This window comes from Bradyrhizobium sp. USDA3010, assembly GCF_056429065.1.
In genome coordinates this window covers 277,360-390,434 of record NZ_JBWJZD010000004.1, presented here as the reverse complement: position 1 = coordinate 390,434, position 113,075 = coordinate 277,360, and the positions used below count along the sequence as shown (strand labels likewise).

The 113,075-nt window shown below is 65.1% G+C and carries 107 protein-coding genes; 54 read left to right on the top strand and 53 right to left on the bottom strand.

Annotated elements, in window-relative coordinates:
* Positions 1 to 369: 369 nt before the first annotated feature.
* From AC066Y_RS09860 to AC066Y_RS09845, 4 genes are all read left to right on the top strand, one after another.
* Complete coding sequence (locus tag AC066Y_RS09860; RefSeq protein WP_097671664.1) at positions 370 to 1,254, top strand: amidohydrolase family protein; 885 nt, start codon at positions 370 to 372, stop codon at positions 1,252 to 1,254.
* Between the two features lie 137 nt (positions 1,255 to 1,391).
* The gene (locus tag AC066Y_RS09855; RefSeq protein ID WP_478273693.1) at positions 1,392 to 2,234 is read left to right on the top strand and encodes a dienelactone hydrolase family protein; all 843 of its coding nucleotides are present in this window, start codon (positions 1,392 to 1,394) and stop codon (positions 2,232 to 2,234) included.
* Positions 2,231 to 2,974, top strand: coding sequence for a haloacid dehalogenase type II (locus AC066Y_RS09850; protein WP_478273692.1), 744 nt, complete (start codon positions 2,231 to 2,233; stop codon positions 2,972 to 2,974). The genes AC066Y_RS09855 and AC066Y_RS09850 overlap by 4 nt, the downstream gene beginning before the upstream one ends.
* Before the next feature lie 5 nt (positions 2,975 to 2,979).
* A complete protein-coding gene (locus AC066Y_RS09845; protein ID WP_478273691.1) occupies positions 2,980 to 3,465 on the top strand; it encodes a YbaK/EbsC family protein in 486 nt (161 codons plus the stop codon).
* A 3-nt stretch (positions 3,466 to 3,468) separates the two neighbouring features.
* On the opposite strand, the gene AC066Y_RS09840 is transcribed toward AC066Y_RS09845, so the two are convergent.
* From AC066Y_RS09840 to AC066Y_RS09830, 3 genes are all read right to left on the bottom strand, one after another.
* Entirely contained in the window at positions 3,469 to 3,825 is a 357-nt protein-coding gene (locus tag AC066Y_RS09840; RefSeq protein WP_478273743.1) for a hypothetical protein, read from the bottom strand.
* Between the two features lie 300 nt (positions 3,826 to 4,125).
* Complete coding sequence (locus AC066Y_RS09835; protein WP_478273690.1) at positions 4,126 to 6,561, bottom strand: Nal1-like putative serine protease; 2,436 nt, start codon at positions 6,559 to 6,561, stop codon at positions 4,126 to 4,128.
* Positions 6,562 to 6,749: 188 nt separating this feature from the next.
* Positions 6,750 to 7,664, bottom strand: coding sequence for a LysR family transcriptional regulator (locus AC066Y_RS09830; protein WP_342724370.1), 915 nt, complete (start codon positions 7,662 to 7,664; stop codon positions 6,750 to 6,752).
* A gap of 116 nt (positions 7,665 to 7,780) precedes the next feature.
* On the opposite strand from AC066Y_RS09830, the gene AC066Y_RS09825 reads away from it, so the two are divergent.
* The 4 genes from AC066Y_RS09825 (at position 7,781) to AC066Y_RS09810 (ending at position 11,112) form a co-directional block, all read left to right on the top strand.
* Positions 7,781 to 8,533 carry an SDR family NAD(P)-dependent oxidoreductase gene (locus AC066Y_RS09825; RefSeq protein WP_212011787.1) on the top strand — a complete coding sequence of 251 codons (753 nt, stop codon included), beginning with the start codon at positions 7,781 to 7,783 and terminating at the stop codon, positions 8,531 to 8,533.
* Positions 8,534 to 8,607: 74 nt separating this feature from the next.
* Complete coding sequence (locus AC066Y_RS09820) at positions 8,608 to 9,306, top strand: pirin family protein (RefSeq protein WP_478273689.1); 699 nt, start codon at positions 8,608 to 8,610, stop codon at positions 9,304 to 9,306.
* 91 nt (positions 9,307 to 9,397) lie between these two features.
* Entirely contained in the window at positions 9,398 to 9,997 is a 600-nt protein-coding gene (wrbA, locus tag AC066Y_RS09815; protein WP_478273688.1) for an NAD(P)H:quinone oxidoreductase, read from the top strand.
* 167 nt (positions 9,998 to 10,164) lie between these two features.
* Entirely contained in the window at positions 10,165 to 11,112 is a 948-nt protein-coding gene (locus AC066Y_RS09810; protein ID WP_478273687.1) for a DUF5996 family protein, read from the top strand.
* Positions 11,113 to 11,135: 23 nt separating this feature from the next.
* Here the strand turns inward: AC066Y_RS09810 and AC066Y_RS09805 are convergent, their stop codons facing one another.
* Both AC066Y_RS09805 and AC066Y_RS09800 read right to left on the bottom strand, forming a co-directional pair.
* Positions 11,136 to 12,317, bottom strand: coding sequence for a GNAT family N-acetyltransferase (locus AC066Y_RS09805; RefSeq protein ID WP_478273686.1), 1,182 nt, complete (start codon positions 12,315 to 12,317; stop codon positions 11,136 to 11,138).
* Positions 12,318 to 12,353: 36 nt separating this feature from the next.
* Positions 12,354 to 13,313: a cupin-like domain-containing protein gene (locus AC066Y_RS09800; RefSeq protein WP_478273685.1), complete on the bottom strand. Its 960-nt coding sequence runs from the start codon at positions 13,311 to 13,313 to the stop codon at positions 12,354 to 12,356.
* Positions 13,314 to 13,503: 190 nt separating this feature from the next.
* On the opposite strand from AC066Y_RS09800, the gene AC066Y_RS09795 reads away from it, so the two are divergent.
* A complete protein-coding gene (locus tag AC066Y_RS09795; RefSeq protein WP_478273684.1) occupies positions 13,504 to 14,595 on the top strand; it encodes a glycosyltransferase family protein in 1,092 nt (363 codons plus the stop codon).
* An 81-nt stretch (positions 14,596 to 14,676) separates the two neighbouring features.
* On the opposite strand, the gene AC066Y_RS09790 is transcribed toward AC066Y_RS09795, so the two are convergent.
* On the bottom strand, positions 14,677 to 15,990 hold the full coding sequence (locus AC066Y_RS09790) for an O-antigen ligase family protein (RefSeq protein WP_478273683.1): 1,314 nt from the start codon (positions 15,988 to 15,990) through the stop codon (positions 14,677 to 14,679).
* Complete coding sequence (locus AC066Y_RS09785) at positions 15,987 to 16,982, bottom strand: glycosyltransferase family 2 protein (protein ID WP_478273682.1); 996 nt, start codon at positions 16,980 to 16,982, stop codon at positions 15,987 to 15,989. The genes AC066Y_RS09790 and AC066Y_RS09785 overlap by 4 nt, the downstream gene beginning before the upstream one ends.
* Before the next feature lie 405 nt (positions 16,983 to 17,387).
* Here AC066Y_RS09785 and AC066Y_RS09780 point away from each other — a divergent pair, with 405 nt between their 5' ends.
* Entirely contained in the window at positions 17,388 to 18,476 is a 1,089-nt protein-coding gene (locus AC066Y_RS09780; protein WP_478273681.1) for a radical SAM protein, read from the top strand.
* Between the two features lie 72 nt (positions 18,477 to 18,548).
* On the opposite strand, the gene AC066Y_RS09775 is transcribed toward AC066Y_RS09780, so the two are convergent.
* Complete coding sequence (locus AC066Y_RS09775; protein WP_478273680.1) at positions 18,549 to 19,517, bottom strand: glycoside hydrolase family 26 protein; 969 nt, start codon at positions 19,515 to 19,517, stop codon at positions 18,549 to 18,551.
* Positions 19,518 to 19,935: 418 nt separating this feature from the next.
* Between AC066Y_RS09775 and AC066Y_RS09770 the strand changes: the two genes are divergently transcribed.
* The 7 genes from AC066Y_RS09770 (at position 19,936) to AC066Y_RS09740 (ending at position 29,085) form a co-directional block, all read left to right on the top strand.
* Positions 19,936 to 20,862, top strand: a complete 927-nt coding sequence (locus AC066Y_RS09770; RefSeq protein ID WP_478273679.1) for a DUF6492 family protein — start codon at positions 19,936 to 19,938, stop codon at positions 20,860 to 20,862.
* The gene (locus AC066Y_RS09765; RefSeq protein WP_478273678.1) at positions 20,856 to 22,298 is read left to right on the top strand and encodes a lipopolysaccharide biosynthesis protein; all 1,443 of its coding nucleotides are present in this window, start codon (positions 20,856 to 20,858) and stop codon (positions 22,296 to 22,298) included. Before AC066Y_RS09770 ends, AC066Y_RS09765 begins: the two co-directional genes overlap by 7 nt.
* A 4-nt stretch (positions 22,299 to 22,302) precedes the next feature.
* The gene (locus AC066Y_RS09760) at positions 22,303 to 23,118 is read left to right on the top strand and encodes a class I SAM-dependent methyltransferase (RefSeq protein WP_478273677.1); all 816 of its coding nucleotides are present in this window, start codon (positions 22,303 to 22,305) and stop codon (positions 23,116 to 23,118) included.
* Positions 23,115 to 23,867, top strand: coding sequence for a polysaccharide deacetylase family protein (locus AC066Y_RS09755; RefSeq protein ID WP_478273676.1), 753 nt, complete (start codon positions 23,115 to 23,117; stop codon positions 23,865 to 23,867). The genes AC066Y_RS09760 and AC066Y_RS09755 overlap by 4 nt, the downstream gene beginning before the upstream one ends.
* A 150-nt stretch (positions 23,868 to 24,017) precedes the next feature.
* Complete coding sequence (locus AC066Y_RS09750) at positions 24,018 to 26,336, top strand: Wzz/FepE/Etk N-terminal domain-containing protein (protein WP_478273675.1); 2,319 nt, start codon at positions 24,018 to 24,020, stop codon at positions 26,334 to 26,336.
* 65 nt (positions 26,337 to 26,401) lie between these two features.
* On the top strand, positions 26,402 to 27,508 hold the full coding sequence (locus tag AC066Y_RS09745) for a glycoside hydrolase family 5 protein (RefSeq protein ID WP_478273674.1): 1,107 nt from the start codon (positions 26,402 to 26,404) through the stop codon (positions 27,506 to 27,508).
* Between the two features lie 92 nt (positions 27,509 to 27,600).
* Entirely contained in the window at positions 27,601 to 29,085 is a 1,485-nt protein-coding gene (locus tag AC066Y_RS09740; RefSeq protein WP_478273673.1) for a hypothetical protein, read from the top strand.
* A 76-nt stretch (positions 29,086 to 29,161) separates the two neighbouring features.
* Here AC066Y_RS09740 and AC066Y_RS09735 read toward each other — a convergent pair whose 3' ends face one another.
* Positions 29,162 to 29,761, bottom strand: a complete 600-nt coding sequence (locus AC066Y_RS09735; protein ID WP_478273672.1) for a 3-keto-disaccharide hydrolase — start codon at positions 29,759 to 29,761, stop codon at positions 29,162 to 29,164.
* Between the two features lie 219 nt (positions 29,762 to 29,980).
* Between AC066Y_RS09735 and AC066Y_RS09730 the strand changes: the two genes are divergently transcribed.
* Both AC066Y_RS09730 and AC066Y_RS09725 read left to right on the top strand, forming a co-directional pair.
* A complete protein-coding gene (locus AC066Y_RS09730; RefSeq protein WP_478273671.1) occupies positions 29,981 to 30,451 on the top strand; it encodes a cupin domain-containing protein in 471 nt (156 codons plus the stop codon).
* Positions 30,452 to 30,507: 56 nt separating this feature from the next.
* Positions 30,508 to 30,849 (top strand): hypothetical protein, encoded by a 342-nt coding sequence (locus AC066Y_RS09725; protein ID WP_478273670.1) that lies wholly within the window; start codon positions 30,508 to 30,510, stop codon positions 30,847 to 30,849.
* Here the strand turns inward: AC066Y_RS09725 and AC066Y_RS09720 are convergent.
* The gene (locus tag AC066Y_RS09720; protein ID WP_478273742.1) at positions 30,823 to 34,938 is read right to left on the bottom strand and encodes a bifunctional diguanylate cyclase/phosphodiesterase; all 4,116 of its coding nucleotides are present in this window, start codon (positions 34,936 to 34,938) and stop codon (positions 30,823 to 30,825) included. The two genes, AC066Y_RS09725 and AC066Y_RS09720, sit on opposite strands and share 27 nt — an antisense overlap.
* A gap of 403 nt (positions 34,939 to 35,341) precedes the next feature.
* On the opposite strand from AC066Y_RS09720, the gene AC066Y_RS09715 reads away from it, so the two are divergent.
* Genes AC066Y_RS09715 through AC066Y_RS09705 form a run of 3 tightly spaced genes read left to right on the top strand, consistent with a single transcriptional unit; the run spans position 35,342 to position 38,581 of the window.
* On the top strand, positions 35,342 to 36,394 hold the full coding sequence (locus AC066Y_RS09715) for an Ldh family oxidoreductase (RefSeq protein ID WP_478273669.1): 1,053 nt from the start codon (positions 35,342 to 35,344) through the stop codon (positions 36,392 to 36,394).
* Between the two features lie 24 nt (positions 36,395 to 36,418).
* On the top strand, positions 36,419 to 37,783 hold the full coding sequence (locus AC066Y_RS09710) for an LLM class flavin-dependent oxidoreductase (protein WP_478273668.1): 1,365 nt from the start codon (positions 36,419 to 36,421) through the stop codon (positions 37,781 to 37,783).
* A gap of 12 nt (positions 37,784 to 37,795) precedes the next feature.
* Complete coding sequence (locus AC066Y_RS09705) at positions 37,796 to 38,581, top strand: fumarylacetoacetate hydrolase family protein (RefSeq protein ID WP_478273667.1); 786 nt, start codon at positions 37,796 to 37,798, stop codon at positions 38,579 to 38,581.
* A 210-nt stretch (positions 38,582 to 38,791) separates the two neighbouring features.
* Here the strand turns inward: AC066Y_RS09705 and AC066Y_RS09700 are convergent, their stop codons facing one another.
* Entirely contained in the window at positions 38,792 to 39,712 is a 921-nt protein-coding gene (locus AC066Y_RS09700; protein ID WP_478273666.1) for a LysR family transcriptional regulator, read from the bottom strand.
* 132 nt (positions 39,713 to 39,844) lie between these two features.
* Between AC066Y_RS09700 and AC066Y_RS09695 the strand changes: the two genes are divergently transcribed.
* Positions 39,845 to 40,258, top strand: a complete 414-nt coding sequence (locus AC066Y_RS09695) for a hypothetical protein (RefSeq protein ID WP_478273665.1) — start codon at positions 39,845 to 39,847, stop codon at positions 40,256 to 40,258.
* A gap of 85 nt (positions 40,259 to 40,343) precedes the next feature.
* Complete coding sequence (locus AC066Y_RS09690; protein ID WP_478273664.1) at positions 40,344 to 40,847, top strand: hypothetical protein; 504 nt, start codon at positions 40,344 to 40,346, stop codon at positions 40,845 to 40,847.
* Between the two features lie 186 nt (positions 40,848 to 41,033).
* Here AC066Y_RS09690 and AC066Y_RS09685 read toward each other — a convergent pair whose 3' ends face one another.
* Complete coding sequence (locus AC066Y_RS09685; protein ID WP_092123988.1) at positions 41,034 to 41,489, bottom strand: Lrp/AsnC family transcriptional regulator; 456 nt, start codon at positions 41,487 to 41,489, stop codon at positions 41,034 to 41,036.
* Between the two features lie 155 nt (positions 41,490 to 41,644).
* Between AC066Y_RS09685 and AC066Y_RS09680 the strand changes: the two genes are divergently transcribed.
* Positions 41,645 to 45,121, top strand: coding sequence for an indolepyruvate ferredoxin oxidoreductase family protein (locus AC066Y_RS09680; RefSeq protein ID WP_478273663.1), 3,477 nt, complete (start codon positions 41,645 to 41,647; stop codon positions 45,119 to 45,121).
* Here AC066Y_RS09680 and mctP read toward each other — a convergent pair.
* The 4 genes from mctP to AC066Y_RS09660 all read right to left on the bottom strand — a co-directional run bounded on the left by mctP (position 45,092) and on the right by AC066Y_RS09660 (position 49,063).
* Positions 45,092 to 46,582, bottom strand: a complete 1,491-nt coding sequence (mctP, locus tag AC066Y_RS09675; RefSeq protein ID WP_478273662.1) for a monocarboxylate uptake permease MctP — start codon at positions 46,580 to 46,582, stop codon at positions 45,092 to 45,094. The genes AC066Y_RS09680 and mctP overlap by 30 nt on opposite strands.
* Before the next feature lie 9 nt (positions 46,583 to 46,591).
* Positions 46,592 to 46,777: a DUF3311 domain-containing protein gene (locus AC066Y_RS09670; RefSeq protein ID WP_050628491.1), complete on the bottom strand. Its 186-nt coding sequence runs from the start codon at positions 46,775 to 46,777 to the stop codon at positions 46,592 to 46,594.
* Between the two features lie 148 nt (positions 46,778 to 46,925).
* Positions 46,926 to 47,897, bottom strand: a complete 972-nt coding sequence (locus AC066Y_RS09665; RefSeq protein WP_478273661.1) for a tripartite tricarboxylate transporter substrate binding protein — start codon at positions 47,895 to 47,897, stop codon at positions 46,926 to 46,928.
* Positions 47,898 to 48,151: 254 nt separating this feature from the next.
* Positions 48,152 to 49,063 carry a LysR family transcriptional regulator gene (locus AC066Y_RS09660; RefSeq protein ID WP_478273660.1) on the bottom strand — a complete coding sequence of 304 codons (912 nt, stop codon included), beginning with the start codon at positions 49,061 to 49,063 and terminating at the stop codon, positions 48,152 to 48,154.
* Between the two features lie 142 nt (positions 49,064 to 49,205).
* Between AC066Y_RS09660 and AC066Y_RS09655 the strand changes: the two genes are divergently transcribed.
* The 3 genes from AC066Y_RS09655 to AC066Y_RS09645 all read left to right on the top strand — a co-directional run bounded on the left by AC066Y_RS09655 (position 49,206) and on the right by AC066Y_RS09645 (position 52,893).
* Complete coding sequence (locus tag AC066Y_RS09655) at positions 49,206 to 50,354, top strand: HlyD family secretion protein (RefSeq protein ID WP_478273659.1); 1,149 nt, start codon at positions 49,206 to 49,208, stop codon at positions 50,352 to 50,354.
* A 433-nt stretch (positions 50,355 to 50,787) separates the two neighbouring features.
* On the top strand, positions 50,788 to 52,398 hold the full coding sequence (locus AC066Y_RS09650; protein ID WP_478273658.1) for an MDR family MFS transporter: 1,611 nt from the start codon (positions 50,788 to 50,790) through the stop codon (positions 52,396 to 52,398).
* Positions 52,399 to 52,434: 36 nt separating this feature from the next.
* Entirely contained in the window at positions 52,435 to 52,893 is a 459-nt protein-coding gene (locus tag AC066Y_RS09645) for a carboxymuconolactone decarboxylase family protein (protein WP_478273657.1), read from the top strand.
* Positions 52,894 to 53,042: 149 nt separating this feature from the next.
* Here the strand turns inward: AC066Y_RS09645 and AC066Y_RS09640 are convergent, their stop codons facing one another.
* The 7 genes from AC066Y_RS09640 to AC066Y_RS09610 form a co-directional block, all read right to left on the bottom strand.
* Positions 53,043 to 53,903: a D-amino-acid transaminase gene (locus tag AC066Y_RS09640; RefSeq protein ID WP_478273656.1), complete on the bottom strand. Its 861-nt coding sequence runs from the start codon at positions 53,901 to 53,903 to the stop codon at positions 53,043 to 53,045.
* A 198-nt stretch (positions 53,904 to 54,101) separates the two neighbouring features.
* The gene (locus AC066Y_RS09635; RefSeq protein WP_478273655.1) at positions 54,102 to 54,833 is read right to left on the bottom strand and encodes an amino acid ABC transporter ATP-binding protein; all 732 of its coding nucleotides are present in this window, start codon (positions 54,831 to 54,833) and stop codon (positions 54,102 to 54,104) included.
* An 18-nt stretch (positions 54,834 to 54,851) separates the two neighbouring features.
* Complete coding sequence (locus AC066Y_RS09630) at positions 54,852 to 55,544, bottom strand: amino acid ABC transporter permease (protein WP_478273741.1); 693 nt, start codon at positions 55,542 to 55,544, stop codon at positions 54,852 to 54,854.
* Between the two features lie 2 nt (positions 55,545 to 55,546).
* The gene (locus AC066Y_RS09625; protein WP_478273654.1) at positions 55,547 to 56,278 is read right to left on the bottom strand and encodes an amino acid ABC transporter permease; all 732 of its coding nucleotides are present in this window, start codon (positions 56,276 to 56,278) and stop codon (positions 55,547 to 55,549) included.
* Positions 56,279 to 56,430: 152 nt separating this feature from the next.
* A complete protein-coding gene (locus AC066Y_RS09620; protein ID WP_478273653.1) occupies positions 56,431 to 57,348 on the bottom strand; it encodes an amino acid ABC transporter substrate-binding protein in 918 nt (305 codons plus the stop codon).
* Between the two features lie 28 nt (positions 57,349 to 57,376).
* Positions 57,377 to 58,240: an alpha/beta fold hydrolase gene (locus tag AC066Y_RS09615; RefSeq protein ID WP_478273652.1), complete on the bottom strand. Its 864-nt coding sequence runs from the start codon at positions 58,238 to 58,240 to the stop codon at positions 57,377 to 57,379.
* Positions 58,237 to 58,653 carry a hypothetical protein gene (locus AC066Y_RS09610; protein ID WP_478273651.1) on the bottom strand — a complete coding sequence of 139 codons (417 nt, stop codon included), beginning with the start codon at positions 58,651 to 58,653 and terminating at the stop codon, positions 58,237 to 58,239. The genes AC066Y_RS09615 and AC066Y_RS09610 overlap by 4 nt, the downstream gene beginning before the upstream one ends.
* 392 nt (positions 58,654 to 59,045) lie before the next feature.
* Here AC066Y_RS09610 and AC066Y_RS09605 point away from each other — a divergent pair, with 392 nt between their 5' ends.
* The 3 genes from AC066Y_RS09605 (at position 59,046) to AC066Y_RS09595 (ending at position 62,195) form a co-directional block, all read left to right on the top strand.
* Positions 59,046 to 60,014, top strand: a complete 969-nt coding sequence (locus tag AC066Y_RS09605; protein WP_478273650.1) for a tripartite tricarboxylate transporter substrate binding protein — start codon at positions 59,046 to 59,048, stop codon at positions 60,012 to 60,014.
* A gap of 180 nt (positions 60,015 to 60,194) precedes the next feature.
* Positions 60,195 to 60,680, top strand: a complete 486-nt coding sequence (locus tag AC066Y_RS09600; protein WP_478273649.1) for a tripartite tricarboxylate transporter TctB family protein — start codon at positions 60,195 to 60,197, stop codon at positions 60,678 to 60,680.
* Positions 60,681 to 60,686: 6 nt separating this feature from the next.
* Positions 60,687 to 62,195 carry a tripartite tricarboxylate transporter permease gene (locus tag AC066Y_RS09595; protein ID WP_212313710.1) on the top strand — a complete coding sequence of 503 codons (1,509 nt, stop codon included), beginning with the start codon at positions 60,687 to 60,689 and terminating at the stop codon, positions 62,193 to 62,195.
* Positions 62,196 to 62,401: 206 nt separating this feature from the next.
* On the opposite strand, the gene AC066Y_RS09590 is transcribed toward AC066Y_RS09595, so the two are convergent.
* From AC066Y_RS09590 to AC066Y_RS09580, 3 genes are all read right to left on the bottom strand, one after another.
* Positions 62,402 to 63,247, bottom strand: a complete 846-nt coding sequence (locus tag AC066Y_RS09590) for an IclR family transcriptional regulator (protein ID WP_478273648.1) — start codon at positions 63,245 to 63,247, stop codon at positions 62,402 to 62,404.
* Between the two features lie 187 nt (positions 63,248 to 63,434).
* Positions 63,435 to 64,724, bottom strand: a complete 1,290-nt coding sequence (locus AC066Y_RS09585) for an MFS transporter (RefSeq protein ID WP_478273647.1) — start codon at positions 64,722 to 64,724, stop codon at positions 63,435 to 63,437.
* 207 nt (positions 64,725 to 64,931) lie between these two features.
* The gene (locus tag AC066Y_RS09580) at positions 64,932 to 66,311 is read right to left on the bottom strand and encodes a M20 family metallopeptidase (protein ID WP_478273646.1); all 1,380 of its coding nucleotides are present in this window, start codon (positions 66,309 to 66,311) and stop codon (positions 64,932 to 64,934) included.
* A gap of 240 nt (positions 66,312 to 66,551) precedes the next feature.
* On the opposite strand from AC066Y_RS09580, the gene AC066Y_RS09575 reads away from it, so the two are divergent.
* On the top strand, positions 66,552 to 67,940 hold the full coding sequence (locus tag AC066Y_RS09575) for an LLM class flavin-dependent oxidoreductase (protein ID WP_478273645.1): 1,389 nt from the start codon (positions 66,552 to 66,554) through the stop codon (positions 67,938 to 67,940).
* Positions 67,941 to 68,216: 276 nt separating this feature from the next.
* Here the strand turns inward: AC066Y_RS09575 and AC066Y_RS09570 are convergent, their stop codons facing one another.
* Positions 68,217 to 69,881: a thiamine pyrophosphate-binding protein gene (locus AC066Y_RS09570; RefSeq protein WP_478273644.1), complete on the bottom strand. Its 1,665-nt coding sequence runs from the start codon at positions 69,879 to 69,881 to the stop codon at positions 68,217 to 68,219.
* A gap of 336 nt (positions 69,882 to 70,217) precedes the next feature.
* On the opposite strand from AC066Y_RS09570, the gene AC066Y_RS09565 reads away from it, so the two are divergent.
* Positions 70,218 to 71,702, top strand: coding sequence for a hypothetical protein (locus tag AC066Y_RS09565; RefSeq protein WP_478273643.1), 1,485 nt, complete (start codon positions 70,218 to 70,220; stop codon positions 71,700 to 71,702).
* Between the two features lie 60 nt (positions 71,703 to 71,762).
* Here AC066Y_RS09565 and AC066Y_RS09560 read toward each other — a convergent pair whose 3' ends face one another.
* Positions 71,763 to 72,278, bottom strand: coding sequence for a GFA family protein (locus tag AC066Y_RS09560; protein WP_478273642.1), 516 nt, complete (start codon positions 72,276 to 72,278; stop codon positions 71,763 to 71,765).
* A 216-nt stretch (positions 72,279 to 72,494) separates the two neighbouring features.
* Positions 72,495 to 73,622 carry an alkene reductase gene (locus tag AC066Y_RS09555; protein WP_478273641.1) on the bottom strand — a complete coding sequence of 376 codons (1,128 nt, stop codon included), beginning with the start codon at positions 73,620 to 73,622 and terminating at the stop codon, positions 72,495 to 72,497.
* A gap of 162 nt (positions 73,623 to 73,784) precedes the next feature.
* Between AC066Y_RS09555 and AC066Y_RS09550 the strand changes: the two genes are divergently transcribed.
* Positions 73,785 to 74,168: a winged helix-turn-helix domain-containing protein gene (locus tag AC066Y_RS09550; protein WP_478273640.1), complete on the top strand. Its 384-nt coding sequence runs from the start codon at positions 73,785 to 73,787 to the stop codon at positions 74,166 to 74,168.
* A 342-nt stretch (positions 74,169 to 74,510) separates the two neighbouring features.
* On the opposite strand, the gene AC066Y_RS09545 is transcribed toward AC066Y_RS09550, so the two are convergent.
* Positions 74,511 to 76,007, bottom strand: a complete 1,497-nt coding sequence (locus AC066Y_RS09545; RefSeq protein WP_478273639.1) for an aldehyde dehydrogenase family protein — start codon at positions 76,005 to 76,007, stop codon at positions 74,511 to 74,513.
* 196 nt (positions 76,008 to 76,203) lie between these two features.
* Here AC066Y_RS09545 and AC066Y_RS09540 point away from each other — a divergent pair, with 196 nt between their 5' ends.
* Positions 76,204 to 77,055 carry an SDR family NAD(P)-dependent oxidoreductase gene (locus tag AC066Y_RS09540; RefSeq protein ID WP_478273638.1) on the top strand — a complete coding sequence of 284 codons (852 nt, stop codon included), beginning with the start codon at positions 76,204 to 76,206 and terminating at the stop codon, positions 77,053 to 77,055.
* An 85-nt stretch (positions 77,056 to 77,140) separates the two neighbouring features.
* Here the strand turns inward: AC066Y_RS09540 and AC066Y_RS09535 are convergent, their stop codons facing one another.
* Entirely contained in the window at positions 77,141 to 77,287 is a 147-nt protein-coding gene (locus tag AC066Y_RS09535) for a hypothetical protein (RefSeq protein WP_478273637.1), read from the bottom strand.
* Here AC066Y_RS09535 and AC066Y_RS09530 point away from each other — a divergent pair.
* Positions 77,282 to 77,542 carry a DUF2478 domain-containing protein gene (locus tag AC066Y_RS09530; RefSeq protein WP_478273740.1) on the top strand — a complete coding sequence of 87 codons (261 nt, stop codon included), beginning with the start codon at positions 77,282 to 77,284 and terminating at the stop codon, positions 77,540 to 77,542. The genes AC066Y_RS09535 and AC066Y_RS09530 overlap by 6 nt on opposite strands.
* 188 nt (positions 77,543 to 77,730) lie before the next feature.
* On the opposite strand, the gene AC066Y_RS09525 is transcribed toward AC066Y_RS09530, so the two are convergent.
* The 8 genes from AC066Y_RS09525 to AC066Y_RS09490 all read right to left on the bottom strand — a co-directional run bounded on the left by AC066Y_RS09525 (position 77,731) and on the right by AC066Y_RS09490 (position 84,856).
* Complete coding sequence (locus AC066Y_RS09525; protein WP_024581255.1) at positions 77,731 to 77,937, bottom strand: hypothetical protein; 207 nt, start codon at positions 77,935 to 77,937, stop codon at positions 77,731 to 77,733.
* 303 nt (positions 77,938 to 78,240) lie between these two features.
* Positions 78,241 to 79,236, bottom strand: a complete 996-nt coding sequence (locus tag AC066Y_RS09520) for a hypothetical protein (RefSeq protein ID WP_478273636.1) — start codon at positions 79,234 to 79,236, stop codon at positions 78,241 to 78,243.
* Positions 79,233 to 80,354: a GNAT family N-acetyltransferase gene (locus AC066Y_RS09515; protein WP_478273635.1), complete on the bottom strand. Its 1,122-nt coding sequence runs from the start codon at positions 80,352 to 80,354 to the stop codon at positions 79,233 to 79,235. The genes AC066Y_RS09520 and AC066Y_RS09515 overlap by 4 nt, the downstream gene beginning before the upstream one ends.
* Positions 80,351 to 81,550: a hypothetical protein gene (locus tag AC066Y_RS09510; protein WP_478273634.1), complete on the bottom strand. Its 1,200-nt coding sequence runs from the start codon at positions 81,548 to 81,550 to the stop codon at positions 80,351 to 80,353. The genes AC066Y_RS09515 and AC066Y_RS09510 overlap by 4 nt, the downstream gene beginning before the upstream one ends.
* Complete coding sequence (locus AC066Y_RS09505) at positions 81,547 to 82,422, bottom strand: HesA/MoeB/ThiF family protein (RefSeq protein ID WP_478273633.1); 876 nt, start codon at positions 82,420 to 82,422, stop codon at positions 81,547 to 81,549. Before AC066Y_RS09505 ends, AC066Y_RS09510 begins: the two co-directional genes overlap by 4 nt.
* Positions 82,419 to 83,474, bottom strand: coding sequence for a hypothetical protein (locus AC066Y_RS09500; RefSeq protein ID WP_478273632.1), 1,056 nt, complete (start codon positions 83,472 to 83,474; stop codon positions 82,419 to 82,421). The genes AC066Y_RS09505 and AC066Y_RS09500 overlap by 4 nt, the downstream gene beginning before the upstream one ends.
* Before the next feature lie 326 nt (positions 83,475 to 83,800).
* Complete coding sequence (locus AC066Y_RS09495) at positions 83,801 to 84,076, bottom strand: YiaA/YiaB family inner membrane protein (RefSeq protein ID WP_478273631.1); 276 nt, start codon at positions 84,074 to 84,076, stop codon at positions 83,801 to 83,803.
* Positions 84,077 to 84,160: 84 nt separating this feature from the next.
* Positions 84,161 to 84,856: a PspA/IM30 family protein gene (locus AC066Y_RS09490; protein WP_478273630.1), complete on the bottom strand. Its 696-nt coding sequence runs from the start codon at positions 84,854 to 84,856 to the stop codon at positions 84,161 to 84,163.
* A 112-nt stretch (positions 84,857 to 84,968) separates the two neighbouring features.
* Here AC066Y_RS09490 and AC066Y_RS09485 point away from each other — a divergent pair, with 112 nt between their 5' ends.
* From AC066Y_RS09485 to AC066Y_RS09465, 5 genes are all read left to right on the top strand, one after another.
* A complete protein-coding gene (locus tag AC066Y_RS09485; RefSeq protein WP_478273629.1) occupies positions 84,969 to 85,577 on the top strand; it encodes a TetR/AcrR family transcriptional regulator in 609 nt (202 codons plus the stop codon).
* 281 nt (positions 85,578 to 85,858) lie between these two features.
* A complete protein-coding gene (locus AC066Y_RS09480; protein WP_173638660.1) occupies positions 85,859 to 86,068 on the top strand; it encodes a cold-shock protein in 210 nt (69 codons plus the stop codon).
* A gap of 232 nt (positions 86,069 to 86,300) precedes the next feature.
* A complete protein-coding gene (locus AC066Y_RS09475) occupies positions 86,301 to 87,419 on the top strand; it encodes an acyl-CoA desaturase (RefSeq protein WP_478273739.1) in 1,119 nt (372 codons plus the stop codon).
* A gap of 43 nt (positions 87,420 to 87,462) precedes the next feature.
* On the top strand, positions 87,463 to 87,630 hold the full coding sequence (locus tag AC066Y_RS09470; RefSeq protein ID WP_478273628.1) for a hypothetical protein: 168 nt from the start codon (positions 87,463 to 87,465) through the stop codon (positions 87,628 to 87,630).
* 192 nt (positions 87,631 to 87,822) lie between these two features.
* The gene (locus AC066Y_RS09465) at positions 87,823 to 88,059 is read left to right on the top strand and encodes a hypothetical protein (protein WP_229167215.1); all 237 of its coding nucleotides are present in this window, start codon (positions 87,823 to 87,825) and stop codon (positions 88,057 to 88,059) included.
* Between the two features lie 24 nt (positions 88,060 to 88,083).
* On the opposite strand, the gene AC066Y_RS09460 is transcribed toward AC066Y_RS09465, so the two are convergent.
* The gene (locus AC066Y_RS09460) at positions 88,084 to 88,455 is read right to left on the bottom strand and encodes a cupin domain-containing protein (protein ID WP_478273627.1); all 372 of its coding nucleotides are present in this window, start codon (positions 88,453 to 88,455) and stop codon (positions 88,084 to 88,086) included.
* Between the two features lie 195 nt (positions 88,456 to 88,650).
* On the opposite strand from AC066Y_RS09460, the gene AC066Y_RS09455 reads away from it, so the two are divergent.
* Positions 88,651 to 89,049 carry a hypothetical protein gene (locus AC066Y_RS09455; protein WP_244549789.1) on the top strand — a complete coding sequence of 133 codons (399 nt, stop codon included), beginning with the start codon at positions 88,651 to 88,653 and terminating at the stop codon, positions 89,047 to 89,049.
* Positions 89,050 to 89,111: 62 nt separating this feature from the next.
* Here AC066Y_RS09455 and AC066Y_RS09450 read toward each other — a convergent pair whose 3' ends face one another.
* From AC066Y_RS09450 to AC066Y_RS09435, 4 genes are all read right to left on the bottom strand, one after another.
* Positions 89,112 to 89,936 (bottom strand): amino acid kinase family protein, encoded by an 825-nt coding sequence (locus AC066Y_RS09450; protein WP_478273626.1) that lies wholly within the window; start codon positions 89,934 to 89,936, stop codon positions 89,112 to 89,114.
* Between the two features lie 14 nt (positions 89,937 to 89,950).
* Positions 89,951 to 90,763 carry an amino acid kinase family protein gene (locus AC066Y_RS09445; protein WP_092123906.1) on the bottom strand — a complete coding sequence of 271 codons (813 nt, stop codon included), beginning with the start codon at positions 90,761 to 90,763 and terminating at the stop codon, positions 89,951 to 89,953.
* Between the two features lie 187 nt (positions 90,764 to 90,950).
* On the bottom strand, positions 90,951 to 92,255 hold the full coding sequence (locus tag AC066Y_RS09440) for an ATP-binding protein (protein WP_478273625.1): 1,305 nt from the start codon (positions 92,253 to 92,255) through the stop codon (positions 90,951 to 90,953).
* Complete coding sequence (locus AC066Y_RS09435) at positions 92,252 to 92,914, bottom strand: response regulator transcription factor (protein WP_478273624.1); 663 nt, start codon at positions 92,912 to 92,914, stop codon at positions 92,252 to 92,254. Before AC066Y_RS09435 ends, AC066Y_RS09440 begins: the two co-directional genes overlap by 4 nt.
* 266 nt (positions 92,915 to 93,180) lie before the next feature.
* On the opposite strand from AC066Y_RS09435, the gene AC066Y_RS09430 reads away from it, so the two are divergent.
* From AC066Y_RS09430 to AC066Y_RS09415, 4 genes are all read left to right on the top strand, one after another.
* Positions 93,181 to 93,936, top strand: coding sequence for a COG4705 family protein (locus tag AC066Y_RS09430; RefSeq protein ID WP_478273738.1), 756 nt, complete (start codon positions 93,181 to 93,183; stop codon positions 93,934 to 93,936).
* 57 nt (positions 93,937 to 93,993) lie between these two features.
* Positions 93,994 to 94,392, top strand: coding sequence for a hypothetical protein (locus AC066Y_RS09425; protein ID WP_478273623.1), 399 nt, complete (start codon positions 93,994 to 93,996; stop codon positions 94,390 to 94,392).
* A 75-nt stretch (positions 94,393 to 94,467) separates the two neighbouring features.
* Positions 94,468 to 95,238 carry a COG4705 family protein gene (locus AC066Y_RS09420; RefSeq protein ID WP_478273622.1) on the top strand — a complete coding sequence of 257 codons (771 nt, stop codon included), beginning with the start codon at positions 94,468 to 94,470 and terminating at the stop codon, positions 95,236 to 95,238.
* Between the two features lie 383 nt (positions 95,239 to 95,621).
* The gene (locus AC066Y_RS09415; RefSeq protein WP_478273621.1) at positions 95,622 to 97,622 is read left to right on the top strand and encodes a hypothetical protein; all 2,001 of its coding nucleotides are present in this window, start codon (positions 95,622 to 95,624) and stop codon (positions 97,620 to 97,622) included.
* Positions 97,623 to 97,649: 27 nt separating this feature from the next.
* Here the strand turns inward: AC066Y_RS09415 and AC066Y_RS09410 are convergent, their stop codons facing one another.
* Positions 97,650 to 98,627, bottom strand: coding sequence for a zinc-dependent alcohol dehydrogenase family protein (locus AC066Y_RS09410; RefSeq protein WP_478273620.1), 978 nt, complete (start codon positions 98,625 to 98,627; stop codon positions 97,650 to 97,652).
* A 125-nt stretch (positions 98,628 to 98,752) separates the two neighbouring features.
* On the opposite strand from AC066Y_RS09410, the gene AC066Y_RS09405 reads away from it, so the two are divergent.
* A complete protein-coding gene (locus tag AC066Y_RS09405) occupies positions 98,753 to 99,328 on the top strand; it encodes a TetR/AcrR family transcriptional regulator (protein ID WP_478273619.1) in 576 nt (191 codons plus the stop codon).
* 144 nt (positions 99,329 to 99,472) lie between these two features.
* Positions 99,473 to 99,829 carry a hypothetical protein gene (locus AC066Y_RS09400; RefSeq protein WP_478273618.1) on the top strand — a complete coding sequence of 119 codons (357 nt, stop codon included), beginning with the start codon at positions 99,473 to 99,475 and terminating at the stop codon, positions 99,827 to 99,829.
* Between the two features lie 40 nt (positions 99,830 to 99,869).
* On the opposite strand, the gene AC066Y_RS09395 is transcribed toward AC066Y_RS09400, so the two are convergent.
* From AC066Y_RS09395 to AC066Y_RS09375, 5 genes are all read right to left on the bottom strand, one after another.
* Complete coding sequence (locus AC066Y_RS09395; RefSeq protein WP_478273617.1) at positions 99,870 to 101,945, bottom strand: 2Fe-2S iron-sulfur cluster-binding protein; 2,076 nt, start codon at positions 101,943 to 101,945, stop codon at positions 99,870 to 99,872.
* A 60-nt stretch (positions 101,946 to 102,005) separates the two neighbouring features.
* The gene (locus AC066Y_RS09390; protein WP_478273616.1) at positions 102,006 to 102,623 is read right to left on the bottom strand and encodes a glutathione S-transferase family protein; all 618 of its coding nucleotides are present in this window, start codon (positions 102,621 to 102,623) and stop codon (positions 102,006 to 102,008) included.
* A 166-nt stretch (positions 102,624 to 102,789) separates the two neighbouring features.
* Positions 102,790 to 103,203, bottom strand: a complete 414-nt coding sequence (locus tag AC066Y_RS09385) for a Rieske (2Fe-2S) protein (protein WP_298371583.1) — start codon at positions 103,201 to 103,203, stop codon at positions 102,790 to 102,792.
* A 70-nt stretch (positions 103,204 to 103,273) separates the two neighbouring features.
* A complete protein-coding gene (locus AC066Y_RS09380) occupies positions 103,274 to 104,386 on the bottom strand; it encodes an amidohydrolase family protein (RefSeq protein WP_478273615.1) in 1,113 nt (370 codons plus the stop codon).
* A gap of 204 nt (positions 104,387 to 104,590) precedes the next feature.
* A complete protein-coding gene (locus tag AC066Y_RS09375; RefSeq protein ID WP_478273614.1) occupies positions 104,591 to 105,655 on the bottom strand; it encodes an amidohydrolase family protein in 1,065 nt (354 codons plus the stop codon).
* 250 nt (positions 105,656 to 105,905) lie between these two features.
* Between AC066Y_RS09375 and AC066Y_RS09370 the strand changes: the two genes are divergently transcribed.
* On the top strand, positions 105,906 to 106,397 hold the full coding sequence (locus AC066Y_RS09370) for a hypothetical protein (protein WP_478273613.1): 492 nt from the start codon (positions 105,906 to 105,908) through the stop codon (positions 106,395 to 106,397).
* Positions 106,398 to 106,404: 7 nt separating this feature from the next.
* Here AC066Y_RS09370 and AC066Y_RS09365 read toward each other — a convergent pair whose 3' ends face one another.
* Positions 106,405 to 107,118, bottom strand: a complete 714-nt coding sequence (locus tag AC066Y_RS09365) for a DJ-1/PfpI family protein (protein ID WP_478273612.1) — start codon at positions 107,116 to 107,118, stop codon at positions 106,405 to 106,407.
* A 64-nt stretch (positions 107,119 to 107,182) separates the two neighbouring features.
* Between AC066Y_RS09365 and AC066Y_RS09360 the strand changes: the two genes are divergently transcribed.
* Positions 107,183 to 108,178 carry a GlxA family transcriptional regulator gene (locus AC066Y_RS09360; protein WP_478273611.1) on the top strand — a complete coding sequence of 332 codons (996 nt, stop codon included), beginning with the start codon at positions 107,183 to 107,185 and terminating at the stop codon, positions 108,176 to 108,178.
* A 240-nt stretch (positions 108,179 to 108,418) separates the two neighbouring features.
* On the opposite strand, the gene AC066Y_RS09355 is transcribed toward AC066Y_RS09360, so the two are convergent.
* Positions 108,419 to 108,967 (bottom strand): carboxymuconolactone decarboxylase family protein, encoded by a 549-nt coding sequence (locus tag AC066Y_RS09355; protein ID WP_478273610.1) that lies wholly within the window; start codon positions 108,965 to 108,967, stop codon positions 108,419 to 108,421.
* 251 nt (positions 108,968 to 109,218) lie between these two features.
* On the opposite strand from AC066Y_RS09355, the gene AC066Y_RS09350 reads away from it, so the two are divergent.
* Entirely contained in the window at positions 109,219 to 110,163 is a 945-nt protein-coding gene (locus tag AC066Y_RS09350) for a hypothetical protein (protein WP_478273609.1), read from the top strand.
* A gap of 31 nt (positions 110,164 to 110,194) precedes the next feature.
* Here the strand turns inward: AC066Y_RS09350 and AC066Y_RS09345 are convergent, their stop codons facing one another.
* Entirely contained in the window at positions 110,195 to 111,109 is a 915-nt protein-coding gene (locus AC066Y_RS09345; RefSeq protein ID WP_478273737.1) for a LysR family transcriptional regulator, read from the bottom strand.
* Between the two features lie 111 nt (positions 111,110 to 111,220).
* Here AC066Y_RS09345 and AC066Y_RS09340 point away from each other — a divergent pair, with 111 nt between their 5' ends.
* From AC066Y_RS09340 to rnk, 3 genes are all read left to right on the top strand, one after another.
* Entirely contained in the window at positions 111,221 to 111,787 is a 567-nt protein-coding gene (locus AC066Y_RS09340) for a chromate transporter (RefSeq protein ID WP_478273608.1), read from the top strand.
* Positions 111,784 to 112,314: a chromate transporter gene (locus AC066Y_RS09335; RefSeq protein WP_478273607.1), complete on the top strand. Its 531-nt coding sequence runs from the start codon at positions 111,784 to 111,786 to the stop codon at positions 112,312 to 112,314. Before AC066Y_RS09340 ends, AC066Y_RS09335 begins: the two co-directional genes overlap by 4 nt.
* Before the next feature lie 318 nt (positions 112,315 to 112,632).
* On the top strand, positions 112,633 to 113,052 hold the full coding sequence (gene rnk / locus AC066Y_RS09330; RefSeq protein WP_244549787.1) for a nucleoside diphosphate kinase regulator: 420 nt from the start codon (positions 112,633 to 112,635) through the stop codon (positions 113,050 to 113,052).
* Positions 113,053 to 113,075 lie beyond the last annotated feature (23 nt).

The following is a 113,075-nucleotide window of genomic DNA, read 5'->3' as shown; positions in this document are numbered from 1 at the left end:
CCGACCGCGCGGGACGGCCGGGTTCTAAGCCATCGGACTGTTAAATGTCAACCGAGATGGGCCGATTTTCAGCCATATCGCGGCCTGGAACCGGTATCGGTCAACCTGCCACACCATTGAGATCACATCAGAAACGGCGACCGTCGCGATATCCGCCGCCAAGCCCCGATCCCGTCGCGGCGCCCTGACGTTTGATTCATGGCCGGCGAATCGTGCTCGCACGCCGCGCTCACGCCCACCCAAGCACCACTTCGCGGCCGAACCGAGCCCGCTTCGCCATCGCGTCCGATCAACTCTGACCGCTTGCGAAAATTGTTATATCATATAATTATTTTCCATCACCAACAAACACGCCGCCGGGGAAGCCGAATGCCCAAGCTCAAACTGCCCGACATCGAAAAGGTCACAGCGATCGACATCCACACCCATGCCGAGGAGCCGTGCGGCATGCATGGCGACGACGGCTATGACGATTTCCAGGCGCAGATGGCCGACTATTTCAAGTCGCCGCACAAGCATCCGCCGACCGTGCCGGAGACCGCGGCCTATTACCGCGCCAAGAACATCGCCGCGGTGATCTTCCCGGTCGACGCCGAACGTGAGACCGGTTTCCGCCGCTACAAGAATGAGGAGATGCTGGAGATCGCCTCCGACCATCTCGACGTTCTGATCCCGTTCGTCTCGATCGACCCGCACAAGGGCAAGCTCGGCGTCCGCGAAGCGCGCAAGCTGATCGAGGACTACGGCGTGCGCGGCTTCAAATTCCATCCGACCATGCAGGGCTTCTACGCCAACGACCGCATGGCCTATCCGCTCTATGAGGCGATCAACGAGGGCGGTGCGATCGCGCTGTTCCACACCGGCCAGACCGGCGTCGGCTCGGGCATGCCCGGCGGCATGGGGATGCGGCTGAAATACTCCAACCCGATGTACATGGACGACGTCGCGGCCGACTTTCCCGACCTCAAGATCATCCTCGCGCACCCCTCCTTCCCCTGGCAGGAAGAGGCGCTGTCGGTCGCGACCCACAAGCCGAACGTCTATATCGACCTGTCCGGCTGGTCGCCGAAATATTTCCCGCCGATCCTGGTGCGCTACATCAACTCGATTTTGCAGGACAAGATGCTGTTCGGCTCCGACTGGCCGGTCATCACGCCGGACCGCTGGCTCGCCGACTTCGCCAAGCTCGACATTCGCGAGGAGATCCGGCCCAAAGTCCTGAAGGCCAACGCGCGCAAGATTTTGGGGATTTAGAGCATGATCCGGAAAAGTGCGAAGCGGTTTTCCGAAAAGATCATGCTCAAATAACGAGATGAGATCATGATGCGATTCCGTGGAAGCGCATCATGATCTAAGGGAGTATCGTCGGCCGCACGCTTGCGGGGCGGCCGATGACGAACCGGGCCGGACTTGCCACCCTCCTCGCCGTGCTCCTGGTCGGGAGCGCGGGCGGCAAGCCTGCGGCAACAGCCGAAGCGCCCTCTGTGCTGGTCGAGTTCGAAAGCCCGCTCAACAACGCGCAGCCACTGCAGGGCCTGTTGCGGCGGCCGGAGCGACCGGGTCTCCTGCCCGCCGTGGTGTTGCTGCATGGCTGCAGCGGGCAGTGGCGAGAACTCGACGAGCGCTGGGGCAAACGGCTCGCGGCCTGGGGCTATGTCACGCTCACCGTGGACCGGTTCGGCCCGCGTGGCATCAGCAACACCTGCACCGGTGATGTCCCTGCCGCAACGGTTCACGACGCCTACCGCGCGCTGAGCTTCCTGAGCCGACAATCCATGGTCGATCCGACACGCATTGCCGTGATCGGCTTTTCGCAAGGCGGATGGCTCGCATTGTTCTCTGTCGAGCATGGCGCGATCGAGGTCAACGCGACGGAAAAATTTCGCGCCGCCGTCGCCTTCTATCCGCGCTGCCTCGGCATCAGGGGCAACATGACCGTGCCGACCCTGATCTTGGTCGGCGAACTCGACGACTGGACGCCGGCGCAAGAGTGCCGGAACCTGGCGGAAGGCCGCGACGATGACGGCATCTCGCGGCAGCAGGGCCTTGGTTATCCGATCGAGCTGATCGTCTATCCCGGCGCCTACCATGATTTCGACGTGTCGCATTACAGCACGCCGGCCCAGCTGCTTGGCCATCACCTCGAATTCAACGCGGCGGCCCGGGATCAGTCCGTCGACGCACTCAAGAAATTCCTGTATGCGACGATCGGCCGGCAAGGGAGACCACAATGACAATCAAGGCAATCGTCTTCGACGCCTATGGCACGCTCTACGATGTCCAGTCGGTGGCCGAAATCACCGAGGATGCATTCCCCGGCTATGGCGACATCATCACCCAGGTCTGGCGCATCAAGCAGCTCGAATACTCCTGGCTGCGCACGCTGATGCGGCGCTACCAGGATTTCGCCACGGCGACCCGCGATTCCCTCGCCTACACGCTGCGCTGCCTCGGCCTGCAGTATGACGAGGCGATCTTTGGGCGCATCATCGACAAGTATCGGCATCTTGCGCTGTATCCGGATGCCGTCGCCGCGCTCGAGGCCATGAAGGACAAGAAGCTCGCGATCCTCTCCAACGGCAGCCCTGACATGCTGAACGCGCTGGTGCGCAATTCGGGGCTCGACCGCCTGCTCGATGCGACCATCAGCGTCGATGCCCACAAGGTGTTCAAGCCGGCGCCCGAGGCCTACACGCTGATCGAGGAGGTGCTGCACGTGCCGCCCGCGGAGGTCCTGTTCATCTCCTCCAATCCGTGGGACGCCTGCGGCGCTAAGGCGTTTGGACTCAATGTCGCCTGGATTGAGCGGGTGGCGCCAGAAGCGATGGCGCTGGCCTGCGTCGAGAGCGAGACGGTCGCCCCATTGACGATGTTTTGGGCGTTGCGTACCCAGATGGACGAGCTCGGCGTGGTGCCCGATCACCGGATCCACGGTCTCTCCGAACTTCCTGCCCTGGTGTCTGCAAGGTCCTGAACAGTATGAGCCTCGAGACAGTCCGTGCCTTCTTCGCCGAGAAGGCGCCAGATATTTCCGTGATCGAATCCGCTGTGAGCTCTGCGACCGTCGCCTTGGCGGCGGAGGCCTATGGCGTCGAGCCGGCGCGGATCGCCAAGACGCTGAGCCTGCGGGTCGGCGACCGCGTGGTGCTGATCGTTGCCGCCGGCACGTCGCGGATGGACAACAAGAAGGTGAAGGCAACCTTCGGCGGCAAGCCGAAGATGCTCAGCCTCGACGAGGTTGCCGACATCACCGGCCACGAAGTCGGCGGCGTCTGCCCGTTCGGCCTGAAGACGCCGCTGCCGGTGTATTGCGATGTGTCGCTGAAGGCATTCGACGTCGTGGTCCCGGCCGCAGGCTCGACCCACAGCGCGGTACGCATCACGCCCGAGCGGATGGCCGAGCTGACCGCGGCCGAATGGGTCGACGTCTGCGAAGTCAGGTCTCAGACAGAAGTCAGTCCGTAGAGACTAATCCTCGTCATCGTCGGGCCGGGGCGGCGCAACCGGGGCCGGCTGCATCTGCTGCGCGCGCGGCCGCTGCATCGTCTGCGGCTGCGGTGCGCGCCCCTGAGTTTGCGCCCGTTGTTGCGCATTCGACTCGAACACCGCGCGGCAGGAACTGCCAAGCAGCGCGGTGTTCTGCCGCAAGCAGGCGACGATCCGATTGGTGTCGGGAATCTGATCGCTGCACAGCCGCATGACGTCCGGCGTGCACGCCATCTGCTGTTCCCAGGTGCCGCGATACTCCTGCGATAACGCAGGCGCCGCGGCGCCAAGGCCGCCGATCGCGATCGCTAAGCTCAGGACAATCCGCTCCGTCTGCATGCCCAGTGCCCTTGTTCGTTGAGTTCGGTTCGTCGAGTTCGGTTCGTTGAGTTCGATTTCATCCGCGCGCACGGGTTCCGCGCGGCGACTTGCTTCAAAAATGGCAAATGAATGCGGCCAAGGATCGTTCGCGCAGACAACTAAATGTGAAGGCCAATGAGCCCAAGTTCCCGTCCGCATGATGCAGGAGCGGGACGCTTATCTGGAGCTCCCGCGTGTCGCAGCCGATGCGCTTCAGCTCGCCCCGCGTGCGGGCAGAGGAGCGCAGTGCCGTCGCGGTCGACCGAATCTCGGTATGCTTTAGTGCTTGCGCGCCGCCTTGCGCGTCTTTCCAACCGACCGCTTCCTGGCCGCGCCGCGCTTGGTCGCGGTCTTCTTGGTGGCGGCTGCGCGGCGGACCGGGGCGGCCGCAGCCAGACGCTTGCGCGGCACGGCCTTCTTGACCGCCTTCCTCGCCGAATTCTTGGCTGCCTTCTTGGCTGCCTTCTTCGCGGCTTGCGGGCGCGCGCGCCGTGCTGTCGACGCACTCCGGCGCCGCGCTCCGCCTCCCCCGACGGGAACGATGTGGTCGTCCGCATCGAGCGCGAGCTGCTGGAGCGGATATGCCGGCAGGAAGCTCGGATCGTTGTAGAGCTTGCTCAGACTGCCCTGATCGAACTTGCCGCCCTGCCCGCGGTCCTCGCCCGCACCGGCGCGCCAGGCCGCTTCCCAAACCCGGGCAAGCGTCTTGGCGCCGTCCTGCATGCAGGCCGCGGTGGCGTCCTTCAGCTTCGACCACATCACATCGACCTGGCCGCTTCCCATGTGGGAGTTGAACAAATTGACGATCGTCGTCGGCGGCAGCCGCTTTACGGTTCGCTGCATCAGCGCGACCACGGCGACCGCAGCATCGCGCCCGGTCGGCGTGCCGCCCGGGGCGATCTCCGCGACGTCGCTGGTCCGGGCGTCGGGGATCATCTTGATGAGATCCTTGCCGTGGCGGCCGATCATCGTGGTTTCGTACACGCTGTGCACCTTGGCGTGCGCCTTGTCGTTCAGATCGAGGCCGTGGTGGAATTGCGAGATGTGCAGCGGCTGGCAGGCATCGCCGATGTAATGCGCGACGATTCCCGCGGCACAGACGAATTCCAGCTTCTTGTTGGCGGCGGCATATTCGACCATCTCGTCGAAGATCTGCCAGACCCGGAACGGCAACGCGCCGCGGCGGTCTTCGCCGATCCCTTCGTAATAGTCGTTCCAGACTTTCGGATCGACGTTGCGCGTCGACTCGGCGCAAAGATCCAGCAGCGTCTTGCCGTCCTTGCCCGGCTTGTCCATGTCGGCGAAATGGTTGCTCTCGTCGGTGTGCCGGGTAAAGCGCCAGACCAGGTCGGCGACGTCGGCCAGCGGCGCGAATGCCCCGCGCTGATATGGCTTGAGGTCGGCAAGCAGCTTGTCGTCGAGGCCGATATTGTCGGCATTGGCGTCCATCATGCTCGAGAGCTTGGGAAGCTTCGCATCGATCAGGCCGGTCGCATAGGCGCCGATCTTGACGTGTCCCCATTCGCCCCAATACTCGGTGTGGCCGGCGTTCCAGTCGCCGATCAGCTCGACATCGAGCTCGCGGCACAGCGTCGCCATGCAGATGCCGAGCGCGACCTGCATCGGAATCTTGCCGCCCGATCCGAACAGTTCCTGGCCACCCCATTCCAGCGCCAGGGGACTGAGGATGCGCGCGCCGCCGGCATTCCTCTTCGCGTCCGGATCGTCGAGAAACCAGACCGTGCCGGAATCGCCGGGATAGTTGTTGAGCGGCGTGTCGCCGTCGCGCGGACCGATCACGAAATCGCTGACATATTCCATGCCGCCGACGGTCTTGTAGCGATAGAACAGGCCGATGATCTTGCCCTTCATCAATCCGCTGGTCGCACCGAAGGCGATCAGCGGCTGGTTGATGATCTCGAGGCGGAAGGTGCCGACATTGAGATCGACGACGTCGCCGACCTGTCCGACGCCGTAGACCTGCGCGGTCCAGCCCTTGACGTCGTCGACGCGGATCAATCCGGCATCGAGATTGGCCACCACGCGCGCGCCGGGCCAGCCGGGATAGACGTCGCTGAAGGCGCGCTTGCCGAGTTGCAGCGCATCGCTGACGCCGAGACGGCGCTCCGTGTTCTTGAAGCCGGCGAAGATCTCGCGCCCGGCCGCGCCGACGACGTGGCGGTTGGAGAGTGCAAACACGGTCTCGCCATTGGTGACGAGACAGCCGATCGAGCCGCGATGGATCTTGCCCTGGATCATGGTCTGAACCGGAAAGCCGCCGCCGACCAGATCGCTCTTGAACACCGGCGGATCGACGACGCCGGGGCTGTCCTCGTTCGGGTCCACCTTGACGACGCAGGTGGGCACGACGCGCCCGTCAGGCAGATACAGGAAAGGAGGCACCAGCTGGTCCTGCTTCTCCGGATGGTTCTTCAGCTCGGAGCGCTTCATCCAGTCCCGGACAAAGACGAGGATGCAGGGCCACGACCAGTCCTTGACCGACGAATTGAACAGCGTGCGCGGTCCGAGCGCCTGCGGCTTGGAATGGTGCCGCCGTTCGGTCGCGTTGCGGTCGCTGTCGCGGATCAGATAACGGCCGATCGCCGTGGCGTAGACCGATTGCAGATGGGCCAGATGCACGTGATAGGCCTCGCGGGCATCGAGCAGATCCTTCACCGACAATGACGTGAAATCGTGCTTGGTCAGATCAATCATCTGGTTCCTCCGAAAATGCGCTTTGCGGCAACAGGTTCAGGACGCAGAAATAGACGATCGCGGCGGCCCACGATCATGGGTTAGTTCACACAACTTATACAATTTAAAAGGGATGACACGAATGTGACGGGTCACGCGGCCTGCAGCCTGCGTGTGCGGTGCCGACTACTTCCGGTGAGCACGGCTCTCTATTTCCGCTGGGCGCGGCCTTTGGCGAAATGGCTGGCGAGGAAATCCGCCAGCACTTCGACGCGGGCGGGACGCGGGCCGCCGGGCGGCGTCACGAGATGCACGGCACCCTCCGGCTGCTTCCAGCCTTTCAGGATCACTTCGACTTCGCCGCGCGCGATCGCATCGCCGACGATGAAGTCGGGCAGATCGGCGATGCCGAGGCCGGCGAGCAGCGCGGGCATCACGGCCTCGCCATTGTTGACCCGCAACTGGCCGGCGGGACGCACGCTCGCCTGCTCGCCTGACGCGTTGGTGTAGTGCCAGACGCCCTGGGTCGAGAGATAGGCGTAGCCGAAGCATTTGTGCTCGGCGAGATGCATCGGATGGGTCGGCCGGCCGTAGCGCTTCAGATAAGACGGCGCCGCCACCGTGTAGCGCGGCATGCCGCACAGCCGCCGCGCGATCAGCGAGGAATCCGGCAGCCGCGCGATCCGCAGGCCGGCATCAAAGCCTTCGCCGATCAGATCGACCGTCGCGTCGCTCAGATGCAGATCGATCGCGACCTCCGGATAGGCCTCCATGAATTCCGGCAGCAGCGGCGCCACCGTCTTGACGCCGAAGGTCATGGGCACCGCGAACCGCACCAGGCCCCGTGGCGTGGTCGATTGCGCCAGCGCCTCGCTCTCGGCGGCCTCGCCGTCGGCCAGCAGCCGCGCGGCGCGCTCCGACAATTTCTGGCCGGCATCGGTCAGCGCCAGCCGACGCGAGGTGCGGTTGAACAGCCGCGCGCCGAGCCGCTCCTCCAGCCGGCTGACCGCCTTCGAGACCGTCGCCTTGGACAGCGAGAGCTCGGTCGCGGCCGCCGCAAACGACCGTAATTCCATGACTTTTGCGAAGATCGCGAGCGCCTCGAAGTCCGGCAGTTTCGACATGGGCCGCTGTCCTGATCGTTCAATTCGGAAACAATGAGTTTCAATAGTTTCTATTTCTATACCACAGCCGGAGGCATATCCAAGTGCCATCAAATTCAATCGGTGGAGAAATCCAAATGACCAAGAAGCTCTCAGGCAAGGTTGCCCTCGTCACCGGCGGTTCACGCGGCATCGGCGCGGCCAGCGCCCGCGCACTCGCCGCGGAAGGCGCCAGCGTCGCGATCAGCTACGTCGCGTCTCCCGAAAAGGCGGAAGCCGTCGTCGCCGAGTTGAAGGGCAAGGGCGTCAATGCCCGCGCCTACAAGGCCGACCAGGCCTCGTCATCCGATGTCGATCAGCTGGTTAAGACCGTCGCCAAGGATTTTGGCCGGCTCGACATCCTCGTCAACAACGCCGGCGTCGCATCCGGTGGTGCGGTCGACGATCCCAAAGCCGACACCGCGACGCTCGCCCGCCAAGAGGCCATCAACGTCGACGGCGTGATCACCGCGATCCGCGCCGCCTCGAAGCTGATGGGTGAAGGCGGCCGCATCGTCACCGTCGGCTCGATGCTCGCCGATCGCGCCTCGTTCCCGGGCCTCGCCGACTACGTCGCCAGCAAGGCGGCCGTTGTCGGCTACACCAAGGGCGCGGCGCGCGACCTCGGACCGCGTGGCATCACCGTGAACGTGGTGCAGCCGGGCTCGATCGACACCGACATGAACCCGAAGGACGGCGGCGAGTTTGCCGAGACGCAACGCTTGCAGCACGCGCTGCAGCGCTTCGGCCGCCCGGAGGAAGTCGCAGCCGGCGTCGTATTCCTGGCAAGCCCGGAAGCCTCCTTCGTGACCGGTACCGTGCTCAACGTCGACGGCGGCTTCGGCGCCTGACCCGCAAATCATCTGGAGACGCCGGGCGCGATGCGCCCGGTCTCCCCTCAACATCGACATCAAGGGGAAAGACCATGATCGAACTGAAACCATTCGCAGAGCTTGGTGGCGCCGACCACGGCTGGCTGAAGGCCAAGCACCACTTCTCGTTCGCGAGCTACTACGATCCCGACAATGTCAGCCACGGTGCGCTGCGCGTGTGGAACGACGACGAGATCGCACCCAACTCCGGCTTCCCGGCGCATCCGCATGCCAACATGGAGATCATCACCTATGTTCGCGAAGGTGCGATCACGCACCAGGACTCGCTCGGCAACAAGGGACGCACCGAAGCCGGCGACGTGCAGGTGATGAGCGCTGGCAGCGGCATCCGTCACTCCGAGTACAATCTGGAACCGTCCAAGACCAAGATCTTCCAGATCTGGATCGAGCCGACGACGAAGGGCGGTCACCCGACCTGGGGCTCGAAGCCGTTCCCGAAGGCGGACCGCTCGGGCAAGCTCGTCACCATCGCCTCCGGCATCGCCGGCGACAACGACGCGCTGCCGATCCGCGCCAATGCGCGGGTGCTCGCCACCACGCTGAGGGCCGGCGAGAGCGCGGAATACGCCGCCGACAAGGCCCGCCACCTCTATCTGGTGCCGGCGGCCGGCAGCATCGAGGTCAACGGCGTGCGCGTCAATGCGCGCGACGGTGCCGCGATCCGCGATGAAGCCAAGCTGAAGATCACCGCGCTCGAGGATGCCGAGCTCGTGCTCGTCGACGCGGCCTGATCACCACTCTCCTGCATGCGCGGACGAACGTCCACGCATGCTCCTCCCCCCAAATCATCTTCCCCTACCTCAACCCCCAAAGGAGGCCATCATGGCCAAGGTTCTCGTTCTCTATTACTCCGCCTACGGTCACATCGAAGCGATGGCGAATGCCGTCGCGGAAGGCGCGCGCGAAGCCGGCGCCACCGTCGATATCAAGCGCGTGCCCGAGCTCGTGCCGGCCGAGGTCGCGAAAGCCTCGTACTACAAGCTCGACCAGCCCGCGCCGATCGCAGAGATCAACGACCTCGCCAATTACGACGCCATCATCGTCGGCACTGGCACCCGGTTCGGCCGCATGTCCTCGCAGATGGCCAACTTCCTCGACCAGGCCGGCGGGCTCTGGGCCCGGGGGGCGCTGAACGGCAAGGTCGGCGGCGCCTTCACCTCGAGCGCGACCCAGCATGGCGGCCAGGAGACCACGCTGTTCTCGATCATCACCAACCTGTTGCATTTCGGCATGACGGTGATCGGACTGAACTACGGCTTTGCCGGCCAGATGAAGCTCGACGAGGTCACCGGCGGCGCACCCTACGGCGCCACCACGATCACCGGCGGCGACGGCAGCCGCCAGCCCAGCGAGAACGAGCTCGCCGGCGCGCGCTATCAGGGCCGCGCGATCGCGGAGACTGCGAAGAAGCTACACGGCTGAGCCATGCAGCCGGGCTCCACGCCCGGCTGATGCTTACGCGATAGGGCGGCACTCCAGACGATTGCCGCCCAATCTGCCGCGCTTCGACGCGCCGGTTCCCGAAGTCATCGGGACCATTTTCATGATATGCCGCAAGGGTTCTTGTCGGCGCAGCCCTGAGGTTTGCCATGACCAACACACAGAAGACCGGCTGGCCGGAACTGCCGACCGCCGCGTGGCGCGACAGCAGTGCCACGCTCCAGCTCTTCACCCAGATCGCCGGCAAGATCCGGCTGGCGAAGTCGCCTTGGCTCAATCACTCCTGGCACGTCACGCTCTATGTCACGCCACGCGGACTGACGACCTCGCCGATCCCAGACGGCGATCGCTCGTTCCAGATCGACTTCGATTTTATCGAGCACACGCTCCGCATCGCGACCAGCGACGGCACCGAGCGGCAGTTCGCATTGGCTGGTCAATCGGTCGCGAGCTTCTACGCGGCGATCATGACCAATCTGAAGGAGCTCGGAATCGAGGTCGCCATAGACGAGATACCGAACGAAGTCGCCGACCCGATCCGGTTCTCGCAGGATACGCAGCATGCCGCTTACGACGCGGATGCCGTGCGCCGGTTTCATCAGATTCTTGTGAACTGCGACCGCGTGTTCAAGCAATTCCGAACCGGTTTTCTCGGCAAGGCGAGCCCGGTTCATTTCTTCTGGGGCAGCTTCGATCTCGCGGTCACGCGCTTCTCCGGCAGGACAGCGCCGCGGCATCCCGGCGGCGTGCCGCATCTACCCGATGAGGTCGCGCACGAAGCCTATTCGCACGAAGTCAGCAGCGCCGGCTTCTGGCCCGGCGGCGGCGCAATCGACTATCCGGCATTCTATTCCTACGCCTATCCGGAACCCGCGGGCTATCGCGGCACGCCGGTGCGACCCGATGCTGCATTCTTCGGCGAGGCACTCGGCGAATTCATCCTGCCCTATGACGCCGTGCGGGTGGCTGCTGACCCGGACAGGGCGCTGCTCGAATTCCTGCAATCGAGCTATGAGGCCGCGGCCATCAACGCGAACTGGGACCGTGCTGCGCTGGAATGCACACCGGGCCAGCCGGGCGTAGTCAGAGGGGTGTAACGCCAGCGTGCCGCGGCAGCGGCTCAATCCTCCTCGCGCGATGGCGTCGCCTTGCCGAGCGCCTGCTTCAGCCGCGCCGACAACTTTGGATGGTGGCGCAGCGCCAGCACGGCGCGGTCGCGCAGTGCATAGGGCTGCCCGCGCCAGCTCAAGGGAGCACCGAGATCGACCAGCGGCGTGCGCTGCGGTCTAAACCGCCGCTTGTAGGTGTAATTGCCGATCGAGAAATCGAACTCCCGCACACCGTCCTTGTGCAGCGCCTCGATGGTGCGATCGATGATCAGCCGGCCCGGCGAACAGGCCGACCATTTCTCGCCCACATTGCTGATGCGGATCATGACGTAGCGCGAGCCGGTGCGGACGCCAAGCAGCGTCGCCACCACTTCGTCGCTTGTCGCAAGTGCGGTCATGACAGCATAGCCGCGCGCGGTGCCTTCGCGCACCAGGTCGCGATAGAAGGCGGCGCAGTCCGCATTGTCGAGCACATAATTGAGCCCAAGACCGTTCAGCCGCGCGCCCTGCTGCACTTCCGTGACGGAGAGAAGGTCCAGCGCCTCGCCGGTATCTGTGGCGATCCTGAACGCGGCGGACGGCTCACGCGTGAACACGCGCCAGCTCCGTCCCAATTCCTTGCGAACCTTCCGGTCCAGCTCGTAGCGCCAGGCGTTGTGGTCGTCACCGATGGCCAGCAGATTGCCGTTGACGACCGACGGTCCGATGCCATCGAGCAGCGCCAGCGGGTTGGATCGCGTCGCGAGCCTGACCGGCATCTTGCGAAAACGGATCAGATCGGCTCCGCCGGGCGCTTTGCGCAGCGCGGCCTGCAAATCACGCCAAAACTGCCATGCAGCGACGTCGTCGCGCGGCGCGGCGGGGCCGAGGATCGGGGCGTTGAAGTCGGTGAGGTTGAGGTCGGCGAATTCGACGATGCGGAGGCTGCCTTGCCGGTGACAGATCAGCGGCAACAGTGCAGCCCGCTCGCCGGTCGCGGCATCGCTGACGACGGCGATCAGCGGCTCGACGCCGTCGGTCGACGCGAAGGCCCGGTACCATGACGCATACCATTGCGGATGCTGGAACGCCGTCAGCGGCTCGAACGCGCCCCAGCGGGCGGCGGCATACGCCCAATCGGAAACCAATTCGACGCGATAGCCGACCGCATAGGCAGCGACCCGCGCCCCGAATTTCCCAACCGCTGTCGTCAAGACCGTCATTCCAGCACCTGCTACCGGCAAGCTCGCTTACGCCGCTTCCAATGCCGCCTTGGGCGGGTCCTTGGGCAGGTCGACAATCTTGCCGAGATCGCTCTCGTCGAGGCGGAAGTCGATCGCGCGCCGAACGGCGCGTTCGCGCTTCACCCATTTGCCGTCGCGCAGCAGCTTCTGCATCACCTGCTTGGCGAAGAAAGTCGGGCCGCGGATGCTGCGGCTGCGCGGCGTGTAGCCGAAACGATGACGCAGCATGCCGTTGGCGAGATACAGTATCTGGGCGCGGCGGATGTCGTCGTTCACATAGGAGATCGTCATCGAGATGTTGACGGTGTCGAGGTTCTCGACGCGGTGCGGCGCATTGAGCGGCCAGTTCAGCATCTGGCCGGGTTCGAGATCGATCACCTGCGCATGCCAGTCGTACCAGGGCTCGTAGGGGATATCGACCTCGACGTCGAACAGCGCGATGTTCTCGAGATGCTCGGGCCGGATGAACGGCTGCGTGCTGGGATAGATGTAGACCCGCTTGCGGCCGGCGATCTGGACCAGGCCCTGCCCCGGCAGATCGGCGTGGTAGTAGACCTGTGCGTCGGGCGATGAAATCAGGATGCCGGCCTGATGGGTCGGCGCATCGAAACCGGGAACCTTGGTGGCGATCTCGCCGAACATCCGCTCGATCATGTCGCGGTAGCGGCGATCGATCGCGGTGACGTTGCGCAGGTTCAGCCACAGGCCGCCGCGCGAAATCGCCTCGATCACCTGATGGCCGCGCAGCCTGCCGATCTCGCCCTCACGCCAGACCCGGCTCGATCCCTTGGCACCGGTCTTGACCAGGCTGTAATGCTCGCGCGGATAGTGCTCGATCAGCTTGGCGAGATCGTCCATGGAGAACGCCTGCTGCTTGTGCATGGTGTGCTCGAGCCGGATCGGCTGACGGCTCCAGAGCCTGGAATGGTTGTCATCCCAATTCGCAAAGATCTTGCCCGTCGTCATGGTCGCGCTCCTGGCTGCGCCGTTTCGCTTCATCCGATGTCCCGTTCCGGGACGAGCTGGCAGCTCTTGGGCAGGGATTGGCAAGAACGGTGCCGTTGCGTATGCGCGCGGGGTTACCCAAAGCTAATGTCTCGCCGATATGGCTAACCGCGACGTTTCTGGAGCCGGCCGCGGTGGCCGACAGGACTGAATGACTGAACCACCCCGATATCGCGCGCTGTTTCTCGGCGCCGGGCCGCGGATGCACTGCGGCGTCGGGCAGTTCACCCGCCTGCTGCAGGAGACGATCGATAAGCTCGAGCCCGGCGCTAGCACGGCGTTAACCCTGACCCAGACCGACGGCAGGATCGGCGAGATCTGGCGCGCGGTCGGCAGCGCCGAGAGCGTGGTCTGCAACTTCCCGATCGTGGCCTGGAAGCGCGTGATCGCACGCCCGCTGCTCGCGCTGCTGTTTGCCCGGCTGCGAGGCCGCAAGGTTGTCTTGATTCAGCACGAATGGGCCGGCCTCAACGGCATCCGCCGGCTGACCTATATCCCTGCGCTGTGGCTCGCCAACACCATCGTGATGTTCTCGCCGCTGGTGCGCCGCGAGCTCGCCGACGACCGCATCATGCGCGGCATGGTGCGGAAATGCGTGCTGGCGCCGCTACCCCCGAACATCGCCGCGCCGGCCGGCTTTTCGGATTCGATGCTGTTGCAGCGGCTCGTCGCGGCACGCAGCAACGGCCAGCTCATCGTCGGGCATTTCGGCTCGATCTATCCCGGCAAGCAGCCGAACGGGCTGCTCGAGATCGGCGCAATCCTGAAGCAGCGGGGCCTGGAGCCCTTGATCGTCTATGTCGGCTCCTTCATTCGCGGCACCGACAATATCGAGCAGAAGTTCTATGCCCGCGTCGCCGAGCTGGGGCTGAAGGGCGACGTGATCGTCTCCGGCTATGTCGCGTCCGATCACGAGGTGTTCGGCCTGCTCGGCGAGATCGACGTATTCTGCTATTCGCTGGTCGAGGGCCTGACCGCGCGGCGCTCCAGCATCCTGGCCTGTGTGCAGTCCGGCCGGCCGCTGATCGTCACCGGTCCGGCGCTGCCGGACGAATTCGACCACCATCCGCGCTTCAAGGAATTGATCGATCGCGGCGCCATCCTGCTGGTGCCGCGCGACGCCGACAGTGCGGCCTATGCCGACCGGATCGTCACGGCGCTGAAGCGGCCGACCGTGCCGATGCCGTTCGATTTCGACGGCTGGTGGACTGACGTTGCCAACGCGGTCCGCGCGCAGCTCTAGCTATTTTTGAGCATGATCTCCGCGCAAACGCTACGCGTTTGTCGCGAGGGAAAACCGCCTCACACTTTTCCGGATCATGCTCTACGCCCGCATCCGGAACCGGGCCAGATAATGCAGCCCGAATACCGCGATCAGGAACGTCACCCAGATCGTATCGGCGCGATCCAGGAAGAAGCTCTCCATCGACGACAGATAGAGGCCGAACAGCCAGATGCGCAGGAACAGCATCGTCAGCGGGGCATCATTGCCGCCGCGATCCGCAGCCTGGAAGTCGCGCAACGGCTTGACGACAACGGCCGCGATCAGCAGCACGAGACCCGGCAGACCGGTCCCGAGCGCGGTATCGAGATAGCCATTGTGGCTGTGCGAGGCGTAGCCCGCCCACTCCTTGCCTTCCTGCAGGTTCTGGATCGCGCTGGTGCCCCAGAACGACTCGAAGCCGTAGCCGGTCCATAGCCGCTGATGCAGCGATTCGAGCGCAAAGGCCCAGATGTCGGCGCGGCCGGTGAAGGAGGTGTCGATCGGCATCCGGCCGGCGATCGCGGCAAGCGTATCGCTCATCACGGTGCCGACGCTGAACAGATTGAGCAGCACCAGCGGCGCCAGCAACAGCAGCGCGCGGCCCCACAGCGAGCGGATCACCGGCATTAGCGCGGTCAGCATCAGCACGGCGACACAGAGCACGATCGCGCTCTTGCCGGCGGTGAAGAACAGGAACACCGCGGCGAGCGCGGTCACGGCGATGCCCGACAGCCAGCCGCCGGCCCGCATCAAATAGATGCCGAGGAAGATCAGCATCGCCATCATCGCGGCCGCGACGTTCTTGTGGCCGAATGCGCCGCGCCAGTTGCCGGCAAGCGCCGGCTCCTGCGGATCGGTGGCCTGGTGGATCGACAGATGCGGCGCCAGCAAGACGCCGAGATAACAGGTCACCAGCAGCACCAGCGCGGCGATGCCGAACCAGCGCATCAATTCGCCCTGCGATTTCGGCAGCAGCAGCAGCGTCGCGGTCACCACGATGACGAACACCGACAACGCCAGGCGGCGCAGCGAGGTGGCGGGATCGGACGACAGCACGACGGTGACGCAGATCCAGCCCGCGAACAGCAGGAAGGCCGGCGCCAGCAATGATTTCAGCGCCGGCAGATTGTCGCGCAAGGTCAGCGCCAGCATCGTCACCATCAGCACGCCGAACAGGACGTAAAGCACCGCATCCTTGCCGGAGACGACGTCGCCGACATAGAAGCCGCTCAGATCCGCGAACGGACGTAGCGATATCCAGACCAGCAAGAGGATACCGACAAAGAATGCGCCGCGGACGATGTCCATCACCGGCCGGCGCGCAATGTCGGCGATCAGCGCCCGGCTTTCCGCGGTGACGGACGACTCACTCACGACGCGATCTTGGAAGCTGCGTAAGGCTGCGGCTCGATGCCGAGCACGGCAAGCGCGCTGCCGACCGCGACCACCATCGGGTGCATCGCAATCACGGCCTGCTGCTCGCGCAGCACGATGCGAGCGAAGCGATACAGTGAGAACGGCACCAGGCCGAACATCTTGGCCTTGACGGCCGCGCGCGACCACATTGTCTGCGCCGCCTTGCGCTCGATGTGATAGTTGATCGCGCCGATCCGCAATCCGCGCCGCACGATCCAGCCGAGACTGGTCCGGGTCGAGGGAACGGTCTCGCTGATGACGGCGTCCGTGACCCAGAAGAAGCGAAAGCCGGCGCGGCGCGCCCGCGCGAAGAAATCGTGGTCGCCGCCGCCGAGGAAGTTGAAACGCAGGTCGAAGGCGGGCTGTCCGAGCTTGTCGAACACCGCGCGCCGGATCAGGCAGTTGCCGCAGCCATAGATCACCGGAACCGGACCGCTGGCATGATAGGCCGGCGCAAACGCCGGATGGCGCCTGAGACTGCCCTTGTGCTTGTCATCGAAATTCGGCCACACCGGCCCGCCGACGATCTCGGCGCCGGAGGTCTCGGCCGCCTGCACCATCCGCTCCAGCCAGTCCGGCGAGGCGACCTCGTCGTCGTCGATCATCAGGAAGTTCTGCGCGTTCGGAAAGGTCTCGAGCGCGGTCTCGAACGCCGCGTTGATCGCCTGGCAATTGCCCTGCCGCGGCTCGACGATGCAGACGCCGCTGAGCTTGCCGGAATTGAGAAACTCGGCGCCGACCGGCGCGCTCTCGCATCGCGAGGCATCGTTCTCGACCACAACGATTGCAAAGCTGCGTTCGGTGCGCTGTGCCGCCACGGACTGTAGCGTCAGCCGCAGGTGCTTCGGGCGCCGGAAGCTCGGAATGCAGATGACGGTCTCAATGGAGCAATCCAGCGCGGGCGAGACGGTTACCCAGGCGCGGTCCGCCACAGCAAGCTCGGTCGACATCTCCATGCCCTCCTGGCAATCGCGATCCGCACGACGCATCATCCCGGCACGGATCGGAATGGGACATGGCCGTCCCAAAGTGACCGACACGGGCGGCAATACGGACGCGGATCGAACCTTACGGCGACCTCATGGCAAAATCCGCTCCAGATGAGACCCGCGTTACCGCAACTTCGTCGCAAGGTTAATTTGAAGTCGAACGAAGCGATTTCCAGGGATGGACAGCCGCGTGGAGCCGGCGGCCTCGCGATCGGCGCCACGCTGTTAGCTGTTCCTTAGGGTTAAGAGCCGTCCCGCGCGCGTGCCGCGTGTGGTGCGCTTTAGTTGGCATTCAATTTGCTGATCAACCCATAAATCCTCGATCGATCCGGTCGCAACAACGCAAAACACTGCCTGAGGTTCACCTTGAAAGCGCTCGACCTCGTCTCGCTCGGCACCAAGCACGTCCGCAACGCCCTCTCGGAAGAGCTCTATTTGCGTACCGGACGCGACGTCACCCGTCCGGCCGCGATCTTCGCCGAGGTGGTCGAACGCTGCAATTACAAGTGCCGCTACTGCGACTACTGGCGCCGCCCGAACTATCGCGACGAGATGTCGATCGCCGAATGGCAGCGCGCGCTCGCGAGCCTGAGGGAGTTCATCGGCGCCTATCACGTCGAGTTCGCCGGCGGCGAGCCCTACATCAAAAAGGGCTTCCTCGATCTCTTGCGGTTTTGCCGCGACAACGACGTCCACTGGGGCGTCACCACCAATGGCGGCGCCTACCTCAACAAGAAGATCGTGGCGCAAACCGTCGAGGCGCGCCCGTTCAACATCAACATCTCGATCGATTCCACCGATCCGGCGATCCACAACTACTCGCGCGGCGTTGAGAACTCGCTGAGCGACATCGTGCAGGGCATCCGCAACGTCGCCGAACAGCGCCGTGCCGAAGGTCTGGATTTCCCGATCATCATCAAGCCGGTCGTTCACAGGCTGAACTTCCGCCGCCTGCCTGAAATGGTCGACTGGATCCAACAGATTGGCGCCACCGCGCTGAGCTTCCAGCCGGTCGAGCAAGGCACGCAGGAGGTCGAGGACGAGCTGTGGATCGGCGAGAACGAGCTCGACGATCTCATCAAGGTCCGCGACGAGCTGCTGCGGATGAAACGCGAGGGCGCACCGATCCTCAACGGCGAGGCCGTGCTGCGAGCCTGGCCGAACCATTTCCGCCGCGAGAAGGCGCCGAAGGAAGTGATGCCCTGCCGCGTCGGCATGCGGAATTATTTCATCCGCTCCGACGGTCGCCTGGAAACATGCTGGTTCTTCAAGCCGATCGGCAACGTGCGTACCCAGACCGCACGCGAGATCTGGTACAGCGAGGAAGCCCGGGCTCGCCGCAAGGAGACCGTCGCCTGCGACAAGCTCTGCCTGTTCACCTGCCTCGCCCAGCGCACGCTGCAGGACAAGCTGAAGATGGGCCTGACGCTGTTGACCAACACCAAGGCCGCCTGACGCAGCAAGAGAGGAACAGCAAAGCCCGGTCGGTCCACGGACAGATCGGGCTTTTGCTTGATCGTGTTGAGCTCAGCCCGCGAACAGCTTGCGGAACAGGCTCGCGGATTCCGGAAACTGGCCGTTGTCGATCTGTGTCGGCCACAGGCCGTCGACATCGAAATAGGCCGCGTAGGCGATCGCAGCCTGATTGGCGGCGAACCAGTCGTGCATCTGCTGCACGAAAAACGCATTGTCGCCGGACTGACCGACACCCCACTCCGGATAGCTCATCAGCTTGCCGTGCTTTGCTGCGAACGTGCGCTGCCATTCGAGACCGAACGGCGCCTTCAGACAGGAATTGGCCCAGCGCTCCGCCGCGCTACCGTCCGATTTGAAGTCGTAGACGTCGAGGCCGATGAAATCGACGACGTCGTCGCCGGGATAGGCGGCGTCGGCCGGCATGTCCTGAGCACCCCAGCCCGGACACCAGTCGAATTTGAAACGGCCGGAATGGCGACGGAAGATTCCGACCACGCGGCGGAACGCCTTGATGTAGTCGTCCGCGTGGCCCTTGGCGAACCAGCCCGAGTTGGAGATGTTCATCTCCCAGCCGAGGCGGATGATCGCCTTCGGATGCGCTCCTGCAATCGCGCGCGCGGCCGCTTCGAACTCGGCATCGTGCAGGCCGCCCGCGACATCGGCGAGCGGCGTGCCTGACATTGTGAGCGGCACCGACCACACCAGATTGCGCGCCGGATTGAGCTTCCTCCAGAGTCCCGGCACCCAATCGAGCTTGTGAAAGTCGTCCCAGCTGCTCTGGCCGTAGAAGTCGACGCCGAGCACCGACGAGCGCGGCCGGCTGAGCCATGTCTCCCAGGCCTGCAGCACATGCTCGCGGCCGGTCTCGCCCCAATTGACGAAGGCGCCGGCGAACCGCTCCGAATCCGCACCGAGCCGAGACCGGGCTGACGGCGCGGCCCGCGCGGTCGACAGTCCGCTCAGGGCCAGTGCCGCGAATGCGAGGGCACCGCGCCGCGTGATTCCGCGATCAGTCGGCATCGTGCATTCCAATGGGCTCGCTCGCGGGGCGCGTGCCAAAAGCACACAGCGCCGACAGTGCGGATGTCTCGAAATGGACTGATGGTGCAGCCCGCCGTTCAGCCGTGCCGCTCACCCACCGGAAATACCATCGAATCTGCATGTGCACTCACCTGCGCCGACCAAATCGGCATTCGAGACGCCAGCACTGCAATATCCGGGCAATATCCCGATTCAGCGTCAAAATCGCGCAGCCGAGCGATGCTTTCCGATCCGCTAACAGCCGCAGCGGGCCGTCATTTGCCATTGCTTAACCATCAACGCCGCCGATAGGGCCATCAAATTTCTCCGGCACCGATCTTGCTGAACCGAGGTTCAGGACAAGTCTGGCGGCCACGATGTTCCGCCCTGACACGGTGTCGCCGGAGAGAGTTACGAGATGAACCCTGTCGCGTTGCTGACCCCGACCTATGGGCGCGATCTGGAAATCTGCACGCTGCTCTGCGAGAGCGTGGATCGTCACGTCACGTCCTTCTCCAGGCACTATCTGCTGGTGCCGGATTGCGACCTGCCGCTGTTCGCGCCGCTGGCCAGCGAGCGCCGCATCATCGTCCCGGCCTCCTCCTTCCTGCCCGACTGGCTGCGGCCGCTGCCGCGCATGATCCAGCGCAAGCGCCGCCAGTTCTGGTGGTCGCTGCGCGCCAAGCCGGTGAACGGCTGGCACGTGCAGCAGATCCTGAAGATCGCGGCGACGATCGCGTTGCCCTATGAGCGGTTCTGCATCCTGGATTCCGACATCGTGTTCTTCCGCGATTTCGACCTTTCGCGCTTCCAGTATCCGAACACGATCCCGCTGCTGAAGATGGCCGATGCCGTCACCGCAGACCAGCCGCGCCATTCGCGCTGGCTCGAGACCAGCCACCAGCTGATCGGCCTGCCGACCCCGCCCTTCCCGGCGCCGGACTTCATCGGGCACATCATCTTCTGGGACAAGCAGACCACCCGGGCGCTCGCCGAACGCATCGAGGCCGTCAGCGGGATGAGCTGGATCGAGGCGCTGTGCCGAACCCGCGAGTTCTCCGAATATCTGCTGTACGGCTTCTTTGTCGAAAACGACGAGTCCGCCGCATTGCGTCACGCCGACGTGCCGAAAACGCCATGCGTCAGCTACTGGGACGATCCGACCCTGAGCAAGGATGAACTCACCCGGCTGCTGCTGCGCGCCAACAGGGACGACGTCGCGTTCTCGATCGCATCGTTCTCGGGGACGCCGGTCGCGACAATTCGTGAGGTCGTGGCCGAGAGCGACGCCATCCTGGCGTCGTCGGCGGCCACAAGGGTCTCGGAGCTCGCCGCATCATGCTGATCGGACAGGCCGGCATCAACCTGACGGCCAACGTGCTCTCGGCGCTGCTTGGGCTGCTCAGCGTGTTCATTTTCACGCGGCTGTTCGCACCGCATGACTATGGCATCTTTCTGCTCGGCGTCGGCTTCGCTTCGGTCATATCGGTCTTCCTGGTCGGCTGGTTTCGCAACCTGATCCTGAGCGGCCACGCCCGCAACGACGGCACCGACGTCCGCGGGCTGGTGGCGTCGGGTTATCTGATCTGCTGCCTCACCGCGCCGATCGCCTATCTGCTGGCCCGCCTCGTCGGCCTCGATACCGCTGCCGCGCTCGCGGCCGTGGTGCTCGCCATTGCGATCGGCCTGTTCGAGCTGACGCAGGATCTGCTGCGTGCACGGCTGAAGGCACTCTCGGTCATGAAGGCAACGCTGGTCCGCGCGGCCGCCCTGCTCGGCCTTGGTGTCGTGGTTGCGCTGGTCAGCCCGACCGGCGTCCTGCTGGTGCTCGCGGCCGCCTCGGCCTATCTCGTCGCGGCGCTCGTGCAATCGCGCAGCGCATGGCGCGGCACCATCGTCAATTTCGACCGCGCCGACCTGCGCTCGCTCGCCCGCACCGGCCTGCCGCTGACCTTGTCGCTGACGCTGCTCGCGATCTCGAGCGTAACCGATCGCTTCATGATCGCGAACCTGATCGGCGCGGCCGACGCCGGCAAATATGTCGCGGCGCTCGACCTGGTGCGTCAGACCCTGATGATGCCGGCGATGAGCATGGCCGCGGCGTTCTTTCCGATGGCCGTGCAGATCCATGCCCGGCAGAACGATGCCGCGGTCAGGACCCATCTCGCCGATTGCCTCGAGCTGCTTGCCGGCGTCACGCTGCCGGCCTGTCTCGGCTTCGCGCTGATCGCCCCCCATGTCGCCAACATCGTCCTCGGCGCCGACTTCCGCGCGGTTGCAAGCGAGATCATGCCGGTCATCGCGATCGCCGTGCTGTTCCAGGTGCTGACGCAGCAATATCTGCATGCGAGCTTCCTGCTGTCGGGACGCAACTCCTTCTACCTGATCAACACCGCCTCGATCATCGCCGCGAATGTGATCGTGTCCTACGTACTGGTCGGCCTTTACGGCACCATCGGCGCGGCATGGGCGCGGCTCGGCGCCGACATCACGGGTTTTGTATGCGCCCTGATCCTGAGCCGCTTCGCTTTCCGGATTCCGATCCCGCTCGGCCGGCTCGCGCTGATCGCGATCGCCGCGCTCGCGATGGCGCTCACCGTCGGCGCGCTCGACCGCGCTCTCGACCTCGCCGATCTCCCCGCCAGCATCGTGCTGATTGGAGCGGGGCTCGCCGTCTATGCCGCGCTCTGCTGGCTGTTCGACATCGCGCGCCTGCGCGGCCGGCTGAAGCGGGGCCTTGTCATGTTCCACACCAGATCCGCAAACAGCAACGTTGGATGAGCCGATGAACAGATCCCTCGCGCTTGCTACGCGTCCCGCCCCGCTCACCGAACTCCCGATGCCCGTCCCCGCTGAAATCCATCCGGAATCATTGCTGGCCTTGCCGCCCGGCGAAGCCAAGCAGAGCCTGCTCACGGTTCACAGCATCCTCGAGGCCCGGCTGCCGGCCGGTCCGCTCTCGATCTACGAGGCCGGCGGCGGCTCGACCAGCTATCTGCCGCTCGGCGTGCTGCGGCGTTCGCATGTGACCGTGGTCGACATCGACGCCGATCAGATCCGCAACAACAGCTATGCGCAGGAAGCCATCCTCGGCGACATCCAGACCCATCGCTTCCCGCCACAGCGTTTCGACCTGATCATCTGCTACAACGTCATCGAGCACATCCCCGATGTAGAGGCCGTGCTGAGCGGGTTCTGCGAGGCGCTGAAGCCGAACGGGTTGTTGCTGATCGGCGCACCGAACCCGAAGTCGCTGTCGGGCATCGTCACGAAATACTCCCCGCACTGGTTTCACGTCTGGTTCTACCGCCATGTGCGCGGCGAGAAGCACGCCGGGCTGCCGGGCGAGGCGCCGTTCCCGACTCACTTCCATCCGCTGGTAACCCTTGGCAACCTCGAGGCGTTCGCGGCCGGCCGCGGACTGCAGGTGATCTACCGGAAGAAGTACGAGAGCCCGCGCTATCCCGAGATGCGCCGGCGCAAGCCGCTGCTGGCCGCGATGATCGACGCGGGCGCGAAGACGATCAACGCGTTGCTGCCGGGCAAGATCGACGTCCGGCACGGCGACTACCATGTGATCTTGCGGAAGCTCGGCTCATGAACGCATTGTGGTCGGAAGCCAGGGTCAAGGTCAGCCACCGGCTGGCGATGCATGTGCAGGTCGAGCGCTTTCGCCTGAACAATGCCACGCCGATGGTGACCTTCACGTTTGACGATCTGCCGAAGAGCGCGGCGACATTCGGCGCCGACATCCTGGAATCTTACGGCGCCCGCGGCACCTTCTACGTGTCGGGCGGACTGGTTGGACTGGACGCGCCGGGCTGGACCACCGGCAGCGCCGACGACGTCGTCTCGCTGCATCGCCGTGGCCATGAGGTCGGCTGCCACACGTTCTCGCACCGCCGCGCCTGCGATCTCGACGAGACCTCGCTGGCCGCGGAGATCGCGCGCAACCGGACCTATTTCCATTCGCTCGATCCGACCATGCCGGTCGAGAGCTTCGCCTACCCGTTCGGCTACGGCTCCTACGCGCGGAAGCACCAGTTGAGGTCGGAATTCCGCACCTGCCGCAGCATCGTGCCCGGTGTGAACAGCGGCGAGGTCGACCTGCAATTCCTCCGCGCCATGCCGTTGATCGACCGCCAGATGTCCCGCGACCGGATCGACATGGCCTTCGCCGAGACGGCAGGCATCAACGGCTGGTTAATTTTCTACAGCCACGACGTCGCCGACGCGCCGAGCCTCTATGGCTGCACGCCTGAGCTGATGACCTACGCGCTGGAGGCGGCGGCGCGGCGCAATGTCCCGGTGCTGACGATGGCGGAGGCGTTCCGATGCGCCCGCGCTTAAACCCTTTGTTTGCCTTTCTGGTGAATAGTCGGCAAATGAGTATGGTTAATTTTTCGTGTTGCGCCTCCGCGTCGTCTCGTGCGGGTTGCGTGGCCCGAAAGAGTGCTCCTCAGCCGATGCGTGCGGCCATTCAGACGGAAGCTGGGGTCAATGCTTAGCTATGACCAGCCGATCGACCGGGCCAAACCGGAGCCGCGCCGGGGCGCAATCCCGGCCGGCTTGAACGTGCTCGAGCTGGTGCGGCTGCTGTGGGCGCGCAAGGTCGCGATCGTCTCGGTCGCGCTGCTGTGCGCCTGCATCGCGGTCGCGATCGGCAAGGGCCTGACACCGAAATATACCGCGGGCGCCCAGCTCTATGTCGATCCGCGCGAGCTGCAGCTGGTCGAGCGCGAGCTGACCCCGCGCGCCCAGGACGTCTCGGGCCTCGCGATGGTGGTCGAGAGCCAGTCGCGCCTGATCACGTCAAACAATGTGCTACTGCAGGTAATCCGCGACACCAACCTGGTGAAAGATCCCGAGTTCGGCGGTGGCGCCGCGAGCGCGGGCCTGCTCGCCTCGCTGCTCGGCCTGTTCGGCGTCGAGCCGCGGACGACGGTGGAGCAGCAACAGCAGATCGAGATGACGACGCTCGACACGATGAACCGCCATATCAATGTCAAGAAGACCGACCGTACCTTCATCGTCGACATCGACGTATGGTCGCACGATCCGGTCAAGGCGGCGATGCTCGCCAACGCGATCGCCAGGGCCTATCTCACCGAGTCCAAGCAGTCGCAGGCCGAGGCCGCACGGCGCGCCACCCGCGACCTGTCCGGCCGGCTGAAGGAGCTGCAGCAACGCCTGCGCAACGCCGAGGAGGCGCTTGCGACCTACAAGGCGCAGAACAACTTCGTCGGCTCGCAGGACAATCTGCTCACCGACCAGCAGCTCTCGGTTGGCAACCAGCGGCTCGCCGCGGCGCGGGCGCTCACGCTCGATGCCCAGGCCAAGTATGACCAGATCGAAGCCAGCCGCCGCGGATCGATGGACGCGGGCGCGACCGCCGAAGCGCTGCAGTCGCCGACCATCGCCAATCTGCGCTCGCAATATGCCGATGCCAAGAAGCGGCAAGCCGAGCTGCAGGGCGAGCTCGGGCCGCGCCATCCGGCGCTGCGCCAGGTCGAGCAGCAGGTCGAGGACCTGCGCCGGACCATCAAGGAAGAGATCGACCGCTTTGCGGTGTCCGCCAAGAACGATCTGACCCGGGCACGCGACTATGAAGCGTCGCTCAACAAGGCGCTCGACGTTCAGAAGCACCAGAGCGTGCAGATGAGCCAGGCCTCGGTGCGGCTGCGCGAGCTCGAGCGCGAGGTCGATGCCAGCCGCGACGTCTATCAGTCCTTCCTCAAGCGCTCGCGCGAGACCGAGGAGCAGGAGAGCCTCAACACCTCGAGCGCGCGCGTGATCGGCGATGCGACGATCCCGCAGCAGCGCACCTTCCCGCCGCCGATGACCCTGCTCGCGATGATCGGCTTCATGTTCGGCACCCTCGCTGCCGCGGCCTGGATCGTTGCAGCCGGCCAGCTGGCGCCCGGCGCCGATCCGATCCGTCCCAGGCTCCAGCCGAAACAGGATGTCGCACCGGAGCGGCAGCCCGTCATCGCCAAGGCCAGGCCGCCCGTGCAGGCCCCGCCCGCGGTCCAGCCGGCTGCTGCTCTCATCGACAAGCCCGTGATCGAGAAGCCGCTGATCGCCGAGCTGCAGGAATCCGATGTCATGCGCACGCTTGGCGGCATCCTGAGCGGCGACAATCCCGCCGACGTCACGCGGTTCGGCTGGCCGACGCTGCGGACCAGTTCGGCGCTGGGGCCGTTCTCCAACACGATGCGACAGATCCATGCGGCGCTGGCGACGGGCGCCGCCCCGGAGGCCGTTCCGGTGCTGGCCGTGATCGGCACCGCCGACGATCCCGATCGTAGCGTTGTCGCACTCAACATCGCGCTCGTCGCCGCGCGCGACGGCGCCCGCGTCCTGCTGATCGACGCCGATGCAACCGTCCACGCCCTGACCGACAGGGTTGCGCATCCCGTCCAGAGCAGGCCGAGCCGGCTCGACTGGCTTACGATCGGCAGCAAGGCGTCCCGCGCCATCAACACCGCAAACGGCATTGCGATCCTGCCGGCGATCCAGGGCAATCCCGCCAAGGCCAGCGAGGCGATCCAGAAGGCGATCGCGCAGGCGCGCTCCGCCGGTGGCTACGACCTCGTGATCCTCGACGGGCCGTCGATGCCGTGGGGTGCGGACGAACGGCGGCTGTTCGACATGGCCGACGGGCTGATCGCGGCGCTGCCGATGGATCGCGACATCAACGCGTCGATGGAAGACATCATCACCGCGCTCGGTGGCGCCGAGCGCAAGCTCGCCGGTGTCGTTCTCAACGAACTCCAGTCCACCATCGCAAGCCAGCAGCACGACAGGCAATATGCGTGAGCGACGCGCCAGCCGCGCCGCGTTCTGGCTCGCTGCTGCGGCAGCGATCGCGAGCTGATCTTCCGATGGCCCGGCCATCGATCCCCGCCATCATCGCCGCCGCATCCATTCTGCTGTCCGTCGCCGCGCGGGCCTGCCCTGCCCTGATCGAAGGCGTCCCGGCGGACCGGATCAAGGCCTTGTCGCGCGGCGTCAACGCCGACGGCTGGATCGTCGATCCGCGGTCGGCGCCGCCGCGCGGCCTGCTGCTCGAACTGCGCAAGGCCGGCCTGACCCACATCCGGTTGCCGGTGCCTGCCGACTTCGTCATGCCGCGCTTCGCCACGAAAGCGGAGATCGACAGCCGGCTGCAAACCATCGATGCCGCGCTGAAGACCCTGCTCGCACTCGGCTATGCGGTGTCTATCGACCTGCATTCGGGTCAGCACTTCAACGCGCTGCACAAGGACGATCCACCCGGCGCGATGGCCGAAATGAAGAGCGCCTGGACCGCGCTCGCGCGGATCATGCAGCGCTATCCCTCCGATCAGGTGTTTGCGGAACTGCTGAACGAGCCGGAGGTCGATGCCGCGCAATGGCAAGGCGAGGTCCGGGAGCTGGCCGGCTTCATTCGCCAATTGCTGCCGCAGACCACGCTGATCACGGGTCCGGTCAATTGGCAGCGTGCGGATTCGCTGCCGGGCTTCGCTCCGCTCGACGATCCGAATGTCGTCTATGCCATCCACTTCTACGATCCGATGGTGTTCACCCATCAGGCCCATTGGGATCGGAGCGAGCCGCTCCACGACGTCGTCGGACTGCCCTATCCGATCCGGGCCGACGATCCGAATGTTCAGCAGTTGCGGGAACAGCTGACCGCGCTGGACAGGCCCAAGGCGCTTGCGATGGTCGACCGCGCCATCCCCGACCGCGGCATCGATAAATGGCTCGAGCCCGCGGCCGCCTGGCAGCGGCAATATTCCCGTCCAATCATTATCAATGAGTTTGGGGTGCTCAAGGCCGGCGCGCCGCGCGACAGCCGGTTGCGCTGGCTCGCCGGCGTCACGGCCTACGCTCGGCAGCAGTGCTGGGGCTGGACCCATTGGGAGATGTCGCAAGGCTTTGGCCTTGCCGACGCCGCCACCGGCAAGGCCGACCGCGACGTGCTGAAGGCGCTGCTCGGGACGCACTGACCCATCTGGTTAACCGGTTCTTACACAATGCGCGGCTAGATCGGCGATGGGGGTGTGGCACGCCACCCGTCCGGTCATTTAGGTCAGAGCCTGTGCGAGCAGACATAGCCCCGCGGCCGCTGTTGGCCGGCGACCTCGTTCCTGCGCTCGGCATCGCCGTGGCATCGATCGCATTCGCGCCGATCATGCAGGCGGCCAATGCAGGGCTCGCGATCGTGGTCGAAGGCCTGATCGGCTGCGCCATCGTGCTCGCGGCGCCTGCCTATGCGCCGTCGATCGCCGTCTTCATCATCTTCTTCCAGAACCTGTTCGTCTCGATCCTGTCGTCCTACATGACGACCGAGCAGGAGATGGATTTCGTCAAGGGCTACAATTTCCTGATCTGCGCGGTGATGTGGCTGGTGACGCTGGCGCTGTACGTGCTGCGCGAGCGCCAGCATTCGCCCGAGATCGACCGGATCATGAATTGGGGGCTGATGACCCTCGCGGTCGTAGGGATGTATTTCCTGCTCGGCGCCACGCAGGACGCGCATGCGGCCCTCGTCTATCTGCGCAACATCGCGTTTCCGCTGTTCCTGTTTCAGCTCTCGCTGCTGACCGCCGCAACCTTCGAGATCCGCATCACGCCGTTCCTGGTGACCGTCGCCACGCTGCTGATCGTCTGCGGCTATGTCGAATTGCTGTTTCGCGATTTCTGGCTCGAAATCACCAACGGCTACACGTTCTGGCACTTCGACGAACTCAAGGCGACCCGCTCCGGAGCCTGGGAAGCCGAGATGCGCCAAACCGGCAATGTCCCGGTCGATCTGATCGACCGCTTCCGCTTCAGCTTTCTCAACAGCCCGTTGTTCGAGGATCTCGGACTGTCGTCGATTTTGCGCATCTTCGGACCGAATATGAGCCCGATCAGCTTCGGCTACGGGATCGCCTTCTCCATCCTGTTCCTGTTCGCGGTCGGATATCGCTGGCTGGCGCTGGTCGCGATCCCGCTGCTGATCCTCTGCAGCGTGAAGGGCGCGCTCATCCTGGTCATCTTCGTGGCTCTGGCCTGGACGGCGACTTGGCTGCTCGGCGCCACCATCACCCTTGCCGTCGCACTGGTCGGACTCGTGCTGTATGCCATCGCGGCGATCTACATCGGACTCCAGATCGGCGACTTTCACGTGATCGGCTTCATGGGCGGCTGGGACGGATTCCTGCACAACCCGATCGGTCGTGGCCTCGGCGTCGGCGGCAATCTCTCTGAAGGCTACTTCTCGATCGACTGGAACGCCGCGCAAGCGGCCGGCACGATGGACGGCGCGGTGGAGAGCGCCGTCGGCGTCTTGCTCTATCAGATGGGGATCGGCGCGGTGGTGCCGCTCGGCTTCTTCTTTGCGGTGGCGCTGCAGGCCTGGCGCCTCTACGCCTCGTCCGGAATCCTCATCCAGGGGCTCGCTGCGTTCGGCACGATGGTGGTGCTGGTGAACGGCATCTTCCAGGAGGAAGCGCTGTTTGCGCCGCCGGCGCTCGGGCTGTTGCTGTGCCTGACCGGGCTCGTGATCGGTCATCATCTGCGCACGCAAGGCGACGCCTGAAGGCTTCCTGCGGATAGCACATGACACGCGATCAAGCCCGGCCGCGCCGCGACCGGGCTCTCCTCGGCGCACGTTGTCAGAGCGGCTTGATCTGCACCTTGCGGAACTTGACCACGCCGGAGCCATACTGGAGCGCGACGTAGCCGCTGGCGTGCTTGGAATCCTGCGCGTCGACGGTCTTCTGGCCGTTCAGCGTCACGACGAAATGCGGCCCCTGCGCCGTGATCTCGTAGACGTTCCACTTGCCGGCCGCCTTCGGCATCGGATCGACCTTGCCGACGTCGACGATCGCGCCGGTGCCGTAGGTCGGATCGGGCCGCTTGTCGAAGATGTTGACCTCGTAGCAGACCTTCGAGTCGATCACCTTGTTGCCTTCGCAGCGGATGAAGACGCCGCTGTTGGCGTCCTCGTCGGTCCAGAACTCCGCCCGGATCTGGAAATCCTTGTACTGGGTCTTGCTGACGAGATAGGAGAGATCCTTGCCGTCGAGCTTGTCGGCGACAAGCGCGCCGTCCTTCATCGCCCAATTGGCCTTGCCGACCTCGTCCCAGTCGCCCTGCTTGGAACTGTCGAGCAGCGTGATCCAACCGTCATCGCCCGATGCGACGGTGGAAAATTGCAGCGCGGCCGCACCGATCACAAGTCCCGCCGCCAGTATCGACACTTGCTTCTTCAAGGTTATCCTCCCGTCTTTTGGTTGGCGCGCAACCTATCATCGTCTGCAGCCGCGTAAATGCGTTTTTCATATTGCAACTGCGTTGTGTCACGGCCCGATGCCGCAATCTTGAGAGCAGACATGCGCGAGCGCGTCTTGTCCGGCGCAAGCGAGAGCGATTAGCATCACGCGACATACGGACGCGGCAGTCGCCCGAACGAACTGACCTGGGAGAACACGATGACGGCGTCGAACCGGTCCTGGCGATACCTGATGATGCCGCTGGCCCTTGCCGGCACGCTGAGCGTCAGTTCCGCGGCAGAACTCAATCCGGCCGCCGTCACCTACCAGCTGCCGGACCAGATTCCATGGAGCCCGGTCGACGCGCGCGGCGCGCAGAATGCCGTGGTGGTCGGCGATCCCTCGAAGCCCGGCTTCTACATGGTCTACACCAAATGGACCAAGGGCAATCATTTCAGCCGTCCGCACTTCCATCCCAACGACCGCTACATCGTGGTGCTGAAGGGCACCTGGTGGGTCGGCTCGGGCCCGAAATTCGATCCCGATCACGGCACCGTGGCGATGCCGGCGGGAAGCTTCGTCACCCATTTCGGCAAGCAGGTGCATTGGGACGGCGCCAGGGAAGAGGACGCCGTGCTGCTGATCATGGGCGAAGGCCCGGCCACCGCGACCGAGGTGGAACAGAAGTAGCCGCGTTGCGCGAAGTGGGGGCGATGCTATCATCACGGCCCAACGAAGGGCTTCCGATGCATCCCGCCGCCAAGCTGCAATTTGCCCGCATCGCCGACGAGTTCGCGCGCTGGCACGCCATTGCCGAACCGGAACGGCCGCCGGCGCCGGCGTGGTGGTGGGGACCGGCATTTGAGATGCGCAATGCCGCCGAACCGCTGCCGTCCAATTGGTGCCGCCGGTTCCGCCTGCCCGACGGTGCGAGCTTCGCGGAGGCGTCGGCGGCGTTGCGCCAGACCCTGGCCGGCCAGGCGATACCGTCCTGGCCGTATGATTTCTCGCGCTTGATCGCTTCGACCGATTCCGACGTCCGCGACCTGCCCGTGCAGCCGTCAGACGACAGCGCGTTTCCGCCCTAGATCCGACCCGGCCTCACCGATCGCCTCGTCGTCCAGCGACGGCTGCAGCGGCGGCGACGTCAGCACCGGCGATGTCTTCAACAATTCGGCGAGATCGCGCGGCTGCAGCGGCCGGCTGAACAGGAAGCCCTGCATCTCGTCGCAGGCATGCGCGCGCAGGAACTCCTGCTGCTCGGAGGTCTCGACGCCTTCGGCCACGATGGTCATGCCGAGCGCCTTGCCCATGCTGATGATCGCCTGCGCGATCGCGACGTCCTCGGAATCATCGGGCAGGTCGCGCACGAAGGAGCGATCGATCTTGATGGTGTCGATCGGGAACTGCTTCATCAGCGACATCGACGAATAGCCGGTGCCGAAATCGTCGATCGCAAGGCGAATGCCCCGGTTCTGGATCGCGTCGAGCACGCGGACCGCGCGCGTCACGTTGCGCATCACCATGCTTTCGGTGACCTCGAGCTGCAGCAGCGCCGGCGACATGCCGCTCGCCGCCAGCGCCTCGTCGATGTCGTCGAGCAGGTTCGGATCGCCGAACTGCCGCGGCGAGAGGTTGACCGCCATCGTCACCGCCTTGAGGCCGCGGTGCTGCCACGCCATGTTCTGCGCGCAGGCTTCCTTCAGCACCCAGCGGCCGATCGGCACGATCAGCCCGATCTCCTCGGCGAGCGGAATGAACTGCCCCGGCGAGACCTTGCCGAGCTCGGGATGGGTCCAGCGCAACAGCGCTTCGACACCGCTGATCTGGCCGCTCGCCATGTCGACCTTGGGCTGGTACTCGAGCGAGAACTGGTCGCGCTCCAGCGCGCGGCGCAGTGCGCTCTCCATCGTCAGGCGCTCGATCGACTGCGCCCTCACCTCGTTGGAGAAGAAGCGGAAGCCGTTCTTGCCGTCCTCCTTGGCGAGATACATCGCCATGTCGGCATTCTTGGTGAGCGTCTGGACGTCGGAGCCGTCGGTCGGATATGTCGCAATCCCGATCGAGGCCGTGGTGTGGCACTCGTGCCCGCTGAGCTGCATGGGCTGGCTGAGTGCGACCAGGAGATCGCCGGCGATACGCTCGACGTCGTGACGTTCGGCGGCGTCCTCCAGGATGACCACGAACTCGTCGCCGCCGAGCCGCGCCACCACGTCGCTCGCCCGCAACGATCCGCGCAGCCGCTCGGCGATCGCCACCAGCAGCATGTCGCCGGCGTCGTGGCCGAGCGAATCGTTGATCACCTTGAAGCGGTCGAGATCGATGAACAGCACCGCGAGCTGCCGGCGATGGCGGTCCGCCGCCGAGATCGCATGACGCAGCATCTCGTTGAAGGTCTCGCGGTTCGGCAGATTGGTCAGGCTGTCATGCGAGGCAAGGTATTCGATGCGCTCGTCGGCCTTGTACTTCTCGTCGGCGCGATCGAAGCTTTCGAGCGCGAACGCCAGATTGTCGGCGAGCCGCTGCAGCAGCTCGGCGAATTCCGGCGTGAACGTATCCTTCTCGGTCGCGACGAAGATCATGACGCCGACGACCTCCCCGCTGACGATCAGCGGAAACGAGGCACCGGACTGCGTTCCATCGCGGCGAGCGCGCTCATGGAAAGCCGCGGTCTCGGTATCGGCAAAATAGTCGTTGATGATGCAGGCCTTGCCCGACCGGAACGCCCTGCCGCACGCACCGCGTCCCTCGGGGTGCGCCTCGCTGGTCGAGAGCGTCACCTGGCTCGCGCCGCTGGCAGCCGGGCCTGCGATCGCGACGATGCGGAGATAGTCGCTGCCGGGCTGTGCGAGCGCGATGGTGGTCGAGGTGAATTTGCCGCCGGTCGCTGCCGCCTCGCAGACCAGTTGATAGAGCTCGGCACGGGACTTCGCCCGCATGATCGCCTCGTTGGTCGCGCTCAGCGCCGCGAACATCCGCGACAGCCGCTCCTTCTGCGCGTCGGCCCGCGCCTTCTCGTCGGCGCGGTCGAAATTGGCCAGCGCGAACGACACGTTCTCGGTGAGCCGCTGCAGCAGCGCCATCATCTCCGGGCTGAAGGTGTTGAACTCGCCGGAGAGGAACACCAGCGCGCCGATCGCCTCGCCGTTCTTGAGCAGCGGCAGGGCCGCGCCGGACTTGCTGCCGCTGTCGCGGACGACCGGATAGACATGCGAGTCAGGACCGAAGTCGCTGAGATAATCGTTGCTGATGCAGGGTCTGCGGGTGCGGATCGCAACGCCGGTCAGCGTCTGTCCTTCCGGACGGGTCGCGTCGGCCGACAACAGGACTTCGCGGGCCCGTACCCGGTCGGGGCCGGAAGCAGCCACGTTCTCCAGGAAGGCCTCGCCCGGCCGCACCAGCCTGATGGTGGCCGAGATGAATTGACCGCCGACCGCCGCGGCATCGCAGACCAGATCGAACAGCTCGCCACGGGACTTCGCCCGCATGATGGCCTCGTTGGTCGCGCTCAGCGCCGCGAACATCCGCCTCAGCCGCTCCTTCTGCTCCTCGGTGCGCGCCTTCTCGTCGGCGCGATCGAAACTGCCGAGCGCATAGGCGACATTGTCGGCGAGCCGCTGCAGCAGCTCGGCGAACTCGGCCGAGAAGGTGTTGCGCTTGGCGGAGATGAACAGCATCACGCCGACGGGCTCGTCGTCGACGATCAACGGAAACGCCGCGCCCGATCGCGCATCCTCGCGGTCGATGATATCGCGGAACGGGTTGTGGGCGACGTCGCCGAGAAAATCGTTCTCGATGCATGCGCGCCGGGAGCGGAATGCCCTGCCGCAAACGCCGCGCCCTTCGGGACGCGCCTCGCTGCGCGAGACGTTGAGGCGGCGCGCATTCTCGGCAGTCGGCCCCGCCACCGCCATCATCTCCAGGAAGTCGTCGCCGGGCTTCGCGATCAGGATGCTGGTCGAGTTGAACCCGCCGCCATGCGCGGCCGCGGCGCAGACCAGCTCGAACATCTCGAGCCGCGACCGCGCGCGCATGATCGCCTCGTTGGTCGCGCTCAGCGCCGCGAACATCCGCGACAGCCGCTCGCGTTCGGCATCGGCCTTGGCCTTCTCGGTGGCGCGGCCGAACGTGTCGAGCGCAACCGAGACGTTCTCGGCGATGCCCGCCAGCAGCGCGATGATCTCCTCGTCGCGCGCCCACGAATTGCCGATGAAGAAGATCAGCACGCCGATGCTCCTGCCGAACCGGGTGAGCGGCAGCGCGACGCAGGCCATCAGACCGCTCTCGCCGGCTTGCGCCTGCGAGGCGCCCGTCGAGATGGGGATGTCGTGCTCGACGCACGGCCGTTTGGTCCGGAACGCCTCGCCGCAGATCCCCTTGCCGTAGAGATTGTCCGGGTCGGTCGAAAAGCGCGTTTGGGTGATCAGGTCGAGCGCCTCGCCGGTGCCGGCGACGGGCTCGAGCCAGTGCGTGTCGGGCTCGGCAAGCAGCACGACCGAGGCGAAGGATTTTCCGCTGAACACCGCGGCGTCGCACACCCGCTGATAGAGATCGTGCTCGGTCTGGGCGCGAAGGATGGCCTCGTTGGTTGCGCTGATGGCGCCGAACATGCGGTTGAGCCGGCGCATCGCCCGCTCGCCGCTCTTGCGCGACGCCTCATGGTCGAAATTGTCGAGCGCAAAGGACACGTTCGCCGCCATGCGTTCCAATAGCGACACGATCTCCTCGCCGAGCGAGTCGACCTCGCGCCGGGTCACCATGAAGACGCCGACGCTGCGGCCATTGCAGAGCAGCGGCATCGCCGCCGCCGCACCGACGCCGGCCGCCGCGAGGCCGCTGCGCCAGGCCGCCGAACGGGCATCGTTGACATAGTCGTTGCTGACGCTGGCGCTCTGATCGCGGAACGCCCGCCCGGCGACGCCTTCTCCTTCCGGAATGTTGGCGAGGGTGGAAATCTTGATGCTGCGCAGACGCGCGACATCGTCGCCGCAACCGGCGGCGAATGTCAGCCGACCGGTATCCGGCTCCAGCAAAAAGACGGTCGCAGCCAGGAAGCTCCCGCTCGAGAACGCGGCTTCGCAGACCTTTCCGTACAATTCTTCTGGCGATTTCGCATACAGGATCGCTTCGTTGGTGGCATTCAACGCCGCGAATGTACGCCCGATGCTCGACTGCACGATCCCTGAAGGCCCCAGGGCCACCCCCTTCAATCCGCCGGGGAACATTGCCCGCGAGAGGCCTAAGTGATGGTTAGTCTATCCGGCAAGTTGTGAGACAAAGTAAACGGCTGACGAATCCCGCAGGCCGTTTTCCGGGATAATACGGGCGCCGGTGTGCCAGGCTGAGGCGGAGGACCGGAGGACCCGGTTAGTCGCCTGGCTTGTGCCGCCAGAGCAGCCAAATTCCGCAGCGCGACCGCGCCCGTTCCATTCAGTGAAATCCTGACCGGGAGCACCCTGCTGGCGGTATGGCGGACCGGATTTTCCGCCCCTTGCCCGGCGGGCTGCGCTTTGAGAGCATGGCGCCGACAACAGCAAGCAAGACCCGCGCATCACGCGGGCGGACCGCGAGGAAAATCCCATGCCGATCGTCCAGGCCGACCGTCTCACGCGCATCGGCGCGGCGCTGCTCCGGGGCGCCGGCGCATCGGAGGAGGAGGCCAATGCGGTCGCCTCCGGCTGCGTCAACGCCAACCTCGCCGGCCATGACTCCCACGGCGTGATCGCGATCCCGACCTATATCGACCGCATCAAGGCCGGCCATATCGTCCCCGGCGCGAAATGGACCGTGGTGCAGGAAACGCCGACCACGACCGTGATCGACGGTCATTGGGGGTTCGGCTTCCATGTCAACGCCAAGGCGATGGAGATGACCATCAACAAGGCGAAGACCGCTAATGTCGCGGCCTGCACCGTGTTCCGGCAGAGCCATGTCGGCCGGCTGGCGCATTACCCGCTGATGGCGATGCGCGAAGGCATGATCGGGATCGCGGCCGCGGATTCCGGCCGCTCGCCGAAACATGTCGCGCCGTTCGGCGGCCGCGAGGCCCGGCTCGGCACCAACCCGCTCTCGATCGCAGTGCCGTCCGATCTCGAGGCGCCGTTCTATCTGGATATGGCGACCTCGGCGGTCGCGGCTGGCAAGATCCAGCTCGCGGTGGCGCGCGGCGAAAGCATCCCGAAGGGTTGGATCATCGATGCCGAAGGGCGCGACACCACTGACCCTGCGGACTACCGCAAGGGCGGCGCGCTGCTGCCGCTCGGCGGCAGCGAAGGCTACAAGGGAAGCGGACTTGCCGCGATGGTCGAGGTGCTGTGCGGCCTGCTGACCGGTCTCGGCTTCGGGGTCGAGCCGACCGGCCGTCACAATGACGGCTGCTTCATGGCGGTGTTCAACGTCGCGGCGTTCCGTCCGCTCAAGGACTTCAAGCGCGAGGTCGCCGACTTCGCCCGCTACCTGAAATCGACGCCGCCCTCGGAAGGGAGCCGCGGCGTGTTCTATCCGGGCGAGATCGAACATCTGCGCGAAGTCGAACGGCGCAGGAACGGCATCGAGATCGAGGATGCGACCTGGGACAAGCTCAAGGCGCTCGCCACCGACTACAAGCTCACCGACGACCTCGATCTTCGCTGACGCATTCAGGTACAGGAGAACGGCATGACACGGCAAATGGCGCTGGTTGGCTTTTTGCAGGCGCAGAACTGCACCAACCTGCCGAGTTCCTGGCGTCACCCGGAGTCGCGCGACGATTCGATGTCGGCGGACTACTATCAGGAGATCGCGCGCATCCTGGAGCGCGGCAAGTTCCATATGGCGTTCTTCGACGATCGCCTCGCAATGCCCGACCGCTACGGCAACGATCACGCCCACACCGTCGAATACGGCATCCGCTGCGTGAAGATGGACCCGATCGTGGTGCTGACGACGATGGGCATGGTCACCACCAGGCTCGGCCTCGCCTCGACGGCGTCCACCACCTATTTCGAGCCGTTCGACGTCGCCCGCCGCTTCGCCACGCTCGACTTGATGACGGGTGGCCGCGCCGCCTGGAACGTGGTGACGTCGGTCAATGACGGCGAGGCGCTCAACATGGGCCGCGCGCAACATCTCGAGCACGATCTCCGCTACGACCGCGCCGACGAGTTCATGGAGGTGGTGCTCGGCCACTGGGATTCCTGGGAAGACGGCGCGCTGATCATCGACAAGACATCCGGCCGCTTCGCCGATCCGGCCAAGGTGAAACGGCTCGATCACAAGGGCGCGTTCTTCACCTCGCGCGGCCCGTTCACGGTGCCGCGTTCGGCGCAGGGCCACCCCGTCGTGATCCAGGCCGGCGCCTCCGGGCGCGGCCAGCGCTTTGCCGGGCGCTGGGGCGAGGTGATCTTCACCGCGGCGCGCAACCTTGCCAATGCCAAGCAGGGCTATGATGCGATCCGGGGCGAAGCCGCCAAGGCCGGACGCGATCCCGACCAGATGTTCCTCTGCAACCTGATCACGCCGGTCACCGGCGCGACCAAGGCCGAGGCCGAGGACCGGATGGCCGTGATCCAGAAGCTGCCGCTCGAAATCGACGCGCTGTCGCTGCTCGCCGAAGGCCTCAACTTCGATTTCGGCGCCAAACCGATCGACGAGCCGCTGACCACCGAGGAGCTGCACGGCATGCAAGGCATGCTCGGCATCCGCGACGGCGTGCTGCGCACCTCCGGCAAGACCAATCCCTCGACCCGCGACTTCATCACCTTCTCCGGCCGCGGCCAGGTGCAGGACGCGATGGTCGGCGGCCCGAAGGAGATCGCCGACCGGCTGGAGGAAATGTTCGAAGGCCGCGGCTGCGACGGCTTCGTCATCGCGGCGAGCTATGTGCCGGGCTCCTACGCCGACTTCGTCGATCACGTGGTGCCCGAGCTGCAGAAGCGCGGCCTGTTCCACAAGGACTACGCCGGCACGACGCTGCGGGAAAATCTCGGACTGAAGCGCCCGGCTGCCGGCGCATGGAAGACCCGCGCGCAGGCTGCGGAATAAAAGGACATCATCATGCGCTGGCTGAAATTCACCGCCGCGGGTACTACGTCTTGGGGCCTCGTCGAGGGCGACACCGTCATCACCGTGAACGGCGATCCATTCGGCGAATGGAGCAAGACGGTGAAGACCCACGCCTTGAAGGACGTCAAGATCGAGCTGCCGCTGATCCCGCGCACCTTCTACTGCGTCGGGCTGAACTATCTGAAGCATCTCAAGGAGGCCGCCGACAAGGCCGGCACCGTGCCGAACGTGCCTGATCGACCCGAGATCGGCTACCGCGCGCAGAACGCGCTGATCGCCCATGATGAGAATGTCGTGATCCCGGCAAGCGCGACCGAGAAGATCCATTACGAGGGCGAGCTGGTCGTGGTGATCGGCAAGACCGCCAAGCACCTGACCGAAGCCAATGCGCTGGACTGCGTGTTCGGATACACCATCGGCAACGACGTCTCCGAGCGCAGCTGGCAGAAAGCCGACCGCGGCCTGTGGCGCGCCAAGAACGCCGACACGTTCAAGCCGATGGGCCCGTGGATCGAGACCGATGTCGATCTCGACCGCATGGAGACCGCGATCCGGGTCAACGGCAAGGAGACCGGCCGCTTCCGCACCAACGAGATGATCTTCGGCATCGTGCCCTTCCTGGTCGAGCTCTCGAAATACTTCACGCTGTCGCCCGGCGACGTGATCTGGATGGGCACCGACGGCGCCTCGCCGGACCTGAAGGACGGTGACGTGGTCGAGATCGACATCACCGGGATCGGGACATTGCGGAACAGGTTCGTGAAGGAGAAGGTGTGAGGGCGGGTGCCCCCTCGCTATTGCTGGCGCGCGTGCTCCATACCTAGGTGTCGTCCCTGCGAACGCAGGAACCCATGCTCCGGAGCTTGTGTGAGTGAAGCGACTCGTCGTTCCGACATCGCTCAACAATAACCACTGGTGGCTATGGGTCCCTGCGTTGGCAGGGACGACACTGAACCAGTTGAGGCATCGGAGGTCGGATCGGATGGCTCACCGCCCAACTCCCGGCGGGCTCTTCACATGATCGATGAAGGCGCGCAGCTTCGGCATGATCTGGCGGTGGCCGGGATAGTAGAGAAATACGCCGGGCGTTGTCGTCGCGAATGGCTCCAGCACGCGCACGAGCTTTTTCTCCTTCACGGCGCCGGCGACCAGCGGCGCGGGCACTTGCGCCAGTCCGACGCCTTCAATGGCCGCGCCGACCAGTGTCGGGAAATCATGGCCGATGAACGATCCCGAGACGGCAAGCTCGATCGAGCGGCCGTTGTCGTTGAGCGACCACGGCGCGAGCCCGCCGTTCGATCGCCGCAACCTGAGGCACGCGTGTTCGCGCAGATCGTCCGGACGTTTGGGCCGGCCGCGGCGCGCGAGATAATCCGGACTGCCGACGACGGCGAAAGGGAACGGCTTGGTCAGACGCACCGCGATCATGTCCGGGTTGATGAACTGGCCCATCCGGATGCCTGCATCGAAACCTCCGGCCGCGAGGTCGACCAGCTCCTCGCTGGCGGCGAGCTCGACCTCGATCTCGGGATAGGCCTTGCAAAATGACGCGATCAGCGGCTCCAGCAGGATCGGCACCACCGAGCGCGGCACGGTGAGACGCAACAGCCCCGCCGGCTTCTGCCCGAGCTCGCGCGCGGCGCCGCTTGCGGCGACCAGCTCCTCGAATGCGGGCCTGGCACGCGCCAGGAATCGTTCGCCGGCCTCGGTGAGGCCGACGCTGCGGGTGGTGCGGATGAACAGCACGGCGCCGAGGCGCGCCTCGAGCGCGCGCACCGCCTGGCTGATCGCCGACGGCGTCACCGCGAGCTCGGTCGCCGCGCGACGAAAGCTGCGGTGCTGGGCGACGCTGAGGAACGCCTCCACGCCGTCGAGCGCGCCCTGCCTGACTGTGAAGTTCTGCTTCATGGCCCGTTAACATTATCGCGAATAGTCGCGCACGGGAAGCCGCCCTACATCGGAGCCACAGGCAGCAGCACCGCGACGCGCGCTGCTCCACGCGACATCACGACATCAGTCGTGAACGGAGATCTGCGACCGATGAAAACAATCCGTCACACCCTCCTTGCCCTCACCCTCACTTCGACAGGTTTAACCTCCATGACCGCTCCCTCTCTTGCCCAAGCCCAAACACAGGCCCAAGCCACGTCCACCATCACCACCGGCGTGATGGTGATCCTGACCGTCAAGGCCGGCGTCACCCGCGAACAGGTGATGGCCGTGATGCCGGATGAAATCCGGCAGACCGTGCAGCTCTATCTCAGCGGCAAGGTTCGTGAATGGTATTCGCGGTCCGACGGGCGCGGGGTCATCCTCCTGCTCGATGCCAAGGATACATCCGAGGCGCACGCGATCATGGAAGGGCTGCCGCTGTCCAAGCTTGACATCATGGACCACGACTACATCGCGGTCGGCCCGCTGCTGCCGCTGCGCCTGCTGGTCGGCAAGCCTTAAGCGTCAGGCCCTGAGTGCCTCGCCGAGGCCGGACCCGATCGCCGGGTCCGGCCTCACCGGATCGACAGTCAGACGGGAGCCGACCGTGCCAGTAAGTCTCAACATTCCATTCCTGCTCAGCGTCGCCGGAGCATTTCTGACGAGTGCCGTGGTGGCCGCGACCTATGTCTGGCCGGCGCTCCGCACCTGGCCGCGCCATGAGGCGCTCCGGCTGCTTGCGGCTTTTCATGCCTTCCGGTTTCTCGGGATGAACTTCATGGTCACAGGCTTCGTGTCGCCGGAGGTGAACCCGGTGTTTGCCAGCGCGGTCGGCTGGGGCGATCTGACCGCGGCAGCTCTCGCGCTGCTCTCGATGGCGGCACTGTCGTGGCGCTGGCCGGTGGCCATTCCGATCGTCTGGTTCTTCAACATCTGGGGCACGCTGGATCTTCTCAACGCCTACTTCATGGGCGCGACGAAGAATGCGGATCCCGGCCTGTTCGGCGCCGGCATCTATATTCCGGCGCTCTACGTGCCGCTGCTGCTGGTCAGCCACGTCATGGTGTTCATGCTCCTGACGCGGACCAAGTCAGCGGAACAAGCACAATAACCCGTCATCCCCGCGCAAAGGCTTCGCCTTTGTCGCTGGAGGTGCGAGCGGAGCGAACCTCGAAGGATGCACGGCCCGGCTGGTGGCCGTTCGCCCTTCGAGACGGCCGCTTCGCGGCCTCCTCGGGGTGACGGGACAAGAAGTTGAGCGCGTGGCTCCGGCGTGGCCTTCGCGGCGGCATCTCCATCAAAACGGCAACGCCACGCCGGTCTTGATCTCCTTCAGGATCACGTTGGTGCGGACGTGGCGGATGCCTGGGATGCGGAACATGAACTCGTCGAGGAATCTGTTGTAGGCGTCCATGTCGCGCACGACGACGCGCAGATGATAGTCGGCATCGCCTGTTGTCGCGAAGCACTCCAGCACCTCGCGGCGCTGCATCACCCGCGCGACGAACTCGTCGACGAATTTCGTGTCGTGCCGCTCCAGCGAGACGTGCAGGATCGCCGAGGTCGCAAAGCCGGCGCGATCGCGCGCAACCAGCGCCGAATAGCCCGAGATGACGCCGGACTCCTCCAGCGCGCGGACCCGGCGCCAGCATGCCGACGTCGACATCCCGACGGTTTCCGCCAGCTGCTGGTTGGTGGCACGGCCATCCTTCTGCAGCTCGGCGAGGATTTTCTCGTCTTGCTCTTCGATCACCGCAGAGCTCCATTTTGGTCGATCATACCAATATACGACGTTGAACGCAAAAACATACCGAAATTTAGGTCAATGGCGAACAGATAGGTAGGATCTACCAGACACGCAGGCATAGCCTTGCCCATTACATATTGCGATTCCCGGAGGGGTCAGTCATGGGCCAGATGCTGCAACTCGACGCCTACCAGCTGTCCGAGCGCTACAGCCGCGAACGTGGCCGCGTTTTCCTCACCGGCACGCAGGCGATCGTGCGCATCGCGCTCGACCAGATCAGGCGCGACTGGGCCGCTGGGCTCAACACCGCGGGCTTCATCTCCGGCTATCGCGGCTCGCCGCTCGGCGGCGTCGATCTCGAACTGTGGAAGATCGGCGAGCGGCTGAAGGAGAGCCGCATCGAATTCCTGCCCGCGGTCAACGAGGACCTCGCCGCCACCGCCGTGCTCGGCTCGCAGCAGGTCGAGACGCAGAGGGATCGAAAGGTCGATGGCGTGTTCGGGCTGTGGTACGGCAAGGGCCCCGGCGTCGATCGCTCCGGCGATGCGCTGAAGCACGGCAATGCCTATGGCTCCTCACCGCATGGCGGCGTGCTGGTCGTTGCCGGCGACGATCATGGCTGCGTGTCGTCCTCGATGCCGCACCAGTCCGACGTCGCGTTCATGAGCTGGTTCATGCCGACGCTGCATCCGGCCGATGTCGGCGAATATCTCGCGTTCGGCGAATATGGCTACGCGCTCAGCCGGTTTTCCGGCATGTGGGTCGGCTTCAAGGCGATCTCGGAGATCGTCGAATCCGGCGCCTCGGTCGAGCTTGCGCCGCCGCGCGCGTTCGTGCGGCCGGATTTCGTGCCGCCGCCCGGGGGCCTGCATTATCGCTGGCCGGATCTGCCGGGCCCGCAGATCGAGGAGCGGCTGGAGGCGAAGAAGCACGCAGTCTACGCTTTTGCGAAAGCCAATCCGATCGACCGCCGCATCTACGACATCAGGGACGCGACCTACGGCATCGTCACCACGGGCAAGGCGCACCTCGATCTGATGGAGGCGCTGCGGCTGATAGGGCTGGACGAGGCCGCCTGCCGCCGCTTCGGCATCGACATCTACAAGGTTGGCATGGTGTGGCCGCTCGCGCTGCATGATGCGATGGAGTTCGTGAAGGGCAAGCGCGAGATCCTTGTGGTCGAGGAGAAGCGCGGCATCATCGAGAGCCAGTTCAAGGAGTATTTCTATGACTATCCCGGCTCCAAGCCGGAGCGGATGGTCGGCAAACATGACGAAACCGGCGCGCGGCTGATCTCCTGGACCGGCGAATTGTCGCCGCTGATGCTGGCCGGTGTGCTGGCGCGGCGGCTCGATCCGATGTTTCCCGAATTGCAGCTCGCCCGCCGCGTCGCCGCGCTCAGGCCCGAGCAGGACCGCATGATCGCCGTCCCCGGCGCGACGCGCACGCCATATTTCTGCTCGGGCTGCCCGCACAACACGTCGACCAAGGTGCCCGAGGGCTCCAAGGCGCTGGCCGGCATCGGCTGCCACTTCATGGCGAGCTGGATGGACCGCGAGACCTCATCGCTGATCCAGATGGGCGGCGAAGGCGTCAACTGGGCGGCCTCGTCGAAATTCACCGGCAACAGCCATGTGTTCCAGAATCTCGGCGAAGGCACCTACTACCATTCCGGCTCGATGGCGATCCGCCAGGCGATCGCCGCCAACGCCAACATCACCTACAAGATCCTGTTCAATGACGCGGTGGCGATGACCGGCGGCCAGCCGGTCGACGGCCCGGTCAGCGTGCAGGCGATCGCGCACAGCGTCCGCGCCGAGGGCGTGTCGCGGATCGCGCTGGTATCGGATGAACCCGCGCAGTTCTCGCCGGCGGATTTGCCCGCCGGCGTCACCATCCATCCGCGCGAAGAGATGGACGCCGTGCAGCGCGAGCTGCGCGAAATTCCCGGCGTCACCGTGCTGATCTACCAGCAGACCTGCGCCACCGAGAAACGGCGGCGGCGCAAGCGCGGCACGATCAAGGATCCCGCACGGTTCGCTTACATCAACGACCTCGTCTGCGAGGGCTGCGGCGATTGCTCGGTGGAATCGAATTGCCTCAGCGTCGAGCCGAAGGAGACGCCGTTCGGCCGCAAGCGCAAGATCAACCTCTCGACCTGCAACAAGGATTTTTCCTGCCTCAACGGCTTCTGCCCGAGCTTCGTCACCATCGAAGGCGGCAAGCGGCGGGCGAAGGGTGCAAGCGCGATCGATCCGCTGGCGCGCGCCGCGGCACTTCCGGCGCCGGAGCTTGCGGCACTGGAAAAGCCCTACGATCTGCTGGTCACCGGCGTCGGCGGCACCGGCGTCATCACGGTCGGTGCGCTGATCGCGATGGCTGCACATCTCGAGGGCCGCGGCGTCTCGGTGCTCGACTTCACCGGCTTCGCCCAGAAATTCGGCCCCGTTCTGAGCTATCTGCGGCTGGCGGCGGCGCCCGAGGCGCTGCATCAGGTGCGGATCGACCAGGGCGCGGCGGACGCGCTGATCGGCTGCGACCTCGTGGTGAGCTCGTCGGCCAAGGCCTCCGGCACCTATCGCAAGGGGATGCGCGGCGCGGTCAACATCGCTGAGATGCCGACCGGCGACGTGGTTCGCTTCCGCGACGCCGACCTCGCCTCGCCGGTTCGCTTGCGCGCCATCGAGCGGGTGATCGGATCGGGCAACCTCACCGCGATCGACGCCAATGCGCTGGCCGAGCGGCTGCTCGGCGACAGCGTCTTCGCCAACATCATGATGCTCGGCTTCGCCTGGCAGCAGGGCCTGGTGCCGGTGTCGCTGGACGCACTGACCCGCGCGATCGAATTGAACGCCGTCGCGGTCGAGCGCAACAAGCAGGCGCTGGCCTGGGGGCGGATTGCGTTCGCCGATCCGGAGTTTTTGCCGAAAGCGGAGAACGCCGACGCCAACGCCCCGGAGACGCTGGAACAGATGATCGCGCGACGCGCAGACTTCCTTCGTGACTATCAGGACGCGGCCTATGCGGCGCGCTATCGCACCACGGTCGACCGCGTCCGTCGCGCCGAGGCCGCGCTCGGAAGCGAGACATTGACCGACGCCGTCGCCCGCTCACTGTTCAAGCTGATGGCCTACAAGGACGAGTACGAGGTGGCGCGGCTGCACATGCAGACCGGCTTCCTCGAGACCCTCAAGCGCAAATTCGATGGTGACTTCACGGTGCAGTACCATCTCGCGCCGCCGCTGTTGCCGGCACGGCTGGATGCACGCGGCCGGCCACGCAAGCGCGCGTTCGGCCAGTGGATCCAGACGCCACTCCGCTTGCTGGCGCAGCTCAAGGGACTGCGCGGCACGCCGTTCGACGTATTCGGTTATACCGCGGAACGCCGCGCCGAGCGCGAGCTGATCACCTGGTACGAGGCGCTGATCGAGACCATGCTCGGCAAGCTCGATGCCGCGCCGCTGCCCGATCTCGTCGCACTTGCAAAAGCGCCGATGGAGATCCGCGGTTACGGGCCGGTCAAGGATGAAGCGATCGAAAAGACCAAAGCGGAGGTGGTGCGGCTGACCGCGCTTCTCACCTCCGCCCCGTCAGATACCAACGACGGCTCAGGCCGCCGCGCCGCGCTTGGCGGGTGAGATCAAGCCGACCACGACGGTCGCAATCACGGCCACCACGATGTTGAGCAAGAGCGCGCCGAGACCGACATAGAAGGTGTAGCTGGCATCGCCAAGCGAGATGCTGGCGAGCGGCTTCAAGCCGTTGCTCCACGCCGTGTAGGTGCCCCAGCCGATGCCGACCGCCCAGCCGAGCAACAGCGCTTCGGCGCGGAACCAGACGGTGAACAGGCCGAACACCAGCGCCGGCAGCGTCTGCACGATCCAGAGACCGCCGAGCAGTTGCAGGTCGAGCGCATATTGCGTCGGCAGGAACAGGATGAAGGCGAGCGCGCCGACCTTCACCACCAGCGAGGTGATTTTCGCCACCGACGCCTCACCGGCATGCGAGATGTCCGGATTGACGTAGGACTTCCAGACATTGCGGGTGAACAGATTGGCGGCGCCGATGCTCATCACCGCGGCCGGCACCAGCGCGCCGATCGCGATCGCCGAGAATGCGAAGCCCGCGAACCATTCCGGAAACAACGTCTTGAACAGCATCGGCACCACGTCGTTCGGCGACGTCACCTTGATGCCTGCGGCATAGGCCATGTAGCCGAGCAGCGCGATCAGCCCGAGCAAGAGCGTATAGGCCGGCAGCAGGATCGCATTCTTGCGGATGGTATCCGCCGACTTCGAGGCGAAGATGCCGGTCAGCGTATGCGGATACATGAAGGCGGCGAGCGCCGAGCCGAGCGCCAGCGTCGCATAGGGCAGATACTGGGCCGGCTTCAGCGTCAGTCCGGTGGCGCCGCCCTTCGCCGTGAAGGCATCGTTGGCCGCCGAGAACACTGCGCCATAGCCGCCGAGCTTCGAGGGCACCACGACCACCGCCGTCAGCACCACGATATAGATCATGATGTCCTTGACGAAGGCGATCAGCGCCGGCGCGCGCAGGCCGGAGCTATAGGTATACAGCGCGAGGATCACGAAGGCCGCGATGATCGGCAGTTCGCCGGTCAGGCCCATCGCCTTGATCACCACCTCCATGCCGATCAGCTGGAGCGCGATATAGGGCATGGTCGCGACCAGGCCAGTCAGCGCCACCGCGAGCTCGAGACTGCGCGAGCCATAGGCGCCATGGACGACATCTGCAGCGGTGACGTAGCCGTTGGCGTGCGCCTTCTTCCACAGCACCGGCATCACGGCGAATACGAAGGGATAGACGATGATGGTGTAGGGCAGCGCGAAGAAGCCGTAGGCGCCGACCGCGTACACCAGCGCCGGCACCGCGATCACGGTGTAGGCGGTGTAGAAGTCGCCGCCGACCAGGAACCAGGTGATCCAAGTGCCGAACTGGCGGCCGCCGAGACCCCATTCGTCGAGATGCTCGCTGACCGGGCCGGATTTCCAGCGCGCGGCGAAGAAGCCCATCACGGTGACGAGGGCGAAGAAGAAGATGAAGACGGAGAGCGCCACCCAGGCGATATGATCGGTCATGGCCGCCCCTCACCGCTGCTCGTCGGCGTCAGGCCGCCGGCTGCGATAGACCAGCCAGATCAGCAGCGAGGAGATCGGCACCCAGGCGAGCTGGTACCAGTAGAAGAAGGGAAAGCCGAACAGCGAAGGCTCGGCGAAATTATAGAACGGCACCCACAGCAAGCCGATGAACGGCAGCAGCAACAGAATCCACATGGCTCATTCCCCAGCCCGGGGTCCGATCAAAACCGGCGGTGTTGCCGGCGTCCCGTCATCGACGACCCCAGGAACCATTCGTTGCGTCTAGAATCACGGTTGCGGCATGGCGATGCAAAAAAATGTGATCGTTGTGCCGGCTGGACACCTACTCCGCCTTGATGCCCGCGTCTTGGATCACCTTGCGCCAACGGGCCTCCTCGCCGGCAAAGTAGCGGTCGAGCTCGGCCGGGGGTGATGCCACCATCACGAGGCCCTCATTGACGCTGAGCTTCCTGAGGGCCTCCGCCTGCACGGCCTTGGCCGCGGACTTGTTGAGCCGGTCGATGATCTCGGGCGGCGTGTTCGCAGGAGCGTAAAGGCCGTACCAGGATTCCGCGGCGTAGCCCGGCACACCGGCGTCGGACACCGTCGGCAATTGCGGGAACGACGCCGAACGCTCGGCCGAGGTCACCCCGATCGCACGCAATTGCCCGGCTTCGACCAACGACGCGCAGCTTGCCACCGTCGTGAACATCACCTGGATCTGGCCGCCCAAGAGGTCGGTGATCGCGGGTGCCGCGCCCTTGTAGGGCACGGTGGTCAGATTGACGCCCGCCATGTGCTTGAACAATTCGCCGGCCAGATGCGCCGAGGTGCCGGTGCCATAGGTCCCGTAGGACAGTTTTTCCGGATCGGCCTTTGCAGCCGCGATCAGATCGGCGATCGACTTGATCGGCGAAGCAGGATTGACCACGACGACATTGAACGAGCGCGCCACCAGCGCCACCGCGGCAAAGTCCTTATGCGCATCGTAGGGCAGCCTGGAGTAGAGGCTCGGGTTGACGGCGTTGGCGAAGGTCGCCATCAGCAGCGTGTAGCCGTCGGCCGGGCTGGCGGCGACGCTCTGCGTGCCGATGATGGTGCCCGCCCCCGGCTTGTTCTCGACGATCACGGTGACGCCGAGATCCTTCTGCATCTCCTGCGCCAGCGTGCGCGCGACGACATCGGTGCCGCCGCCCGGTGCGAACGGCACTACGATTTTCACGATATGGTCGGGATAGAAGGCGCGCGCCGGCGCCTGCAGCAGCACATTTGCTGCGATCGCGAACAGGATGGAGGTCAGGACACGACGCGGCATGGCAGGCCCCGGCAGATGAGGCAACCTTCATACACGCCCACGCCATGCAAGGGATGCCGGGTGGTCATGACGCGGCAAGGAGCGCCATGCTGCCAGCCCCGTCCTCCTGAGGAGCGCGCAGCGCGTCTCGAAGGATGCACGGCCCGTTCTCTGGCCGATTCATCCTTCGAGGCTCGCTCCGCTCGCGCCTCCAGCGACAAAGGCGAAGCCTTTGCGCGGGGATGACGGAGATAGAGTGCTGCGCACACCGTCCCTCACGAATACGGATTGATCAGCTTCTGCTGCTCGGTGGCGTGATGCACCAGGAGATCGATGAAGACGCGCACCTTCGCCGAGAGGTGATGGCGGTGCGGGTAGATCGCGTTCATGGTGAGCTCGACCGGACGGTATTCGGGCAGCAGCCGAACCAACTTCCCCGATTCGAGTTCGTCCCGGACCAGGAAGCCCGCCGCGAGGAACACGCCGACGCCGGCGAGCGCCGCGAGTTTCAGCGTCTCGCCGCTGTTGGAGACGAGATTGCCGGCCACCTTCACCGCTGCCGGCGCGCCCTTGCGGTCGACGAAGTGCCACTCGTCCCCAAACGGATAGTTGATATGGCGAACGCAGTTGAGGGTCGCGAGGTCGTCGAGCCGCTCCGGCTTGCCGTGCGCCTCGACGTAGTCATGCGAGCAACACAGCACGTGCCGCCAGGTGGCGATGCGGCGCACGATCAGCGCGGAATCGCGCGGCTGGATCATCTGCACGGCGAGATCGAAGTTTTCGTCGAGCAGGTCGGCCGAGCGTTCGCCGATCATCAGGTCGACCTTGACCTCGGGATAGGTGGCGAGGAACTCGGTCACCGTCGACGACAGGAATTGGACCAGATGGGTGTTGGTGAAGATGCGCAGCGTGCCGCGCGGCACCGATTGCTGCGCGCTTGCCACCTCATCGGCCTGCTCGATGTCGGCGAGGATCTGGATGCAGCGCTCGTAATAGGCCTGGCCGACCTCGGTGAGGCTGACCTTGCGCGTGGTGCGGTTGAGCAGCCGGGCTCCGAGCCGGTCTTCCAGCGACTGGACGTGGTTGCTCACCATTGTCGTGGACATGTTGAGCTTGCGGCCGGCGGCGGAAAAGCCGCCGGAATCCACGACCCGGACGAAGGCGGTCAAACTGGTCAGGCGATCCATGTAACAAGGTCCGGATTATCAGCGCTGGCTTGATAATGCTTCCAGTTTTATCGGGATTATCACAGCGGGGAGGACATTGCATCTAAGGGGCGTATCCGGCGCCCTTTCTGGAAGGACGCGAATGTTCGGCCAGGAGACAATCATGTCGACCACGTCCTATATCTCTGAAGAATCAGCCAAAATTGCCCTTCGCCCGGCGCGGCGGACAGTCAAGCGGGTGGCGCTTGGGCTCGCCGCTGTGCTCGGCGTCGCCGTGGCCAGCGACTTCGGCTACGACTACCTCACCACCGGCCGCTACCTCGAATCCACCGACGACGCCTATGTGAAGGCGGACTCCACGATCATCGCCCCGAAAGTGTCGGGCTACATCGCCCGCGTGCTGGTCACCGACAACCAGCCGGTGAAGGCCGGCCAGCTGCTGGCCGAGATCGACGACCGCGACTATCGCACGGCGCTCGGTCAGGCCAAGGCCGATGTCGACGCGGCCGATGCCTCGGTGCGCAATCTCGATGCTCAGATCGCCTTGCAGCGCCCGATCATCGACCAGCAAACCGCCGATGTCGCCGCCGCCGAAGCCAATCTGAAATTCGCGCAGGAGGAGCAGGTTCGCTCCGATGGGCTGATGAAGACCGGCTCCGGCACCATCCAGCGCGCCCAGCAGACCGACGCTGCGCTGCGCGCCAGCACCGCGCAGTTGCAGCACTCGAAATCGGGCCTGCTCGCCGCCGAGCGGAAGATCGAGGTGCTCACCACCCAGCGCGCGCAGGCCGTGGCGCAAGTCGACCGCGCCCGCGCGGTCGAGCGGCAGGCCGAGCTGAACCTGTCCTACGCACGGATCACCGCGCCGGTTGACGGCACGGTCGGCGCCCGCACGCTCCGCGTCGGCCAATATGTGCAGGCCGGCACCCAGCTGATGGCGGTGGTGCCGCTCGATGCGGTCTATGTGGTCGCCAATTTCAAGGAGACGCAGCTGACCCACGTCCGCAACGGCCAGCCGGTCGAGCTCACTGTCGACAGCTTTCACGGCACCACGCTGAAAGGCCATGTCGACAGCCTGTCGCCGGCCAGCGGTCTCGAATTCGCGCTGCTGCCGCCGGACAACGCCACCGGCAACTTCACCAAGATCGTGCAGCGCGTGCCGGTGAAGATCGTGCTCGACGATCACAGCCTCACCGGTCTCTTGCGGCCGGGCATGTCGGCGATCCCGACCGTCAACACCAAGGCAACCGTGCTGGCCGAGCGCGAGGAGAAGCGGCGGCTGGCGTCGGCGCCGCGGCCGAGCGGCGGCTAGCGTTCGAACGTTCTTTGACTGATTTGACGCGATCGGCCGTAAGGGTCGATCGCGTTTTGCTGTGGCCTTCTTCGTTCCGCGCACGCCGGTGGAAGGGCGCCCTCCCCCCTTGCGGGGGAGCGTTGGGGAGAGGGGTGCCGCTGGCGCTGAGATCAGACGGATCGCGATTGCGCACCTGCTGCAAGTGACGCGTCGGCAGGATTGAAGCAGTTCGGGCAATTGACGTCAGCGCCCGGGGCCACCCCTCTCCCAACCCCTCCCGCAAGGGGAGAGGGAGCCTGAGAGATGTGCCCACCTCACTTGTCGACACCGCGGGGCCACAGTGGCAGCCATGTCGATTATCAATTTCCGCCGGACAATCCTTCCAGTCTTTCCCGGATTATCGAAACCGGCCGCCTAATACATCTTGCATGGGCAAGCAAGGACGATTCCAATGACCGCGCTCCAGCCCACAGCCAACGCCGCCGCCCTCCCGTCGCCCGCAGCGCCTGCTGCGCCCGCGATCCCGACCAGAACCTGGATCGCGGTGATTGGCGCCACGCTCGGCGCGTTCATGGCGGTGCTCAACATCCAGATCGTCAACGCCTCGCTTGCCGACATTCAAGGCGGCATCGGCGCTGGCATCGATGATGGCGGCTGGATCTCGACATCCTATTTGATCGCCGAGATCGTGGTGATCCCGCTCTCCGGCTGGCTCGCGCAGGTGTTCTCGGTGCGCATCTATCTGCTCACCAACGCGTTCCTGTTCCTGGTATTCTCTGGCGCTTGCGCGCTGGCGCAGGACCTGCCGCAGATGATCGCGTTGCGCGCCGTGCAGGGCTTCACCGGCGGCGTGCTGATCCCGATGGCATTCACGCTGATCATCACGCTGCTGCCGAAGGCGAAGCAGCCGATCGGGCTTGCGCTGTTCGCGCTGTCGGCGACGTTCGCGCCGGCGATCGGCCCGACCATCGGCGGCTATCTCACCGAGAACTGGGGCTGGCAGTACATCTTCTATGTCAATCTGGTGCCCGGCGCCGTGATGATCGCGATGCTGTACGTCTCGCTCGATCCGACCCCGATGAAGCTGTCGCTGATCCGCCAGGGCGACTGGCTCGGCATCATCACCATGGCGATCGGCCTCGCCGCGCTGCAGACCGTGCTGGAAGAGGGCAACAAGGACGACTGGTTCGGCTCGCCCTTCATCGTCCGCCTGTCGGTGATCGCAGCCGTGGCGCTCGCCGCCTTCCTGATCGTCGAGTTCACCGTCGAGAAGCCGCTGCTCAATCTGCGCCTGCTCGCCCGCCGCAATTTCGGCTTCGGCATGCTGGCCAACTTCCTGCTCGGCATCGCGCTGTACGGCTCGGTGTTCATCCTGCCGCAATATCTGTCGCGCATCCAGGGCTACAACGCCGAGCAGATCGGCATGGTGCTGGCCTGGACCGGCCTGCCGCAGCTCGTGCTGATCCCGCTGGTGCCGCGGCTGATGCAGCGCTTCGACCCCCGCATCGTCATCGGCATCGGATTTGCGCTGTTCGCCGGCTCCAACTTCATGAACATCTACATGACCAACGACTATGCAGCCGATCAGCTGCTTTGGCCGAACGTCGTCCGCGCCGTCGGTCAGGCGCTGGCATTCGCTCCGCTGTCGGCGGTTGCGACGGCCGGAATTGAGGCGGAGAATGCCGGATCGGCGTCCGCGTTGTTCAACATGATGCGCAACCTCGGCGGCGCCATCGGCATTGCCGCGCTGCAGACACTGCTGACCAAGCGCGAGCAATATCACTCCAACGTGCTGATGCAGTCGGTCTCCATGCTGGAACAGGCGACCCGTACGCGGATTGAGGGATTGACCCAGTATTTCCTGAACCACGGCGTTGCCGGCAATGCCGACGCCACCCACCGCGCGATCGTGGCGGTCGGCAAGGTCGTGCAGAAGCAGGCCTACATCCTCGCCTTCAGCGACACGTTCTATCTGCTCGGCGTGGCGCTGATCGTCGCGCTGGTGGCGGCGCTGTTCCTGAAGAAGCCGGGCCAGCTCGCTGGCGGCGGCGGTGCACACTAGCTCTTTTCACTGAACCCATAACCAAGGAGAACGACCATGAAACCCCGCATGAACTTCTACCAAGCCGCCCCCGAGACGATCAAAGCGCTGGTTGCGGTCGAAAGCCAGATCACCGCGAGCGGCCTCGAGCAATCGCTGATCGAACTGGTCAAGACCCGCGCCTCGCAGATCAACGGCTGCGCCTACTGCATCAACATGCACACCGAGGACGCCCGCAAGCATGGCGAGACTGAGCAGCGGCTCTATCTGCTCAACGCCTGGCGCGAGTCGCCGCTCTACAGCGAGCGCGAGCGCGCGGCATTGGCCTGGACCGAAGCACTGACGCTGGTTTCAGAGACCCATGCGCCCGACGCCGACTACGAGGCGGTGCGCGCGCAGTTCACGGACAGCGAGCTGGTCAACCTGACCACGCTGATCGGCGCCATCAACGCCTGGAACCGGATCGCGATCGGCTTCCGCTCGGTGCATCCGGTGAAGGTGAAGGTCGCGGCGTGAGAGCGATACTGTCCGCCATATATTCCGCTGTCATGCCCCGCTTCATGCGGGGCATCCAGTACGCCGCGGCCTCTCGGCTGAGTCACAAAGGTCCCTGGAATGCTGGATCGCCCGGTCGAGCCGGGCGATGACAGCGCGAATGGGACGGATCAAACCGCCGTCGCGCGGGCGAACTCGACGTAGATCTCGCGCAGGCGGTCGGTGATCGGGCCGACCTTGCCGCCTCCAACCTTCTTGCCGTCGATCGCGACCACGCCCTGCACGAACACCGAGGCGCTGGTGATGAAGGCTTCCTTGGCGGCGAGTGCTTCCTCGACCGTGAAGGCGCGCTCCTCGATGCGCAGCTGACGCTCCTCGGCAAGTTTGACCACGGCCTTGCGGGTGCAGCCGGGCAGGATCTCGTTGCCGTTCTGCCGGGTCACGATGACGTCGTCCTGGGTCACGATGAAGGACGAGGACGAGCCGCCCTCGGTGACCTTGCCGTCCTCGATCATCCAGGCTTCGCCGGCGCCGGCCGCGGCCGCGGCCTGCTTGGCCAGCACCTGCGCCAGCAGCGCCACGCTCTTGATGTCGCGCCGCTCCCAGCGGATGTCGGGCACCGTGATGACGTTGATGCCGGTCTTGGCTGACGGCGCGTTGATGATGTCCTTTTCCGAGGTGAACATCACAAGGGTCGGCTTGACGTCGGCCTTCGGGAAAGCGAAGTCGCGCCCCTTGTCGGCGCCGCGGGTGACCTCGAGATAGACCATGCCGTTGACGAGGTCGTTGCGCTTGACCAGCTCCTTCTGGATCTCCTCGATCCGCTCCAGCGGCTCGGGGAGCGCGAGCTGGATCTCGCCGACCGAGCGCTTCAACCGCGCAAGATGCGAGGCGTTGTCGATCAACTTGCCCTCGAGCACCGCCGCCACCTCGTAGATGCCGTCGGCGAACAGGAATCCGCGGTCGAACACCGAGACCTTGGCCTCCGAATGCGGCACGAACGAGCCGTTGACGTAAGCGATCTTTTCCACGCGAGTTCTCCTGCGGACGAAGGGGATTTCAGGCCTTCGTATACGCAAATTGTTAACGCGGATAAAGCCTCCACCGTCACCCTGAGGAGCGCGCCTTGCGCGCGTCTCGAAGGGTCGACGGCCCCGCTGGCGGCCGGGCATCCTTCGAGACGCCGCTTCGCGGCTCCTCAGGATGACGGGTCTGGCTGGTGCAGCGTCTCAATGCTGCAAGATCTTCGACAGGAACTTCTGCGCGCGGTCGCTGCGCGGCGTGCCGAAGAAATCGGCCTTCTTGGCGTCCTCGACGATCTCGCCGCGGTCCATGAAGATGACGCGGTCGGCGACCTTGTTGGCAAAGCCCATCTCGTGGGTGACCACCATCATGGTCATGCCCTCGCGGGCGAGGTCGACCATCACGTCGAGCACCTCGCTGATCATTTCCGGGTCGAGCGCCGAGGTCGGCTCGTCGAACAGCATCGCGATCGGGTTCATCGCGAGCGCGCGGGCGATCGCGACGCGCTGCTGCTGGCCACCCGACAATTCGGCCGGGAATTTCTTGGCGTGATCCTTAAGCCCGACGCGATCGAGCAGCTTCATGGCCGTGAGCACGGCGTCGTCATGCTTGCGTCCGAGCACCTTCTCCTGCGCGAGGCAGAGATTGTCGATGATCCGCAGATGCGGAAACAATTCGAAGTGCTGGAACACCATGCCGACGCGGGAGCGCAGCTTCGGCAAATCGGTCTTGGGATCGTTGACCTTGATGCCGTCGAGGATGATGTCGCCGCCCTGGATCGGCTCCAGCGCGTTGACGCATTTGATCAGGGTCGACTTGCCCGAGCCCGACGGGCCGCAGACCACGACCACCTCGCCCTTGGCGACGCTGGTGGTGCAGTCCTTCAGCGCCTGAAAGCTCGGCCCGTACCATTTGTTGACGTGATTGATCTCGATCATGATGGCTCAGCTTGTTGTTCAGCGAACAATGGCGATTCGCGCCTGCAGGCGGCGCACGCCAAAGGACGCGACACAGGAAATGACGAAGTAGACCAGCGCGGCGAACAGGTACATTTCGACCAGGCGGCCGTCGCGCTGTGCGACCTTGCTGGCGGCGCCGAGGAAATCCGGGATCGACAGCACGTAGACCAGCGAGGTGTCCTGGAACAACACGATGGTCTGCGTCAGCAGCACCGGCAGCATGTTGCGGAACGCCTGCGGCAGCACGACGTAGCGCATCGACTGCGCGTAGGTCAGGCCGAGCGCGCTGGCCGCGGCCGGCTGGCCGCGCGAGATCGACTGGATGCCGGCGCGCATGATCTCGGAGAAATAGGCCGCCTCGAATGCGACGAAGGTGATCAGCGAGGAGGCGAACGCGCCGACCGAGATCGGCCGCGACGCGCCGGTCAGCCACTGCCCGATGTAAGGCACCAGGAAGTAGAACCAGAAGATCACCAGCACCAACGGCAGCGAGCGGATGAAGTCGACATATAAGCCGGCGATGCGCCCGAGCACCCTGTAGCTCGACAGCCGCATCAGGGCGATCAGGGTGCCGAACACGAGGCCGCCGAACGCCGCGAGCGCCGTCAAGGTCAGCGTGAAGCGCATACCCTCGAAGAACAGATAGGGCAGCGAGCGGCGGATGACGTCGAAATCGAGATTGCCGAGCATCGTCATTTGCCCGTGATGTAGCCGGGGATCGCGACATAGCGCTCGAGCAGGCGCATCGCGGTAACCACGACGAAATTGAGGAGAAGATAGAGCACGGTTGCCGCGGTGAACGCCTCGAACACCTGGAACGAGAACTCCTGCATCGAGCGCGCCTCGCCGGTCAATTCGATCAGGCCGATGGTGATGGCGACCGCGCTGTTCTTGATGGTATTGAGGAATTCGGAGGTCAACGGCGGCAGGATGATGCGGAACGCCATCGGCAGCAGCACGTAGCGATAGGTCTGCACCGTGGTGAGGCCGAGCGCGGTCGAAGCCTGCTTCTGCCCGCGCGGCAGCGAGCCGATGCCGGCCTGCAATTGCACGGCGACGCGCGCCGACATGAAGAGGCCGACGCCGATCGCAGCGGTCCAGAACGGCGCGTTCGGCAACTGCTTCATCCACAGCCCGGCCGATCTCGGCAGCAGCTCGGGCAGCACGAAGAACCACAGGAAAAGCTGCACCAGCAGCGGCATGTTGCGGAAGAACTCGACCCAGCAGAAGCCGATCCACGACGCCGTCCGCGACGGCAGCGTGCGCAACACGCCGATCACCGTGCCGGAGACCAGCGCTATGATCCAGGCGAGCACCGACACCTTGACGGTGACCACCAGTCCCGCCAGCAACAGGTCGAGATAGGTGCCGGTCCCCATCGGGTTCGGCTCGAGAAAGATGTGCCAGTTCCAATTGTAGTTCACGGGTCCCCCGCGCTCTCGCGCCGATCACGAATTACGCCGACATCACGGGCGGCGTCTATGCAAATGTCCGGCCATTCTCCTCCAAAATGGCCGGACACGTTTATTTTCGGGACCCGCCGCCGAACGGCGACGGGTCATGCGCAGCACTGCGATCAGTTCACCAGATAGGCATCCGGATCCGGCGAGTCCGACGGCTTGGCAAGCTGCTTCTTCATCTCCGGCCCGAGCGGCACATTGAGGTTCAGGCCCTTCGGCGGGATCTTCTGGTTGAACCACTTGTCGTAGATCTTCTGGCCCTCGGGGCTGGTGTAGAGCGCCGCGGTGGCGGCGTCGACGACCTTCTTGAACGGCGCGTCATCCTTGCGCAGCATGATGCCGTACGGCTCCGGCTTGGAGAACGCATCCTTGGAGATCACGTAGTCGTCCGGCGACTTCGAGCCGGCGACAAGGCTCGCGAGCAGGATGTCGTCCATCACGAAGGCGACCGCGCGGTCGGTCTCGACCATCAGGAAGGCCTCGGCGTGATCCTTGGCCGGGATGATGTTGACGCTCAGCCCGCGTGCGAGGTTGGCTTCGGTGAGCTGCTTGATGTTGGTGGTGCCGGCGGTCGAGACCACCGTCTTGCCCTTGAGGTCGTCGATCGAATTTATCTTGCTCGCCTTCTTCGTGACGTAGCGGCTCGCGGTCAGGAAGTGCGAGTTGGTGAAGGAGACCTGCTTCTGGCGCTCGGCATTGTTGGTGGTCGAGCCGCATTCGAGGTCGACGGTGCCGTTGGCCATCAGCGGAATGCGCGTCGCCGAAGTCACCGGGTTGAGCTTGACCTCGAGCTTGTCGAGCTTCAGCTCCTTCTTGATGGCATCGACGATCTTGTAGCAGATGTCCATCGCGTAGCCGATGGGCTTCTGGTTGTCGTCGAGATAGGAGAACGGGATCGAGGAATCGCGGTAGCCGAGCGTGATCGCGCCGGTGTCCTTGATGTTCTTCAGCGTGCCGGTCAGCTCCTGGGCTTGCGCCTGGCTCGCGCCGAGCGCGGCGGCGAACGCGAGGCCGATCAGATATTTGGATGTCATACGTCTACTCCTTCGTGGAAACGTCGATTTACTGCGTGAGAATGTCGGCGAGCACGGGTGCGATGTAGCGGCGAAACTGGTCCGGATTCTCGCTCATCGGAAAATGACCGAGCTTTTCCATAATCGTGACGCTGGCGCCCCCTATTGCCGCTGCCGTCCGCCTCGTGTCCTCAGGCGTGCAGGAGAAATCATACTCGCCCGTGAGGAGATAGAGCCTGCATACTTTAGTATCGATTGACGCGACCCGGCCGCGCAGGTCGCCGTCGACACGGTAGAAATAGAGGTCGCCCTTGAACACGCCGGGGCCGCCCTGCTTGTAGGCCCACAGCGTTTCCATCCGCGCAGGCGCCGGGCTTTGCGGCGCAATCAGCCCCGACACCAGCGCGGCGCAGACCTCGCCGCCGTGAACGTCGGGGCGGTTCAGCCAGTCGGTGTCGTACCACGGCGTCTGGAAGTCGGCGGCCTCGAGCCCAATCAGCGCGCGAAACTCGGCGGCATGTTCGATCGCAAGGTTGAGCACGATGCGGCCGCCGATCGAGCAGCCCATCACGACAGGCTTCTCCAGCCCCAATGCACGGCAGAAGGCGCGGATGGTCTCGGTGTAGCTGTTGGTGGTGAGTTGGTATTCATCGCCGGTCCAGCTTTTCGGCGGATTCGACTTGCCATGCCAGGGCATATCGAAGGCAATGACGCGGAAATTTTCGGCAAACGCGCGATCTGCGAGCAGGTGCCGCCACTGCCGCGCGTCTGATCCCGCGGTGTGCAGGCAGACCAGCGGAATGCCCGTGCCGTTCTCCTCGAAATAGATGCGATGCAGCTCGCCGCCGATCTCGACGTGAACGTAACGGCCGACCATCGGCTCGATATGGCCGTTCGTGACAGTGCCGCTCATGATAGGGCCGCCGCGAAATGCTGCCGCGGCAGCGCCAGCAGGTCCTTGAAGTATTGCAGGTGCGTCATGAAGGGATGCAGATCGCCTTCCAGCACCGCCTCGCCGCGCTTGGTCAGCGCCAGCAGATCGTGCCAGCCGGGTTTCGGCTCGGCCTGCCAATAGGCGGACCAGGCCTGCGGCGTCGCACGATAGGCGAAGCGCCACGAGCGCATCAGGACCGGCGAGGGCACGAGCTCGACGATTCGGCCGCCACGGATCGCGGCATGAAACGGCCGCGCCATGGGGCCGAGCAGGCAGTCGCAATCGAGCAGCCGCCCGCGCGAGACCAAGAGCGGCGCCTGGTCGAGCAATGCGGGAATGCCGGCAAACGCCGTCGTCACAGCGTCGTCGGTGGCGTCGGGCGATAACGTCATCTGTCGGGGAAAGTTTTCCTGCGGCGGACGCCCCATGATGACCGGAAGGGCACGATCCCGCAAGCCGCCGATGCCCTCGGATGCCCCTGAGTTCCCTGGATTATACGCTTGACCAAACGCGGCTTGCCGGTCAGGGCGCGCGGCGGCGCGCCCTCCCCGCATCCTGCCAGGAGCTGCCACTCCGTCAGACCAAAGGCCGATTGAATTCCGCGGCTCGGCAGGTCGCGCCATGTCGCGGCAGGCCAATTGTCGCAGTCGGCGCCTTCGCTCTTCCGTTGCCCGCCCTGTTCTGTCCAATGCGCAGCGCGTCCCTCCGACGCCAGGGACGATCATTGCCAACACCGAACAAGACGCCGCCGCGATCGAACGCGGCTACACGGGGAGAGATCGAGATGTCGCAGCGCAATTCCTGGATGGTCCTGCTCGCCGCCGCCGGCATGCTGCTATCAACAGCGGCGCAGGCGCAGGATTATCCGACCAAGCCGATCACGCTGATCGTGCCGTGGCCGGCGGGCGGCTCGACCGATATCTCGATGCGCGCGATCGCCGAGAGCGCCTCGAAGGTGCTGGGCCAGCCGATCGCGGTCGACAACAAGGCGGGCGGCGGCGGCACCGTGGGCCCCGCGACCATGGCCGCCGGCGCCAAGCCCGACGGCTACACCATCGCGCAGATTCCGATCACCGTGTTCCGCCTGCCCTTGATGCAGGACGTGTCGTGGGATCCGGCGAAGGATTTCTCCTACATCGTCCACCTCACCGGCTACACCTTCGGCGTCACCACCAATGCGGAGTCGCAGTTCAAGACCTGGCAGGACGTGGTCGATTTCGCCAAGAAGAATCCCGGCAAGGTGACCTATGCGACGCCGGGCACCGGCACCTCGCTGCATATCGGCATGGAGCAGATCGCCCTCATGGCCGGCGGGATCAAGCTGACCCAGGTGCCGTTCAAGGGCGGCGCCGAGACCAACGCCGCGGTGCTCGGCCAGCACACCATGCTGCAGGCAGATTCCACGGGCTGGCGGCCGCTGGTCGACGCCGGCAAGCTCCGCCTGCTGATGGTGTGGACCGGCACGCGCTCGCCGAACTATCCCGATGTGCCGACGCTGAAGGAGCTCGGCTATCCCATGATCTACGACTCGCCGTTCGGCATCGCCGGCCCCAAGGGCATGGATCCCAAGATCGTCGCCAAGCTGCACGACGCCTTCAAGAAGGCGATCGAGGACCCCGCCGTGATCGCGACGCTGGCCAAATACGACATGGTGCCGAACTACAAGAACACCGAGGACTACAGGAAGTTCGTGGTCGAGGTCACCGAGTCCGAGCGCAAGGTGATCGACACCCTCGGGCTGGCGAAGAAGTAGGTCCAAGTCCGCCACATACGCCGGCGTCATCCTGAGGTGCGAGCCGCGCTTGCGGCATGCCTCGAAGGATGGACCGAGGCACCGTCGCCCTTCGAGGGCGTCGCTTCGCGCCGCCACCTCCAGCGACAACGGCAAAGCCGTTGCGCGGGGGTGACGATACAAAAAGCGGAAACATCACCCATGAATAACGACACCAACGTCAAACTCCGCCTCAACAACTCCGAGCTCTGGGGCGGGCTGATCGGGCTCGCGCTCGGCGGCTTCGTGATCTGGTCGGGCTTGAAGCTCAAGCTCGGCACCATCAACGATCCCGGCTCCGGCTACGTGCTGTTCTACACCGGCATCCTGATGTGCGTGTTCGCGATCTCTATCGTTGTCGCGGCGGTCACCGAGGGCGGCCCGACCTTCGCCTCGCGCTGGGAGAATGCGCGATGGGGCAAGCCGGTCCTGGTCATCGTCTGCCTCGTCGCGTTCGCCTTTGCGCTGGAGCCGCTTGGCTTCCTGCTGTCGGCGATCCCGCTGATGCTGTTGCTGCTCCGCGTGATCGATCCGGTGCGCTGGTCGCTGGCAATCCCGCTGTCCATCCTTGCCCCGCTCGGGATGTGGTGGGTGCTGAAGTACCTGCTCGCGATCCAGTTGCCGAGCGGCATCTTCGAGATCGGTTGAGCGCCCATGGATACTCTCGTCAACGTCGCCCACGGCCTCGGCGTCGCGCTGCTGCCGGTCAATTTGCTCTATTGCTTCATCGGCGTCTTCATCGGCACGCTGGTCGGCGTGCTGCCCGGCATCGGCCCGATCTCGGCGATGTCGCTCTTGCTGCCGGTCACGCTGTCCGGCACGCCGGAGTCCGGCATCATCATGATGGCCGGCATCTATTACGGCTCGATGTATGGCGGCTCGACCACCTCGATCCTGGTCAACATTCCCGGCGAAGCCGCCTCCGTCGTCACCTGCATCGACGGCCACCAGATGGCGAAACAGGGCCGCGCCGGCCCCGCGCTCGGTATCTCCGCCTTCGGCTCGTTCATCGCCGGCACCTTCTCGCTGGTCGCCCTGATGCTGGTGGCGCCCTCGCTCGCCAGCGTCGCGATCGCGTTCGGGCCAGCCGAATATTTCAGCCTGATGGTGCTCGGCCTCGTCGTGCTGACCTTCCTCACCCAGGGCTCGATGGCCAAGGCGCTGTTGATGGCCTGCATCGGCGTCGTGCTCGGCCTGGTCGGGCTCGACAGCATCACCGCGCAGCCGAGGCTGACCTTCGGCCGCATCGAGCTGATCGACGGCATCGGCCTCGTGCCCGTGGTGATGGGCCTGTTCGGCGTCGCCGAGGTGCTGCTCAACACCGAGCAGGCGATCAAGCGCGACATCATCAAGACCAGGATCACCCAGCTGCTGCCGAGCAAGGAGGACTGGAAAGCCAGCAGCGGGCCGGTGGCGCGCGGCACCGTGCTCGGCTTCTTCCTCGGCATCCTGCCCGGCGGCGGCGCCGTGGTGGCGTCGTTTGCGTCCTATGCGCTGGAGAAGCGGCTCTCGAAGCATCCGGAGCGGTTCGGCCACGGCGCGATCGAGGGTGTCGCGGGGCCGGAATCGGCCAATAATTCCGCTGCCGGCGGCGCCTTCATTCCGCTGATGACGCTCGGCATCCCGCCGAACGTCGTGATGGCGCTGCTGCTCGGCGCCTTCGTGATCCACGGCTTGCAGCCGGGACCATTGATGATCTCGCAGAACCCGACGTTGTTCTGGGGCATCGTCGCCAGCATGTATATCGGCAACCTGATGCTCCTGGTGCTCAATCTGCCGATGATCGGCATGTGGGTGCAGCTGCTGCGGCTGCCCTACAATGTGCTGTTCCCGCTGATCATCCTGTTCACGATCATCGGCGTCTACTGCTCCAGCAACAACGTGTTCGACGTCCATGTCATGATTGCGTTCGGCGTGATCGGCTATTTCATGCGCAAGCTCGGCTACGAGCCGGCGCCTTTGGTGCTGGCCTTCGTGCTCGGGCCGATGCTGGAAAACAATCTGCGCAAGTCGCTGATCCTGTCGCAGGGCGATCTCATGACCTTCGTGGAGCGGCCGATCTCGGCGATCTGCCTCGCCTTCGCGCTGGTGCTGCTGGTCGGCCCGCTGCTGCCGTCGCTGCGCAGGAAGCGCGAGCTGGTGGCGCTGGACGAGGGGGCGTAGGGTCGGTCGATCGGCCGCCGCGCCGGCAGTGCGCCCCCTCGCCCCGTCCTTACGGGGAGAGGGTTGGGGTGAGGGGCTGCTTCCACCAGTTCCGAACGTGGTGAGACCTGTACCCCCTCACCCGGAACGCATCTAGCGATGCGTTCCGACCTCTCCCCGCAAGCGGGGCGAGGTGAAGTGGTGCCCGTGCTCGCACCACGGCCGTGCTACCCCGCCTTCGCCGGACGCCCGTTCTTCGGCGCCTGGGCCATCGCGCGGGCCAGCACCTGGGCTTCCTTCTTCAGCATGTCGGCGAGCTCGCTTTCGCGGCGGCGGATGCGGTCGGACGCCGCGCCGATCGAGAGCGCGGCGACCACCTCGCCGGCATCGTCGCGGACCGGAACGCCGACGCCGCCCATGCCGGGGAATGCGGCGTCGATCAGCACGGTGTGGCCGGCCTTGCGCGCCACGGCGATCCGCTCGCGCAGGAATTTCGGCGTGATGCGCGGCGATTTCGCCAGCCGCGGCACGATCACCTCGATCACGGCTTCGATCTCGGCGTCCGGCAGCCAGACCAGAAGCGCCAGCGCGCCGGCGCCGACGCCGAGCGGACGGCGGCTGCCGATCTGCAGATAATTCGGCTGCAGCGGATGGCTGCCGACCGAGCGCGCCAGATACAGCGCCTCGACGCCGGAGCGCACCGACAACAGCGCCGTATCCGCGGAGCGCTCCGACAGCCGGAGCAGGCTCGGCTGCGCCAGTTCGGCGATGTCGACCGAGCGCCGCGCGCCGACCGCCATCACCCGCGCCTCCTGGCCGAGCTCATAGGTCTTGGCGCCGGCGACCCGGCTGACGAAACCTTCCTCGATCAGCGAGTTGAGGATGCGCAGCGCGGTCGCCTTGTTCAGCGAGGCGGTGTCGGCGATGTCGGTCAGCCGCAGCGGCGAGCGCTGCGCCAGCACGCGCAGGATCGCACAGACCTTCTGGATCGCGTTGAACTTGTCGGGTTGGCCAGGCTCCGGCGGTGGCCTCTTGCGGCTGGTCCGTGCGGTCGCAGTCGTGGAGGCGTTCATGCCTTGGTCTTCCTTGCCTTCAATTCCAGATCCCGAACCAGGCACGACGAAGGGATGTGCCGGCGGACATCATTCTAAGCGGATGACGCGCGCCGGACATCGTATACTTTCGTCAGATGAAACTTTCATTGCGACTATCTACGCTGCTCTGCAGCAGCAAAGATATTCGAAATTTCGTTTCACGAAATCAAGCCAGCCGCAGCCGGCGGATGGTGAACAGCGACCACAGGCTGAGCAGGCAGACGCCGGTGAGGTAGTAGCCCGGTGCGAGCTCGCCGATCGGCGCGAAGCCGCCCATCCAGGTCATGATCGCCGGGCCCATGCCACCGAACAATGTGACGCCGATATTGTAGCTGAGGCCGAGCCCGGTCGCACGCGTCGCCGCCGGAAACAGCTCCGACATCAGCGCGGCGAGCGGCCCGTAATACAGCGACTTGAGCACGCCGAGCCACAGCACGCCGATCAGGATGATGGTCGGCGTCGGCCGGCCCGTGAGTAGCAGGAAGGCCGGGAAGATCGAGACCAGCAGCAGCAGCGCAAACAGGATCATGTGCGTGGTGCGTCCGATCTTGTCGGAGACGAGGCCTGCGATCGGCGCCAGCAGCGCGACCGCCGTCTGGGCGGCGAATGCAGCGATGAATCCGACCGATGGCGCGAGGTTCAGCGTCTTCACCACATAGGTCGGCATGTAGACGATCAGATAATTGACCGCGGTCGACACCGCGAGCGCACCGATCGCCAGCATCGTGGCGAGCTTCTGCCGCGCGAACACTTCCCTCACCGGCGAGTCCTGCTTGCCCGCCGCCGGCGGCGGCGTCGCATCGTCGACATGGTTGCGGATGTAGATGCCGACCGGACCGATCAGCACGCCGAACAGGAACGGCAGCCGCCAGCCCCAGGACTGCAAATCCTCGGGACTCATCAGCGAGGTCAGCAGCGCGCCGAAGCCGGCCCCGAGCAGGCCACTGACGCCCTGGCTCGCGAACTGCCAACTCGCCACGAAACCGCGGCGCTCCGGCATGTGCTCGACCAGGAACGCGGTCGAGGAGCCGAACTCGCCGCCGGCCGAGAAACCCTGCACCAGCCGCGCCAGCATCACCGCGATCGGCGCCAGGATGCCGATGGTCTGATAGGTCGGCATCAAGGCCAGCACCAGCGTGCCCGCCGTCATCAGCACGATCGACAGCATCAGCGAGGCCTTACGGCCGTGACGGTCGGCATAGGCGCCGAGCACGATGCCGCCGATCGGTCGGATCAGGAACGACAGGCCGAAGCTGCCGAAGGTCAGCAGCAGCGAGGTGGTCGGATCATTGGCCGGAAAGAACGCCTTGGAGAGATAGACCGCGAAATAGGCGTAGACCGAGATGTCGTACCATTCGAGCGCATTGCCGACCGAGGTCGCGACGATCAGGCGGGTGATGTTCTTCTTGGTGGTGGCGTCGTGGCCGGACATTGCGGTCGGCGTCGATAACGTCATTAAGTTTCCTTTGCCGGTGCAGGCATTAGTCTTTCAACGCGTGGTGGCCAGGCTTGATCCGACCATCCACGTCTCCCCGTCATCCTGAGGTGCGAGCTCTCGCGAGCCTCGAAGGATGCACGGCCCCGCTGGTGGCCGTCGATCCTCGAGACGCGGCTGACGCCGCTCCTCAGGATGACGGGGAAAAAGCGAACCCGTCCTTCAGCCTTAAAGCTGCGCCTCGCCGAGATCCCAGAACAGGCCGGCCATGATGGTCAGCGCCTCCTCGGTCACCGGCAGCAGGATGTGCTCGTCGGGGGCGTGCTGCGAGCAGCCCGGGTAGGAATGCGGCACCCAGATCGTCGGCAGGCCAAGCCCTTCCGAGAACACGTCGTTCGGCAGCGAGCCGCCGAAGTTCGGCAGCACTGCCGGCGCCTTGCCGGTGGTGGTGCGGATCGAATTCGCCGCCCACTCGATCCACGGGCTGTCCATGTCGGTGCGCGAGGCGCCAAAACGCTGCGCGCCCGAGACCTCGACCATCGGAAAGCCGTTCTTGTGCAGATAATCGCGCACCCCGTCGATCACTTCGAGATATCTGGTGCCGACGACGAAGCGGAGCTGCAGCACCGCATTCGCCTTCCCCGGAATTGCGTTGGCGGGCTTGTCGATATTGCCTGACGACATCGCCAGCACTTCCAGCGTGTTCCAGGCATAGAGCCGCTCGGCCGCGGTCAGGCCCTCCTCGCCCCAGTCTTCCGCCAGCGCCGGCTCGTCCGCCGTCGGCTTGATTTCGACGTCGGCGAGCGCGGCGCGGACGCGGTTGGAGATCGGCGGCGGCTTCAGGATATCGAGCTTCATGCGGCCCTTGCCGTCGACCAGGCTCGCGATCGCGTTGACCAAAATCGTCGCCGGATTGGCCAGCACGCCGCCCCAATTGCCGGAATGGTTGCCACCCTCGCGCAGATTGACGTCGAGATGGATGCGGTTGCCGCCGCGGCAGCCGAGGAAGATGGTCGGCCGCTCCGCCGACAGCCGCGGCCCGTCGGAAGCAATGAACAGATCGGCCTTCAGCTCCTCGCGATGCGCCTCGCAGACCTGGCGCAGATCGGGCGAGCCGATCTCTTCGCCGGTCTCGATGATGAATTTGGCGTTGAAGCCGAGCTTGCCGCCGCGCGCCTGCTTCACCGCGCGCAGCGCGGCCATGTTGATCGAATGCTGGCCCTTGTTGTCGGCAGTGCCGCGGCCATAGACCCGGTCGCCCTTGACCGTGGTCTGCCAGGGATTGAGCCCGTCGCGCCATTCGCCGACCATGCCGTCGACGACGTCGCCATGGCCATAGGTCAGCACGGTCGGCCGTGCCGCATCCTCCTGGTAGTCGGCGATCAGATAAGGCCCGCGGCCGGTCGGCGATTCGATCAGCCGGGTCTTGAAATCGAGCTCGGCGAAGGCCGGCTGCAGATTCTCGACCAGATAGGCGCGCAGCGCACCGGCCTTGTCGGCATTCAGGCTCTCGGTCTGGTAGCCGACCCTGCGGTCCAGCTCCTGCAAGAACTGTCCCGATTGAAAATGCTCTCGCACATTTGCGATTGCGTCGGCCCGTGTCGCCATGATTGTTCCTTCGTCCGGTCGCGTCTTGGCATGAACCCACCGGAGCGCGACGCTTTGCGCCCGGATCATGCTTCTGGAGGCCGGCAACCTATCGGGATCGGCGCGCCACCGGAAGGGTGTGAATCGCGAAGGGGGCCTTGCCAAAACGTGGGAAGTCGCAACAAAGTTGATGCGGGACGCCCGGCATCCGACCGGGCAGCATTCGAAGCGGCGCTCACGGTTTCGACCAAGGTTTCGACAATGACAAAACAAATCCGGCTCAACGCCTTTGCCATGAACTGCGTGGCGCATCAGTCGCCGGGGCTGTGGACCCATCCGCGCGACCGCACCAAGGACTACAACAAGCTGTCCTACTGGACCGATCTAGCGAAGACGCTGGAGCGCGGCCGGTTCGACGGCCTGTTCCTCGCCGACGTGCTCGGCGTCTACGACGTCTATGCGGGCAATCCGGATGCGGCGCTGCGCAACGCGGCGCAGACCCCGGCCAACGAGCCGTTGATGCTGATCCCGGCGATGGCCGCGGTGACCGAAAATCTCGGCTTCGGTGTCACCAGCAACCTCTCCTTCGAGCCGCCCTACCCGTTCGCGCGGCGGATGTCGACGCTCGACCATCTGACGAACGGCCGGGTCGGATGGAACGTGGTGACCGGCTATCTCGATTCCGCGGCACGCGGCGCCGGCAAGGACAAGCAGACCGCGCATGACGACCGCTACGAGCTCGCCGACGAATATATGGAGCTGGTCTACAAGCTCTGGGAAGGCAGCTGGGAAGACGACGCCGCGATCCGCGACGTCGCGCGCGGCATCTTCACGGATTCTGCGAAGGTGCACCGCGTGCAGCACGAGGGAGCCAACTACCGCCTCAACGCGATTCATCTGTCAGAGCCGTCGCCGCAGCGCACGCCGGTGCTGTACCAGGCCGGCACCTCGCCACGCGGCCGGCAGTTCGCCGCCGAGCACGCCGAATGCGTGTTCATGTCGGGGCCGTCAGCGAAGGTGATCGGCCCGCGGGTGTCGGCAATCCGCGAGCTCGCCGCCGAGAAAGGCCGCAACGCAGCCGAGATCCTGATGTTCTCGATGATGTGCGTCGTGGTGGCGCCGACCGAGGCCGAAGCCAAAGCGAAGTATGCGGAGTACCGCAGCCATATCAGCCATGAGGGCGCGCTGGCGCTGATGTCGGGCTGGACCGGCGTCGACTTCTCGACCTATTCGCTCGACCAGGAAGTCCGGCACGTGCAGAACGACGCCGGCCGCTCCGCGATGGACAACGTCACCCGCGCCGACCCCGATCGGGTCTGGACCGTGCGCGAGGTCGCCGAGCATGTCGGCATCGGCGGCGCCGGCCCCGTGGTGGTCGGCTCGCCCGAGCAGATCGCCGACAAGATCGAGCAATGGTTCGAGGACACCGACGTCGACGGCCTCAATGTCGCCTTTGCGATCTCGCCGGGCGATTTCGAGGATATCGCCGACATGCTGGTGCCGGAGCTCGTCAAGCGCGGCCGCTACAAGCGAGAGTATGCGAAGGGCACCTTGCGCGAGAAGCTGTTCGGCGCGGGCCGCGCAAGGCTCGATGCGACGCATCCGGCGGGGCGATATCGGGTGAAGTCGCAGACAGACGCAGCGGAGTGATTGCCTCTGCCATTGCCAGCGAAGCGAAGCAATCCATCGTTCCGCATATGCGGGCCAATGGATTGCTTCGTCGCTTCGCTCCTCGCAATGACGGGGTTACGCACAGCTCACCATCCCGTCATCCTGAGGAGCGCGCCCTTGCGCGCGTCTCGAAGGATCGACGGCCACCGGCCGGGCCGTGCATCCTTCGAGGCTCGCTCCGCTCGCACCTCCAGCGACAAAGGCGAAGCCTTTGCGCGGGGATGACGGTGAGAGAGAAGAGCGCACGGAGAAAAATCAATTCACCGAATTGCTCACCATCACCTCGATCAGCTTCGCACCGGGCCGGCTGAACGCCGACTTCATCACACCCTTCAGCTCCTGCGGGTCGGTGACCTTGATCGCCTCGAGCCCGAGCGAGCGCGCGACGCCGGTGAAATCGACCGGCGGGTCAATGAAATCCATGCCGACATAATTGTCGTCGCCGTGGAAAGCGAGCAGGCGCTGCTTGATGATGCGGTAGCCGCCATTGTTCACGATGACGAAGGTCAGCGGCAGCTTGTGATTGGCCGCGGTCCACAGCGACTGGATCGAATACATCGACGAGCCGTCGCCGGAATAGCACACCACCGGGCGCTGCGGATTGGCGAGGCTGACGCCGACCGCGGCCGGCAGGCCCCAGCCGATGCCACCGGAGGCGAGTGCGTGATAGCCGTAGCGGTCGCGATGCGGGCGTAAGCCGAGGATCTGCCGCGACGAGGTCAGGCCTTCATCGACCAGGATCGCATTGTCGGGCATCGCCTCCACGACCTGCAGCGCCAGCCAGTCCGGATCGATCGGCGAAGTCTGGCTCGCCTTCGAGATCTGCTCGACCAGCGCCTTGCGCTTCGCCGCCCAGTTCTTCGTCGAGAGCGCCGCGAGCCCCTGCTTTGCACGCGTCTCCAGCGCGCCGCCGCCGAGCTCCTTCAATGCCGGGACCAGCGCGCGCAGCGTCTCCCTGACGTCGGCCTTGACCGCGATCTCGGCGCCGTAGTTCCTGGCCAGATCGCTGTCGACCAGGCCGACCTGCACGATCGAGAGCCCATCCGGCAGCGGATCGACCTCGCTATAGACCGACATCCGCAGCGGATCGCCGCCGAGCGCGATCAACAGATCATGCGGCGCCAGCACATCGCGGGCGACTTTCTGCAGCCGCGCGATGGCGCCCATGAAGCTCGGGCTCTCTGAGAGAAAATGCGAACCATAGGGCGTCGGCGATTGCCAGGCCGGGCAGCCCAGCGTCTCGGCGAGATCGGCCGCCTCGCGCAGCGCGTCGCTTTTGACGATCTCGTCGCCGACGACGATCACGGGACGCTCGGCTTTCAGGATGCGCGCGGCCAGCGCCTTCAACGAATCCTCCGACGGCCGGACGCGGGTGTCGACCCGGGTGGAGCGGCCGAGCTCGATGCCGGCCTCGGCGTTGAGAATGTCGCCGGGCAGCGAGATGAACACCGGCCCTGTAGGCGGCGTGGTCGCGATCTTCGCGGCGCGGCGCACGATGCGCGGCAGGTCCTCCAGCCGCGTCACCTCGACCGCCCACTTCACCAAGGGAGTGGCCATCTGCACCAGCGGGCCATAGAGCACCGGTTCGGTCAGGCCGTGGCCCTGTTCCTGCTGGCCGGCGGTAAGAATCAAAGGCGTGCCGGTGAAGCTCGCATTGTAGAGCGAGCCCATCGCATTGCCGAGACCGGGCGCGACATGGACGTTGCAGGCGACGAGCTTGCCGGAGGCGCGGCTAAAACCATCGGCCATCGCGACGACCAGACTTTCCTGCATCGCCATCACATAGGTGAGGTCGGGATGATCCTTCAGCGCATGCATGATCGGCAGTTCGGTGGTGCCGGGATTGCCGAACAGATGCGTGACGCCCTCGTCCTTCAGTAGCGCCAGGAATGCCGAGCGGCCGGTGATGCGATTCTTCATGTTCCCTCCAGGCCTGCCAGCGCATTGGCCGACGGCACCGGCGGAGATGACCAAACTTGCGCTTGGGGAGCAATCGAGCGGCCGGTCATGGCCGCATTCCGCTGGCGCGCGCCTGGCTCTCCAAGGCACGCGCTCGTCATTCACTCCGTCGGCCAGCCCCTCGAAGACCGGCGTTGGGCAGACGTGAACCTCAACGGGAGCCGTCGAATTGCGCGGCCGACTTTAACGCTACTTTAGCCAGAGTGCCCTAAAGCCACGATGGGTTTGCCTTCATCAAGCACACAGAAAAGCATGCAGGGCCCGCAGACGGCTCGCTTCGATCGCGGGGGCTCAGTCATGGACGCGCTGGCGGCCTGGAACGGAACCAGGCTCGATAGAGGACCGGGAACGATCGGGCGCGAGAAGCCGGGACTCTATGTCTTCCTGATCGCGGTCACGTCTCTGTACTACCTGTCGAACGGGGCGCTCCTGCTCGGCCACCTTGATCTCGGATGGCACCTCGCCGCCGGAGACCTGATCAGGGAGCGCGGCAATGTCCCCTTTCAGGATCCATGGTCATTCACCCTCGGCGACAGGCAATGGTACAATCTGTCCTGGCTCTGGGACGTGATCGCCAGCGTGGTGTTTCAATACACGGGATATGCCGGCCTCACATTGGCTGTCGTTGCATGCGGCGCCGTCATCACCGGATATCTTGCATCGATCTGCCTGCGCAGCGGCGCCTCGATACTTGCGGTTGGCATTTCCGTTCTCGCCGCGTGCCTGCTTTACCCTGCGTTCGTGACCGCGCCGAATTCCTATCTCGCCGCTGCGCCGAACACCCCCACCATGTTGTTCTGCGTCGTTTTCTACGCAGAGTGCCTTAAGCGAACCAGATGGTTCCTGCTGCCGGTGATGATGGTGCTTTGGGCCAATCTGCATGGCGGCTTCGTGCTCGGGCTCTTCATCATCGGCATCTTCGGCGCCGCGTCCGTGCTCAGGCGGGACTGGGCAGGTCTTAGAATCTATGGTTTCGCAGCTGCCGGCTGCCTTGTCGCAATCCTGATCAATCCGCTTGGCTGGCACATCTACGACGGCGTCACGACCACGCTGGGCCATTTTGCGCAGGCGCACATCACCGAGTGGTGGTCTTATTCCGCGAACTTCACCGTGCCCGGGAGCATTCCCGGCATCGTCTACATCGCCATATTTGCCGCGTTCGAGCTCCGCCACCCGGCCGCTTCGCCCGCACCTCTGGAGTCGCGGCTGCTGTCCTGGCTGTTCCTGCTGCTGGGGTTCTATCAGTACCGCTACATGTCGTTCTTCTTCATGTTCGCAACGGTGCCGCTGGCGCTTCACATCGACCGGCTGCTGCCCAAGCGACTGAACGATCTCAAGGTGCAAGGCTCGTTGCTGGTTGCCGGCATCGTCGGAATGTGCGCGCTGCCGCCGACGCTGATGCTCGTCAAACCGGCTCTCGCACTTCCGCAGCTGCTCTCGGAGCGGGATGCGCGCTTTCTTCAAAGCCATTTTCCGCATGCACGGCTGCTGAACCACTGGAACGTCGGTGGGCTCCTGATCTTCTACACACGTGGTGCGGTGCCCGTGTTCATCGACGGCCGGTCGGCCACCGCCTATCCCGACGAGCTGCTGCGCGACTATTTCAGCCTGATCAAATGGGAGATCGATGAGACCGCCTGGGACACCGTCCTCGCCAAGTACAAGATCGATACGGTGCTCTGGGTGAAGGCGCACGAACCTCTGAAGCGGTTCCTCGTCGACAAGAGAGGGTGGACCGAGGAATACGCAGGAACGGACGAGGTCATCTACGTGAAGCACTGACGTAGCCCGCGTCTTGGTGCGACGCCTTGCTCCGAAAGCTGACCCGCGCGACTTGCTATCCTAGAACATCCCCTCGCGCTCGCTGCGCTTCTTCTTTTTCGAACGCTGCCAGACCACGCCGGGATAGCCCTTCAGCGGCACCAGCGGCTCGCCGGTGTAGGCCCATTCCTGCAATTCCTCGATCGCGATGTGGTAGAGCGGCTGCCGGCCGGTGCGCCCCGAAAACAGCGCGCGCGGGATATTCACCATGTGCGGTGACCGCGCGCGCTCGTAGATGACGGGCGTGCCGCAATTGGCGCAGAAGCTGCGCGCGGTCTTGGTCGCGACATCCTCGTAGCGCGAGAGCTCGCCCGCGCCCTGCGTGATACGGAAGCGCTTCTTCCAGCTACCGACATAGGTCGCATAAACCGCGCCATGGGCGCGGCGGCTCGCGGCCGTATGATCATGCCAGGCCCAGCGCGCCGGCACGTCGATCTCGAACCGCACCTTGCCGCACAGGCACTGGCCGGCCGCGGGCTTTGCCAGCGCCACCGGCTTGGGCTTCTTCGTCGGCTCGAACTCGTCGTCCGGAAACATCGGGAGCTCTCCGGCTTTGCCCGCCGTCATTGCGAGCGAAGCGAAGCAATCCATCTATCGGCGCGTGAGGAGCGATGGATTGCTTCGTCGCTCCGCTTCTCGCAATGACGAGGAAGGAAGCATTGTAGCCCGGATGCAGCGAAGCGAAATCCGGGGACGGTCGATCCGCAGATGCATGGATCCCGGATTGCGCTGCGCTTCATCCGGGCTACGAACTCAGGCCTGCGCCATCTCGTTGTGCACGGGATAATCCGTGTAGCCCTTCTCCTCGCCGGCATAGAAGGTGGCGCGGTTGTACTTGGTCAGCGGATAGCCGCGCTGCAGGCGGCGCGGCAAATCCGGGTTGGAGATGAAGTAGCGGCCGAACGCGATCGCGTCGGCATGACCTTCCGCGACCGCGCTCTGCGCGCTGTCGCCGACGAAATTGCCGGCGGTAATCAGGACACCGCTCCACATCGGGCGATACAACACCATCGCGGACGGCACGTCCTTCCAGTCAACCTCGGCGCGACCGGTGCCCGAGGCACGCGGCTCGATGAAATGCAGATAGGCGAGCCCGAACTTGTCCAGCGCCTTGATGGCATGGCTGTAGAGCGGCATCGGGTCGGCCTCGCCGCTGCCATTGGCGATGCCGTAGGGCGAGAGCCGCACCCCGACACGGTTGGCGCCCCAGACCTCGGTCACCGCCTGCGTCACCTCCAGCAGGAAGCGGACGCGGTTCTTGATCGATCCGCCATACTGGTCGGTGCGCAGATTGCTGCGCGATTGCAGGAATTGCTCGATCAGATAGCCATTGGCGCCGTGGATCTCGACGCCGTCGAAGCCGGCGGCGAGCGCATTCTTCGCGCCCTGCCGATAGGCCTCGACCATCACGGCGACCTCGCCGGTCTCGAGCGCACGCGGCGTCTCGTAGTCGACCACCTTGCCGTCCGCCGTCATGCACGTGAACTCGGGCGGGATCGCGACCGCCGACGGTGCCACCGGCAGCGCGCCATCCGGCTGGAACGAGGAGTGCGAAACGCGGCCGACGTGCCAGAGTTGCAGGAAGATCAAGCCGCCCTTGGCGTGCACGGCATCCACCACCTCGCGCCAGCCCGCGATCTGGGCCTCGCTGTAGATGCCGGGAACGCCGGGATTGCCGAAGCCGGTCGCGACCACTGGCGAGGCTTCCGCGATCAGCAGGCCGCCGGGCGTCGCGCGCTGCGCGTAATATTCCGCGTTCATCGGCCGCGGCGCGAGGCTCGGCCGCGCCGCCCGCATCCGCGTCAGCGGCGCCATCACGACGCGATGCTTCAGCTCATAGGGACCGACCTTGAGCGGCGAAAACAGCGATGGAGAACTCATGCCTACCCCAAATATTCTTATGTGGTTTCCGTTATAGAGTGGGCATGATCCGCCCCGGAAAGCCGGTTACCACTTTTCCGGACCATGCCCGTTATGTCACGGGTTCATCTTGTTCGCAAAAGCAGGTAGTGGCAATCTAGCGAACAGACAAGCAGGCTTGCCATGTCGAAAGCGAGTGCCACATCGCTCCCCTCGTTGAGCGTCCGCATCGATCTCGATGCCGAAGACCGCATCGGACCGGGCAAGATCCTGCTGCTCGAGCGGATCAAGGAATGCGGCTCGATCTCCGCCGCCGGCCGCGCCATGGACATGAGCTACAAGCGCGCCTGGGACCTGGTCGACGAGATCAACCGCATCTGCCGGCAGGCGGCGGTGGAACGCCAGACCGGCGGCAAGAATGGCGGCGGCGCGGTGCTGACCCCGTTCGGCCTCTCCCTGGTGGCGCGCTACCGCAAGATCGAGCGCGATGCGGCGACCGCCGTGCGCAAGGACCTCGAAGCGCTGCGCAGCGACATCGGCAAGCCGAAGAAGGCCGCGGGGCGGTAAACGCTGGAATCGGCGGCCGTCGCAAGGGCGCGTTGCGAAAATATCGAAAACAACCCCATGCAAAGTAGCCGGCGGCGTCGTTCGACAAGGCAACTTGACGCGTCGGGCAAATCAGGGATAATCTTCTAATATTCCGAAATCAGCAGGTGTTGGGGTGAGGGCTTCTCTCCGCGAGCGAGCCGAACGTTGAGACCTGTACCCCCTCACCCGGATTGCATCCGGCGATGCAACATAGCCGAAGCTTAGCTTCGGCGTCGATTTCGTGGACGGCCGCCGAAGGCGGCCTATGCCTCTCCCCGCAAGCGGGGAGAGGTGAAGAGAATAGCAGGCGGGTGAAGACCCCTAACCCGTCTTGATCCAGACCGCCTTGACGTTGAGATATTCCTCGACGTGCTGCTTGCCGGACTCGCGGCCGTAGCCGCTCATCTTGTAGCCGCCGAACGGCACCGCCGGATCCATCGCCTGGTAGCAATTGACCCAGACCGAGCCGGCGCGCAGCGCCTTCGCGACCTGGTGCGCCTTGCTGACATTGGTGGTCCACACGCCCGAGCCGAGGCCGAAGGTGGTGGCATTGGCGCGCTTGATCAGTTCGTCCGGATCCTTGAACGAGATCGCCGAGATCACCGGGCCGAAGATCTCCTCCTGCGCGATGCGCATGTTGTCCTGCACGTTGGCGAACACGGTCGGCTGCACGAAATAGCCCTTCGACAGCGCGCCCTCGGTGAGGCGGCCGCCGCCGGCCAGCGCCGTGGCGCCTTCCCTCTGGCCGATGTCGAGATAGCCGGAGACGCGGTCCATCTGCTGCTGCGACACCAGCGGTCCGATCTGGGTGTTGGGATCGAGGCCGTTGCCGACCAGCAGCTTCTTGCCGAACTCAGCGACGCGGCCGACGAACTCGTCATAGACCTTCTGCTCGACGAACAGCCGCGTGCCGGCGCTGCAGATCTGGCCGGAGTTGGCGAACACCGCCATCGCGGCGCCCGGCACCGCGGCGTCGAGATCGGCGTCGGCGAACACGATGTCCGGCGACTTGCCGCCGAGCTCGAGCGAGACGCGCTTGAGATTGCCGGCCGAGGCACGGATGATCGACTGGCCCGTGACGTGCGAGCCAGTGAAGGCGACCTTGTCGACATCGGGATGCGCGGCGAGCGCCGCGCCCGCGGTCTCGCCATAGCCCGGCACGACGTTGACGACGCCGGGCGGAATGCCGGCCTCCATGCAGAGCTCGCCGATGCGCAGCGAGGTCAGCGGCGATTCCTCGGCCGGCTTCAGCACCACGGTGCAGCCGGTCGCAATCGCAGGGCCGATCTTCCAGATCGATGCGGTCAGCGGCCCGTTCCAGGGGATGATGGCGCCGACCACGCCGATCGGTTCCTTCAGCGTGTAGGAGAAGATCTCGCCGGGCAGCGAGTTCTCGATAGTCTCGCCGTGGATCGCGGTCGCCTGGCCGGCGTAGTAGCGCAGCATGCCAAGGGCGCGCAGCCGGTTGCCGCGGGTGCGGCTGATCGGCGCGCCCATGTCGAGCGTGTCGAGCTGGGACAGTTCCTCGAAATTGGCTTCGACCAGCTCGGCGAGCTTGAGCAGCATGTTCTGCCGCTCGAACGGCTTCACCTTGCTCCAGGGCCCTTCGAACGCGCGACGCGCGGCCGCAACCGCACGATTGATGTCCTCGGCATCGCCCTCGGCGACGGACGCGAGCAATTCACCGGTGGCGGGGTTATGGGTTTCGAATGTCTTGCCGGAGGCGGCGTCGACCCATTTGCCGTCAATCAGCATCTTCTTGTAGGAGCCATCGGCATAAGGATGGCGCGTGATCGGAATAGCCTGCGAAACAGCCATGTTTGCACTCCCTGTAAAATGTCGGCTGAGGCGTTTTGGAAGCGTTATATCGACGATTCTACAGCGCGGGCACGAAACCGTAAAGCGAGGCAAGCGTTGTCGAGGGTGGCGCGCACGAAAACCTCCCATGCACCTGCGTGGTGCGTGCAGTATGATAGGTTAGAACTTCAGCCACAGATGTGTCCGGAGACCGACGATGCCCCACCCTGTGATATCAGCCAATCATGTTGCCGTGATCACCGGAGGCGCATCCGGCATCGGGCTTGCCGCAGCGAGACGGTTTGCCGAAGCCGGCATGAAGGTCTGCATTGCCGATCTCGGCGATGACAGGCTGAAGGCGGCTGCTGCAAAACTGTCATCTGCCGCACCCGGCGGCGCCGCCGACATCATGACGGCTGCGGTCGACGTCAGCCGCGCCGACGAGGTCGCAAGCCTCGAGGCCGCCGTCGCGAAAAGGTTCGGCGGCACCGACATCCTGATGAACAATGCCGGCATCCAGCCCGGCAGCGCGATGTTCGGGCCCGCGGACAATTGGCAGCGCATCCTTGGAGTCAATCTGTGGGGCGTGATCAACGGCACGCAGGCGTTTGTGCCCAACATGATCAAGCGCGGCCGGCCCGGGCTGATCATCAACACCGGTTCCAAGCAGGGCATCACCACGCCGCCGGGTGATCCCGCCTACAACGTCTCCAAGGCCGGCGTGAAGGCGTTCACCGAGGCGCTGCAGCACGAGCTGCGCAACACCGACGGCTGCAAGATCACGGCGCATCTCCTGATCCCGGGTTTTGTCTTTACCGGGCTGACCGCGCGCGGCCGCACCGAGAAGCCGGCCGCCGCCTGGACATCGGAGCAGACCGTCGACTTCATGATCGAGCACCTCGCCGCCGGCGATTTCTATATCCTGTGCCCCGACAACGACGTGCCGCGCGCACTCGACGAACGCCGCATCCTGTGGGCCGCCGGCGATATCGTCGAGAACCGCCCGCCGCTGTCGCGCTGGCATCCGGACTACGGCGATGCGTTCGCGGCGTTCGTGAAGGGGAAGTAGATGCGTAGGGTGGGTTAGCGAAGCGTAACCCACCTCTTCTCCCGCCGCGGCGCAAATGGTGGGTTACGCCTTCGGCTAACCCACCCTACGAAATCTTCTCAATTCGCCGCACGCGCACCGGTGTCGGCTGCGCCGCCAGCGCCTCGCCGAGCTTACTCTGCTGAGTGCGCGGGATCGCGCAGCCGCCGGGCGCGACTTCGCAGGTGGTAAGCTCCCGGGTTTCGATCTGCATACCGGCGCTCCGGATCATTTCTTCGACGGCAAGGGCCTTGGCTTCGTGATCGAGCGCGCGCTCGACGCCGATATTCCCGTCGTGATCGCGGAGTCACGCCAAAGCTTTGCCGACTGGATCAAGTTCGCCGGCGGGATGAGCGTGAAGCTCGCCTGCGACCGCCACGCGCTGGACGCCTGGTGGCGCAACGTCTCGCTGCGGACCACGGCCCGGATCGCGCCGGATCGCACCACGGTCTGCGAGGCGTTCAAGTAGAGGGGCTTTGTGGGGTGGGAACGCTCGGCCATCCCATCTGCGGGCTATCACCGTCATCCTGAGGAGCGCGCTCTTGCGCGCGTCTCGAAGGATGCACGGCCCGGCCGGTGGCCGTCGATCCTTCGAGACGCCGCTTCGCGGCTCCTCAGGATGACGGGACAATAGAACCGGATGCGTTAGGGGCTTGCCTACAGCGTTTCCTGCTTATGGTCGCAATTCTTGCAGGTGAACTTGACGCGGGACTGACCCTTTTCCGCCTGCACCCGGTTCGGCGCGCCGCATTTGCCGCAAACGGCCTCGATCCGGGTCGTGCCCTGCTTGATGACCAGGTTCCGCTTTTCCATGGTCTCGCGGATCAGGCGCTCGGCCTCCTCGCGCAGCGATTGCTTCGACATCATCTCCACCGGTCTTTGGTTAGCGGGCGGCGTCATAGCACGACCGCATGAAGCTTTGACAGCGGATATCGCACCTTATCCATCAGCGCCTAAAGCGTGATGAGATCAAGTCGAGTTGGAGCGGCATCGGAGGTCCACCTCTCCGTTGGGAGAGGTCGGCGCGAAGCGCCGGGTGAGGGGTTGCGGTCTCTCATTGGAACTGCGGCCCCTCACCCGACTTGCTGCGCAAATCGACCTCTCCCCGGTGGGGAGAGGTGACCCGAATCCGGGGCCAAACACGATTCAACCTAACTCCATCTCGCTCTAGACGATGAGCCGATCGACCGGCAGCCGGAAATGCCGCGGCTTCAGCGGTTTGGAGGGCCAGCCGATGCGGAACACGTTGACGAGGCGCAGATCGGTGCCGATCTTGCCGAGCTTGCGCAGCCGGTCGTTGAAGTCAGGGTGATCGGCCAGTGCCGAGATCGGGCATGCCACCAGCCCGGCGCGATCGATCTCCAGCCAGCTGCGGTAGAAATGCCGCCCCGACGTGAGTGGGTCCTCACCGACCGGACGGCAGAACAGGACGATCGCCGCGGCCGAGGCAGTCTTGGCGCTGTCTGACAGCAGCGATGCGGCGAAGCCGAGACGATCGAGCGGCTTGAACAGGCCGCCGAGCACGAAACCGGCGGCGGTGGCCTCGACCGCGCTCATGGCGAGTGCATCGCGATTGAGACCATCCAGCAGATAGTGCGGATGGCTGGGTGACAGCCGTATCCATTCGAGCAGCTCGGCCCGATAGTCGTCGCCGCGGACAAAGGAGAACTCGGCCTGGTCGGCCCAGCCGGCGATATCGGCGATCGTCCGGCGATCCCCGATGCAGATCAGATCGTCGCGCGCGACGGCGAGTTGCAGCAGCGGCGCGGCCTGATCCGGCGACGCCGCGAACTTGCCGCGCCACGACATCCGGTGCGCCACATGGCCGGCCAACGGATCGGACGCAACGCCTTGCCTGATCGCAAAGCTGCAGAGCGCGGTAAATTGCGGCGACAGCGGCTGCTCGATTGTGGTCATCGCCGTGATTGCGAGGCCGCGGCGGTTAAGCGCGAGGCTCATGCCCTCCAGCGCTGCGCCGTGCGATACAAGCACGTCGTGTCCGGCGGGATCGGCGACCGGCGCGCGCACGCTAATATCGTCGACCAGCGCCAGCCGCCCGTCGCCAAGCAAGCGCCAACGGGTCGGCTGGATGTTGTGGACGCTCGGCGCCAGCCGCGCCTCCGCGACCAGCTCGCGCAGCAAGTACGGCGTCAGCTCACTCATGCCGCGGCCAGCCGCTTGGTGAACAGATGCAGCCGATGCAGCGGCGTGGCACCGGCCTTCTCGACCTGGCGCAGCGACGGCGCGTTGATGTCGGCGATCCAGGTGCCGCCGAGCGTGCGGTAGCCGGCCTCCTGCAACGCCAGCGCGGTGCGGTAGAGCATGGCGCCGTTGAGGCCACGATTGTGCAGGTCGCGGCAGACCGACTGATAGATCAGCACAGCGCGGGTGTTCATCATGCGGTGCTGCACAAATCTGAACGGCGCTGATAACCCGATCCGGCCGCCGATCGCCTTGATCAATGGATTGAGGTCCGGGATCGCGATGATCGCGCCGGCGGGCCGGCCGCGGTGGTAGACCACGGTCGAAATCCGCTTGTCGATGATCCACATCATGTCGCCGGCCTGGAACAGATATTCGGCCGCGGTCGGCGGCACGAACATCGGGTTGTCGGCAAAGCCGTCGTTCAGGATCAGGCGCGCATCCTCCAGCCGCACCTTGAAGGCGGAACGCTTGATCGGCTGCCAGACGAACTCCGGATCGGCGAGCACCGCGCGCTGCTTGTCGCCGAGTAGCTGCTCCGGCTTGCCGCGGTCGAGCGCGATCTCGAACGTCGTCATCGGGAAAGTCGCCGCATAACCGGCGCGTTCGAGTTGCTGCGCGATATGCGGCGGCGACCACATCATGTCGGTGAACGGCGCATGGTCGAAGCCGTCGGTCATCACCCCGATCTGCTGCATCGCCGTGAGATTGAAATTGCCGGCGATGCGGGTCATGCCGCGCGCGGCCAGCCACTGCTCGGCGGTCCGCAGCAGCGCATCGGCCACTTCGACATCGTCGACACAGTCGAAGAAGCCGAACGCGCCGTGGCGCGTGCCGTGCTTGCGGTTGGAGGCGTCGTGGATCGAAGCGGCGATGCGGCCGACCGGGCGGCCGTCGCGATGCGCCGAGAACAGCGCATAGCGGCCATGGCCTTCGGTGACGAACGGATTCTTCGCGGCATCGAACATCCGGTCGAAATCGCTCCACAGCGGCGGCACGTAGAGGCTGTCGGGCCCATAGGCATTGAGCGCGGCGTCGAAGGCCGCCCTGCGGTCGTCCTCCCGGATCTCGAGCGTCATTTGGCCTCCGGGGTCAGCGCCAGCAGCCGCCGCACCAGCGCCAGCGCGGTTTCGGTGGCTGGATCGGCAGCGGTCACCGGCACGGCGAGCACGATCAGGTCGAGCGGATCATGCGCGAGCACGATGACATGGGAGGCGCTGTTGGCGGTCATCAGCGAGACCATGCGCTCGGCCGCGGGGTCGGTCGGCGCCAGTCCCCACGGCGCCTCGGAGCGGCGCAGCACACGCCTCGTCGACAGGAAGTCGCGGAGCAGCGGCGGATCGTAGGGTACCAGCTCGTCTTCGCGGAAGCGCCGCGCGCTCTCGAAGATCGGATGCCGCGCGAGCTCGGCGATCAACTGCTCTCGCGTCTGCGCCGGCGACGCCGCGACCGAATTGAGCACGCCGGGCTCCTGCGATTCGAACAGCGCGCGCAGCGCGTCCGTCATCAGCCCGATGGTCAGCACGCCGGCGATCGCGACCGCGACGAACCGGATCATCTGCGCGGCATCGACATCGGGCGCCATGAAGGCGGCGGCAAGCCCGAGCAGCCCCGAAGAAATCAGCCGCAGCGCCATCATCGCGAGCCCATGCCGCCGTGTCTCGGCGCCGCCGCCGGCGATCAGCATCACGGTGACCGTGAGCAGCGCCCCCAGCGCGCCGAGCCGGACCGGGATGTCGGGAAACAGGGTGCGGAAATCGGTGAGGATGAACGGGATCACCACCAACGCGCCGACCGCCATGCGGCCGATGCTGCGGTTCTCCGAGGCCATCAGCGAGGCGCGGTCGCGCGTCGCCAGCAGCGGCGCGCAGGTCGCAAAGCCAAGGAGCTGGAACAGCGCCAGCGTGATCGCATAGGGCATCACCAGGCGCTGCAGCCCGAACGTGCCACCGAGGCCGAGCAGGATGCCGCCCGCAAGCGCCGCGATCTTGACCGCGCGCGGCGCGTGGCGGCGCAGGATGCCTTCAGTGACGATCAGCGCGCCGAGCGGAATCAGCGAGGCCGGGATCACCGAGAGGCGGTCGAGCAGCCAGCTGCCGCTCCACCACGCCAGGCCACGGTCGAGGAACAGGAGCGCGATCATGCCGAGCGCGAGCAGCAGGCGGCGGGTCAGCGGGCTCTTGGGATCGCGCCGGTAGAACGTCATCATCGCCACCGCGACGCCGATGGCGCCGCAGAGATTGACGATGGAATCGGCGATTACCCCCGAGGTCATTTGCCGCTCGTCAGCTCGTCGATGGCGCGCCGGACCAGCGGACGCATCAGCGCGGCGATCAGCGCATTGCGCGGCTTCTCGATCGCCGGCCGATGCGGGTTGAGGAACCAGCCGCGGCAATCGGTGCCGGAGGTGCGGCCCAGAATCAGCGCGACCGCCTCATAGGCCATCAGCATGCCGGTCGAGATCACCATCGGCGCGAACGACATCCGGCTGCGGCGGCCGGCCGCGACTTCGCCGGCGATCGCGAGGTCGACATAGTTGCGCGACGAGGAATGCAGCATGACGTGCTCGATCTCGGTACGCATCGCGGCGCGGCGGTCGTCCTCGGTGATCTCGGTCCAGTCCTTGGCCAGCGTGGGAAAGCCGAGGCGCTCCTCGGGTCGCGGATCGTGCGGACGCACCACGATCACCGACGGCAGCGGCGACATATAGGCGTCGATCACGGTTGCATCGGCGCGCTTGGCGGTCCGGTACAGATGCACGCCGGCGGCAATGTCGTCCATTCCGTTGACGATGACCGGGCAGCGTTCGGCAATGCCGGCGAGCGCACTGGTCCAGTTCTCGCCGAGCACCTCGACCTCGATGGTCGGGTTGATGCGTTTTGCGGCTTCGGCGGCGACCGCCGCCTTCTCGCGGCCGACCTCGTCGGCGAAGGCGAACACCTGGCGATTGAGGTTGGAGACCTCGAAGCGATCGATGTCGGCGATCACGAACTTGCCGACGCCGGCGCGCGCCAGCGCCATGAAGGCCGCGCCGCCCATGCCGCCGACGCCGCAGACGAACACCCGCGCCTGGCGCAAGAGCTGCTGCTCGTGCTCGTCGATGAAGCCGATATTGCGACCGGTGAAGGAGTAGTAATCGAAGTTCATCGCGCGGCCCCGTTATCCTGCCTGCGCGGCCGCAGCGTGCCGAAGGCGCGGGTGTCGTCCATCCAGTAGACCACCGGCAGCACCAGCCGCTGCAATGCCAGCATTGCGGACGCCGCGAGCAGCGCCGGCAATGAGCCCGAAGGCACCTCGCTCATGAGATAGCGGCGCGCGCCGGCAAGATCGACGCGGCCGATCTGCAGCACATCGTCGCCGCGGCCGTAATCCAGCTCGCGTTCACAAAATTCGTTGTAGACGGCATCGCGATGCTTCGGCGCGATCTCAAAAGTCTTCTTCAGCGCATCCGAGCCGCCGGTATAGGCATTGGTGATGACCGAGCGCGCCTCGTCGAAACCGGCCTCCTCGCCGACGCCGAACACCGCGCGATGCTTTGCCATGATGCCGCGCGCGAGTTGCAGATGCGCAAAGCTTTGCCGCGCCCCCGGCAGCGGCGACGGGAACACGTCCGAGAAGGTGTCGCTGACCATGCCGACCACCGCCGGCACCTGGGTGACGTTGGAGATCCATTTCGGCCGCAGCCCGTCGCGGGCGAACAGCACCAGCGCGGTGAGACCGTAGAGCACCCAGGACAGCCCCTGCCCGCGCACATCGGGATCGACCATGACGAGGCCGAGATGGGTGACTTCAGTGGGCTCGCCGTCGAGCGGCACGTCCATCACCGACAGGGCGTTGAAGGCGATCGGCCGCCCGGTGTCTTCCTCCGAGATCAGCGTGATGATGGCGCGCGACAGCCGCTCCGGCTCGCCGGAGAAGATACCGTAGCTCAGGCTCTCCTCGGGCAGCGTCTTGGCGGCCACGATGCGCAGCTGCTCGACCAGCGCGTCGAGTTCGTCCTTCGGCAGCGACAGGCCCGGCGATTCGACGATGCGGGTGCGCTGGCCGGCCTGGGTGCGCAAGGTGAGATCGATGGTCGGCTGCGACAGCGCCTTCAGCCAGAAGCCGCCATGGCTGCGCAGGCCGTCAAAGGCCGCGCGCGCTTTGGCAAGGCTCCTGCTGCCGCGCGAAGCGGGGGTGCGATTGTCCGTGGACGCCATTTCTCTGTCCCTCGGGCAAGATCTCTGCACTTTGGCCTGTTAAGGAGCCATGAGCACAACCTGGCGCGGTTTGCCGCAGGGTAAACAAGGCCTTCCGGAAACGGAACAGTTGGCTGCAAGGTTCGCAGCCTATCCACCCCGTCATTGCGAGCGGAGCGAAGCAATCCATCTGTCCGCACACGCGGCGCAATGGATTGCTTCGTCGCTTCAGCGCAAAATTGCTTTGCAATTTTGTCGCGAGCTCCTCGCAATGACGTCGAGGGTTTTGGGCAGTGGCCTTTGTTCGAAAGCGGCGGATGAAAGCCACCCGCCGCTACGTCTCCGGCTCACCCCGCCTTGGAGACTTCCATCAGCAGGCGCTCGGCCTTGGCGTCCTCGATGCGGTTCACGAACTTGCTGCTCTCGTAATTGTCGCGCACCGTCTTGGTCAGCGTGACGCAGGTCTGGACCAGCATCACGATGCCCATCGTCAGATAGCCCTGCATCCAGGGGCTGATCGGCAGGAAGAACACGCCGACGGCGACGAGGAAGGCAGAGGCCGCGAAGGACGCGTAGGTGAAGGTAACCCAGCTGCCGCTGTGGGGTTGGATGGTCTGGTTCATGGTCGTCTCCTTGATGAGAGGTGATTTGAAGTTGGCTTGGTTTCAGGCTCGAGGTCTCAGGCTTGAGAATTCAGGCTTGAGATTTCAGGCTTGGGGCGGCCGCCTGGCCTTCAGGCGCGCCAGCACGTCGTCGGCGGTCGATTTCATCCGCGGGCCAAAGCCCTGCTCGGCGAGCTTCTCGACGGTGGCGAGCGGGCCCGAGGCGGTGTCGATCTCGAACAGCGCGTCATCCGCCGCCTGGGTCTCCATCTGCCGCTCGCGCAGCCGCTTCAGCGTGGCTTCCGCTTCCGGCAGCGTCGACTCATAGGGCCGCGCCGCCTCGATGCCGCTTCGGCGCAGCGAACGCACCGCTTCCGAGGCACGGGCGAGACGACGGCCGCGATCGAGCTCGGCAATGCGCGCCTCGGCGTTGGCAACATGGCGCTTCAGCCGGGTGATCTCGGTGGCGAACAGCGTGCGCGCGGTCATCGCGGCGTCGCGTTCGGCTTCCAGGTTGGCGATCGCCTGCGCGGCTTCGCGGGCGAGGTCGTCCCGGCCGCCCTCGAGCGCCGCCGACGCGCGCACCTCGAGATCGGCGATCCGGGCATTGGTCGCCTCAAGCCGCCGGCCCTCCTGCTGGTCGCCGGCAATGGCCAGCGCCAAGGTCCGTTTCGAGCGGTCGACTGCAGCAGCAGCATCGCGCATCTGCTGGTCGAGGACGACCAGCGCGGTCCGATCTTGCAGTTCCTCCTCGGCTGCCGCCACGCTGCCGCGGAAAATCGTCAAAACAGTTTTGAACATTTGGCCACTCCCTGTTATGAGCATCGCTCATGAATCTCTTGTACCACATAATGAGCATTGCTCAAGAATTATTTGAGCGACGCTCAAACATGCGGTTAGCGACGGATGAAACATGTCCAAAGCATTGGAACGACGTGCAAAACTGCGCGAAGCACTGATCGAGGCGGCGGAACGAGCAATTGCGGCAAAGGGTCTCGGCGGCCTGAAAACCCGCGAACTGGCCCAGGAAATCGGGGTCGCCAATGGCGGCGTCTACAATCTGGTCGAGGATGTCGACGAGCTGATTCTGCGCGTCGGCTCACGCACGCTGGCCCGGCTCGATGCTTCGCTGTCGCTGGCCGAGATCCGCGGCGCGGCCGCGCCGCGCGAGATGCTGGTGCGGATCGCGGTCGCCTATTGCGACTTCGCCGCCGACAATCTCGAACTGTGGCGCGCGCTGTTCGAGCACCGCATGCAGCCCGACAAGCCGGTGCCGGAATGGGCGATCACCGAGCAGATGGAACTGTTCCGCCACATCTACAAGCCGCTTGCCACGCTGTTTCCGCAGCGCTCGCCGGCGCAGCTCGGCATCACTGCGCGCAGCCTGTTCTCCGCCGTGCATGGCATGGTCGCGCTCGGGCTGGAGCACAAGCTGATCGCGGTGCCGATCGGCGCGCTGCGCAGCGAGATCTCGACCTTGACGCGGGCGATGGTCGACGGCCTGACGGCGAACAAGGATTAGGCCGCCTCGCCCCAAACCGCACGATGTCCGGCCTTGCGGTCAGGCCGACTGGCCGCAAAGCGCCCTAGGGCCTGGCGGCCGAGGTCAGAAAAGGGGAAAAGGCCCCTTGCGGAATGGCCGAACCGTAGCCATCTACCTCGGATCGAGTTTCGGCCGAACGACTTGGCCTCGCCGCTGATAGCGTGCCTGACTGACGACCCTCACCCCCTGAACTTCGAATTAGCCTGCTGCGCCCTCGGGTGCGGCTCCAAACACGCATCCATACTAAAGGACGATCTCCCATGAATACGGGAACTGTGAAGTGGTTCAACAGCCAGAAGGGTTTCGGCTTCATTCAGCCGGACCAGGGAAGCCAGGACGTTTTCGTTCATATCAGCGCGGTCGAACGCGCCGGCATGAGCACCCTCAACGAGGGACAGAAGGTTTCTTTTGAAATCGTTGCAGACCGCCGGACCGGCAAATCTGCTGCGGACAATCTCCGCGCGGTGTAAGCTGCGACAATTGGCCATGCTGCTTTGACCACGGATGAACTGGCAGAGCCTCTGGTTACGCGACCCCGCGACTGGTCACCCGGCCGCGGGGTTCTCTTTATCAACACCGCGCGCAATGCCCGCCAGGACCAGGACTTGAACCGTCTGCCGGCGAACCGGCCTGCGCATCGAAGCAGCTGAGGTCGCGAGCGTGTCCACCAGTATCGATCCGGCGCCGCAGCACGACGACATCATGTACCCGCAGGTCCTGCCGTTCGTGCTGGTCCACGTCGGGTGTCTTGCGGCGATCTGGTCGGGCATCTCGTGGCCAGCGATTGCAATTTGCGTCGCGCTGTATTGGCTGCGCATGTTTGCGATCACGGCCGGATATCATCGCTACTTCTCGCATCGAGCTTATTCGACGAGCCGGGCGTTTCAATTCGTCCTTGCATTCCTTGCCCAAAGCAGCGCCCAGAAAAGCATCCTTTGGTGGGCCGCGAAACATCGACATCACCATCTTCATTCGGATACCGAGCAGGATGTGCATTCACCGCTGCACAAGGGCCTCGTGTACAGTCATCTCGGCTGGATCTTCTATCGACAGCACGATGCAACCGATCTGACGAAAGTTTCGGACTTTGCCTCGTATCCGGAGTTGATGTGGCTGCACAAATTCGAGGTTTTGCCGGCGGTCGTGGTCGCAGTTCTGTGCTTTCTCGTTGCCGGATGGCCCGGACTCCTGGTCGGTTTCTTCTGGAGCACCGTGCTGGTCTATCATGCAACGTTTTGCATCAACTCCCTCGCACATGTTCACGGACGCAAGCGATATGTGACGGGCGATGACTCCCGCAACAATTGGCTGCTGGCCCTGGTTACGATGGGTGAGGGTTGGCACAACAATCACCACGCCTACCAAAGCAGTGCGCGGCAGGGCTTCCGCTGGTGGGAGATTGATGCGACCTATTATGTCCTGGTGGCCTTGTCCTGGCTCGGTATCGTCTGGGATCTGAAGGCGCCGCCCACCCAGGTTCTCCAGAACGAGCAACGCCTCGGATCGCGCGTGATCAAGCGGACGGCCGAGCAGCTCGCCGGCCGTTTCAATCCCGAATACATCGCACAGGCGATCAAATCCTCCGTCCATGAAACCGGATTATCGGTGCGGGACGCGCTTTTCCTGTTGCAGCATCGTGCCGACTTGCATCTGCCCAGCATGCCGACGCGCGAGCAGTTGTTGGCTGAAGCCCAGGCCATGTTCGCGAAGACGCGATCGTTGGACGATATCGTCGACCGTGCACATGAGCTCCTGGTGGAATCGGTTTGCTTCCTTCTGGCCGTTCCGCCGCCGGTGGCCGGGGTAAATCCGAAAGCTTGAGGGAGCGGTAGCATTTTGCCTTGGGCATCCCCATATAAAGTCAATGAGCAACTGGCAAAAACCGAGCAAGCGCGAACCACCCAGGACCAAGGCCGAATTGCGCGAGATGCTGACCGAGGCCGTGCGTAACACGCCGAGCCCGGACCGCGTGTCGAAGCAGCGCCCGGTAAAGGCCAAAAAGACCGCAGCTGGTGCCGCCGACGTCGATTAGAGCGTTTTCGAGCGAAGTGGACACCGGTTCGCGTGAAGAAAACGCGTCAAAACAAGAATCTAGAGCTTCGGTTCTGATTCAATCAGAACCGAAAATGCTCTAGCCCCGCGCGCCACCCGACCCGATCGCCCGCCCCGGGATACGACCGAATTCCATTCGCGACGAGCGCGAAGAATTTCGTGAAGGAGCAGCATGCGCAAGCTTCCCAAGCCTACCGAACAAGAGATCAATGAGGGACCCCAAGCGGTGTCTTTTCAGATTGCGAACGGAAACGCGCGGCAGGACTGCATCCTGCAAACCACATTCCCGACGAAGATGCAGGCGCACAAATATCTGCTTGCGAATTGGCCGACCTTCGAAAAGATGGCTCGCGATGCCCTTGCGGCGGGGACCATTGAAGGCGGCCAGATCAAGCTCGCGATGATCTGAACAGCCCACGGAAGCACCCAGACCTCACGGCTCCATCGTGTAGGCGCGGCCGGGTTCGAGCGCGTAGATCGTCAGAAAGCGCAGCGGCCGTTCCGGGTCGCAATTGCGAAACAGCGTGTGCGGAACATCGGCCCGATCCTGCAAGGTCTCGCCTGCCCGATATTGTCGCGGTGCCTCGTCGCCATAGGCGGACTCGGCAACACCTTCGACGATGAAGATCACGCCGACGACCGGATGCCGGTGCAGCGGAGCAACCCCGCCGGGCGGATAGGTGACCTCGGCAACGACAAGCTCGCGCTGATCGCCGGGCAGTTGCAATCGCTCGAGGGTCTTGCGCGTGACGCCGGCAAACCCGGCCTGCCGGACGTTCGACTGCCCCTCTTTGCCTTCAGCCATTGGAACCCTTTCTCGTCTCGCGAACGCTTGTGTTCGGATCACATCGCAGAGCGATGACTATGGGCGCGCTGCAACGACGCAACAAGGTGCCCGGGCCATTTCAATCCGTGCAACACATCCGAGCCGAAGTCCTTGCCACCCCTGCTCCGACGTTGCAGGATTCCGTTGCCGAAAACCTTCAGCAGTGGGCCTTGCATGAGAACGAGCATCGTTACGACGCGATTGTCGGGAGCAGCCTTCCTGGCGCTCATCCTCGCGGCATCAAGTGTCACGCCGGCGTCGGCGGCGCCGGCCGTGCCGGAATGCTCGATGTCGGTGACGCTGGCGGATTGGGGCGAGAATTCGACCGGCGATATCGACGTTGCGGCAGGCGAAAGTTGCCAGATCCCGATCGGAATCCGCGGCACGGTGACGGACTCGTCGATCTCGCAAAAGCCGGCCTATGGCAAATTGAAAAAGATCAACGCATCGACCTTCGAATACAGGGCGAAGGCCAAGTACAAGGGCAGCGATACGTTTGCCATCAAGGCCACGGGTCAGGGACCGAAGGCCTCCGGCACCTCGGTCATCACCGTGCACGCCACGATCAAGTAATCGCCGATCCAGTTAGATTGCGCCGCGCCGGGCAAGCCCGGCGCGCGCTCCTTGCATCCGTATCAGGCCGGCCGCGCGCCGGTGCGGATGATCGAGCCGACATGCTGGCCGCGCAGCGCCGCGGTGAGCCGGCCGGGAACCAGGCCGTTCACGACCTGCACGCGTTCGATGTGCCGCGCATTGGCCATCACCTCGAGCAGCGCGGGATCGAACGGCAGCGTCCCCTTCAGCCTGGCAAGATCGGCGAAGCTCGTCTCTCGCAGCAGCTGGGCCTTCTTGCCGTCGGGACCATTCGGATCGTCGCTGTACACGCCGTCGACGTCCTCGACGATGGTGAGGCCGGCGGCGCCGAGCGCATCGGCGATCAGGAACGCACCGGTGTCGGCGCGGTGCAACGGGATGCGCGAGACCGGGAATTCATGATGGTGATACGGCGGGAAGGCGCTGCCCACCACCGCGCGGGCCGCGGAGAGATGGATCGCGAGCTGGCTCGCGATGGTCGGATGCTCGATATAGGACACGCCCTCCGGCGCGAGCAGGCAACCTAGAATGTGGCCATTCTGGCCGGCCTCGCTTGCGGCGAGCGGCGCGAGCGAGCCGACCGGCAGTCCGAGGTCGAGGCCGACGCTGTAGAGATGGCGGGCGCGGATGCCGGCGCCGGTCAGGATCAGCATGCGGTGCTCTGATAGCAGCGAGCGCAGCTCGTCGACGATCGGCAGGATCGCTTCATGGCCGCGATCCATGATGGAGCGGCCGCCGATCTTCACCACCTGCACCCAGGGCAGCAGCGGGATCGGGCGTCCGCCGGCGACGGGACGGGTGAGATCGCTGTCGAGCAGGGTCTGGCGCGCGAGCGGCGAAGCGACGTGCTTGATGGTGTCATCCATGGTCGTGTCCCTGCTCAGTTCGCGGTGATGATGGTGCCGACATGCTCGCCCGCGAGCGCGCGGGTGAGATTGCCGGGGACGAGGCCATTGACGACCTGCACCTGGCGGACATGGCGCGCGGTGGCGAGCAGATCGAGCACCGGAAATTCGAGGATCGAGTCCTGCAATCCCTTCGCCTTCATCTCGGCGACCGAGATCTTCGGAATGAAGGTAGCGCCCTTCGAGGTCTTGGGGTTCGCGGTGTAGAGGCCGTTTTCGTCCTTCACATAGATCATCGACTTGCAGCCGAACTGCTCGGCGACCAGAAAGCATCCGGCGTCGGTGCGGTAGGGCGGAATCATGCCCTCGGCCGCGGGCCGCATCCACAGCCCGTAAGGCGGCATGCCGCTGAAGATCACCGCGTTCACCTCGGCGAGATAGAGCGGCACGGCCGAGAGGCCGGCGCCGCTGACCGCGGAGATGCCGTGCTTGGCGAGCAGCTGGCCCAGCATCACGGCGTTCTGATCGGCAACCGAGGCGCCGAGCTGCGAGAGCACGCCGGCCGGCAGCCGAAGCCCGGCCGCGATCGAGTAGAGGTGCCGGGCGCGGGTGCCCGCGCCGGTCCCGATCAGCATCTTGTGCACCTTGCGGGCGGCGACGATCTCGTCGACCAGCGGATAGACCGCGGCGCGGCCGCGGTCGATGACGCTCTGGCCGCCGATCTTGATCACCGCGGCATCCGGCAGGATCCGGAAGTTCGATGCCGCCTCTGCCGTCGCCAAAAGCTGCGGATCGGTCAGCGATCGCTGCATGAGGAGCGCTTCAAGCTCCGCCGTCGTATTTGCCATGAGAAACGTCCTTGCTCCAATGCCTGGCATTGTTGTCGTCGGCCCGCGACATCCGAACCGGTCTCGACCGGTGGCGCGCGGAGCCCGCATCCGAACTGCACTGGTAGCGATAAGCAGGGCAGGTCTCAAGGTGGGGTGGCGATGATGCCCCGCGGCTGGCACCCATTTTGTTGCCGGCCGCCAGGCCTCACCCGTCGGTCGCCGGCAGCTTGACGGTCACGCGCAGGCCTGAACGTCCGGCACCGGTCACATTTTCGAACAAAACCGAACCGGCGGCATGATCGACGATCCGCTTCACGATCGAGAGCCCGAGCCCGGCGCCCTCGCCGCTCGGCTGACCGCCGCGAAAGAACGGCTCGCCGATCCGCGCCAGATCCTGCGGCGGAATCCCCGGCCCGGTGTCCTCGATCTGGATGACGGCCATTCCGTCCTCCCGACCGACGGCAAGATCGACAGCCCCATTATTTGGCGTGAACTTGATTGCGTTCTCGACCAGGTTCCGGACCGCCGAGATCAGCGACAGCTCATCACCGTTCACCGCGACCACCTCGACCGTCGTGAAACCGAGATCGATGTTGCGCGCTGCCGCCTCAGGCAGCAGATCGGCGACGACGCCCTTTGCGATCTTGTCCAGCTCCACGGGTGCGCTCACGATGGACGGCGCAGCGTCCTGACGCGCCAGCGCCAGGAGTTGCTCGAGCAGATGCTTGGTGCGCCGCATGCCGCTCTTCAACGCATCGAGCCGGTCGCGCGTCTCCGCCGGCATGTCGAGCGAGGCGAGATTTTCCGCCTGCAGGCTGAGCGCGGTGACCGGCGTTCGAAGTTCATGGGCCGCATCGGCGATGAAACGCCGTTGCTGGTCCATCATGACGCGCACCCGCCCCAGCAACCCGTTGATCGAGCCAAGGAACGGCTGCAGCTCGCTCGGCGCGCCCATCGCCGGCAATGCACCGACGTCATCCACCCTGCTCGCATCGAGATCGCCGGCGAGGCGCAACATCGGGCGGAACGATCGGGCGATCACGAATGCCGTCATCAGCAGAAGGCACGGCACCAGCGCGGCAATCGGCAGCAGCGTGCGCACGGCCATGTCGCCCGCGATCTCGGTTCGGATCTCGGTCTGCTGCGTCACCGCGAAGCGGCTGCCGTCCGGCCGGGTCCGAAGCAGCACGCGGACCGGCTGGCCGTGATAGACATCATTGTGCAGCCCATCCGTCAGTCCCCAAAGCCGGCGATCGTCTGCGGAGCCGCGCGGCGCCTCGCCGAGTTCGACGACGGCGACCTCGGCTTCTGCGTCGACGCCGTTGACCGGGCGGCTCTGCCGGATCGGAGCGCCGAGCGCGAAGCTGCCGATCTGGATCAGGACGGAGTCCTGCATCTCGATCGCTTCGCTGTAGGCCCATCTGTAGGCCAGGAGTCCGCCGACGGCGCCCGTCAACAGGATGATCGCGGTGAGTCCGACGAACAGGCGTCCGCGCAGCGATCTCATCATCTCGAACGATCCACCATCCATCCGACGCCGCGCACGTTCCGGATCGCCGCGGCTCCGAGTTTTCTGCGCACGGCGTGGATCAGGAACTCGACCGCGTTGCTCTCGACCTCCTCGCGCCAGCCATAGATCTGGCGTTCCAGCTCGGCACGGGACAGGATCGTTCCCGGCCGCGCCAGCAGCGCCTGCAGCAGGGCGAACTCGCGAGCGCTGAGCACGGCCTTCTCTTCGCGGAATGTGGCCTCCCGCGTCGCCGGATCGAGATGAAGCTCGCCATTCGTCAGCACCGGGGGCGCTCCGCTGCCCTCGCGCCGCAGCACCGCGCGCATGCGCGCCAGCAACTCGGCGATCTCGAACGGCTTGACCAGGTAGTCGTCGGCGCCGAGATCGAGGCCCTGGATGCGATCGTTCAGCGCATCGCGTGCGGTGAGAATGATCACGGGAAGGCGCGAGGCGCGCTCCCGGATCGCCTTGAGGACGTCGAGACCGTCAGTCAATGGCAGGCCGAGATCGAGCAGCGCAATGTCGTAGGTCTCGCTGCGGCTGGCTTCGATGGCGAGATCGCCATTACGCACCCAGTCGACCGCATAGGCGGCATCCCGCAGCGCCTCGACGACGGCGGCGCCGATCATTCTGTCGTCCTCCACCACGAGCACCCGCATCGCCTGGCAAATCCATCCCGATCCGCGCCGGGAGTAGGCCCGGCGAAACTGCGTCGCACCGAACAGCCCGCGACGCCTGCGCGATCATATCAGTTTCGACTTAGCCGCGGCTTAGGGGCTTTCGGCGCCCAAATGGCGGCCGCTGCGCCCACCTAAGCCGGGGCTAAGTCTCGCAGTGCACGCTCGCTTTCGAACTCGGCGGAACCGCCGACCCTGTCAAAGCGGAGCTTCACACCGTGCTGGATATCAGACCCATCGGCCGCAGCATGCTGAACAAGGTCCCCGAAGTGACCCTCGTCTTCTGGCTGATCAAGATCATGTCGACCACGGTCGGCGAGACCGGTGCCGATTACCTTGCCGTCCATGTCGGCCTTGGCACCGGTGTGACCGGGCTGCTGATGATCACGCTGCTTGCCGCAGTGCTGGCCATCCAGCTGCGGATGGACCGCTACGTGCCATGGGTCTACTGGCTGACGGTCGTGCTCGTCAGCATCGTCGGGACGCAGATCACCGATGCACTGACCGACAAGCTCGAGATCAGCCTCTACGTCAGCACGGCCGCCTTCGCGATCGCTTTGGCCGCGACCTTCGCGATCTGGTTTTCGGTCGAGCGGACGCTGTCGATCCACAGCATCGTGACCCAACGGCGCGAACTGTTCTACTGGGCCGCGATCCTCTTCACCTTCGCGCTCGGCACAGCTGCGGGCGATCTTGCGACCGAAGCGCTGGGCCTTGGCTTCAACGTCGGGGTGGTCGCGTTCACGGCACTGATCGCGGCGATCGCGGCGGCTTACGCGCTCGGCGCCAATGCGGTGTTGACCTTCTGGCTCGCCTACATCCTGACGCGTCCGCTCGGAGCATCGTTCGGCGACCTCTTGTCCCAGGCCCGTGAGTACGGCGGCCTCGGCTTCGGCACGATCTACACCAGCCTCGCCTTCCTGACGGTAATCGTCGCGCTGGTCGCCTGGCTGTCGTTCGAAGGCGACGCCGACGGAAAGCCCGAGGCGTCGCCCGGCGCGTGAGTTCGACATGCGTCTCGACGGGCATCAATCGAACCAACCCCACACAGGAGAACCACGATGAACAAGACGACACTCAGCTTGGCGACGGCGATTGTTGCGCTCGCAGTGATCCAGCCGCTCCCCGATGCCAACGCAGGCCTCAGGCTGCCGCCGCACACGCAGACGGCCGCCGCCAGGCTCGGCGACCTGACACCATTTCGCAGCATCGCCGCCGATGTCGCGGCACTGGTCGACAAGGGCGACCTGGCCGGCGCCAAGACGCGGATCAAGGATCTCGAGACCAAATGGGACGAAGCGGAAGCCGGACTGAAGCCGCGCGCGGCTGCGGACTGGCACACCGTCGACAAGGCGATCGATCGTGCGCTCGCGGCGGTGCGTGAGACCAATCCGGACGCGGCCAAATGCAGGAAGGCACTCGCCGAGCTGCTGTCGATCATGGACTCGATGAAGGCCTGATCTCTCCATCCATCATTTCGACCACCGCCGGCGGCATCGTCCGCCGGCGACCCGGCCTCCCGGAGCGAAGAACCCATGGAATTATTGTTGCACGACACCACCGCGGACGACCGCGCAGGAAAAGTCCCCGCCGTCACGCTCGGCTTCTGGGTCATCAAGATTCTCGCCACGACGCTCGGCGAGACCGGCGGCGACGCCGTCACGATGTCGATGAATCTCGGCTATCTCGTCGGCACGGCGATCTTCGCGGTCATCTTTGCTGCTGCGGTCGCGGCGCAGATGGCGGCGAAGCGCTTTCATCCGCTGCTCTACTGGACCGTGATCATCGCGACGACGACCGTCGGCACGACCTTTGCCGATTTCGTCGACCGTTCGCTGGGGATCGGATATCTCGGCGGCTCATCGCTGCTCGCCGGACTGCTCGTCGTGTCCCTCGCCACATGGCATCGCGCCATGGGAACGGTCTCGATCGCATCGATCGACAACAAGGCGGCCGAAACCTTCTACTGGATCACGATCCTGTTCTCGCAGACGCTGGGCACCGCGCTCGGCGACTGGATGGCCGACTCCACCGGCCTCGGCTATGGCGGCGGCGCCATCGTGTTCGCCGCCGGCATCGCCATCATCGCCGCCGCCTATCTCTGGACCAGGGTGTCGCGCACGGTGCTGTTCTGGATCGCGTTCGTCCTGACCAGGCCGCTCGGCGCGACTGTCGGCGATTTCCTCGACAAGCCGCTGGATCACGGCGGCCTTGCGCTCAGCCGCTACACGGCATCGATCGCTCTCGCCGTTGCGATCGCCGCCCTTGTCTTCATCCTGCCGCAGCGGGCGGGGGAGCACGCGTGAAGGTCAAGCCTCTGCCCGCACCGGACATCGTTCTCTGAGTGCGGGCAGGTTGGCGCGGCGCGATCATCGTCTCGCGATTGATCCGTTCGCGGTCGATGGTCTGTCGCGAACTGCATGAACGGAGCCCTTCTGTGTGACGTGGTTCCGAAGCGAGGGTCTAGGACGTTTTGCCGCAGTTCGCTCGGCCAGGGGGTGTGACGCCCGTCATAGATGAAGCGCGCGAATTCTGCGATCCTGATCTTGATACTGCCTGCTTTTTTGATGCGCTGCTCTCGGCCCAATGACGCTGGTTCAGCACCAGCCGGCTTCGCGAGCACAAAATTGATTGCCTTGCACCTTGGACATTAGCCGGCTTCGACCGGCGCACCACGAGGACGCAAACCATGGCCAATACCGCACCGGTCGTCACGATTGCCAACCACAGCCTGTTGTACAATCAGTGGCAGAAGATGCAGCCATGGATGACTTATTTCGACGCCGACGGCAATCCCGCGCAGAGCTTTCAGTTCTTTGACAGCGGCACCGCCGCGACCAGCGGCTATTTCTGGACTCCCAGCAATAGCCATTGGGATGCCGGCACCGTCATCGACGTTGCCGCGTCTGACCTCTCCGATGTGTGGCTGCGTGCCGGCTCGGTCGGCGGCAGCGAGACACTCTGGGCACGCGCCTTCGACGGGACGGACTGGAGCACCTGGACCGCGTTGACCTTCACGACGATTCCAAACACGCCTCCGGTCGCCACGATCAACGACCAGCAGCTGCACACCAACACATGGGCGCAAGTCACGAACTGGCTGAACTACTCCGACGCCAACGGCGATGCTGCGACCAAGTACCAGTTCTGGGACAGCGGATCGTCCGCCACCAGCGCGTATTTCTGGACTCCCACCAATTCCCATTGGGCTGCCAACACGGTGATCGACGTTTCGGCCGCCGATCTCGCCAATGTCTGGATCCAGGGCGGCTCCACGACCGGCTTCGAGACCATGTGGGTCAGAGCGTTCGACGGAACGGACTGGAGCAACTGGGATACCTTCACGTTGACTTCGACGAATTCGGCCCCCATCGTGACGATCGGCGACCATTCCGTGCACATGGGCCAGTGGGTGACCGTCGGCAACTGGTTGACGACGTCGGATGCCGACAACGATGCAATTACGAAGTATCAGTTCTGGGACAGCGGCTCGGCCGCGACCAGCGCCTATTTTTGGACGCCGACCAATTCCCACTGGGACGCCAACACCGTGATCGACGTTCCGGCCGCTGACCTCGCCAATGTCTGGATCCAGGGCGGCTCCGCAACCGGTTCGGAGACGATGTGGGTCAGGGGGTTCGACGGCACCACGTGGAGCAATTGGGATACTTTCACGCTGACGTCGACGGTCAACACGCCGCCGGTCGCGACCATCAACGACCAGTCGGTGCACGTCAATCAATGGGTCAAACCCGAAGCCTGGCTCAGCACCAGCGATGCCGAGGGCGATGCGATCACGAAGTATCAGTTCTGGGACAGCGGCAGCGCCGCGACCAGCGCCTACTTCTGGACGCCTGCCAATGCGCACTGGGCGGCCAACACCGTGATCGACGTTTCGGCGTCCGACCTGGACAATCTCTGGATTCAGGGCGGCTCGGCGACCGGCTCCGAGACCATGTGGGTCAGGGCGTTCGACGGCACCGCCTGGGGCAATTGGGACAGCTTTAACCTGACGTCCACCAACACGGTCCCGACGGTTGCGATCAGCGATCATACGCTGAACGCCGCGCAGTGGGCGCAGCTCGTCAACTGGACGACGGCATCCGACGCCGATGGCGATGCGATCACCAAGTACCAGTTCTGGGACGGCGGCGGGGCCGCCAACAGCGCCTATTTCTGGACGCCCGCCAATTCACACTGGGCAGCCAGCACCCCCATCGACGTTGCAGCGTCCGATCTGGCCAATATCTGGGTGCAAGGCGGCACCGCTGGCGGTTCCGAAACCATGTATGTGCGGGCCTTCGACGGGACCACCTGGAGCAATTGGGACAGCTTTACCCTGACGTCGCTGCCAAACCATGCGCCGGTCGCTTCGATCAGCGATCAGACCTTGCACGTTAACGAGTGGAGCCAGGTCAGCAACCTGTTGTCCTATTCCGACGTCGACGGAAATCCCGCGACCGAGTATCAGTTCTGGGATGCCGGCACCGGCGCCAACAGCGGCTATTTCTGGACCTCCGGGAATTCGCATTGGCCAGCCGCCACCGTCATCGACGTCAGCGCCGCTGCTGTCGATGACGTCTGGGTCCGCGGCGGCGCGGCCACCGGCGCCGAGCCGATGTATGTGCGCGCGTTCGACGGCATCGACTGGGGCTCCTGGCACGCATTCGTGCTCACGACCATCGTCTAGCTGCCTGCCGCTTCGCTCGATCACGCTCTAGTTCGGCGTGAAGATGACCTTGCCCTTGAATGCTGCCGCCTTCGCGATGGCCTCCGGGAATCCCTCGAGGCCATAGCTCCCGACCACCGGTGCGCTGATCGCGCCGGATGCGACCATCGGCACGAGATGGCCGTACATCCTGGCCAGGGCTTCGTCGGTCGCAGTCTTGCCCCAATGGCCGAGCCAGAAGCCGCGCACGGATACCTCTTTGAAGATCACGCTCAACGCCGAGCCGGAGAACGGATGTCCGCTCATCGCGCTGTAGATGACGAGCACCGCCTTCGGTGCCAGGCAGTTCATCAGGTTCAACGTGGACGCGCCGCCGACAACGTCGAGCGCCAGCAGGATCGGCGCCCCGCCGGTCTCCTTGGCGACGCGCTTGGCGAGATCCGGCCCGTCGACCAGCACGACATCGCCGCCGACCGACTTGACTTCATCGACGACTTCCTCGCGCCGGACGACGTTGACCGTCTTGAGCCCGAGCGACTTGGCAACTGCGATCACCGCCCGCGCCGTCGCCGAATTGGCGCCGTTCTGGATCACCCAGCCGCCGTGCGGGATCTTCACGAAATCGGTCAGCAGCAGATAGGCGGTCGCCGGATTGACCCCGATCATCGAGAGTTGCTGGATATCCGCTTTCTCAGGCAACGGCCGCTGCCACGACGCCGTGAACTTGACGCGTTCGGTCCAGGTCGGGACCGTGAACGGAATCAGCGTGCGGTCGCCGACCTTCAGGTTCTTGACCTGCGATCCCGCGGCGACGACCCGCCCGACGCCCTCGATCCCGAGCGTGGCCGGCGGCGTCGGCAGATAGCCGTACCGCCCGGCGATGATCATGAAATCCGAGTTGTTGATCGGCGCAGCCTCGACGGCGACCACGACCTCGTTCGGGCCGGGGCTGCCGACGTCGGGCACCTCGTTGAGCTTGACCACATCCTGAGCACGTCCGAACGCAACGACCTGAACAGCCTTCATGTCACAATCTCCCGATTTAGTTATATACTAGTAAGTACAGAATACGGATGACGTCAATGGCTCCAACCGCCTTCACAGCAAGGTGAAGGCTTCACATCCGACGCGGGAGTACATAAAAGGGCAATATGGCAAGGCCGCGCAGCTTCGATCCGGACGATGTCCTGGAAATCGCCCGTCAGGTATTCTGGCAAAAGGGATTCCAGGCGACCTCGCTCGACGAGATCACGGCGGCGAGCGGCGTCGCGAAGCCCAGCCTCTACGCGGCGTTCGGCGACAAGAACGCGTTGTTCCTCAAGGTGCTGGACCGCTATCACGACGGCATTCTGGGCTGGGCCGAGCGCGTGCTGGCACAGCCTGTGCCGGGGCGAGAAGCCATCAGGCAGTGGCTGACCGGCTTCATCCCCTACTGCTCGGGCGAGAAAGGGCAGCGCGGCTGCCTGTCGATCAATTCCGCGACCGACGGCTCGCTCAATCAGGCCGAGCTCCGCAAGAGCATCGAACGCTACAACCGGCGGCTCGAAGAGCTGTTGCGCACGCGGCTGCGCGCCGACCGCGCCGAATTCAGGAAGGGCTTTGATCCCGACGTCACCGCGCACACCATCATGGTCGTGCATGCCGGGCTGCTGGCGCTCGCGCACCAGAGGCCGGATTCGAAACGGGTGAAGGCCGTGATCGACCAGGTGATGGGCCTGCTCGCCTGACTTTGCCGGCACCCGGCCCTGGCCCGGCGGCACGCCGCGCCCTCGCATGAATGTGAATATATGACGATCGTCATGTTATTGATGTCGCGCGCGTGATGACCATGTCCGGATTGGCTGCTGGGCCTTTCCGGATCTGGGGATCAGATGAACAAACCGTTTTGGCGTGCGACGCTTTTTGCCATCACCGGCCTGCTGGCGCTGCCGGCGATCGGCCCGGTGCAAGCCCATGATCACCAGCATCCCGAGTTGAACGGCTGGTATGAGAGCCTGCACAGCGGCAAGGGACCCTGCTGCGACGGCAGCGACGCGCAGCGCGTCGACGATGCCGATTGGGACACCAAGGACGGCCACTATCGCGTCCGCCTCGAGGGTGAGTGGGTCGACGTTCCCGACGAGGCCGTCGTTGCCGGACCGAACCGCGCCGGCCGCACCATGGTCTGGCCGTATTACCTCGATGGCCACCCGCGGCCGCGCTGCTTCATGCCGGGCAGCATGGGCTGAACGTCAGCGAAGACGCCGCGTGGTCGGCGAGCGCCACGGATCAAAGATCCAGCTGGACCCGATCCTCGCCATCGCCATCCGGCTTCGCCGGGACAGCGCAGCAGATCAGCACCTCGTCGTCAGCCACCTCGGCGGTCGGCTCCTTCAGATAGGTCACGGCGCCAGCCAGCAATCGGGTTCGACAGCTTCCGCAATTGCCTTCCCGGCAACTGAAGGCCGGGCTGAGGCCGCGCTCCTCCGCCAGGTCGAGCAGCGTTCCCGACTCCGGCATCCAGCGTGCTTCCTTCATCGATGCGGTGAAGGCGACCGGGACCGGCGTGGTCGCAGGCGGCCGGCGCGGCGGCGCCGTGGTGGCCACGTCCGGCATCCTCAGCAGCGACGATGGACCGAACGCCTCGGCGTGAATCCGGTTGTCGGCGATGTTGTAGCCGCGCAGGGCGTCATCGAGCGATTGGGTGAATTGCGGCGGCCCACACAGATAGAAATCGTAATCGTTGAACGGCAGGACGCGCGACAGCAGCGCCATGTCGATCCGTCCCGCGGCATCGTAGTCCGTGCCTTGCTCGGCGCCATCGACGTCACCGAGGACGCGGATGATCCGGACTGCGCCGCTGGCGGCATCGGCCAATTGCTGCAATTCGTCGCCGAACGCGCGGTCCGACTTGGCATGCGCGGCCTGGAACAGGAATGTCGGCCGGATGCCGCGGGTGCGCAGCCCTTCATAGACCACGTGGCGGAGCATCGCGAGCATCGGCGTAATGCCGACACCGCCGGCAAGCAGCACCGCCGGCCGCTTCTCGCGCGCATCGATCGTGAAGCCGCCGCTCGGCGCGCGCGCCTCGATGATATCGCCGACATGGATGGTGTCGTGGAGATGCCGCGACACCAGGCCGTCGCGCTTCACGCTGATGCGGTACTTGCCATCCGACGGTGCGACGGAGAGTGTGTAGGTGCGGATGACCGGCTTGCGGGAGCCGGGCAATGAAAGACGGATCGGCAGGTGCTGTCCGGCCTGGTGCGGCAGCAGCCCTGCGCCATCGTCCGGCTGCAGATGAAACGAGCGGATCGAACGGCTCTCGTCGACGATTCCGGTGACCTTGAACGGGCGCCACTGCGTCGCCCGCTCGGCCGCGCGGAGCCGGTCGGCGGCCTGTGCCCAGTCGCCGGTCATCAGCGCATTCGGCGACCAGCCATCGGCCCGGAGCGCCCAGCGCAGCGGCAGCGCGCCGCGCCTGCGCACCACCCGGCGGGCACGGAAGCTCCAGAGCCGCTCGGCGCCCTGGAAGGCTGCGATCTCGGGCGAGTCCAGCATCACCTCGGCATCGCCGGTCAATTGCAGCATGTCGCCGGTTTCGAAATCCACGAACACCAGCCCCGCCTTGCCGTTGACGAGGATGTTGCCGAGCGTGTTGAAGAACAGATTGCCGGCGAAATCGGGGATCGTCAGCGTGCCGTCATCGCCAACACGAACGAAACCCGCCTTGCCGCCGCGATGCGAGACGTCGACCTGCCGACGATCCTCGCGCTCGGCATAGGACGCCACGAAGAACGTATCCGCCGCCGCGATCGTCTCGCGCGCGGCCTGATCGAGCATCGTGCTTTCCTCGATCTCTCCCTTGAACGGTTCGTCCGGCTCGCGCACGAAGGCGAAATCGCGCAGCTGGATGTATTGCGGACAATTGCCGAAGCTCTGGTCGAGTTCGAAGCTCAGCGCCTTGCCTGACGATGCACGCAGCAGCCCGTTCGCGCGGTTGCGACGCCGTGTGTGCAATTCGATTCCCAATAGCCCGATCGCATCGCCCTCGCGCATGCCTTCGCTTGCGGGATCGCTGGGCTCCGGCCGCGCATCGATCTCGAGGTTGCGCGGCGTCGGCGAGGCGATGAAGCCGGGCCGGCCGGCCAGCAACGAGGCCCACACGTCGCCGCTCCGGTCCACGCTGCCGACCACGATGAAGGGAATCTGCGCAAAGAAATCGCGATGCTGGTCGGGCATGAAATCCCGCACCGCGCGCTGGCCGACGGCCGCCATCTTCCCGGCGACGCCGACCATCTGCTGGATCGCCATCTCGCCGGCATGCCAGGTCGCGAGCTTGCTCTTGGTTCGCCTGTCGCTCATCGCATCGCCCTCCCTTTCGGGGTTGGACGGGCGCGCCCGCAGGCACGCCCGGTCAGCACGTTACGCGGCCGCCGCCAGTCCGACGGGGGTCTTGGCAAACGGCACGAAGCCCGGCAGCGCCTCGATCCGGCGCAGGAAGGCGTTGACGCGCGGGTAGGCGGAGAGATCGACATTGCCTTCGGGCGCGCTCGACAGATAGCTGTAGAGCGCGACGTCCGCGATGGTCGGCTGCGCGCCGACCATCCAGCCGCGATCGGCGAGATGGGCTTCGAGCCGCTTCAGCAAGACATGGGCGCGCGCGATCACATCGTCCGGATTGTGCTTCGCGCCGAACACCGTGATCAGCCGCGCCGCGGCAGGCCCGAACGCGAGATCGCCGGCGGCAACCGACAGCCAGCGCTGCACGGCTGCGGCGCCCTTCGCATCCTGTGGCAGCCAGTCGGTGCGGCCGAGCTTGGTCGCGAGGTAGACAAGGATCGCGTTGGAGTCGCAAACGATGGTGCCGTCATCGTCGAGCACGGGCACCTGGCCGAACGGATTGAGCGCGAGGAATTCCGGCGTCTTGTGCGCTCCGGACCTGAGGTCGACGTCGACCACCTCGTGCGGAATTCCGAGCAGGGACACGAACAGGCGGGCGCGGTGTGCGTGGCCGGAGAGAGCAAAGTGATAGAGCTTCATGGTGCCGTTCCTGATGTCATAGACGGGGTTATCCCGTCCGCGACCTCAAGGTGGCCCATTGCATTGGATATTATAATTACTGCCGTGTGAACTTCATTATTGCGAATATTGCAATAACCGTCATGGCCGGGCTTGTCCCAGCGTGACAAGTTTTACGACGCAGCCCTTACACCTCAACGATCACGTAATCGTCTTCGATATGGACCGGAAACGTCTCGGCGACATACGGCCCCTTCTGCAACTCGGCACCGCTCTCGACTGCGACCGGATAGGAGCGGATCCTGAACCGCTTGGGATCGAACCAGGACTGGCCGTTGCGCATGTCGAATTCCCAGCCGTGCCAGGGACAGCGCAGCATCTCGCCGACACGGTCGCGCTGATAGATGCCGGGCTCCGGCGAGGTCAGGCGCGCCACGCAGGCCGCCTTCTCCAGCGGCGCGCCCTCATGCGGACAGCGATTCAGCAGCGCGAAGAACTCGCCATTGACGTGGAACACGACGATGTCGCGACCCTCGAGGCCGAACACCTTGTTGCCGCCGGCCGGAATCTCACTGGTGCGCGCGACGATGTGACGGGTCATCGAGTCCTCATAGCGTTTTCAAGCGAAGTGGGCTTCCGGTTCGCGTGAAGAAAACGCGTCAAAACAAGAGTCAAAACTTGTAAACCGCGCGGGCATTGCTGTTGAAGATCTTGCGCCGCTCGGCGTCCGTCAGCGGCGTCTTGAAGGCGAAGCGCGCGTCGTCATAGTCCCAGTGCGGATAGTCCGACGAGAACAGCAGCCGGTCGATCCCGACCCATTCGATCAGCTGGCGCAGGTGCTTGGCTTCATCCGGCTCGTCGATCGGCTGGGTCGTGAACCAGAAATGCTGCTTCACATATTCGCTCGGCTTGCGCTTCAGATGCGGCACCTCGCTGCGGAAGCGCTCAAAATGCTGGTCCATCCGCCACATCGTGGCGGGGATCCAGCCGAAGCCGCCCTCGATGAACACGATCTTCAGTTTCGGGAAGCGCTCGGGAACGCCTTCCAGCACAAGGCTCGTGAGGTTCGAGGCCACCGTGTGCGCGTTCGACTGATGCTCCTCGCAATAATAGGACGGCCAGCCGCCGCCGGTCGGCGCATGCCCGCCATAGCCGCCGACATGGATGCCGAGCGGCAGATCGAGCTCTTGCGCGCGCTCGTAGATCGGCCAGTAGCGGCGGCGGCCGAGCGGCTCGTTGGCGCGCGGCGAGACGTTGATCTGGATGTACTCACCGGTCTTCGCGCAGCGGTCGATCTCGGCGAGGCCGAGGTCGGAGCCGTCCTGCCCGACCAGGATCGAGGCTTTCAGGCGCGGATCGCGGTGCGCCCAGAAAGCGAGTTGCCAGTCGTTGATGGCGCGCTGGATCGCCGCGCCGAATTCCAGGTTCTGCTGCGAGAAGATGAAGAGGTCGAGCACCTGAAGGATGCCGAACTCGACGTCGAACGGATCGAGATGCTGCTTTCGCATGAAATCGAGATCGGAGCCGGGCACGCCACCGGTCGGCGGCCACGCATCGCGCCGCGCGATCAGCGGCGAGGAGCGCGGATACGGCGTGGTGCCGATATAGGGCGTGCGCAGATGGCTGCCATATTCCTTGAGATGCTGCTGCCAGCGCTTTGGCAGGAACTCGTTGAGGTCGCTGTGCGCATGAATGCTCGGATGGATGTCACAATCGATGATCTTGAGCCGCGTCGCGGCGGTGGTCTCCTGATCGAGCATCGGGCGGTCGATGACGTCACTCATGCGATCCTCCATTGAATTGAGCCGGTGTAGCCGTCACCTCTCTCCCCAGCGGGGAGAGGTCGGATTGCATCGCCAGATGCAATCCGGGTGAGGGCCTTACGGTCCCTCGTGAGACCCGCGCCCCCTCACCCGGCGCTGCGCGCCGACCTCTCCCCGCTGGGGAGAGGTATGAGACCCCCGATGTCGCGTCGAGCTTCGTCATGGTCAGGCGTCGAGCTTCAGGCGCGGAAAGGTTTCCAACGGATTATCTTCGCACATCCGCTTGACGAGGCTATCAGGCAAATGCGGCGGCACCGGATCGTCGCCGTCGAACTGCCAGTGCGGGTAGTCCGACGCGAACAGGAACATCTTGTCGGAGCCGATCTGGTCGATGATGTCGGCGACGCCGGTTGCATCCATCGGCGCGTCGAACGGCTGCATGGTGACGCGGAAATGATCGCGGATGATCGCGGCCGGCTCGCGCTCCACCCACGGCACCTCGACGCGCACGCCGCGCCAGGTCTTGTTGGCGCGCCACATGAAGGCGGGCAGCCAGCTGACGCCCGACTCCATCAGCACCACCGTCAATCCCGGATACTTCCCGAACACGCCCTCATAGATCAGGCTCAATGTCTGCGCCTGGAACGCCTGCGCTTCGGCGAGATAATATTCGTAGCGATAGGACGGCCAGCCGATCGAGCTCGGCGCGCCGCGATAGGCGCTGCCGGCGTGGATCGCGATCGGCAGTCTGTGTTTCTCCGCGGCCTGATAGATCGGCCAGTAGTGCCGCCGCCCGAGCAGCATCTCGCCTTGCGAGGGCACCAGCACGGAGACAAAGCGGTTGTCACCGGCGCGGCGCTCGATCTCCTCGACGGCAAGGTCCGGCGCCTGGATCGGCACCACGATCGAGGCGCGCAGCCGCGTGTCCCTGGCAAGCCACTCCGCCGCGATCCAGTCGTTGATCGCCTTGCAGAAGTCCGCCGCCATGTAGGGATCGAACACCGCCTGCGCGCCGTAGACGACGTTGCAGATGGCGTGACTGGCGCCGAGCTGGTCGAACGCGCCGCGCTGCACCATGGCGAGATCGCTGCCGGGCTTGCGGCCGTCGGCCGGCCGCCAGTCGGCGCGGCCGGACAGCGGCATCGACGGCGGATAGGAATTGAGGTCCAGCCCGTCGATCGCGCGGCTGACCACCTGTTCCTTCCAGTGATCGCTAAGATAAGGCAGCAGCGTGGTGCGCGTTCCCCCCACCGCGGGATGGATGTCGCAGTCGATGCGCGTGGCCGCCATGATGCTCCCTAGATGTTCCGTTCCTCGGACTAACGTCTCTTCTTGGTTGTTGGCGGCATCGCTGCCGCGGAGCGGACTGTGACGCCGAAGGCGCGATGGCGCAAGCCGATCCGCGCGGGGCCGCCCTGCCCTATGCGCGCACCGCCCTCACGCGAAGTTGCGGGATCGCGTGTGAACGGCATCACCCACGTGCGCCGTCAGACATGCTAGCGATTTCGCGTCGCGGAAAGCGCAGCTTCAGGAGACGAGAATGAGACTTGGAATGAGGCTTGGCCGATTGACGATCCTCGCATGTTCATTGTCGCTGGCCTCAACCGCCGGATGGGCCGCGCCCGCGACCGCGTCCGGCTCGGTCGCGCTGGCGCTCGCCGGCGTGGTGGCGCCCTATTCGCCGTTGCCGGCCAAGGAGAAGAAGGCGGTCGCCGCGTTGTTTGGCGGCAACAGCAATGTCCGCTATGCCAGGAAGATCACCGTCACCGCCGACAAGGTCGTCTGCCGCGCCAGCAATGTCGACATCACCTCGCGCTCCTGCGCGCTGACCTTCGGCAGCAGGACCCACACCGTGAAGGGCAGCGAGGCCAACGCGATCTACGCGACCGCGGCCCTGGCCGGCGTGCCGCCCGACGGCGCCGCAGGCACGATTTACGAGGCGCTGTCGAGACTGTCCTGCACACTCGATCCAAAGGTGATCCAGGACAAGGCCGGCGGCGGCGCCGACTGCAGCTTCGAGCCGGGGAACTAGCCCGGGCTCAATCTCCCTGCACCACGACACCCAGCCTGGCGGCCACCCGGCGCGCGGTCTCTTCCCGCTGCGCTGTGATCGCGCGCACGGCCTCGCGCGACTGCTGCAGGATCTCGGGTGGCGCGGTCTCCGGCGTGCCGCAGTCGAACGGCGGCTCCGGCGCATACACCATATAGAGCTGGATCGCGCGCGCGGCATCGTCGCCGCGCAATTCGGCGGCGAGCCGCAATGCCCCATCGATGCCTGCCGTGATTCCGGCGGCAAAGACAAAGCTTCCGTCCACCACCACGCGTTGGTTCACGGGCGTGGCGCCGAAGAACGGCAGCAGATGAAACGACGCCCAATGCGTCGTCGCCCTGCGCCCCTTCAGAAGGCCGGCCGCGCCGCAGATCAGCGCGCCCGTGCAAACCGAGAAAATGCGGCATGCGCCCGCCGCCTGCCGGTTGATCCAGCCGAGCACTTCCGCGTCGTCCATCAAGGCTTGCTGACCGAAGCCGCCCGGCACGTGGAGCACATCGAGCGGCGGCGCTTCGGCCAGCGTCGCATCCGGTGTCAGCCGCAATCCCTTGATGTCGCGGACGGGCTCGGCGGTCTTGCCGTAGATGCGGTAGGTCGAATTCGGAATCCGCGACAGCACCTCGAACGGCCCGGTCAAGTCGATTTGATCGACGCCTTCGAACAGCAGTGATCCGATCCGCAAGTGGACATCGTGAGCAATCATCGCACTTCCCTCAAACTTCGCTTGAACTATGGACAAAGCGAATCTAGCGCGGCACGTTTCGGCGATGACGCCAACCAGCCCACGTTTCTCGCCAAACGGCCGCCGCCTGATCGAAGTGCTGGCTTATCCGGCGGTGCAATTGCTCGATGTCACCGGGCCATTGCAAGTGTTCGCATCCGCCAACGCGCTGGCGGCCAGGGCAGGCAATGCCGAGCCTTATGAGGTCCGCGTCGTCGCCAAGGACGGCCCTACGATCGAAGCATCGGCCGGCGTCGGGCTCGCGGTGCACCCGCTGCCCGCCGTCAGCACTGCGGTCGACACGCTGGTTGTTCCCGGCGGCGACGGCGTCAACGCAGCGGCGGCCGATCGCGCCCTGGTGGACTGGGTGCGCGGACGCGCCGGGCAAGCACGCCGCACCGCATCGGTCTGCACCGGTGCGTTCCTGCTCGCCGCATCGGGCGTTCTCGATGGCCGTCGTGCCGCGACCCACTGGCAATTCTGTTCGGAACTCGCGGAGCGCTTTCCCGATGTTCGCGTCGAGTCCGATCCGATCTTCGTGCGCGACGGATCGTTCTGGACGTCGGCCGGCGTCACGTCCGGCATCGATCTCGCGCTCGCACTGCTGGAGGAAGACCTCGGCCGCGCGGCGGCGCTTGCCGTCGCCCGCTATCTCGTGGTGTTCTTCAAGCGGCCCGGCGGACAGGCGCAGTTCAGCGAAATCCTGTCGCTGCAAACGACCGACGACAGGTTCGGCGCGCTGCATGACTGGATCAGCGGCCATCTGGCCGACGACCTCTCGCTTTCGACGCTGGCGAAACAGGCCGGCATGAGCGAGCGCAGCTTCAGCCGGCACTACGCAGATGCAACCGGATTGACGCCGGCCCGCGCGATCGAGCGGTTGCGGGTCGAGGGCGCCCGGCACCTGCTCTCGGAGACGCGCTTGCCGGTCAAGCGGATCTCGCAGCGCTGCGGCTTCGGGTCCGAAGAGACGATGCGCCGCAGCTTCCTGCGCGTGCTGTCGACCACACCGCAGGATTACCGCGCCAGGTTTGCGCGTTAGCTAGAGCGTGATGAGATTGGGTCGAAGGCGATTGCGACGGCTGCTGCGCTCCCTCGCCCCGTTCTTACGGGGAGAGGGTTGGGGTGAGGGGCTGTCTCCGCATATACCGCAATAGCTGCGTTTGCGGAGGCTCCCCCTCACCCAGAACGCATCTAACGATGCGTTCCGACCTCTCCCCGCACGCGGGGCGAGGTAAAGTAGAGCGCCTCGCTTGTGATCAACCGGCCGGCTGAGATCGGCTCAACCGTTCCAGGCATGCGCCTGCAACGCCGGCTCCAGCGGTGGATTGGTCACGCTGCCGGTGTAGTTGGTGATGGTCGATGCCGCCACGATGGTGATCACCTCGAGCACGAGGTCCTTGTAGAACCCGGCCGCCAGGAATCGTTCGATCTCCTCGTCGTCGAGCCGCCCGCGCTTTTCGATCAGCGATCTCGCCAGCGTCGAGAGCGCGCCGAGGGTCTTGTCGGCAGGCGAGCGGCCGGCACGCATCGCGTCGACGTCGGCCGGATCGAGGCCGGCCTGCAAGCCGAGCGCGGAATGCAGCGCGACCGCCCAGGTGCAGCCATTGGTCACCGCATCGGTGAGCAGCACGGTCTGGATCTGCTGCTCGGTGAAGCTGCCGCCGTGAACCTTGTCGAAGATGCCGATGAAGCTCTGGATCAGTACCGGCGACGTCGCCATCGTCGCCGCAAGGTTAGGGATCATGCCAAACCGCGCCTCGACGTCACGCAAGGCGGGCCTTGAGGCTTCCGGTGCGGAATCGAGCGTAAGGACAGGAAAACGTGCCATTGAACTGCCTTTCACTGTGGTGATTGAACCCGAGGCCGCCGGACGCAACTGTCTGTTACGATCGACGCGCGAGCAGTCGGGTTCGATGGGAGCCATCTAGCCGCGCCCTGACGCGCGCGTTCGCCAAACTCCCCACATTCCACGCCATCCCTGCCGGCCGGTTCGCTCCGCGAGCCGCACCGATGCGCACAAACGCGGACAACTCGACACAGCGCCATCGGCCGTGTGCCTAAGCTTGCAGGGATTGACCGTTGCGGCAGATCGGCCAGTCGCCGACGTTCTGCTCGCTCACCTCATCAATTCTGACTGGCGACATGAACCTCACAAAAGAACCCGGCCTTTCGCGCCTGCGGCCCTTGACCTGGTCCACCTGGCTCGCCTGGGTGTTCGTCTCAGCGCTGATCCCTGCGCTCACCGTGCTATCGGCAACGGCCATCGGCAAGCAGGTCTCGCGGACCGCCGAATACCGCGGGCTCATCATGGATGGCCTGCTGGCCGCTGTCGTGCTCGCCACGCTGGCCCCACCGCTGATGCAAGGGATCGTCCTCAAGCGCATCCTGCCGCGGCTGAGCATCACGGTCTGGTTCCTGGGCACGCTGCTGTCGTCCGCATTGTGGCTCGCAGCTGCCTTGCACGTTTATGGTCGAGGGCCGCTCGCGATCGACTTCGAGGCCGAGTTCCGCCTGCAAAGAGCGGCGCTGATCGAGCGCGCGAACAGCACGCTGACCGCGTTAAATATTCTCGATCTGCCGTGGGGATCGTTCCTGGTCTCGACGATCGCGATCAGTGTGCTGACTGCGTTGATTCCTGCCTGCGTGCTCGGCGTGGCATCCGGACGGCGAAGGACGACGTTGACATTCCTCAGCGCGTCGATCGTCGGGACCATCGTCTCCACGATCGTCGCACAGCTCTACCACATGACCATCGATCCACCACGCTTGGAGCATTGGGCTCTCAATGGACAATCGTGGTCCGATCGCCTTCAGCTGCTGGCCGGCCATTTCAGCGCCGGCGCGATCTGGGGCGCGACCACTGCGACTTTCGTGGTGCTGATGACGCGAGGTCTGGCGGATACGGCCTCGCCGCGAGACCATTTCTTCGCGCTTCATCGCGCCGGTGGCATCGCCGTGGCACTGACCGCACCGTTGCCTCTTGCGTTGCTGGCGCCGCTCGCGACCTGCTTTCTGAGACCGTGAGCTCTCGCTGCGGTCGCTTCCGAGGTTCACACTACGCGCCAGCACGGTCCTTCACCCGCCGCGTCACGATCCCGAGCAGGCGGCCGAGCGTGCCGGCGGCGGGGCCCTTCTTGCGCGCCAGCGCGAGCGGCGCGACCAGGCCGGTGGCGCGGTCGAGGCGGAGATAGGACACGCCTGCGGTCTCCAGCCGCGCCATCGATTCCGGCACGATCGAAATGCCGAGCCCGGCTGCGACGAGGCTCAGCGTCGACACCATCCGCGTCGCCTCCTGCGCCACCTTCGGGCTGAAGCCTGCCGCGCGGCAGGCGGCGATGATGCTGTCGTAGAGGCCGGGCCCGGTCGGACGGCGGTAGAGGATCAGCGGCTCGTCGGCGAGCGAGGCCAGCGAAATCCGCCGGCGCGGATCCTTGCGGGCGCGCGGATGATGATCGGGCAGCGCGACCAGCATCTCCTCGTCGAGCAGATGCGTGATCGTGAGATTCTCCAGCCGCTCGCTCGGCGAGCGCACGAATGCGGCATCGAGCCGGTCGGCCTCGACCGCTTCGATCAGCTCGCCGGTCGAGGCCTCCTCGAGCGACAGTGTGATCGCCGGCGCGCGCTCGCGCATTTCGCGCATCACGCCGGTGACGAAGGGATGGAAGGCGGCCGACGAGGTGAAGCCGATCGCAAGCTGCCCCTCCTGGCCGCGGCTCGCGCGGCGCGCGGCTTCCACGGCAAGCTCCGTGTCGCGCAGGATCGCGCGCGCCTTGCCGACGAAGGCGCGGCCGGCGGCGGTCAGTTCCACCCCGCGCGGCTGCCGCCGGAACAGCGGCGCGCCGATCGCGGTTTCCAGCGCGCGGATCTGCTGGCTCAGCGGCGGCTGCTGGATGCCGAGCCGCGCGGCGGCACGGGTGATGTGGCCCTCGTCGGCGACCGCGACGGCATAGCGGAGATGGCGCAGTTCGATCATCAGGCGATCCATATGCAATAGATATGCAAATTCCCTTATCCATATATTGGATATTTGGCACGCGGCCAACTAGAGTCGGTTCAGGAACGAACCGGAGCCGCCCCGCCGATGGACGCCATACCCGCCGCACAGACCGCCAAGCATGACGCACCTGATGTCGGCGAGTTGTTCACGGGCTTCTTCATCCTCGGACTGACCGGCTTCGGCGGCGTGCTGCCGCTGGCGCGCCACATGATGGTGGAGAAGCGCGGCTGGCTGACCGGCGCCGAGTTCACCGACCTGCTCGGGCTCTGCCAGTTCCTGCCCGGCGGCAACATCATCAACATGTCGGTGGCGGTGGGGCTGAAATTTCGCGGCATTCCCGGCGCCATCGCTTCGATCCTCGGCCTGATCGCGGTGCCGACCGCGGTCGTGATCGGGCTCGGCGTGATCTATGGCCGCTTCGCCGACGACCCGGTGGTGCGTCATCTGTTCGGCGGCCTCGCCGCCGCGGCAGCCGGGCTGCTGATCTCCACCGCGATCAAGATCGCCTGGCCGTTGCGCCGCGATGTGCTCGGCCTATTGATCGGCGCGCTCTGCGTGCTCGCGATCGCGGTGTTGAGATTGCCGCTGCTGCCAACGCTATTGACGCTCGCGCCGCTCAGCATTCTCCTCAGATCGAGGCAGGCGTCATGACTGCAACCCTGGTCACGCTCGCCCTGATCTTCGCCGAGCTCTCGCTACTCGCCTTCGGCGGCGGCAACACCATCCTGCCGGAGATGCAGCGTCAGGTGGTCGACATCCATCACTGGATGACGGCGCAGGAATTCGGCGCGCTGTTCGCGCTGGCGCAGGCTGCTCCCGGACCGAACATGATGGTGGTCCCGCTGGTCGGCTGGCATGTCGCCGGCTTCTCCGGCGTGCTGGTGACTTCGCTCGCCAAGTTCGGGCCGTCGTCGCTCGTCACCGGCTTCGCGCTCCGGCTCTGGGAACGCTTCAAGGACCGGCCGTGGCGCCGCACGGTGCAGGCCGGGCTGGTTCCGGTCACCGCCGGCCTCGTCACTGCCAGCGCCATCGTCATCACCCATGCCTCCGCCTCGAGCTGGGGTACCATCCTGATCGCGGCAATGGTCGCGATCGCCACCACCACCAGCCGCATCCATCCGCTGCTCGCGCTCGCCGCCGGCGCGGTGCTCGGCCTCACCGGCATCGGCCAGCCCTGACGCCAGGCTGTTGCTGCGATGGCGCGCCGTTCCACCCGGCGCGTGCGCGCTTTCGCCGCAATGGATGCGACGTCACGAGCGGCTATGTTGATGGTGCCATGATCGACATGTTGAGCATCGACACCCGCATTGCGCGCCTCGGTTTGCGCGCCGGACGTCTGCACGCAGGCACTTAGCCGGCCGGCGATCGCGCGCCGTCCGGTTTCTCGACGCCGTCAAAATCATCGCTTCATCAAGATCATTCGCTCCGTCGCGTTGCGCGAGACATCCGCGCATCGGCGTCGCCGCGCCTCCGATCAACCGCAAAGATCATCCGACATGACCCGAACCATTCCGAACACCTTTACCGCTCCCGCACTGCCACCGATCGTGATCACCGCGAGCGAGGCGCATCGCCTCAGCGCGCTGGCCGATTCCAGCATGGCGGTGTTTCCGCGCGTGGCCCAGTTCCTCGCGCGCGAGACCGACCGGGCCCGGGTCGTCGCCGACGATTCCGAACTGCCTGACGTGGTCCGTATGGGCGCGCGCGTGCGCTACCGCGACGACGAGACCGGCGACGTCAGGGAAGTCGTGCTGGTGTACCCGCACGAAGCCGATATCGCGCTCCGGCGCATCTCGGTGCTGACGCCGGTCGGCGCCGCGTTGATCGGGCTTTCAGTCGGCCAGACGATCGATTTCCAGACGCCGAGCCACCAGACCCGTGCGGTGACGATTCTGGCCGTGAAGCAGCAGAGCTAGCGGCACACCCTCGAGGGGTGACT

Coding starts and splice junctions, on each gene's coding strand:
- AC066Y_RS09430 (WP_478273738.1), top strand. CDS start 93,181: ATGCTGAACAAGGTCCCCGAAGTGACCCTCGTCTTCTGGCTGATCAAG.
- AC066Y_RS09340 (WP_478273608.1), top strand. CDS start 111,221: ATGGACGCCATACCCGCCGCACAGACCGCCAAGCATGACGCACCTGAT.
- AC066Y_RS09850 (WP_478273692.1), top strand. CDS start 2,231: ATGACAATCAAGGCAATCGTCTTCGACGCCTATGGCACGCTCTACGAT.
- AC066Y_RS09750 (WP_478273675.1), top strand. CDS start 24,018: ATGCTTAGCTATGACCAGCCGATCGACCGGGCCAAACCGGAGCCGCGC.
- AC066Y_RS09450 (WP_478273626.1), bottom strand. CDS start 89,936: ATGGATGACACCATCAAGCACGTCGCTTCGCCGCTCGCGCGCCAGACC.
- AC066Y_RS09520 (WP_478273636.1), bottom strand. CDS start 79,236: ATGAGTGAGCTGACGCCGTACTTGCTGCGCGAGCTGGTCGCGGAGGCG.
- AC066Y_RS09470 (WP_478273628.1), top strand. CDS start 87,463: ATGAGCAACTGGCAAAAACCGAGCAAGCGCGAACCACCCAGGACCAAG.
- AC066Y_RS09420 (WP_478273622.1), top strand. CDS start 94,468: ATGGAATTATTGTTGCACGACACCACCGCGGACGACCGCGCAGGAAAA.
- AC066Y_RS09445 (WP_092123906.1), bottom strand. CDS start 90,763: ATGGCAAATACGACGGCGGAGCTTGAAGCGCTCCTCATGCAGCGATCG.
- AC066Y_RS09755 (WP_478273676.1), top strand. CDS start 23,115: ATGAACGCATTGTGGTCGGAAGCCAGGGTCAAGGTCAGCCACCGGCTG.
- AC066Y_RS09510 (WP_478273634.1), bottom strand. CDS start 81,550: ATGACCTCGGGGGTAATCGCCGATTCCATCGTCAATCTCTGCGGCGCC.
- AC066Y_RS09810 (WP_478273687.1), top strand. CDS start 10,165: ATGACCAACACACAGAAGACCGGCTGGCCGGAACTGCCGACCGCCGCG.
- wrbA (WP_478273688.1), top strand. CDS start 9,398: ATGGCCAAGGTTCTCGTTCTCTATTACTCCGCCTACGGTCACATCGAA.
- AC066Y_RS09855 (WP_478273693.1), top strand. CDS start 1,392: ATGACGAACCGGGCCGGACTTGCCACCCTCCTCGCCGTGCTCCTGGTC.
- AC066Y_RS09555 (WP_478273641.1), bottom strand. CDS start 73,622: ATGAGTTCTCCATCGCTGTTTTCGCCGCTCAAGGTCGGTCCCTATGAG.
- AC066Y_RS09425 (WP_478273623.1), top strand. CDS start 93,994: ATGAACAAGACGACACTCAGCTTGGCGACGGCGATTGTTGCGCTCGCA.
- AC066Y_RS09565 (WP_478273643.1), top strand. CDS start 70,218: ATGGACGCGCTGGCGGCCTGGAACGGAACCAGGCTCGATAGAGGACCG.
- AC066Y_RS09650 (WP_478273658.1), top strand. CDS start 50,788: ATGACCGCGCTCCAGCCCACAGCCAACGCCGCCGCCCTCCCGTCGCCC.
- AC066Y_RS09830 (WP_342724370.1), bottom strand. CDS start 7,664: ATGTCGAAACTGCCGGACTTCGAGGCGCTCGCGATCTTCGCAAAAGTC.
- AC066Y_RS09600 (WP_478273649.1), top strand. CDS start 60,195: ATGAATAACGACACCAACGTCAAACTCCGCCTCAACAACTCCGAGCTC.
- AC066Y_RS09770 (WP_478273679.1), top strand. CDS start 19,936: ATGAACCCTGTCGCGTTGCTGACCCCGACCTATGGGCGCGATCTGGAA.
- AC066Y_RS09680 (WP_478273663.1), top strand. CDS start 41,645: ATGGGCCAGATGCTGCAACTCGACGCCTACCAGCTGTCCGAGCGCTAC.
- AC066Y_RS09540 (WP_478273638.1), top strand. CDS start 76,204: ATGCCCCACCCTGTGATATCAGCCAATCATGTTGCCGTGATCACCGGA.
- AC066Y_RS09795 (WP_478273684.1), top strand. CDS start 13,504: ATGACTGAACCACCCCGATATCGCGCGCTGTTTCTCGGCGCCGGGCCG.
- AC066Y_RS09665 (WP_478273661.1), bottom strand. CDS start 47,897: ATGCCGCGTCGTGTCCTGACCTCCATCCTGTTCGCGATCGCAGCAAAT.
- AC066Y_RS09695 (WP_478273665.1), top strand. CDS start 39,845: ATGAAAACAATCCGTCACACCCTCCTTGCCCTCACCCTCACTTCGACA.
- AC066Y_RS09635 (WP_478273655.1), bottom strand. CDS start 54,833: ATGATCGAGATCAATCACGTCAACAAATGGTACGGGCCGAGCTTTCAG.
- AC066Y_RS09440 (WP_478273625.1), bottom strand. CDS start 92,255: ATGATGAGATCGCTGCGCGGACGCCTGTTCGTCGGACTCACCGCGATC.
- AC066Y_RS09525 (WP_024581255.1), bottom strand. CDS start 77,937: ATGTCGAAGCAATCGCTGCGCGAGGAGGCCGAGCGCCTGATCCGCGAG.
- AC066Y_RS09760 (WP_478273677.1), top strand. CDS start 22,303: ATGAACAGATCCCTCGCGCTTGCTACGCGTCCCGCCCCGCTCACCGAA.
- AC066Y_RS09495 (WP_478273631.1), bottom strand. CDS start 84,076: ATGAACCAGACCATCCAACCCCACAGCGGCAGCTGGGTTACCTTCACC.
- AC066Y_RS09455 (WP_244549789.1), top strand. CDS start 88,651: ATGAGAACGAGCATCGTTACGACGCGATTGTCGGGAGCAGCCTTCCTG.
- AC066Y_RS09800 (WP_478273685.1), bottom strand. CDS start 13,313: ATGACGACGGGCAAGATCTTTGCGAATTGGGATGACAACCATTCCAGG.
- AC066Y_RS09335 (WP_478273607.1), top strand. CDS start 111,784: ATGACTGCAACCCTGGTCACGCTCGCCCTGATCTTCGCCGAGCTCTCG.
- mctP (WP_478273662.1), bottom strand. CDS start 46,582: ATGACCGATCATATCGCCTGGGTGGCGCTCTCCGTCTTCATCTTCTTC.
- AC066Y_RS09645 (WP_478273657.1), top strand. CDS start 52,435: ATGAAACCCCGCATGAACTTCTACCAAGCCGCCCCCGAGACGATCAAA.
- AC066Y_RS09715 (WP_478273669.1), top strand. CDS start 35,342: ATGCCGATCGTCCAGGCCGACCGTCTCACGCGCATCGGCGCGGCGCTG.
- AC066Y_RS09405 (WP_478273619.1), top strand. CDS start 98,753: ATGGCAAGGCCGCGCAGCTTCGATCCGGACGATGTCCTGGAAATCGCC.
- AC066Y_RS09385 (WP_298371583.1), bottom strand. CDS start 103,203: ATGACCCGTCACATCGTCGCGCGCACCAGTGAGATTCCGGCCGGCGGC.
- AC066Y_RS09415 (WP_478273621.1), top strand. CDS start 95,622: ATGGCCAATACCGCACCGGTCGTCACGATTGCCAACCACAGCCTGTTG.
- AC066Y_RS09475 (WP_478273739.1), top strand. CDS start 86,301: ATGTACCCGCAGGTCCTGCCGTTCGTGCTGGTCCACGTCGGGTGTCTT.
- AC066Y_RS09465 (WP_229167215.1), top strand. CDS start 87,823: ATGCGCAAGCTTCCCAAGCCTACCGAACAAGAGATCAATGAGGGACCC.
- AC066Y_RS09580 (WP_478273646.1), bottom strand. CDS start 66,311: ATGGCGACACGGGCCGACGCAATCGCAAATGTGCGAGAGCATTTTCAA.
- AC066Y_RS09700 (WP_478273666.1), bottom strand. CDS start 39,712: ATGAAGCAGAACTTCACAGTCAGGCAGGGCGCGCTCGACGGCGTGGAG.
- AC066Y_RS09745 (WP_478273674.1), top strand. CDS start 26,402: ATGGCCCGGCCATCGATCCCCGCCATCATCGCCGCCGCATCCATTCTG.
- AC066Y_RS09835 (WP_478273690.1), bottom strand. CDS start 6,561: ATGATTGATCTGACCAAGCACGATTTCACGTCATTGTCGGTGAAGGAT.
- AC066Y_RS09670 (WP_050628491.1), bottom strand. CDS start 46,777: ATGTGGATTCTGTTGCTGCTGCCGTTCATCGGCTTGCTGTGGGTGCCG.
- AC066Y_RS09360 (WP_478273611.1), top strand. CDS start 107,183: ATGACGCCAACCAGCCCACGTTTCTCGCCAAACGGCCGCCGCCTGATC.
- AC066Y_RS09505 (WP_478273633.1), bottom strand. CDS start 82,422: ATGAACTTCGATTACTACTCCTTCACCGGTCGCAATATCGGCTTCATC.
- AC066Y_RS09400 (WP_478273618.1), top strand. CDS start 99,473: ATGAACAAACCGTTTTGGCGTGCGACGCTTTTTGCCATCACCGGCCTG.
- AC066Y_RS09585 (WP_478273647.1), bottom strand. CDS start 64,724: ATGACGTTATCGACGCCGACCGCAATGTCCGGCCACGACGCCACCACC.
- AC066Y_RS09615 (WP_478273652.1), bottom strand. CDS start 58,240: ATGAGCGGCACTGTCACGAACGGCCATATCGAGCCGATGGTCGGCCGT.
- AC066Y_RS09590 (WP_478273648.1), bottom strand. CDS start 63,247: ATGAACGCCTCCACGACTGCGACCGCACGGACCAGCCGCAAGAGGCCA.
- AC066Y_RS09545 (WP_478273639.1), bottom strand. CDS start 76,007: ATGGCTGTTTCGCAGGCTATTCCGATCACGCGCCATCCTTATGCCGAT.
- AC066Y_RS09825 (WP_212011787.1), top strand. CDS start 7,781: ATGACCAAGAAGCTCTCAGGCAAGGTTGCCCTCGTCACCGGCGGTTCA.
- AC066Y_RS09515 (WP_478273635.1), bottom strand. CDS start 80,354: ATGACGCTCGAGATCCGGGAGGACGACCGCAGGGCGGCCTTCGACGCC.
- AC066Y_RS09375 (WP_478273614.1), bottom strand. CDS start 105,655: ATGGCGGCCACGCGCATCGACTGCGACATCCATCCCGCGGTGGGGGGA.
- AC066Y_RS09535 (WP_478273637.1), bottom strand. CDS start 77,287: ATGCAGATCGAAACCCGGGAGCTTACCACCTGCGAAGTCGCGCCCGGC.
- AC066Y_RS09845 (WP_478273691.1), top strand. CDS start 2,980: ATGAGCCTCGAGACAGTCCGTGCCTTCTTCGCCGAGAAGGCGCCAGAT.
- AC066Y_RS09705 (WP_478273667.1), top strand. CDS start 37,796: ATGCGCTGGCTGAAATTCACCGCCGCGGGTACTACGTCTTGGGGCCTC.
- AC066Y_RS09490 (WP_478273630.1), bottom strand. CDS start 84,856: ATGTTCAAAACTGTTTTGACGATTTTCCGCGGCAGCGTGGCGGCAGCC.
- AC066Y_RS09840 (WP_478273743.1), bottom strand. CDS start 3,825: ATGCAGACGGAGCGGATTGTCCTGAGCTTAGCGATCGCGATCGGCGGC.
- AC066Y_RS09365 (WP_478273612.1), bottom strand. CDS start 107,118: ATGATTGCTCACGATGTCCACTTGCGGATCGGATCACTGCTGTTCGAA.
- AC066Y_RS09390 (WP_478273616.1), bottom strand. CDS start 102,623: ATGAAGCTCTATCACTTTGCTCTCTCCGGCCACGCACACCGCGCCCGC.
- AC066Y_RS09480 (WP_173638660.1), top strand. CDS start 85,859: ATGAATACGGGAACTGTGAAGTGGTTCAACAGCCAGAAGGGTTTCGGC.
- AC066Y_RS09575 (WP_478273645.1), top strand. CDS start 66,552: ATGACAAAACAAATCCGGCTCAACGCCTTTGCCATGAACTGCGTGGCG.
- AC066Y_RS09860 (WP_097671664.1), top strand. CDS start 370: ATGCCCAAGCTCAAACTGCCCGACATCGAAAAGGTCACAGCGATCGAC.
- AC066Y_RS09380 (WP_478273615.1), bottom strand. CDS start 104,386: ATGAGTGACGTCATCGACCGCCCGATGCTCGATCAGGAGACCACCGCC.
- AC066Y_RS09560 (WP_478273642.1), bottom strand. CDS start 72,278: ATGTTTCCGGACGACGAGTTCGAGCCGACGAAGAAGCCCAAGCCGGTG.
- AC066Y_RS09775 (WP_478273680.1), bottom strand. CDS start 19,517: ATGCCGACTGATCGCGGAATCACGCGGCGCGGTGCCCTCGCATTCGCG.
- rnk (WP_244549787.1), top strand. CDS start 112,633: ATGACCCGAACCATTCCGAACACCTTTACCGCTCCCGCACTGCCACCG.
- AC066Y_RS09610 (WP_478273651.1), bottom strand. CDS start 58,653: ATGACGTTATCGCCCGACGCCACCGACGACGCTGTGACGACGGCGTTT.
- AC066Y_RS09710 (WP_478273668.1), top strand. CDS start 36,419: ATGACACGGCAAATGGCGCTGGTTGGCTTTTTGCAGGCGCAGAACTGC.
- AC066Y_RS09410 (WP_478273620.1), bottom strand. CDS start 98,627: ATGAAGGCTGTTCAGGTCGTTGCGTTCGGACGTGCTCAGGATGTGGTC.
- AC066Y_RS09595 (WP_212313710.1), top strand. CDS start 60,687: ATGGATACTCTCGTCAACGTCGCCCACGGCCTCGGCGTCGCGCTGCTG.
- AC066Y_RS09630 (WP_478273741.1), bottom strand. CDS start 55,544: ATGCTCGGCAATCTCGATTTCGACGTCATCCGCCGCTCGCTGCCCTAT.
- AC066Y_RS09605 (WP_478273650.1), top strand. CDS start 59,046: ATGTCGCAGCGCAATTCCTGGATGGTCCTGCTCGCCGCCGCCGGCATG.
- AC066Y_RS09550 (WP_478273640.1), top strand. CDS start 73,785: ATGTCGAAAGCGAGTGCCACATCGCTCCCCTCGTTGAGCGTCCGCATC.
- AC066Y_RS09785 (WP_478273682.1), bottom strand. CDS start 16,982: ATGTCGACCGAGCTTGCTGTGGCGGACCGCGCCTGGGTAACCGTCTCG.
- AC066Y_RS09395 (WP_478273617.1), bottom strand. CDS start 101,945: ATGAGCGACAGGCGAACCAAGAGCAAGCTCGCGACCTGGCATGCCGGC.
- AC066Y_RS09730 (WP_478273671.1), top strand. CDS start 29,981: ATGACGGCGTCGAACCGGTCCTGGCGATACCTGATGATGCCGCTGGCC.
- AC066Y_RS09655 (WP_478273659.1), top strand. CDS start 49,206: ATGTCGACCACGTCCTATATCTCTGAAGAATCAGCCAAAATTGCCCTT.
- AC066Y_RS09620 (WP_478273653.1), bottom strand. CDS start 57,348: ATGACATCCAAATATCTGATCGGCCTCGCGTTCGCCGCCGCGCTCGGC.
- AC066Y_RS09485 (WP_478273629.1), top strand. CDS start 84,969: ATGTCCAAAGCATTGGAACGACGTGCAAAACTGCGCGAAGCACTGATC.
- AC066Y_RS09500 (WP_478273632.1), bottom strand. CDS start 83,474: ATGGCGTCCACGGACAATCGCACCCCCGCTTCGCGCGGCAGCAGGAGC.
- AC066Y_RS09725 (WP_478273670.1), top strand. CDS start 30,508: ATGCATCCCGCCGCCAAGCTGCAATTTGCCCGCATCGCCGACGAGTTC.
- AC066Y_RS09820 (WP_478273689.1), top strand. CDS start 8,608: ATGATCGAACTGAAACCATTCGCAGAGCTTGGTGGCGCCGACCACGGC.
- AC066Y_RS09435 (WP_478273624.1), bottom strand. CDS start 92,914: ATGCGGGTGCTCGTGGTGGAGGACGACAGAATGATCGGCGCCGCCGTC.
- AC066Y_RS09370 (WP_478273613.1), top strand. CDS start 105,906: ATGAGACTTGGAATGAGGCTTGGCCGATTGACGATCCTCGCATGTTCA.
- AC066Y_RS09355 (WP_478273610.1), bottom strand. CDS start 108,967: ATGGCACGTTTTCCTGTCCTTACGCTCGATTCCGCACCGGAAGCCTCA.
- AC066Y_RS09570 (WP_478273644.1), bottom strand. CDS start 69,881: ATGAAGAATCGCATCACCGGCCGCTCGGCATTCCTGGCGCTACTGAAG.
- AC066Y_RS09765 (WP_478273678.1), top strand. CDS start 20,856: ATGCTGATCGGACAGGCCGGCATCAACCTGACGGCCAACGTGCTCTCG.
- AC066Y_RS09660 (WP_478273660.1), bottom strand. CDS start 49,063: ATGGATCGCCTGACCAGTTTGACCGCCTTCGTCCGGGTCGTGGATTCC.
- AC066Y_RS09460 (WP_478273627.1), bottom strand. CDS start 88,455: ATGGCTGAAGGCAAAGAGGGGCAGTCGAACGTCCGGCAGGCCGGGTTT.